The 115,343-nt window shown below is 70.3% G+C and carries 93 protein-coding genes, 1 tRNA gene, 1 pseudogene and 1 riboswitch (2 of these 96 cut by a window edge); of the genes and pseudogenes, 58 read left to right on the top strand and 37 right to left on the bottom strand.

Translation table 11 applies throughout. The annotated features are described in order from the left end of the window. Nucleotides 1-848, top strand: the 3' portion of a protein-coding gene (locus tag OH768_RS45395) for a Gfo/Idh/MocA family protein (RefSeq protein WP_406465700.1). 172 nt of this gene lie to the left of the window's left edge; 848 of the gene's 1,020 nt are visible here — the last part of the coding sequence; its start codon lies beyond the left edge, outside the window; it ends in the stop codon at nt 846-848. Nucleotides 849-965: 117 nt separating this feature from the next. After that, nucleotides 966-2,681, top strand: coding sequence for a hypothetical protein (locus tag OH768_RS45400; RefSeq protein WP_406462651.1), 1,716 nt, complete (start codon nt 966-968; stop codon nt 2,679-2,681). Here OH768_RS45400 and OH768_RS45405 read toward each other — a convergent pair. The 3 genes from OH768_RS45405 to OH768_RS45415 all read right to left on the bottom strand — a co-directional run bounded on the left by OH768_RS45405 (nt 2,630) and on the right by OH768_RS45415 (nt 5,923). Next, nucleotides 2,630-3,652, bottom strand: a complete 1,023-nt coding sequence (locus OH768_RS45405; RefSeq protein WP_406462653.1) for a Gfo/Idh/MocA family protein — start codon at nt 3,650-3,652, stop codon at nt 2,630-2,632. The genes OH768_RS45400 and OH768_RS45405 overlap by 52 nt on opposite strands. Continuing rightward, nucleotides 3,649-4,653 (bottom strand): Gfo/Idh/MocA family oxidoreductase, encoded by a 1,005-nt coding sequence (locus tag OH768_RS45410; RefSeq protein WP_406462655.1) that lies wholly within the window; start codon nt 4,651-4,653, stop codon nt 3,649-3,651. Before OH768_RS45410 ends, OH768_RS45405 begins: the two co-directional genes overlap by 4 nt. Before the next feature lie 94 nt (nt 4,654-4,747). After that, a complete protein-coding gene (locus tag OH768_RS45415; RefSeq protein ID WP_406462657.1) occupies nt 4,748-5,923 on the bottom strand; it encodes a phytanoyl-CoA dioxygenase family protein in 1,176 nt (391 codons plus the stop codon). Between the two features lie 107 nt (nt 5,924-6,030). On the opposite strand from OH768_RS45415, the gene OH768_RS45420 reads away from it, so the two are divergent. Beyond that, a complete protein-coding gene (locus tag OH768_RS45420; RefSeq protein WP_406462658.1) occupies nt 6,031-7,062 on the top strand; it encodes a LacI family DNA-binding transcriptional regulator in 1,032 nt (343 codons plus the stop codon). A 16-nt stretch (nt 7,063-7,078) separates the two neighbouring features. On the opposite strand, the gene OH768_RS45425 is transcribed toward OH768_RS45420, so the two are convergent. After that, nucleotides 7,079-7,423 (bottom strand): cupin domain-containing protein, encoded by a 345-nt coding sequence (locus OH768_RS45425; RefSeq protein ID WP_406462660.1) that lies wholly within the window; start codon nt 7,421-7,423, stop codon nt 7,079-7,081. Nucleotides 7,424-7,546: 123 nt separating this feature from the next. On the opposite strand from OH768_RS45425, the gene OH768_RS45430 reads away from it, so the two are divergent. Next, entirely contained in the window at nt 7,547-8,065 is a 519-nt protein-coding gene (locus tag OH768_RS45430) for a hypothetical protein (protein ID WP_406462662.1), read from the top strand. Between the two features lie 6 nt (nt 8,066-8,071). Here OH768_RS45430 and OH768_RS45435 read toward each other — a convergent pair whose 3' ends face one another. Beyond that, on the bottom strand, nt 8,072-9,766 hold the full coding sequence (locus OH768_RS45435; RefSeq protein WP_406462663.1) for a sigma-54-dependent Fis family transcriptional regulator: 1,695 nt from the start codon (nt 9,764-9,766) through the stop codon (nt 8,072-8,074). Nucleotides 9,767-9,927: 161 nt separating this feature from the next. Here OH768_RS45435 and OH768_RS45440 point away from each other — a divergent pair, with 161 nt between their 5' ends. The 3 genes from OH768_RS45440 (at nt 9,928) to OH768_RS45450 (ending at nt 13,751) form a co-directional block, all read left to right on the top strand. Beyond that, on the top strand, nt 9,928-11,673 hold the full coding sequence (locus OH768_RS45440) for an FAD-dependent oxidoreductase (protein WP_406462665.1): 1,746 nt from the start codon (nt 9,928-9,930) through the stop codon (nt 11,671-11,673). Nucleotides 11,674-11,823: 150 nt separating this feature from the next. Further along, nucleotides 11,824-12,684: an intradiol ring-cleavage dioxygenase gene (locus tag OH768_RS45445; RefSeq protein WP_406462667.1), complete on the top strand. Its 861-nt coding sequence runs from the start codon at nt 11,824-11,826 to the stop codon at nt 12,682-12,684. After that, nucleotides 12,681-13,751 carry a maleylacetate reductase gene (locus OH768_RS45450; RefSeq protein WP_406462668.1) on the top strand — a complete coding sequence of 357 codons (1,071 nt, stop codon included), beginning with the start codon at nt 12,681-12,683 and terminating at the stop codon, nt 13,749-13,751. The genes OH768_RS45445 and OH768_RS45450 overlap by 4 nt, the downstream gene beginning before the upstream one ends. Here OH768_RS45450 and OH768_RS45455 read toward each other — a convergent pair whose 3' ends face one another. Beyond that, on the bottom strand, nt 13,752-14,330 hold the full coding sequence (locus tag OH768_RS45455) for a helix-turn-helix domain-containing protein (protein ID WP_359616644.1): 579 nt from the start codon (nt 14,328-14,330) through the stop codon (nt 13,752-13,754). It abuts the gene before it with no gap. A 147-nt stretch (nt 14,331-14,477) separates the two neighbouring features. On the opposite strand from OH768_RS45455, the gene OH768_RS45460 reads away from it, so the two are divergent. The 8 genes from OH768_RS45460 to OH768_RS45495 all read left to right on the top strand — a co-directional run bounded on the left by OH768_RS45460 (nt 14,478) and on the right by OH768_RS45495 (nt 21,062). Next, nucleotides 14,478-15,944, top strand: a complete 1,467-nt coding sequence (locus OH768_RS45460; protein ID WP_406462671.1) for an MFS transporter — start codon at nt 14,478-14,480, stop codon at nt 15,942-15,944. Between the two features lie 26 nt (nt 15,945-15,970). Beyond that, on the top strand, nt 15,971-16,735 hold the full coding sequence (locus tag OH768_RS45465; RefSeq protein ID WP_406462673.1) for an NUDIX hydrolase: 765 nt from the start codon (nt 15,971-15,973) through the stop codon (nt 16,733-16,735). A 69-nt stretch (nt 16,736-16,804) separates the two neighbouring features. Continuing rightward, nucleotides 16,805-17,719 (top strand): YceI family protein, encoded by a 915-nt coding sequence (locus OH768_RS45470; protein ID WP_406462674.1) that lies wholly within the window; start codon nt 16,805-16,807, stop codon nt 17,717-17,719. Between the two features lie 60 nt (nt 17,720-17,779). Next, a tRNA-Pro gene (locus OH768_RS45475) sits at nt 17,780-17,853 on the top strand. 117 nt (nt 17,854-17,970) lie between these two features. Then, nucleotides 17,971-18,930, top strand: a complete 960-nt coding sequence (locus OH768_RS45480) for a tyrosine-type recombinase/integrase (protein WP_406462675.1) — start codon at nt 17,971-17,973, stop codon at nt 18,928-18,930. 85 nt (nt 18,931-19,015) lie between these two features. Next, entirely contained in the window at nt 19,016-19,666 is a 651-nt protein-coding gene (locus tag OH768_RS45485; protein WP_406462676.1) for a SpdA protein, read from the top strand. A 332-nt stretch (nt 19,667-19,998) separates the two neighbouring features. Beyond that, entirely contained in the window at nt 19,999-20,481 is a 483-nt protein-coding gene (locus tag OH768_RS45490; protein ID WP_406450339.1) for a winged helix-turn-helix domain-containing protein, read from the top strand. Nucleotides 20,482-20,534: 53 nt separating this feature from the next. Beyond that, nucleotides 20,535-21,062 carry a transposase gene (locus OH768_RS45495; protein WP_406465702.1) on the top strand — a complete coding sequence of 176 codons (528 nt, stop codon included), beginning with the start codon at nt 20,535-20,537 and terminating at the stop codon, nt 21,060-21,062. 476 nt (nt 21,063-21,538) lie between these two features. Here OH768_RS45495 and hydA read toward each other — a convergent pair whose 3' ends face one another. The 9 genes from hydA to OH768_RS45540 are packed head-to-tail and all read right to left on the bottom strand — an operon-like array spanning nt 21,539 to nt 29,548. Further along, nucleotides 21,539-22,951, bottom strand: coding sequence for a dihydropyrimidinase (gene hydA, locus OH768_RS45500; protein WP_406462678.1), 1,413 nt, complete (start codon nt 22,949-22,951; stop codon nt 21,539-21,541). 28 nt (nt 22,952-22,979) lie between these two features. Continuing rightward, complete coding sequence (locus tag OH768_RS45505; RefSeq protein WP_406462679.1) at nt 22,980-23,363, bottom strand: gamma-glutamylcyclotransferase; 384 nt, start codon at nt 23,361-23,363, stop codon at nt 22,980-22,982. Then, complete coding sequence (locus tag OH768_RS45510; RefSeq protein WP_406462681.1) at nt 23,360-24,535, bottom strand: NAD(P)/FAD-dependent oxidoreductase; 1,176 nt, start codon at nt 24,533-24,535, stop codon at nt 23,360-23,362. Before OH768_RS45510 ends, OH768_RS45505 begins: the two co-directional genes overlap by 4 nt. Next, nucleotides 24,532-25,893, bottom strand: a complete 1,362-nt coding sequence (locus OH768_RS45515) for an FAD-dependent oxidoreductase (RefSeq protein WP_406462682.1) — start codon at nt 25,891-25,893, stop codon at nt 24,532-24,534. The genes OH768_RS45510 and OH768_RS45515 overlap by 4 nt, the downstream gene beginning before the upstream one ends. A gap of 4 nt (nt 25,894-25,897) precedes the next feature. After that, nucleotides 25,898-26,191, bottom strand: a complete 294-nt coding sequence (locus tag OH768_RS45520; protein ID WP_406462684.1) for a (2Fe-2S)-binding protein — start codon at nt 26,189-26,191, stop codon at nt 25,898-25,900. A 35-nt stretch (nt 26,192-26,226) separates the two neighbouring features. Beyond that, complete coding sequence (locus tag OH768_RS45525) at nt 26,227-26,982, bottom strand: amino acid ABC transporter ATP-binding protein (protein WP_406462686.1); 756 nt, start codon at nt 26,980-26,982, stop codon at nt 26,227-26,229. After that, nucleotides 26,979-27,698: an amino acid ABC transporter permease gene (locus OH768_RS45530; protein WP_406462687.1), complete on the bottom strand. Its 720-nt coding sequence runs from the start codon at nt 27,696-27,698 to the stop codon at nt 26,979-26,981. The genes OH768_RS45525 and OH768_RS45530 overlap by 4 nt, the downstream gene beginning before the upstream one ends. A 19-nt stretch (nt 27,699-27,717) precedes the next feature. Continuing rightward, entirely contained in the window at nt 27,718-28,590 is an 873-nt protein-coding gene (locus OH768_RS45535) for an ABC transporter substrate-binding protein (protein ID WP_406462688.1), read from the bottom strand. 7 nt (nt 28,591-28,597) lie between these two features. Then, entirely contained in the window at nt 28,598-29,548 is a 951-nt protein-coding gene (locus tag OH768_RS45540) for a dihydrodipicolinate synthase family protein (RefSeq protein ID WP_406462689.1), read from the bottom strand. Nucleotides 29,549-29,791: 243 nt separating this feature from the next. Here OH768_RS45540 and OH768_RS45545 point away from each other — a divergent pair, with 243 nt between their 5' ends. Then, entirely contained in the window at nt 29,792-30,829 is a 1,038-nt protein-coding gene (locus OH768_RS45545) for a LacI family DNA-binding transcriptional regulator (RefSeq protein ID WP_406462690.1), read from the top strand. 122 nt (nt 30,830-30,951) lie between these two features. Here OH768_RS45545 and OH768_RS45550 read toward each other — a convergent pair whose 3' ends face one another. Both OH768_RS45550 and OH768_RS45555 read right to left on the bottom strand, forming a co-directional pair. Continuing rightward, nucleotides 30,952-32,943: a serine/threonine-protein kinase gene (locus OH768_RS45550; RefSeq protein ID WP_406462691.1), complete on the bottom strand. Its 1,992-nt coding sequence runs from the start codon at nt 32,941-32,943 to the stop codon at nt 30,952-30,954. A 163-nt stretch (nt 32,944-33,106) separates the two neighbouring features. Beyond that, on the bottom strand, nt 33,107-34,288 hold the full coding sequence (locus OH768_RS45555) for a UvrD-helicase domain-containing protein (RefSeq protein ID WP_406465704.1): 1,182 nt from the start codon (nt 34,286-34,288) through the stop codon (nt 33,107-33,109). Nucleotides 34,289-34,483: 195 nt separating this feature from the next. Here OH768_RS45555 and OH768_RS45560 point away from each other — a divergent pair, with 195 nt between their 5' ends. The 5 genes from OH768_RS45560 to OH768_RS45580 all read left to right on the top strand — a co-directional run bounded on the left by OH768_RS45560 (nt 34,484) and on the right by OH768_RS45580 (nt 46,163). Beyond that, entirely contained in the window at nt 34,484-35,173 is a 690-nt protein-coding gene (locus OH768_RS45560) for a lytic transglycosylase domain-containing protein (RefSeq protein WP_406462692.1), read from the top strand. Between the two features lie 258 nt (nt 35,174-35,431). After that, entirely contained in the window at nt 35,432-37,141 is a 1,710-nt protein-coding gene (locus OH768_RS45565; RefSeq protein WP_406462693.1) for an LCP family protein, read from the top strand. Nucleotides 37,142-37,505: 364 nt separating this feature from the next. Beyond that, the gene (locus tag OH768_RS45570) at nt 37,506-40,319 is read left to right on the top strand and encodes a carbohydrate-binding protein (protein WP_406462695.1); all 2,814 of its coding nucleotides are present in this window, start codon (nt 37,506-37,508) and stop codon (nt 40,317-40,319) included. A gap of 244 nt (nt 40,320-40,563) precedes the next feature. Then, complete coding sequence (locus OH768_RS45575; protein WP_406462696.1) at nt 40,564-44,124, top strand: choice-of-anchor D domain-containing protein; 3,561 nt, start codon at nt 40,564-40,566, stop codon at nt 44,122-44,124. Between the two features lie 65 nt (nt 44,125-44,189). Next, on the top strand, nt 44,190-46,163 hold the full coding sequence (locus tag OH768_RS45580) for a discoidin domain-containing protein (RefSeq protein ID WP_406462698.1): 1,974 nt from the start codon (nt 44,190-44,192) through the stop codon (nt 46,161-46,163). Between the two features lie 24 nt (nt 46,164-46,187). Here the strand turns inward: OH768_RS45580 and OH768_RS45585 are convergent, their stop codons facing one another. Beyond that, complete coding sequence (locus tag OH768_RS45585) at nt 46,188-47,189, bottom strand: LacI family DNA-binding transcriptional regulator (protein ID WP_406462699.1); 1,002 nt, start codon at nt 47,187-47,189, stop codon at nt 46,188-46,190. A 63-nt stretch (nt 47,190-47,252) separates the two neighbouring features. Beyond that, nucleotides 47,253-48,596 carry a GH1 family beta-glucosidase gene (locus tag OH768_RS45590; protein WP_406462700.1) on the bottom strand — a complete coding sequence of 448 codons (1,344 nt, stop codon included), beginning with the start codon at nt 48,594-48,596 and terminating at the stop codon, nt 47,253-47,255. Between the two features lie 314 nt (nt 48,597-48,910). Between OH768_RS45590 and OH768_RS45595 the strand changes: the two genes are divergently transcribed. Both OH768_RS45595 and OH768_RS45600 read left to right on the top strand, forming a co-directional pair. Next, a complete protein-coding gene (locus OH768_RS45595) occupies nt 48,911-51,139 on the top strand; it encodes a glycoside hydrolase family 9 protein (RefSeq protein ID WP_406462701.1) in 2,229 nt (742 codons plus the stop codon). A gap of 15 nt (nt 51,140-51,154) precedes the next feature. After that, nucleotides 51,155-52,114, top strand: a complete 960-nt coding sequence (locus tag OH768_RS45600) for a glycoside hydrolase family 6 protein (protein ID WP_406462703.1) — start codon at nt 51,155-51,157, stop codon at nt 52,112-52,114. Here OH768_RS45600 and OH768_RS45605 read toward each other — a convergent pair whose 3' ends face one another. Continuing rightward, a complete protein-coding gene (locus OH768_RS45605) occupies nt 52,115-54,076 on the bottom strand; it encodes a DUF2264 domain-containing protein (RefSeq protein ID WP_406462705.1) in 1,962 nt (653 codons plus the stop codon). Further along, nucleotides 54,073-55,110: a LacI family DNA-binding transcriptional regulator gene (locus tag OH768_RS45610; RefSeq protein WP_406462706.1), complete on the bottom strand. Its 1,038-nt coding sequence runs from the start codon at nt 55,108-55,110 to the stop codon at nt 54,073-54,075. Before OH768_RS45610 ends, OH768_RS45605 begins: the two co-directional genes overlap by 4 nt. A gap of 282 nt (nt 55,111-55,392) precedes the next feature. Here OH768_RS45610 and OH768_RS45615 point away from each other — a divergent pair, with 282 nt between their 5' ends. The 3 genes from OH768_RS45615 to OH768_RS45625 are packed head-to-tail and all read left to right on the top strand — an operon-like array spanning nt 55,393 to nt 58,748. Continuing rightward, complete coding sequence (locus OH768_RS45615) at nt 55,393-56,883, top strand: ABC transporter substrate-binding protein (RefSeq protein ID WP_406462708.1); 1,491 nt, start codon at nt 55,393-55,395, stop codon at nt 56,881-56,883. Between the two features lie 9 nt (nt 56,884-56,892). Next, nucleotides 56,893-57,888, top strand: a complete 996-nt coding sequence (locus OH768_RS45620; protein ID WP_406462710.1) for a carbohydrate ABC transporter permease — start codon at nt 56,893-56,895, stop codon at nt 57,886-57,888. 14 nt (nt 57,889-57,902) lie between these two features. After that, nucleotides 57,903-58,748, top strand: a complete 846-nt coding sequence (locus tag OH768_RS45625; protein WP_406462712.1) for a carbohydrate ABC transporter permease — start codon at nt 57,903-57,905, stop codon at nt 58,746-58,748. 18 nt (nt 58,749-58,766) lie between these two features. On the opposite strand, the gene OH768_RS45630 is transcribed toward OH768_RS45625, so the two are convergent. After that, nucleotides 58,767-59,792 (bottom strand): glycoside hydrolase family 43 protein, encoded by a 1,026-nt coding sequence (locus OH768_RS45630; RefSeq protein ID WP_406462714.1) that lies wholly within the window; start codon nt 59,790-59,792, stop codon nt 58,767-58,769. A 144-nt stretch (nt 59,793-59,936) separates the two neighbouring features. Here OH768_RS45630 and OH768_RS45635 point away from each other — a divergent pair, with 144 nt between their 5' ends. The 19 genes from OH768_RS45635 (at nt 59,937) to OH768_RS45725 (ending at nt 82,837) form a co-directional block, all read left to right on the top strand. After that, nucleotides 59,937-61,754 carry an ABC transporter ATP-binding protein gene (locus tag OH768_RS45635; protein ID WP_406462715.1) on the top strand — a complete coding sequence of 606 codons (1,818 nt, stop codon included), beginning with the start codon at nt 59,937-59,939 and terminating at the stop codon, nt 61,752-61,754. Between the two features lie 202 nt (nt 61,755-61,956). Further along, nucleotides 61,957-63,306: an extracellular solute-binding protein gene (locus OH768_RS45640; protein ID WP_406462717.1), complete on the top strand. Its 1,350-nt coding sequence runs from the start codon at nt 61,957-61,959 to the stop codon at nt 63,304-63,306. Continuing rightward, a complete protein-coding gene (locus OH768_RS45645; RefSeq protein WP_406462719.1) occupies nt 63,303-64,307 on the top strand; it encodes a carbohydrate ABC transporter permease in 1,005 nt (334 codons plus the stop codon). The genes OH768_RS45640 and OH768_RS45645 overlap by 4 nt, the downstream gene beginning before the upstream one ends. Beyond that, nucleotides 64,304-65,167 (top strand): carbohydrate ABC transporter permease, encoded by an 864-nt coding sequence (locus tag OH768_RS45650; protein WP_406462721.1) that lies wholly within the window; start codon nt 64,304-64,306, stop codon nt 65,165-65,167. Before OH768_RS45645 ends, OH768_RS45650 begins: the two co-directional genes overlap by 4 nt. Before the next feature lie 159 nt (nt 65,168-65,326). Further along, nucleotides 65,327-66,856 (top strand): glycosyl hydrolase family 28 protein, encoded by a 1,530-nt coding sequence (locus OH768_RS45655; protein ID WP_406462723.1) that lies wholly within the window; start codon nt 65,327-65,329, stop codon nt 66,854-66,856. Next, nucleotides 66,853-70,182, top strand: coding sequence for an alginate lyase family protein (locus tag OH768_RS45660; RefSeq protein ID WP_406462725.1), 3,330 nt, complete (start codon nt 66,853-66,855; stop codon nt 70,180-70,182). The genes OH768_RS45655 and OH768_RS45660 overlap by 4 nt, the downstream gene beginning before the upstream one ends. A 27-nt stretch (nt 70,183-70,209) precedes the next feature. Continuing rightward, nucleotides 70,210-71,460: an alginate lyase family protein gene (locus OH768_RS45665; protein ID WP_406462726.1), complete on the top strand. Its 1,251-nt coding sequence runs from the start codon at nt 70,210-70,212 to the stop codon at nt 71,458-71,460. A gap of 115 nt (nt 71,461-71,575) precedes the next feature. Beyond that, nucleotides 71,576-71,689 (top strand): putative leader peptide, encoded by a 114-nt coding sequence (locus OH768_RS45670; protein WP_317880146.1) that lies wholly within the window; start codon nt 71,576-71,578, stop codon nt 71,687-71,689. A gap of 67 nt (nt 71,690-71,756) precedes the next feature. Further along, nucleotides 71,757-72,641: a glutathione S-transferase C-terminal domain-containing protein gene (locus OH768_RS45675; RefSeq protein WP_406462728.1), complete on the top strand. Its 885-nt coding sequence runs from the start codon at nt 71,757-71,759 to the stop codon at nt 72,639-72,641. Nucleotides 72,642-72,717: 76 nt separating this feature from the next. Beyond that, nucleotides 72,718-72,826: riboswitch (SAM riboswitch) on the top strand. 334 nt (nt 72,827-73,160) lie between these two features. Continuing rightward, a complete protein-coding gene (locus OH768_RS45680) occupies nt 73,161-74,141 on the top strand; it encodes an amino acid ABC transporter permease (protein ID WP_381237324.1) in 981 nt (326 codons plus the stop codon). Continuing rightward, the gene (locus OH768_RS45685) at nt 74,138-74,935 is read left to right on the top strand and encodes an amino acid ABC transporter ATP-binding protein (protein ID WP_406462730.1); all 798 of its coding nucleotides are present in this window, start codon (nt 74,138-74,140) and stop codon (nt 74,933-74,935) included. The genes OH768_RS45680 and OH768_RS45685 overlap by 4 nt, the downstream gene beginning before the upstream one ends. A gap of 51 nt (nt 74,936-74,986) precedes the next feature. Beyond that, nucleotides 74,987-76,015 (top strand): ABC transporter substrate-binding protein, encoded by a 1,029-nt coding sequence (locus tag OH768_RS45690; protein ID WP_406462731.1) that lies wholly within the window; start codon nt 74,987-74,989, stop codon nt 76,013-76,015. A gap of 80 nt (nt 76,016-76,095) precedes the next feature. Then, nucleotides 76,096-76,833: a GNAT family N-acetyltransferase gene (locus OH768_RS45695; RefSeq protein WP_406462732.1), complete on the top strand. Its 738-nt coding sequence runs from the start codon at nt 76,096-76,098 to the stop codon at nt 76,831-76,833. A gap of 47 nt (nt 76,834-76,880) precedes the next feature. Further along, the gene (locus OH768_RS45700; protein WP_353963778.1) at nt 76,881-76,970 is read left to right on the top strand and encodes a putative leader peptide; all 90 of its coding nucleotides are present in this window, start codon (nt 76,881-76,883) and stop codon (nt 76,968-76,970) included. A 112-nt stretch (nt 76,971-77,082) separates the two neighbouring features. Then, the gene (locus OH768_RS45705) at nt 77,083-78,303 is read left to right on the top strand and encodes an LLM class flavin-dependent oxidoreductase (protein WP_406462734.1); all 1,221 of its coding nucleotides are present in this window, start codon (nt 77,083-77,085) and stop codon (nt 78,301-78,303) included. A 19-nt stretch (nt 78,304-78,322) separates the two neighbouring features. Beyond that, a complete protein-coding gene (locus OH768_RS45710; protein ID WP_406462735.1) occupies nt 78,323-79,732 on the top strand; it encodes an NtaA/DmoA family FMN-dependent monooxygenase in 1,410 nt (469 codons plus the stop codon). Beyond that, nucleotides 79,729-80,808, top strand: coding sequence for an LLM class flavin-dependent oxidoreductase (locus OH768_RS45715; RefSeq protein WP_406462737.1), 1,080 nt, complete (start codon nt 79,729-79,731; stop codon nt 80,806-80,808). The genes OH768_RS45710 and OH768_RS45715 overlap by 4 nt, the downstream gene beginning before the upstream one ends. Before the next feature lie 11 nt (nt 80,809-80,819). Then, nucleotides 80,820-81,959 (top strand): LLM class flavin-dependent oxidoreductase, encoded by a 1,140-nt coding sequence (locus OH768_RS45720; protein WP_406462739.1) that lies wholly within the window; start codon nt 80,820-80,822, stop codon nt 81,957-81,959. Between the two features lie 428 nt (nt 81,960-82,387). Then, the gene (locus tag OH768_RS45725; RefSeq protein WP_406465705.1) at nt 82,388-82,837 is read left to right on the top strand and encodes a GNAT family N-acetyltransferase; all 450 of its coding nucleotides are present in this window, start codon (nt 82,388-82,390) and stop codon (nt 82,835-82,837) included. On the opposite strand, the gene OH768_RS45730 is transcribed toward OH768_RS45725, so the two are convergent. The 5 genes from OH768_RS45730 to OH768_RS45750 all read right to left on the bottom strand — a co-directional run bounded on the left by OH768_RS45730 (nt 82,812) and on the right by OH768_RS45750 (nt 87,500). Further along, entirely contained in the window at nt 82,812-83,897 is a 1,086-nt protein-coding gene (locus OH768_RS45730) for a phosphotransferase enzyme family protein (protein ID WP_406462740.1), read from the bottom strand. The two genes, OH768_RS45725 and OH768_RS45730, sit on opposite strands and share 26 nt — an antisense overlap. Beyond that, complete coding sequence (locus tag OH768_RS45735; protein ID WP_406462742.1) at nt 83,894-84,655, bottom strand: ABC transporter ATP-binding protein; 762 nt, start codon at nt 84,653-84,655, stop codon at nt 83,894-83,896. Before OH768_RS45735 ends, OH768_RS45730 begins: the two co-directional genes overlap by 4 nt. After that, complete coding sequence (locus OH768_RS45740) at nt 84,652-85,425, bottom strand: ABC transporter permease (protein WP_406462744.1); 774 nt, start codon at nt 85,423-85,425, stop codon at nt 84,652-84,654. The genes OH768_RS45735 and OH768_RS45740 overlap by 4 nt, the downstream gene beginning before the upstream one ends. Then, a complete protein-coding gene (locus tag OH768_RS45745; protein ID WP_406462745.1) occupies nt 85,422-86,450 on the bottom strand; it encodes an ABC transporter substrate-binding protein in 1,029 nt (342 codons plus the stop codon). Before OH768_RS45745 ends, OH768_RS45740 begins: the two co-directional genes overlap by 4 nt. A gap of 129 nt (nt 86,451-86,579) precedes the next feature. Next, entirely contained in the window at nt 86,580-87,500 is a 921-nt protein-coding gene (locus OH768_RS45750; RefSeq protein WP_406462746.1) for an ABC transporter substrate-binding protein, read from the bottom strand. A gap of 385 nt (nt 87,501-87,885) precedes the next feature. On the opposite strand from OH768_RS45750, the gene OH768_RS45755 reads away from it, so the two are divergent. Beyond that, nucleotides 87,886-88,770, top strand: a complete 885-nt coding sequence (locus tag OH768_RS45755; protein WP_406462748.1) for a sulfurtransferase — start codon at nt 87,886-87,888, stop codon at nt 88,768-88,770. Between the two features lie 115 nt (nt 88,771-88,885). On the opposite strand, the gene OH768_RS45760 is transcribed toward OH768_RS45755, so the two are convergent. Continuing rightward, a complete protein-coding gene (locus OH768_RS45760; protein WP_406462750.1) occupies nt 88,886-89,992 on the bottom strand; it encodes a M12 family metallopeptidase in 1,107 nt (368 codons plus the stop codon). 97 nt (nt 89,993-90,089) lie between these two features. On the opposite strand from OH768_RS45760, the gene OH768_RS45765 reads away from it, so the two are divergent. After that, on the top strand, nt 90,090-91,967 hold the full coding sequence (locus tag OH768_RS45765) for a LuxR C-terminal-related transcriptional regulator (protein WP_406462752.1): 1,878 nt from the start codon (nt 90,090-90,092) through the stop codon (nt 91,965-91,967). Between the two features lie 24 nt (nt 91,968-91,991). Here the strand turns inward: OH768_RS45765 and OH768_RS45770 are convergent, their stop codons facing one another. After that, entirely contained in the window at nt 91,992-94,595 is a 2,604-nt protein-coding gene (locus tag OH768_RS45770) for a CHAT domain-containing protein (protein ID WP_406462754.1), read from the bottom strand. 109 nt (nt 94,596-94,704) lie between these two features. Here OH768_RS45770 and OH768_RS45775 point away from each other — a divergent pair, with 109 nt between their 5' ends. The 3 genes from OH768_RS45775 to OH768_RS45785 are packed head-to-tail and all read left to right on the top strand — an operon-like array spanning nt 94,705 to nt 97,324. Continuing rightward, entirely contained in the window at nt 94,705-96,141 is a 1,437-nt protein-coding gene (locus OH768_RS45775) for a S8/S53 family peptidase (RefSeq protein ID WP_406462755.1), read from the top strand. Then, the gene (locus OH768_RS45780) at nt 96,138-96,776 is read left to right on the top strand and encodes an RNA polymerase sigma factor (protein ID WP_406462757.1); all 639 of its coding nucleotides are present in this window, start codon (nt 96,138-96,140) and stop codon (nt 96,774-96,776) included. Before OH768_RS45775 ends, OH768_RS45780 begins: the two co-directional genes overlap by 4 nt. A 5-nt stretch (nt 96,777-96,781) precedes the next feature. Then, complete coding sequence (locus tag OH768_RS45785) at nt 96,782-97,324, top strand: hypothetical protein (protein WP_406465706.1); 543 nt, start codon at nt 96,782-96,784, stop codon at nt 97,322-97,324. Between the two features lie 105 nt (nt 97,325-97,429). On the opposite strand, the gene OH768_RS45790 is transcribed toward OH768_RS45785, so the two are convergent. From OH768_RS45790 to OH768_RS45805, 4 genes are all read right to left on the bottom strand, one after another. Beyond that, on the bottom strand, nt 97,430-98,656 hold the full coding sequence (locus tag OH768_RS45790) for a cytochrome P450 (RefSeq protein WP_406462759.1): 1,227 nt from the start codon (nt 98,654-98,656) through the stop codon (nt 97,430-97,432). Nucleotides 98,657-98,713: 57 nt separating this feature from the next. Next, nucleotides 98,714-99,526, bottom strand: a complete 813-nt coding sequence (locus OH768_RS45795) for an N-formylglutamate amidohydrolase (protein WP_406462760.1) — start codon at nt 99,524-99,526, stop codon at nt 98,714-98,716. Further along, nucleotides 99,523-99,645 carry a hypothetical protein gene (locus OH768_RS45800; protein ID WP_406462761.1) on the bottom strand — a complete coding sequence of 41 codons (123 nt, stop codon included), beginning with the start codon at nt 99,643-99,645 and terminating at the stop codon, nt 99,523-99,525. The genes OH768_RS45795 and OH768_RS45800 overlap by 4 nt, the downstream gene beginning before the upstream one ends. Nucleotides 99,646-99,740: 95 nt before the next feature. Further along, entirely contained in the window at nt 99,741-101,960 is a 2,220-nt protein-coding gene (locus OH768_RS45805) for an NADP-dependent isocitrate dehydrogenase (protein WP_406462762.1), read from the bottom strand. 210 nt (nt 101,961-102,170) lie between these two features. Here OH768_RS45805 and OH768_RS45810 point away from each other — a divergent pair, with 210 nt between their 5' ends. Beyond that, nucleotides 102,171-103,766 carry a M1 family metallopeptidase gene (locus OH768_RS45810; RefSeq protein ID WP_406462763.1) on the top strand — a complete coding sequence of 532 codons (1,596 nt, stop codon included), beginning with the start codon at nt 102,171-102,173 and terminating at the stop codon, nt 103,764-103,766. 18 nt (nt 103,767-103,784) lie between these two features. Here the strand turns inward: OH768_RS45810 and OH768_RS45815 are convergent, their stop codons facing one another. Next, nucleotides 103,785-104,882: a mechanosensitive ion channel family protein gene (locus OH768_RS45815; RefSeq protein WP_406462765.1), complete on the bottom strand. Its 1,098-nt coding sequence runs from the start codon at nt 104,880-104,882 to the stop codon at nt 103,785-103,787. A 387-nt stretch (nt 104,883-105,269) separates the two neighbouring features. Between OH768_RS45815 and OH768_RS45820 the strand changes: the two genes are divergently transcribed. The 7 genes and pseudogenes from OH768_RS45820 (at nt 105,270) to OH768_RS45850 (ending at nt 113,783) form a co-directional block, all read left to right on the top strand. Beyond that, a complete protein-coding gene (locus tag OH768_RS45820; RefSeq protein WP_406462767.1) occupies nt 105,270-106,709 on the top strand; it encodes an FGGY family carbohydrate kinase in 1,440 nt (479 codons plus the stop codon). Further along, complete coding sequence (locus OH768_RS45825) at nt 106,706-108,109, top strand: FAD-dependent oxidoreductase (protein WP_406462769.1); 1,404 nt, start codon at nt 106,706-106,708, stop codon at nt 108,107-108,109. The genes OH768_RS45820 and OH768_RS45825 overlap by 4 nt, the downstream gene beginning before the upstream one ends. Next, nucleotides 108,106-109,077, top strand: a pseudogene (locus OH768_RS45830) (NAD(P)/FAD-dependent oxidoreductase); the annotation flags it as partial. The gene OH768_RS45825 and the pseudogene OH768_RS45830, both read left to right, overlap by 4 nt. A 98-nt stretch (nt 109,078-109,175) precedes the next feature. After that, on the top strand, nt 109,176-110,345 hold the full coding sequence (locus OH768_RS45835) for a low temperature requirement protein A (protein ID WP_406462771.1): 1,170 nt from the start codon (nt 109,176-109,178) through the stop codon (nt 110,343-110,345). A 121-nt stretch (nt 110,346-110,466) separates the two neighbouring features. Then, nucleotides 110,467-111,663 (top strand): MFS transporter, encoded by a 1,197-nt coding sequence (locus tag OH768_RS45840; protein WP_406462773.1) that lies wholly within the window; start codon nt 110,467-110,469, stop codon nt 111,661-111,663. Between the two features lie 22 nt (nt 111,664-111,685). Next, entirely contained in the window at nt 111,686-112,060 is a 375-nt protein-coding gene (locus OH768_RS45845; protein WP_406462775.1) for an ester cyclase, read from the top strand. An 88-nt stretch (nt 112,061-112,148) separates the two neighbouring features. Next, a complete protein-coding gene (locus tag OH768_RS45850) occupies nt 112,149-113,783 on the top strand; it encodes an FAD-binding oxidoreductase (protein WP_406462776.1) in 1,635 nt (544 codons plus the stop codon). A 67-nt stretch (nt 113,784-113,850) separates the two neighbouring features. On the opposite strand, the gene OH768_RS45855 is transcribed toward OH768_RS45850, so the two are convergent. The 3 genes in view from OH768_RS45855 to OH768_RS45865 are tightly spaced (at most 17 nt apart) and all read right to left on the bottom strand, a layout consistent with a single transcriptional unit that may run on beyond the window. Continuing rightward, nucleotides 113,851-114,684, bottom strand: coding sequence for an SDR family NAD(P)-dependent oxidoreductase (locus tag OH768_RS45855; RefSeq protein ID WP_406462777.1), 834 nt, complete (start codon nt 114,682-114,684; stop codon nt 113,851-113,853). A gap of 17 nt (nt 114,685-114,701) precedes the next feature. Continuing rightward, nucleotides 114,702-115,148 (bottom strand): VOC family protein, encoded by a 447-nt coding sequence (locus tag OH768_RS45860; RefSeq protein WP_406462779.1) that lies wholly within the window; start codon nt 115,146-115,148, stop codon nt 114,702-114,704. A 5-nt stretch (nt 115,149-115,153) separates the two neighbouring features. Further along, a protein-coding gene (locus OH768_RS45865; RefSeq protein WP_406462781.1) for a nuclear transport factor 2 family protein crosses the window boundary here: on the bottom strand, nt 115,154-115,343 show its 3' portion. 182 nt of this gene lie beyond the right edge of the window; 190 of the gene's 372 nt are visible here — the last part of the coding sequence; the start codon falls outside the window, past its right edge; it ends in the stop codon at nt 115,154-115,156.

Below are 115,343 nucleotides of genomic sequence, written 5' to 3' on the forward strand. Positions count from 1 at the left end.
ACACCGACCCGGCCGCCGCGATGGCGGCGGCCGACGTCGACGCGGTCCTGATCGCCTCACCGGGCCCCGCCCACGAGGCGGCCCTGCTGACGGCCTTCGAGCACGACCTCCCGGTCCTGTGCGAGAAGCCGCTCACCCCCGACGCGGCCTCCGCGCTGCGCGTCCTGGAGGCCGAGGTGCACCTCGGCCACCGCCGGGTCCAGGTCGGCTTCATGCGGCGCTACGACGCCGAGTACATGAAGCTCAAGGCCCTCCTGGAAACAGGCCAGTTGGGCCGACCGCTGATGCTGCACAACCGGCACCGCAACGCGGCAAGCCCGCCCTTCTTCACCAGCTCCATGCTGATCAGCGACTCCGTGGCCCACGAGACCGACGCGACCCGTTGGCTCCTCGGGCACGAGATCACGGCCGTCCAGGTGCTGCGCCCGCGGCCCTCGGCGAGCGCCCCGGACGACCTCCAGGACCCGCAGTTCGTCGTCTTCGAGACCGACGGCGGCGCGATCGTCGACGTCGAGATGTTCGTCAACTGCGGCTTCGGCTACCAGGTCCAGGCCGAGATCGTCTGCGAACGCGGCACCGCCCGCATCGGCGACGGCCACGCCGTGGTCACCAACATGGCCGGCCGCTGGGGCGGCACCATCGCCCAGGACTTCGTCGAACGCTTCGCCGACGCCTACGACCGCGAGGTCCAGACCTGGGTCGACGCCACCCGCCGCGGCGAGGTCACCGGCCCGACCGCATGGGACGGCTACACGTCGGCGGCCGTGTGCGAGGCGGGCGTACGGGCGTTGGAGGAGGGGGTGCGGGTGGAGGTCGAGTTGGTGGAGCGGCCCGCGCTCTACCGATAGCCACTTCGCGGGGCAGTGCCTGTGCAACCACCACCTGTTCTCTGTTGTCCTTTGTCCTTGAGCCGTACTTGAGTCGTCCTCGAGTGCGGACGACAAAGGGGGGTGCGGATGGGGCCGGTGCGCATACTGCTGCCGTTGTTGCGCGCGACGGCACGCCTGGCTCCCGGTCCGGGAGTTCCGCTGCTCGGGGCCGCGTTGCTGCACTGCGCGGTCCCCGGCTGGGCGCTGCTGCACCCGCCGCCGCCCGCTCGCCGGTCGGCCTGGGCCCAGGAAGCGGTCGCCGTGTACCGTCCCGGGACCGAACAAACCCATCCCGAGCAACGCCACTTGGACGCGCTGAGCCGCGCACTGGTCGTACACGCCCACACCCTGGTGCTGGCGGAACGGTACGCGGAAGCCGGCACCGTCGTGGACGCGGCGCTGGGTGTACCGGGGGCGAGGATGTCCCCGGCCCTGACCGCGTGCGCCCTCCACGCACGGGCACAGGCACTCGTCTTCGGCGGCCGTGCGGCGGAGGCCCAGGAACCCGCCCGTGAGTGCGTGCAGTTGTATCGCGGCTCGCCGCCCCCCGCGCGGCGGGACCGAAGCCTGGGTGCTTTGCCGGTCGCCTTGCGCACGCAGGGGCTCGCGTTCACCGTCGTCGGCCGTACGGCGGAGTCCGTCGCCGTGTACCTGGAGTGTGCCGCCCTCCTGCGGGCCGTGTCCGTACGGCAGTTGTCGCGTTTCCTGCGTCTGCGGGCCCAGGTGCTGGTCGAGTTGGCAGGCGGACTGCGGGCGCTCGGCCGGTACGAGGAGGCCTTGGCACTGGAGCCCGAGGCGAAGGAGGCGGTGTACGGGGCGATCGCCAGGATCTGTCCGGAGTTCGTACTGCCGTTGCGAGTCCGGCTCCTCACGGACCTGGCCCTATGCCGCAGCGCGACGGGTTCTCCCGCTGTCGCGCGTACGATCGCCGACCAGGCGGTCTCCGAGGCCCGAGAACTGGCCGACCAGCCCGAGCGACTCGCCGAGGCCTTGCGCTGCCTGGCCCTCATCCTGGACGAACCGGGTGCGTACGACGAGCAGTTGACCATCCTCACGGAACTTGCCGGGCTGTACACCCGCCTCGCCGCCGACCGTCCGGAGGCTTTCGAGCCGCTGCTCGCCGACACCCTGGACGACCTGGCCCGCTGTCACCGGCGAAGCGGCGACCACCTCAAGGCCGTTGCGGACACGGAACGGGCCGTGGCCGCATACCGGCGCGTCGGGCGGCACGAGGACCAACTCGCCCGCATTCTCGCCAACTTGAGCATCCGTCAGCAGAGTGCAGACGACGCGGAGTCGGCCGTGTCGAGCGCCCTCGAAGCGGTCGCCCTCACCCGCCGGCTCGCCGAGTCCGACAGGGAGACCCACGGTCCCCTGACGGCGCGCCGCCTGCGGGTCCTGGCCCAGGCCGTCGGTCTCGCCGGCGACCGCACGGCCGCCGTGGCCCGCTACGAGGAGGCCGAGGCCGTCCTGAGAGAGCTGATCGGTATCCCCGGCGTCGAGGCGGAACTGGCGGTCACGGCCTCGGCTCTCGCCGTCGCGCTCGACACCGAGGTCCAGGACAGACTGGCCGCGGATCGTCCCGAGGAGGCGGTCGCGGCCCTGCGCTCCCTGCTCGACCTCACCCGCCGCACCGACGCAAGAGACGTCCACGCCCGGTGTGTCATCGCGTTTGCCCAGGCCCGTGCGGAACGCCCGGACGACATCGACATCGTCCGGGCGTGGGAGCGGGCGGTCGGGGTGCCGTACCCGACCTTCGTCTACCGCAGAACCGACACCCGCGGCCGGGGCGCGAAGCCCGCCGCGCGGTAGGACTCGTCGATGAGGGTCATCGTCGCGACCGCGTCGTCCGGGCCCAGCGGGAGGGGCGCGCCGTTTCTCAACCGGGCGGCGAACGCCTCCAGCTGGTAGGTGTACGAGGAGCGGCGGCCGAGCCGCTCCGTGCGCTCGCCGTCCGTCGTGCGGATGACGACCCGGTCGTCCAGGTGGGGGAGGACGAAGTTCGGTGCGAACGCCTCGCCCCGGCTGCCGGTGATCCGGCAGCTCATCACCATCTCGTCGTAGGCCATGTGGCAGCGGGCGGAGCCCGTGGCGCCGCTCGGGAAGGCGAGGTCGGCGTCCAGCCACTCGTCGACGCCCGGTGCGCCCGCGTGTTCGCCGCCGCGGGCCGAGACCAGCCGGGGTGCGCCGCCCGCCCAGGGGGCGAGCATGCGCTGGGCGTGCAGGCTGTAGCAGCCCAGGTCCATGACGGCGCCGCCGGCCAGGTCGAGCGACCAGCGCGGGTCGGTGTCCGGCGGGGCCGGGATCGCCACGAGGGTCTCGACGTGCCGCAGTTCGCCGAGCTCACCGGAGGCCAGCAGCTCGTGCAGGCGCCGAGTGACCGGGTGGAAGAGGTAGTGGAAGGCCTCCATGAAGACCGTGCCGGCCTTCGCCGCCGCCTCCCGGACCTCGGCCGCCTCCTCGGCGTTGCTCGCCGAGGGCTTCTCCGACAGGACGTGCTTGCCCGCCTCCAGCGCGGCGAGGTTCCACGGCCCGTGCAGACCGTTGGCGAGGGGGTTGTAGACGACCTCCACCTCGGGGTCGGCGATCAGGTCGGCGTACGAGTCCGCGATCCGTTCGACGCGGTGTGCGGTGGCGTACGCCACCGCGCGGTCCCGGTCGCGGGCGGCCACCGCCACGAGGCGGTGACCGGTCGTCCGGGCCGGGCCGATCAGGGACTGCTCGGTGATCCGAGCCGCTCCCAGTACTCCGATGCGCAGTGGTTCCCGGCCCGGACCGCTCATGCTTCGCGTACCTCCTGGATGGTGACGGGGCGGTGCTCGTGCAGCGACAGGGTGCAGGCGTCGGCGATCCAGCCGGCCTCCAGCGCGTCGGCTACGGTGCAGGGGGAGGTGCGGGTGCCGGCCACCACCTCGGTGAACGCGGTGAGTTCGGCGCGGTAGGCGGCGGTGAAGCGGTCCATGAAGAAGTCGTGCGGGACACCCGCGGGGAAGGTCACGCCGGGCTCCACGGAGCGCAGCGGCAGCTTGTCCTCCAGGCCCACCGCGATGGAGTCGGTGAAGCCGTGGATCTCCATGCGGACGTCGTAACCCCGGGCGTTGTGGCGGGAGTTGGAGACCACCGCGATGGTGCCGTCGTCGAGGGTGAGGATGGCGCCGGTGGTGTCGGCGTCGCCCGCCTCCTTGATGTACTCGGCGCCCCGGTTGCCGCCGACCGCGTACACCTCGGTGACCTCACGGCCGGTGACCCAGCGGATGATGTCGAAGTCGTGCACGGAACAGTCGCGGAAGATGCCACCGGACGCGGCGATGTACGCGGCGGGCGGCGGCGCCGGGTCGAGCGTGGTCGACCGCACGGTGTGCAGCTTGCCCAGCTCGCCGGACTGCACGGCGGCGCGCGCGGCGACGAAGCCGGCGTCGAACCGGCGGTTGTAGCCGATCTGGATCGGCACGTCGCTGCCCTCGACGGCCTTGAGGACCTGGACGCCCTCGGCCATCGTCTTGGCGACGGGCTTCTCGCAGAAGACCGGGATGCCCGCCTCGACGGCGGCCAGGATCAGGCCCGGGTGGGCGTCGGTCGCCGCGGCCACCACGACACCGTCGACCCCGGCGGCCAGCACGGCCTCGGGGGAGTCCGCGACCTGGGCGCCGAACCGCTCGGCGGCCTTCTTGGCGGCCTCCGCGAACGGATCGGCAACGACGAGGGACTCGACCGCGTCGAGTCCGGACAGGGTCTCGGCGTGGAAGGCGCCGATGCGGCCGAGGCCGAGGATTCCGATGCGCATGAGGGCTCTTGCTTTCTTGAGGGGTGCGGGTTTCTTGCAGTTGTCTCTCGCAAGGGTTTCTCGCGAGACGGTGAACGTCGGTCGGGGGTGCTCCTCAGCTCTCGCGCCGCTCGGCGCCGGCCCGCAGCTCTCCACGGAGCGCCTGCGGGGCCCACCCCTCGCGCACCGCGCGGCGCACGATGTCGGCCTGCGAGGGCGGGGCGAGCCCCTCGACGGGCGGGTCGTTGTCGAGGTTGGTGGGGAAGGGGTAGCCCTCGGCACTGGCCGCGACGACCGCGTCCAGCCACTCCTCGCGCACGCCCTCGGCCTTCCGCCTGAGCAGCACCGGGAAGACCGCGTTGCTGACGGCCTCGCGGTCCACCGTCTCCATCGCCCGCCCGAACGCGGAGGACACCTGGAGCAGGTTGGCCATGCGCCGCACATCGGTGGTGCGGTTGGTGCCGGCCGCGTGGAACAGCGCAGGGTTGAAGAACGCGGCATCGCCCTTGGCGAGCGGGAGTTGGATGTGGTTGGCCTCGAAGTAGGCCTGGAATTCGGGGAGTCGCCACGCCAGATAGCCCGGCTCGTACTTCTGCGAGTGAGGCAGGTACATCGTCGGCCCCGACTCCACCGGCATGTCGCAGTGCGCGACGGCCCCTTGGAGGGTGAGCACGGGGGAGAGGCGGTGCACGTGCGCCGGGTAGCCGGCGGCGGTCTCGTTGCCGAGGAACCCGAGGTGGTAGTCGCGGTGCACGGTCTGGGCCGCGCCGCCCGGGTGGACCACGTTGATCTGCGAGGTGACCTGGTAGCCGGGGCCCAGCCAGGCCTCGGACACCAGGACCAGCATGTCGTTCGCGTAGTAGTCGGCGAACGCCTCCGGGTCGTAGAGCGCGGCCTTCTCCAGGGCGTTCCACACCCGGTCGTTGGCCCCCGGCTTCGCGAAGTGGTCACCGGCGCCCGCGCCGGAGGCGTGCTGCTCGGCGATCAGCGCCTCGAAGACCTCGGTCGTACGGTCCACCACCGACGCGTCCGGGAACGCGTCCCGCAGGACCACGATGCCGGGCCCCTCGGCGAACACCCGCACCAGCTCGGCCTGTACCTCGCGGCGCTCACCGGCCGCCACCGACTTGCGGAGCCGGGCGCTGTCGTAGACGAGGACGTTCCGCTCGGCCGAGGACGCGTACGGGAAATCACCGAGGTCGGTGGGCCGCTCGACGAGTGTGCGGAAGGCGTCGAGATCGCAGTCCTGCTCGGTGAGCCAGGCGGGGCGTTCTGCGGATGTGAAGGACATCGTCGTCCCCTCGGGTCACGTGGTGGTGCGGTCCTGTCATTCTTGTCAGTACAAACCCTTCGAACAACCGGCAGCGAGCCATCAAAAACCCCTCAAGGAGACGACCGGTGGGCCACCCCTTCCCGATCAGGGAAATCGCACGTCAGGCGGGCCTCAGCGAGGCCACCGTGGACCGGGTTCTGAACGGCAGGGGCGGTGTCCGCGAGAGCACCGTGCGTGAGGTCCGGCAGGCCATCGCGGATCTCGACCGGCAGCGCACCCAGGTCAGGCTGGTCGGCCGTACGTTCATGATCGACATCGTGATGCAGACACCGGAGCGGTTCTCCACCGCCGTACGGGTGGCGCTGGAGGCGGAGCTGCCCGATCTGCACCCGGCCGTGGTGCGCTCCCGCTTCCACTTCCGGGAGACCGCGCCGGTGAAGGAACTCGTCGCAACCCTGGACCGGATCGCCCGGCGCGGCTCGCAGGGCGTCATCCTCAAGGCACCGGACGTACCCGAGATCACCGCGGCCGTCGGCCGGCTCGTCGCCGCCGGTATCCCGGTCGTCACCCTGGTCACCGACCTGCCCGCGAGCGCCCGCCTCGCCTACGTCGGCATCGACAACCGGGCGGCGGGCGCCACCGCCGCCTATCTGATGGGCCAGTGGCTCGGCGACCGACCCGGCAATGTCCTCACCAGCCTGAGCAGCGGTTTCTTCCGCAACGAGGAGGAGCGCGAGATGGGCTTCCGCAGCACCATGCGCGCCCGCTACCCGGACCGGGCCCTCGTCGAGATCACCGAGGGCCACGGCCTGGACGCCACCCAGTACGAGCTGGTCCGGGCCGCCCTCAAGCGCGACCCGGACATCCGCGCGGTCTACTCGATCGGCGGCGGCAACATCGCGACCCTGCGCGCCTTCGCCGACCTGGGCCGCGAGTGCGCCGTGTTCGTCGCGCACGACCTCGACCACGACAACACCCGGCTGCTGCACGAGCGGCGGCTGTCGGCCGTCCTCCACCACGACCTGCGCCAGGACGTCCGCGAGGCCTGCCGGATCGTGATGCGCGCACACGACGCGCTGCCGCCCGCGGGCCCGGCCCTGCCGTCCGCGATCCAGGTCGTCACGCCCTACAACATGCCGGTGCCGGCGGCCCGTTGAGGATCAACAGAGATCATCAGAGGTTGATCGCGTACGCCTTGCGCAGCGTCTCGTGCACCGTCCACGTCGTACGGTCGCCCGCGCGCAGCACGGCCATGTCCCCGGGACCGACCTTCAGGGTCTCCCCGCCCTCGACCTCGATGGTGGCGGAGCCGCTGATCACGACGAACAGCTCGTCCGCCTCCGTATCGGTGACCACCCCCGGGGTGATCTGCCAGATCCCCCGGATCTGCCGCCCGTCCTCGGACTCCCACACCAACTTCCCGGTCACCTCGGGCGTACCGGAGACGATCTGCGCCGGGTCCAGCGGCTCGGGTTCGAGCTCGGCGTCGGGGATGCGGACAACGAAACTGTGCGTCATACCGCGACCCTAGCCCGCTCGTGCAAGGCCCGGTTGTGGACACTGTGTGGGACATCGGCCCAGGTGGGGGGACACTTCGTCGCGGGGTGGCGGCCCGGGTGGCGCCGGGTGATCGTGGAGGGCATGGCGCAGACCACGACGGCCGTCCCCGAACCGCACCGGCACTCGCACGAGACCCGGGAGAACATCCTCTTCGGAGGCGTCTACGGCGCCGTCCTCGCCTGCTCGATGGTCGCCGCGCTCACCCAGTACGGCCACACCTCCAAAGGCAGCCGCCGTTACGACGCCCTGTGGCTGCTGGTGACCGCGGGCGCCTCGGCGCTGGCCCACGGGTACGCGCACTACATCGCCGAGCGCGCCCCGCACCGCCGCTGGGACGCCCTGCGCACTCTGCGCGACGAGTGGCCGCTGGTCGCCGCCGCGCTGCCCACCGTGCTGCTGCTCGCCGGGGCGGGCTGGGGCTGGTGGCCCGCGAACGGCGTCGAGTACGCGGCCTTCGTCCTCAACATCGCGCTGCTGTTCGGCCTGGGCCTGGTCACGGCCCGCTGGTCGGCGCGGAGTTGGGTGGTCGCCGTGGCGATCGGGGCGGTGGACGCGCTGCTCGGGGTGGTAGTGGTCGTGGCGAACGCCCTGATCAAATAGGCGGGTTCAGGAGACGCCCTGGTAACCGCGCAGCTTCCGGTAAAGCGTCGCCCGACCGATGCCCAACGCGGCAGCCGCCCGCGCCTTGTTGCCGCCGTGCCGGCGCAACGCGGCCAGGATCGCGGTGCGTTCGGCGTGCTCCATCGGGCTGAGCCGCCGGGCCGCGGGGCCCTCCCGGACCGGGTCGGGGAGTTCGGCCCGCCGCACCGGACCGGTGACCCGCCGGTGTTCCGCCAACGCCCGTACGACATGGGCGAGTTCGGTCACGTTCCCGGGCCAGGGGTGCTCCTCCAGGGCCCGCAGCGCGTCCAGCGTCCAGCTGAGCGGCGGCTGTCCCGGGGCCGGCCGGGGAGCCAGGACCGGCAGCAACTCCCGTACGTCCTCCCGGCGTTCACGCAGCGCGGGCAGGGCGACCGACCGGGCGGCCAGGGTGTCCAGGAGGCGTTGGAAGCAGGGGCCCGGGGGAGTGCCGGGCGTGTAGGTGACCAGCAGATGCACGTCCGGGTGTTCGTCGAGCAGGGAGTTGAGGGCGGCGACATCGGGCTGGGCCAGCCGTTCGGCGTGCCGCAGGAGCAGTGGGCGCCCGTCGGCCAACTCGCTGTACTTCACGCCCAGTTCCGGCGACTCGGCGGCGTCGGCGACCAACGGCACGGTCTCACCGAGCAGTTCACGGGCCAGCGCGGTCTTGCCGGTGCCGCGCTCACCGGTCAGCAGCAGCGGCTCCGGGACCCGGGCCAGCTCCACCGCCCGCGCGACCGCGTGCCGCCAGGGCACCGAGCCGCCCGCGAGCGCCAGCGCGGGGCGCGGAACGGGACGCGGCACCTCGACGGCCCGCGCCTCGAGCACGGCGACGATCCCGAGAACGCGGCCTTCGTGCCGTACGGGAGTGATCGCGGCGGTGCAGCCGGCGTTGTCGGGGAGCGTCGCGTCGTACGGCTCCTGGCTCGTGCTCGCGCGTTCCAGGGCGGCCAGTACCTGGGGGGTGGCGAGGCGGACGGCGGCCTCGCTGATCAGGCGGTTGCGGCCGTCGAGGGCGACGACCGCGCCTCCGGGGGCGTCCGTGGCGCGGGTGTAGGCGTCGAGGAGCACCCGTTCGGCCGAACGGGAGCGGGCGAGGAGTTCCGCCTCCACCGCGACGGCCGCGGCCTCCGCGAGGGCGGCACCAGGGTGCGGGCCGCAGCCGGCGCACAGGCCGGACGCGACCGTCACCGTGCCGAGCGCCTGCCCGGTCTCCGGGGCGAACAGCGGCACGCTGACCGCGGACACGTCCTGCCACACGTCGAGGAAGTGCTCGGGCCCGTGCACCTCGGCCCGGCGCCGGGTGCGCAGGGCGAGAGCCGCGCTGTTGTGGCCCACCTCCCGCTCGGACAGATCACGGCACCGGTCGCCGCCGGGCACCTCGCCCGCCGTCCACACCACCCGCAGCCGCTCGTCGGTCAGGAGCAGCGCCGAGTGCCCGCCGAGGGCCGGCGCGATGCGCTCAAGCACCGGCCGCGCCGCCTCCAACAGGGCCGATTCGGCCGGCGGTCCGGGATCGTGGAGCGGACCGTCGAGGTCATGCCGTACGCCGAAGAAGCGGGCGCGCCGCCAGGCGGCGAGGACCTCGTCCGGGACGCCGTCGGGCAGCGGGCGGCCGGTCAGGAACCGCTCGCGCGCCTGGCGCAGCGGGGCGAGGGCGGGGGAGTGCTCCACGATGGTCATGACGCCTCACACCGTATCGGGCCCGTGACGGCGGCCGCCGCGGGGCTGTAACTGTCTCGTAATGAGACACCCGAGGGTGTTCCGCCCGCATGATGATCGTGAAGAGTCGGTGCCTTTCTCACCCCAGTCTCAACTTGCCTCACCCCCTGGAGCGTCCCGCCGTGCACGTTGTCGAGACCGACGTACTGATCGTGGGCAGCGGCCCGGCCGGCGCCGCCGCCGCGCTGGCGCTGAGCACCTACGGCGTGCCCCACATCGTCGTCACCCGCTACTCGCGCCTCACCAGGACGCCCCGCGCGCACATCACCAACCAGCGCACCATGGAGGTCCTGCGCGACCTCGGTGTCGAGGACGAGGTGCTGGCCAAGGCGACCCCGCAGAACCTGATGGGCAACACCACGTTCTGCACCAGCCTGGCCGGCGAGGAGCTGGGCCGGATCCGCTCCTGGGGCAACGACCCGCTCGTGCAGGCCGCGCACGACCTGGCCAGCCCGACCCGCATGTGCGACATGCCGCAGCACCTGATGGAGCCGGTGCTGATCGACGCGGCGCTCGCGCGCGGCTCGAACGTCCGCTTCAGCACGGTCTACAAGTCCTTCGAGCAGGACGAGGACGGCGTCACGGTCACCGTCGAGGACCGGCTGCGCGGCGACGAGTACCAGATCCGCGCCAAGTACCTCATCGGCGCCGACGGCGGCCGCTCCCAGGTCGCCGAGGACGCCGGACTGCCGATGGGCGGCCAGATGGGGGTCGCCGGCAGCATCAACATCGTCTTCGACGCGGACCTGACGAAGTACACCGCCCACCGGCCCTCCACCCTCTACTGGGTGCTCGCCCCGGGCGCCACCGTCGGCGGCATCGGCGCGGGCCTGGTGCGCTGTGTCAGCCCCTGGAACGAGTGGCTGATCGTGTGGGGCTACGACGTGAGCGCCGGCGCCCCCGACCTCACCGAGGAGTACGCGCTGTCCGTCGTACGGCAGTTGGTCGGCGACGACGACATCCCCGTGACCATCAAGTCGTCCTCCGCGTGGACGGTCAACGAGATGTACGCCGAGACCTACGTCAACGGCCGCGTCCTGTGCGCCGGGGACGCCGTGCACCGCCACCCGCCGTCCAACGGGCTCGGCTCCAACACCTCGATCCAGGACGCGTACAACCTGGCCTGGAAGCTCAAGCTGGTCCTCGACGGGACCGCCACGCCGAAGCTCCTCGACACCTACGACGCCGAACGCGCGCCCGTCGGCAAGCAGATCGTCACCCGCGCCAACAAGTCCATCGGCGAGACCGCCCCGATCTTCGAGGCGCTCGACGGACTCTCCCCGCAGACCCCCGAGCAGCTGTGGGCCAACATCGCCGCCCGCAAGGACGCCACCGAGGCCGCGGAGAAGCAACGGGCCGCGCTGCGCGAGGCGATCGCCTACAAGGTCTACGAGTTCAACGCGCACGGCGTCGACCTCAACCAGCGCTATCCCGCAGACGGCTCTGGCGCGATCGTCCCCGACGGCACCCCCGACCCCGGCTTCGACCGCGACCCCGAGCTGTACCACCAGCCCAGCTCCCGCCCGGGCGCCAAGCTCCCGCACGCCTGGATCACCTCAGGCACCCGCACCGTCTCGACCCTCGACACGGTCGGCAAGGGCCGCTTCACCCTCCTCACCGGCATCGGCGGCGAGACCTGGCTGCGCGCGGCCGAGGCGCAGCCCCTCGACATCGCCACGGTCGTCGTCGGCCCCGGCCAACAGTACGAGGACCCGTACGGCGACTGGGCCCGCCTCAGCGAGGTCTCCGACGCGGGCGCCCTGCTCGTCCGCCCCGACGGCTACGTCGCCTTCCGCCACGCCGACGCGGCCGAGAACGCCGAACAGTTGCTCACGGACGCGCTGCGCCGCATCCTCGGCCACGGCTGACACTTCGCACTGGTACAGCGAGTGAGCCGCAGGGGTGCGCCGGTGTCGAGAGGTCGAGCGCGCGGAGGCCCGAAGGGCTGAGCACGGTCGGGCTCTCGACACCGGCTGAAGCACCCCGTAGGCGAAAGAGCAATGAAAAGGGGAACCGCCATGACCACCCACGTCACCGTCACGGACGAGGCCGTCGCGAGTCTGCGGGACACCGCCGATCCGCGCCTGCGCGAACTGCTCTCGGGCCTGATCCGGCATCTGCACGCGTTCGCGCTGGAAACCCGCCTGACCCAGGCGGAGTGGGAGCGGGCGATCGGCTTTCTGACGGAGACCGGGCAGACCTGCACGGACACCCGGCAGGAGTTCATCCTCCTGTCGGACGTGCTCGGCCTCTCGATGCTGGTGGAGACCATCAACGGTGACCGTGAGGCCGGCGCCACCGAGTCGACGGTGCTCGGCCCCTTCCACATGACCGAGTCGCCGGTCCGTGAACTCGGCGCGAACATCGACCTGGTGGGCGGCGGCGAGCCCTGCGTGGTCAGCGGCCGGATCGTGTCGGGGGACGGCACCCCGCTCCCCGGCGCCCTCCTCGACGTGTGGCAGGCCGACGGCAACGGCTTCTACGACGTGCAGCAACCGGACGTCCAACCCCCGGGCAACGGACGGGGGTTGTTCACCACGGACGCCGAGGGCCGCTTCTGGTTCCGCACCTGTGTGCCGAGCCCGTACCCCATCCCCACGGACGGTCCGGTCGGCGACCTCCTCAGGGCGACCGGCCGCCACCCCTACCGCCCCGCCCACATCCACTTCATCGCCTCGGCCGAGGGCCACGCCCCCGTCACCACGCACATCTTCGTCGCGGGCAGCGACTACCTCGACTCCGATGCCGTCTTCGCCGTCAAGCAGAGCCTGGTCGAGGACTTCACCTCGACCGACGACCCGTCCCTGGCACGGGAGTTCGGCATCGAGAACCCCTTCAGGCGCGCGCAGTTCGACCTCGTACTGGAGCAGCGCTCGTGAAGGACTTCCTCGACTTCGCCTACGACGCCCAGCCCATGCGGGTCGTCTTCCGCCCCGGCGCCGCGCGGACCGCCACCGCCGGTGAGGCCGAACGGCTCGGACTGCGGCGGGTGTTGGTGCTCTCGGGTGCCCGTGGCGCCGACACCGCTCGGGCGGTCGCCGACTCGCTGGGCGACGCGTGTGCCGGGGTGCACGCCGAGGCGAAGATGCACGTCCCGGTCGAAGTAGCCGACCGCGCGGTCGAGTTGGCGCGCTCGCTGGGCGCCGACGGATGCGTAGCGGTCGGCGGCGGTTCGTCGATCGGTCTCGGCAAGGCCATCGCCCTGCGCACCGGCCTCCCGCTGATCGCCGTGCCCTCCACCTACTCCGGCTCGGAGATGACCCCGGTCTGGGGCCTCACCGAACGCGGCGCCAAACGCACCGGCCGCGACCCCGCCGTCCTGCCCCGCAGCGTCGTCTACGATCCGGAGCTGACCCTCGGACTCCCCGTCCCGCTCACGGTGACCAGCGGCATCAACGCCACCGCGCACGCCGTCGAGGCCCTGTACGCCCCGGACAGCTCACCCCTGATCGCGCTGATGGCGGAGGAGGGCGTACGGGCGATGGCGGGCGCGCTGCCCGAACTGGCCGCCGAACCACGGTCGTTGGAAGCCCGGGGCCGCGCCCTGTACGGGGCGTGGCTCTGCGGCTCCTGCCTCGGCGCCACCACCATGGGCCTGCACCACAAGCTCTGCCATGTCCTCGGCGGCACCTTCGGCCTCCCGCACGCGGAGACCCACACGGTGGTGCTGCCGTACGCGCTGGCGTACAACGCGCCCGCCGCACCGGAGGCCGCAGCCGCCGTGGCTCGTGCTCTGGACGCCTCGGTTGCCCCAACTGCCCTGTGGGAGCTGGCGGGACGGCTCGGCGCGCCGCGCTCGCTCGCCGAACTCGGACTGAAGGAGAGCGACTTGGCGACGGCCGCCGAGCAGGTGCTGAGCCAGGCCTACGCCAATCCCCGCCCTGTCACCGAGGACGGGGTGCTCGCGCTGCTGCGGGCGGCGTACGAGGGAACCGCCCCCGTGTAGTCAGTGGTTCGTGCGGACGCCGTCCAGCGCGATGGCCAGGACGCGGTCGCGCTGCGTGTCGTCCACGAACGTCGTCCCGGTGACCCCGGCCACCAGGCGCAGCAGATCACCGAAGTCCATGTCGGTGCGGGCCACGCCCGCCTTCTGCGCGCGCTCGAACAGCGGGCCGCCGGCCGAGAACATCGACTCGCGGCAGGTCCCGAAGATCTCCGAGTCGTTCTCCAGCGCCTGGCGCACCGCCTGCTTGGTCACCATGTAGCCCGAGAAACGGCTCAGCCACGACGTCAGCGCCTCCCACGGCTCCAGGCCGGCGACGTCCAGGGCGGCCTGGCACAGGGAGTTCACCTCGTCCGCGTAGACGCTCTCGAAGAGGGCCCGGCGGGTCGGGAAGTTGCGGTAGAGCGTGCCGATGCCGACGCCCGCGCGTCTCGCGACGTCCTCCAGCGAGGCCTCCGCACCGTGCTCCGCGAAGGCCTCACGGGCGGCGGCCAGCAGGGCGTCGTAGTTGCGGGCGGCGTCCTTACGGTGGGGGCGCTGGGCCGCGACGATCTCGCTGACGGGGAACGGCTGGGCCGTCACTGGTGCCTCCCGGGCGGATTGGGTTGAACCGGAGGGGTGCCTCCGTTATGGTGGAGGGGTACCTCCACTTTAGCAGTGGTGGGTGCGTACCGCCGTGCACGTGTGCGTGCGGACGCACTCCGCCTGCTTGTTTCGGAGAGGCTCTCCATGCCCCGCACATCCACCACCCGCCTCACCTTCGCGGTCCTCGCGACGGGAGCGGGCGTCTTCGCCATGCTGCAGTCGCTGATCGCGCCGGCCCTGCCGACCGTCCAGCACGCTCTGCACACCTCCCAGTCCACCGCGACCTGGGTGATGACGGCCTATCTGCTGTCCGCCTCGGTCTTCACCCCGATACTCGGCCGCGTCGGCGACCTGATCGGCAAGAAACGCACGCTCGTCGCCGTCCTGCTGGCCGTCCTGGCCGGCTGTCTCGTCGCCGCGCTCGCGCCCAACATCGGCGTACTGATCGTCGCCCGGGTCGTCCAGGGCATCGGCGGCGCGCTGTTCCCGCTCTCCTTCGGCATCATCCGCGACGAGTTTCACGCGTCCCAAGTCCCGGGCAGCATCAGCAACTTGTCCGCCGTGATCGCCGCGGGCGGCGGTGTCGGCATGGTGGCCGCAGGACCCATCGTGTCCGCGCTCGACTACCGCTGGCTGTTCTGGTTCCCCGTCGGCATCGTCGCCGTCACCACCCTCATCGCCCTGCGCTACGTCCCCGAGTCGCCGAGCCGCGCCGAGGGGAGCGTCAACTGGTCCGGCGCCGTACTCCTGTCGGGCTGGCTGGTGGCGCTGCTGCTCCCGCTCAGCCAGGCGAGTCGGTGGGGCTGGGGCTCCATCCGGGTCGTGGGCCTGTTCGCCGCGGCCGTCGTACTCTTCGCGGCCTGGCTGTACGCCGAGGCCCGCTCCCGCAGCCCGCTCATCGACCTCAAGGTGATGCGCCTGCCGTCCGTGTGGACCACCAACACCGCCGCGCTGCTCTTCGGCGCGGGCATGTACTCGATCTGGTCCTTCCTGCCCGGCTTCGTCCAGACCCCCGCGTCCGCCGGCTACGGCTTCGGCGCCAGCGTCACCGCGTCCGGACTCCTGATGCTGCCCATGCTGATCGCGATGTTCGTCTCCGGCGTGCTCAGCGGCCGACTGGAGCCCGTCGTCGGCGCCAAGGCGCTGCTCACCACCGGCGCCGCACTCGGCGCGGTCGCCTGCGGCATCCTCGCCCTCTGGCACGACCAGCAGTGGCAGATCGCCCTCGTCGCGGGCATCTTCGGCCTCGGCATCGGACTCGCCTTCGCCTCCATGGCCAACCTCATCGTCGGCAGCGTCCCGCCCGAGCAGACCGGCGCCGCGACCGGCATGAACGCCAACATCCGCACCATCGGCGGCTCCATCGGCGCCGCGGTGACCAGCGTCCTGGTCACCGGCCACCTCCAGGCATCCGGCCTGCCGTACGGCTCCGGGTACACCCACGGATTCGCGCTGCTGGCGGTGCTGCTCCTCGGCGCCGCGCTGGCCGCGCTCCTGGTGCCGGCACGGCGGGTCGGACGTGGCGGAGGAACGACCGTCGGCACCTCCGAGTCGTCGCTCGTGAAGGCGGAGGCAGAGGCCTCGGCGGTGGCTCCCGGCGCCCTGAACTGACCCGGACCGTGTGCCAGCATGAGCCGGTGATCGAACAGAGCGCGCGGCGCCCCGGCGCCGAACTCCTGGACGTCCGCCGGCTCAGGCTCGTCGAATCAGCCGCTCCTCGGCTCACCCCCGAGGAGCGGCTCGCCATGAACCGGGCCTGGGACGAACTGGTGCGCGCCAACCCGAGCTTCTTCGACGGGCCGGTCGTGGTGTGCGCCGGAGCGGAACGGGAGGGCCCGTACGGCCTGGTCGTGTCCTGGGTCAGAACGACGTACCGGCATTTCGCCCTGCGACGCGTCCCGGGCCACGCCTCGTCGATGCCGTCCCTCTTCGCCTCCGTCCTCCAACCCACCGACGACGGGCGGCTGTTGGTGGGGCGCATGTCGAACTCCACGGCGGCGCCGGGACGTTGGCAACTGCCGGGCGGATCCATCGAACCGCCGGACGGGGACGACCCCCTCGACCTCGCGGCCCTGCGCCGCCACGCCGCACGGGAGTTGGCAGAAGAGGCCGGCATCGACACCCCGCCCGAAGACCTCACCTACTGGAACGTCACCCGCGCCGGGAACGGCAGCATCGGCGTCCTGTTCCGCGCCCCGTCCCTCCCGGCGGCGCGACTGCGCGAACGGTTCGAGGACGTGGTGGCCGCGGAGACGGCACAGGGCCGTGAACCGGAACTGAACCGCATCGCCCTGATCCGCTCCACGGCCCAACTCCCGGACCTGGCGGGCCCGCACGCGGACTATCTGGAACCAATTGTCCGCCGCTACGCGGAGGGCGCCGGAACGGGTGTCTCGATATGAGACACCCGCAGGGGCGCCCAAGCCTTCAAGATCGGCAGAGCACGACTGCTGTGAAGAAAGGTGATCACCATGGCCCTCGCACTGCTCAGGCGCTGGCTGCCCCAAGGCGCCTCCGCCCCGGCGGCGGGCCTCTCGCTCCCCCTCCCGCCCGGCGCCGGCGGCCTCGGCCGTGAGATCGTCGACCCGATGGGCGCGCCCATGGCATCCGCCGAGGTCACGGTGACGGCCCTGGACTCGCACCGCGTCGCCGCCTCCGGTAGGACCGACCCGTACGGCTTCTTCCTCGCCGCCCTGCCGCCCGGGCGCTACAGCCTCCTCGTCTCGGCCCAGGGACTCCAGCCGCACCAGGAGACGGTGGAGATCGCCGCCGGGACCGCCGCGCCCACCGAGCGCGTGTGGCTCCAGCCCGGCCGCGCCCAGGAACTCCCGCCGCCCGGCACCTGGCTCTTCGACCCACCGCACACCGCGATCCGCTTCATCGCCAAACACGTCGGCATGGCCCATGTGCACGGCCGGTTCGAACGTTTCCGGGGCGGCATCCAGATCGCCCAGGAGGTGACCGACTCCGAGGTCCACGTCCGCATCGACGCGTCCAGCATCACCACCGGCAACACCACGCGCGACAACCATTTGCGCTCCGGTGACTTCCTCGACGTGGAGCGCTACCCGTACATCGACTTCACCAGCACCCGGTTCGCGTACCGCGGCGGCAGCAAGTGGACCCTGCAGGGTTCGCTCACGATGCACGGCGTCAGCCGCTCGGTGAGCCTGGACACCACCTACCTGGGCACCGTCAACGGCGGCTACGCGGAGGAACTCCGCTGCGCGGCCCTCGCCACGGCCGAACTGCACCGCGAGGACTACACGTTGAACTGGCGCAGCATGCTCGCCCGGGGCATCGCGGTCGTCGGCCCGACCGTCCAACTGGAGCTGGACATCCAGGCGATGTACCGCACCCACGACACCCCGACGCCGCCGAAGTGACCCGGCACATGCGGTAAGGTTTACCTGCGCGTTCACCCGACCGACCGGGTACGACGCGACCGGGACGTGGCGCAGCTTGGTAGCGCACTTGACTGGGGGTCAAGGGGTCGCAGGTTCAAATCCTGTCGTCCCGACGGTGCGAAGGGTCTTCGCAGGCGAGAGTCTGCGGGGGCCCTTTTCGTATGGGTCGTTGTCGGTCTTCGGGGTTGAGCATGCCGCTCGTCGGTGCCTTTGCTCGGAGGCCGGCGAAAATGCCGTTGCTGGACCTGGACAAGATCACTGTGGGTCTGTCGAAGGCCTGGTCGGGGTTTCTGCGGGACTGGGACCGCTCGTTGCGGTCGGGGAACTATCCGGAGACCACCTGCTACGACTATCTGCTGGCGGCTGCCCGGTTGGGCCGCTACCTGGGGGAGTATTCGCCGGACCCGGAGGCCGACGACGCGGCCGAGGATCCGACCGACGTGAGCCGCGCGCACATTGAGGCGTTCCAGGCGTGGTTGATCGAGACGCGGTCGGCGTCGACGGCGCTGAACAAGCACAAGGCGCTGCAGCAGTTCTTCAAGTGGCTGATGCTGGACGAGGGCGAGATCGACCGGTCGCCGGTGGAGCGGGTCAGGCAGCCGAAGATGCCGCAGACACTGATCCCCGTCATCCGTGGCGAGGAGACGACGAAGGTCCTCGGCACGTGCAAGGGCAGGGAGTTCGCCCAGTTGCGGGATGAGGCGATCATCCGCCTGTACTGCAACACCGGAGCCCGTCTGTCCGAGGTCGGCAACCTCCTGCTCGACGACGTCGACATGAACACCGAGTCGGTGCACTTCCACGGCAAGGGCAGCAAGGACCGGCGTGTACGTTTCGGGCCGAGGACCGCGCGGGCTGTCAGCCGTTACCTGCGGGCCCGTGCCAAGCACAAGGCGGCTGGCCTGCCGGACTTGTGGCTGGCCGAGCGCGGGATGCGCCCGCTCGCCCCCAACGGCATCAAGATCATGCTCAAGCGGCGGGGCCTTGAGGCCGGACTGGTCAAGCTGCACGCGCACCGGCGGCGGCACACCTTCGCCCATGAGTGGAAGCGCGCCGGCGGCGACACCGGCGACCTGATGCTGCTGCTCGGCTGGACGTCACAGGAGATGCCCCGCCGCTACGGCGCCAGCGCCGCCGCCGAACGCGCCCAGGAAACCCACCAGCGGATCGGGGTCGGTGATCGTGTCTGAACCCGGAGGGCTCCCCGCGCGGCAAGGCGGCGGGCGCGAGCAGCAGGCGGCCTTCCGAGCTGTTACCACGATCACGGGGGTAGTGGTGGGTCTTGCCTTCCTGTTCGGCTTCGGCAACGTCTGGACGCTGGCCTTGCGGCTGGGCGTGTCGGGATGGGTGGCCCCGCTCGTGGCACCCGCCGTGGACCTTTCGGTCCTGGCGCTGCTGTTGGCGATCCGGTATCTCGCCCTCTACGGTGCCCCCGAGGCTGCGTTGCGCCCGGCCCGCAGGCTGCTGCTTCTGGCCAGTCTGCTCACCCTCGCCCTCAATGTCACCGAACCGCTGCTCGCGGATGCGTACGGGCGGGCGGCTTTCGACGCCGTGGGCCCGCTGCTGCTGATCGGTTGGGCCGAGGTCGGCCCCGGCCTGCTACAGGCCATCAGCGGTATCCGTGCCGTCGCCGACGATGCGCCGACATCGCCGCGCAGCAGCTCTGACTCCACCGGAGGGCGACTGCACGGCGAGCCGGCGGCCGAACCCGGCACCTGGGAGTGCGACGACGTCGATGGTCTTCTAGACCGGGCTCGGGCGGAAGACGCCCGGCACTGGCAGATTCACCGGCGGCCGATTTCTGCGGAAACACTCCGCAAGTGCCTGCACATCGGCGCCGCACGGTCCCGCTCACTGGTCGCTGTCCTGCGCGAGGAGGGCAGAGTTCCGGAGTCCAGCAGTGGGCTGCGGGTTGTACCTCGCTAAGAGCGCCGCAAATTCGTGCGGAGCTTGGGCGGCGAAAGATGGTGCTGGCGGGTTGGTTCTCCCAGGCTCGTGCGCCTTCCCGAGCCGCTTAGCAATTCCTTAGTAGCTGTTGACCTGCAAATTTAAGATGGATCTAGGGATTGTCGACACCGCACGGACCGACGTGGGACTGGTGTTGAGGGGCTGTACTACCAGTAGGTTCTTGGTCTGCCGGTGGTACACGAGCTACAGGTCGCTGACCAGCGTAAATCGTGAGTCTCCGTGCTTACTGACCTTCAAAGCGTGGTGTCGTGAGGGCTGACAGCTGGTGATCCCGGCGGTATGCCGTCTTCATGAGGTACGCGCAGGGTGGCGGGCTGACCGCCGAGCGTCGGGCGTTTCGGGAGCGGCTTCGGGCAGAAGCGGCTGAGCGATTCTCGCGAGGTGAGGACACTGCCGTTGTCGCTCATGACCTGCGGGTCACTGTCCGCTCGGTGCAGCGCTGGCGCAGAGCGTGGGCCGAGGGTGGGACGCGGGCTCTTGCGTCGAAGGGACCGGCGTCCCTGCCGCTGCTGAGCGATGAGCTGTTCGCGGTCCTGGAGCGGGAGTTGGACAAGGGCCCCCTCGCACACGGCTGGCCCGACCAGACCTGGACTCTGGCACGGATCAAGACCCTGATCGGGCGACGGTTCCACAGGAGCTACACGATCCAGGGCGTCGCGGCTCTGCTCAAACGGCACGGCTGGACCTGCCAGATCCCCGCCCGCCGAGCTGTCGAGCGTGACGAGGCGGCGGTGGCCGGCTGGGTGAAGGAGACCTGGCCGCGCGTGGAATGACCGTGGCGGCGCTCGACGCCTGGCTCGTCTTCGAGGACGAGGCCGGGTTCTCGATGACGCCGCCGACCGCCCACACCTGGTCCCGCCGCGGCCGCACTCCCGTCGTGCGCGTACGGGGCCGCTCCCGCCGACGATTATCCGTCGCCGCCCTGGCCTGCTACAAACCCGGCGAACGCTCCCGGCTGATCTACCGGCCCTGCCCGGACGCCCGCCCCGACGGACGCAAAAGCTTCTCCTGGAAGGACTACCGCGACCTGATCCAGACCGCACACCAGCAACTCGACGGCCCGATCGTGCTGGTCTGGGACAACCTCAACACCCACCTGACGGCCGGGATGCGCCACTACATCGCCGAACGGGACTGGCTCACCGTCTACCAACTCCCGCCCTACGCACCCGATCTCAACCCGGTCGAGGGCATCTGGTCGGTACTGCGGCGCACCACCACAGCCAACCGCGCCTTCGCCGACCCGCACGACCTGATCACCGCCGTCCGGCGCGGCTTACGCCAGCTCCAATACCGCCACGACGTCCTCGACGGCTGCCTCACCGGCACCGGACTGGCACCCGCCTCACCATGACGACATCGCGCATTCAAGGTCAGTAGAGCGGTTTGTTGGCCCGGGAATGGTCCGGATCTTGGTCGTGAGCGATTCATTGGCCTCGGTGGGGCTCGCTTGTGTAGGCAGCTTGTTGGGAGTCTGGGCAGCGGAGGCCGATCGCTGACGTGGGACCCGTCAGGAAGACCAGGGATTCGCCCGTCGCCGATGGGGTGCCGACGGGCGCAGCAGGCCGCAAAAGGGGCACCGGTTGGGACGTTCGCGATGGTGGTCGGTCGGGGCGAGTCGTAGAAGCAGTTCGGTCCGGGAGCTTGATCCCCCGATCCCGGGTGCACTTCGTCGTGAAGTTGTTTACCGTGCGGGCCTGACCTGCGGAAACGTGGTCAGTTATGGCTCTGAACTGTGTAGATCAATCTTTCAGGACCGTACATCGAGAGTGCGGCACTGGAGGGCGAAATCGCAGTTTCCGGCCGCCTGGCGGCCCTTGAACTGCGCGATCAGCACACCAGGGATCGGCTCAGTGGGCCCGAGCGCAGGTGGCGGCCCCGGGGTTCGGCGTCCGTCAGTCGGCCGGACGCGATGACGGGACGGCCGCCCACCACGACCGTCTCCGGCCAGCCGGTGACGGTCATGCCCTCGTACGGCGTGTAGTCCGTGGCCATGTGCAGGCCGTTGCTGTGGACGGTGCGGGTGGCGGTGGGGTTCCAGATCGCCAGGTCTGCGTCCGCGCCGGGTGCGATGACTCCCTTGCGGGGGTAGAGGCCGTTGAGTCTGGCCGGGTTGGCGCACATCAACTCGACGAAGCGGCCCATCGGCAGGCCGCCCTTGACCACCAGCTCGCTGAAGATCACCGGCATGCGGGTCTCGACTCCCGGCAGGCCGTTGGGCATTGCCCGGACGTCGTGGCTCACCGACTCCTTCTGGGCGGTGTCGTAGCAGCAGTGGTCGCTGCCGATCGTCGCGACCTGGCCCATGAGGAGCCGTGAGCGCAGTCCGGCGACCGTGCCGGCGTCCCGCAACGGCGGGCAGCACACGAAGCGTTCGGGGTGCGGACCCGCGTACGCCGTGTCGTCCAGGACGAGATGGTGGGCGACGGTCTCGGTGAAGGCGCGCACCCCTCTGCCACGGGCGCGGGCCACCAGGTCGACCGCCTCGGGTGTCGACTGGTGGACGAAGTACACCGGTGCCGACACCGACTCGGCGATGGCGAGGATCTCGGCTACGGAGGCGTTCTCGGCCAACTCCGGCCGTGTACCGGCGTGATGGCCCGCGCTGATGGCCCCGGCGGCCTCGCCGCGCTCCTGCGTGTCCGCGATGATGTGGTCGGCCTCGCAGTGGATGACCACCATGCCGCCCAGGTCCCGCAGCGTGGTCATCACGTTGAGGATGGTCTTCTCGTCGGCCATGGTCTCGCCGCGGTAGGTGGTGAACATCTTCACCGTGACGATGCCGTCGGAGGCCATTGACCGCAGCTGTTCCGGCACGGTGTCGTCCCACTCGACCACGCACCCGTGCAGCGCGCTGTCGCACAACCCCTGTGCCGCCTTGGCGCGTTGGGCCGCGGCGACGTCGGCCGGGTTCTCGCCGGGGCGCGGGATGGCGAAGTCCACGATCGTGGTCGTACCGCCGAAGACGGCCGCCGTGGTGGCCTGGCGGTAGTCGTCGAGGGAGGTGAAGTCCCCCGAGGTGAAGCCGACATGGCAGTGCGGGTCCACACCGCCGGGCAGCACGAGGCGTCCGGAGGCGTCGATCTCGGTGGTGCCGGGGGCTTGTACGGCACGGTATGCGCCCGGCTCCACCACTCCGAGCACCTTGCCGCCGCCCACCAGAACGTCGGCGGTGCCCTGCCAGTCGGCGTTGACCACGGTGCCGCCTCGCACGACGAGGTCGATCGGTTCGGAAGGGGACATGGCGAGCCTCCAATAGCGGGACGAGGGGTCAGAGCGTGGCGAGGTAGGCGTGCCAGCCGCCGTGGGCGGTGATGTCGACGACGCCGGGGGCCGTCAGCGCGGAGGCGCGCATCCGCATCGAGAAGGAGCCCGAGCCGTCGGCCAGCGCGATCACGCCCAGTTCGAGTTCTTCGGGCTCCTCGGGGAGGAGTCGCTCGCGCAGCACTTCGTAACTGACCTCGTACACCTCGCCGTTGATCGACGCGCCGCCCTCCGTGACCGGGTGCAGGCCGGGGAACTCGTCGCGTACGGAGAAGAAGCGGTACGCGGGTGCCGTGCGGGCGGGGCCGAGCAGACGGGCCTCGCTCAGCGCGTGGTTGAGGGTGCCTCCGGACATCGCCTGGCCGTTGACGAACATCTTCAGAGTGGTCATGGTGCGGTGACCTTTCGAGGTGCGGGAATGGTGGCGTGGTGCAGCAGGCGGCCGGGGCCCAGGTCGTCCACCGGGTCGGCCGGCGGTTCCCCGGAGATCTGGCGGGCCAGCGTGTCGCCCCACACCGGGGCGAGGGTGAAGGCGTAGGTGCCGCCCGCGACGAAGAATCCCGGGTGGCCGGGGACTTCACCGATCACCGGCATCTCGTCCGGGGTCGCGGCCAGCGGTCCGGCCCACATGCGCAGCAGCCGCAGGTCGCCGAGGAAGGGCAGGATGCGCCCGGCCTGGGCGAGGTTGCCGGCCATGCTGGGCACGCTGACGGTGCTGCGGCCTTCCATGTCGAGCCTCGCCGCGGGCCAGCCGCCGCCGATCAGCAGGTTGCCGGCGCTGACCTGCTTGACGGACATGCCCTCGCCGATGTGCTGGACCAGGTGGTGCATGACCGGCGGGACCCGCACGGTCACGTGCATCTGGATCGCGACCGGGGACATCTGGATTCCCACCCCGGCGAGTGCAGAGATCTCGGTGATCCACGGTCCGGCCACGTTGACGACCACGGGTGCCGTCCAACTCCGGTCGCCCGACTGCACCTTGTAGTCGTCGCCGATCCGCTGGATGCCGGTCACCGGTGTGAAGGCGTGCAGTTCGGCGCCGAGGCGGCGGGCTGTGGCCAGATAGGCGGGGGTGATCAGGAGGGGGTTGGCGTAGCCGTCGAGCAAGCACCAACTGGCGGCGCACACACGGTCGGAGAGCAACGGCAGCTGTTTGCGGGCCTCGTCGCCGGTGAGCACCTCGGTGGGGATTCCTGCCCGCCGCTCCCACTCGTGCTTCTCCCGCAACTCCTCTTCCTGGGCGGCGGTTTCGGCGACCATGAAGCCGCCGCCGCGCCGCAACTCCACGTCCGCGCCGAGCCGTTCCTCGATCTGCGACCAGTGATCCGACGCCCGGCGTTGCAGCGGCAGCAGGCGGGCGCTGTCGACCGGGACCTCCTGGCCGGGACGGCGGGTGTGGATGGCCTGGATGTGGAGGTTGCCCGCAGTGGTACCGGAGCCCTCGCGGTTGGGCGCGCCGCGCTCCAACACCACGACTCGGTAACCGCGTTCGGCGAGATGGAAGGCGGCACTGGCGCCGAGGATGCCTGCGCCGATGACGACGACGTCGGGCTGGTTCACGGGACGTCCTGCCCTTCGACCGTCGCGGCCATGGGCAGCGGCCGTATCGGCATCCGGGCCGCGAAGCACTCCGCCACACCGTCGCCCCGCCCGGCCAACGCCGCGACGATGTGGCCGCATTCGCGTCCCTGGCAGGGGCCCATGCCGGCGCGGGTGGCGGCCTTGGCGCCGTGCAGGTCGTTCCAGCCGGTCGCGGCGGCCTGTCGGATCTCGCCCGCGCTGACGCCCTCGCAGCGGCAGACCTGGGTGGTGTCGGGGATGTCGGCCGTGTCCGGCAACGGGTAGAGGCGGTCGGCCAGTTCGGCGAAACGGTCCAGGGCGCGGGCTCGGCGGCGGAGGCCGGCCACCCGCGCGGGGGCGCGTTCGGGTGCCAGGCGGCGCAGGATCGCATGGGCGGCGAGCTGTCCTCGTACGCCCGCCGCGTGCACCCCGGCGATACCGGCGCAGTCCCCGGCGACGTACAAGCCGTCCACCGAGGTCGCGCCGTCCGCGTCCACGACCGGGAGTTGCTCCGTGCCCGTCGGGTCCGCCTTGGTGTCGCAGCCGAGCAGCCGGGGGAGTTCGGTGCTGGGGCGGAAGCCGAAGCCGACGCACAGCGCGTCGGTCTCCAACTGCCTTACGCTGCCGTCCTCGTGGCTGATGTCCACGGCGGTGACCCGGGTGTCGCCGTGCGCGGCCAGCACACGGGAGCCCTGTTCGACGCGGACGCCGTGCCGGGCGAGGGTGAGCAGATAGCGGGCCGCCTCCGCGAGCCGGGCGGGCTGGCGCAGCGCGCCGCCGATCGAGGAAACCCCGGGCCGGTACGGGTGGTTCAGCTCGACCAGGGCCTCGATGCGGGCGCCCACGTCCAGCAGCGCGCAGGCGACCGGGAGCAGGAACGGGCCGGTCCCGGCGAGCACCACCCGTTGGCCCACGGGAACCCGGTCCATGGTGGCCAGGTGCAGGGCGAACCCGGGGGTGACCACGCCCGGCAGTGTCCAGCCGGGGAAGGGCAGGGAGCGTTCGTACGCGCCGGTGGCGGCAAGCGTGGCCCGGGTGTTGATGCGGCCGAGAGCGCCCGTGCGGACGTCGGAGGTGAAGAGGGTGCGGCCCGCGTCCTCGGCGCCCCAGACCAGGGTGCCGGTACGGCAGTCGACGCCGGACTCCCGTACCTGACGGATCAGTTCGGTGCCGCGCGGGCGGAAGTCGCCGAAGGCGGCGGCCAGTTGCTCGGCCCGGCGCTTGTAGTACTGACCTCCCAGGGTGTCGGACTCGTCGAGCAGTACGCCGCTCAGACCGCCCCGGGCCAAGGCCAGCGCCGCATGCAGTCCCGCGGGACCGCCGCCGACCACCGCGACGTCCGCCTCCGACTCGGTCATGACGTCAGCCATGCGCGGCCGTCGGCAGGGGCTCGGTGTGGGTGCGGATGTCCATGCCGTCGGTGACGTGCGCGGTGCAACTGCGGGATCCGGGACGGCCGTTGATGGTCACCTCGCACTCCAGGCAGACACCCATTCCGCAGAACGGGCCGCGCAACTGGCCGTTGACCGGGTTGCGGCGCAGCGGCCAGATGCCGGCGGCGACCAGGGCGGCGCTCACGGACTGGCCCGCCCAGGCACGGCCGGGGGTGCCGTCGATGGTCACGCTGACCGTCTCTGGAAGGGAGTTGGTGCTCATGGCTGTGCTCACAGTGCTCAAGAGGGGTGGGGGATTCACAGGATGCGGTCCAGGAACTGGCGGGTGCGTGCGTGTTCCGGCGCGGAGAAGAACAGGTCGGGGGACTTGTCCTCGACCACCGTTCCGTCGGCGATGAACACGACCCGGTCGGCCGCCGCCCGGGCGAAGCCCATCTCATGGCTGACCACGATCATGGTCATGCCCTCCTCGCGGAGCCGCACCATGACGTCGAGGACCTCACCGACCATCTCCGGGTCGAGCGCCGAGGTCGGCTCGTCGAAGAGCAGCAGCTCCGGGCGCATCGCCAGGGCACGGGCGATGGCCACCCGCTGCTGCTGCCCCCCGGAGAGCTGGGCGGGGTAGGAGCGGGCCTTGTCGGCCAGGCCCACCATGGCCAGCAACTCGCCTGCCGCGACGCGTGCTTCGGCCTTGGACACGCCGTTCACGTGCACCGGACCGGACGCCACGTTGTCCAGCGCGGTCATGTTCGGGAACAGGTTGAACTGCTGGAACACCATGCCGGTACGCCGCCGCTGGACGGCGATCCGTCGCTCCCGCAGGGCGCCCCCCTCGCCGTAGCCGATCCGTTCGCCGCAGATGCTGACGGTGCCCGAGTCTGGGATCTCCAGGTGGTTGAGGGTGCGCAGGAACGTGCTCTTGCCGCCGCCCGACGGACCCAGGACGAGGACGACCTCGCTCCGCCGAACGGTCAGGTCGATGCCCTTGAGGACCTCGACGTCGCCGTACGACTTGCGGACCTGGCGCGCTTCGACGACCGGTTCGATGCTCATCGGGTCTCCAATTCGAGGACCGCGCTTTTCATACGGCGGTCACTGGTCGGCCTGCTCTCATGGCCGCGGCCGACCCGGATCTCCAGCCACCGCTGGACCAGGCCCCACAGGCTGGTCATCGCCAGGTAGTACAGGGCCGCCGCGGTGAGGCCCTCCAGGACGCGGAAGTTGGTCTGGACGGCGAACTGGGTGCGGCGCAGCAGCTCTTCGACGGAGATCACCGAGACGAGCGTGGTCGTCTTGAGCAGGCCGTTGAAGCTGTTGCCGAGCGGCGGGACCATCACTCGCAGCGCCTGCGGCATGACCACCACCCGGAACACCTTCCAGGGCGGCATGCCGAGCGCGCGAGCGGCCTCGGACTGGCCGCGCGGGACCGACATCACCCCGGCGCGGACGATCTCCGAGAGATACGCCGCCTCGTTGAGGACCAGGCCGGTCAGGGCCGCGCTGATCACGCCGAGGCGCAGGCCCAGCTGGGGCAACCCCGTGTAGATGATGACCAGTTGGACCAGGAGAGGTGTGCCGCGCATCAGCCACACGTAGAAGCCCGTGACCAGCCGGACCGGCCTGAACCGGGACGCTCTGCCGAGCGCCACGAGTACGGCGAGCGGCAGGGCGAGCGCCATGCTGACCGTGGTCAGCCAGATCGTCGTCCAAGCTCCCTGAACGAGCTGGGGATTGGTGAGGAAGGAGAAGAAGGCATCCCAGGACCACATGGCTCTCGCCCTTCGATCGCTACTTCGCGCTGATCGCGCCGGTGGTCACCTTGAGGTCGCCGGTGTAGGCCATGACGCCGTACTTCTTGAACAACGTGGTCAAGTAGCCGTTGCCGCGAAGGGTGTTGAGCGCGGTTGCGACCGCGTCGGCGGGCTTCTGCTTGCCGAAGCCGAGGGCGAGCGGGGCGGGGTTCATGCCCTTGACCGCCGTCTCGAAGCGGCCGTCCTTCTGGTAGTAACTGGTCACCGCCTCGACGATGGCCACGCCCTCGACCTGGCCCGCGGACAGTGCCTGGTAGGCGTCGGCGGTGGTCGTGAAGGTGCGGACGGTGACCTGCTTCTTGCCAGCCGCCTTGAGTTCCTTGTTGAGCGCGGTGAGGGTATCGAACTCGTAGCCGGGAGCCTCTACGGCGATGGTCTTGCCGGACAGGTCGTCCTCGGAGGTGATCTTCTTCGGGTTGCCCTTGGCGACGGAGATGGAGACGCCCTGGACCTCGTAGGGGACGAGCTTGATGGTCTTGGCGCGCTCCGGTGTGTAGAACATGCCGGTGTCGATCATGTCCCAGCGCCCGGACTGCACGCCGGGGATCTGCGCGTCGAAGGGGATGTTGACGAACTTCGGGGTGAGACAGAGGAGTTTGGCTATCTCGTTGCCAAGGTCCACCCGCATGCCGACGATCTTGTTGGAGGTGTCCAGGTACTGCATGGGCGGCAGGGTCGCATTGGTCGAGATCGTCAGCGTGCCCGCCTTGACCAGGTCCGACTTGGCCACCTTGGGCGTGCAGCCGGTCGGGGCCGCGGCGGCGGACGACGAGGAGGAGTCCTCGTTGCCGCAGGCCGTCACGGTCAGGAGCAGGGCGGCGGAGGAGGCCGCGATGAGAAGTCTGCGCACGGTCGGTTCACCTTTTTCCGGTGCTGGTGGAACAGGGGTGCAGCCCGGCCTCGTCGAGCGCCTCGGACAGGCCGAGCAGCGCGGACGGGTCCTCCAGGGGGAGCAGCGGGGGGCGTACGTGCCCTCCGGGCTGCCCGAGCAGCCGCATGGCGGCTTTGAGCTGCGAGGTGGGTGAGGCGAACCGTGAGCTGTAGTCGTCGTTGACGAGCAGGTTCACAAGCCGTTCGTAGCGTGCGGACCATTCCCGGGCGAGGGCCAAGTCGCCGGCCCAGTAGGCCTCGTAGAAGGGGACGGCGAAGGGGGCGCCGAGGCCGCCGCCGTCGATGTTTCCGGCGCCGCCGAACTCGGCCATGACGGCCATGCCGCGGCGGTGGATGAAGCGGCCGAAGACCTGGACCTTGCCGGCCAGGGCGGCGCAGGTGTCGGCGACCTTCAGTTCGTCGCCGGAGCTGTCCTTGACGGCTACCACGGTGTCCAGTTCGGCGAGTCCGGCCAGGGTGTCGACGGTGATGTCGACGGCGGTGCCGCGCGGCCAGTTGTAGACCATGAGCGGCAGGTCGACCGCGCCGGCGAGAGTGGCGTAGAAGGCGTGGATCTCGTCCTGGCTCGGGTGGACGTAGGGCGGTGGGGTGGTGAGGATGCCGTCCGCGCCGATCGAGCGGGCGTGTGCGCCGTAGCGTGCGGACTCGGCGGCGGTGTACGCGCCGCAGCCGATCACCACCGGTAGCTGCCCGGAGAGTTCGGTGACCGCGATCTCGGCGACCCGGCGGCGCTCCTCCGGGGTCTGGGAGAACCACTCGCCGGTCGTGCCGTTCACCAGGACACCGTGGACGCCGTGCTCCGCGTACAGCCCGAGCAGCGCCCGCCAGGCCTCCTCGTCGAGGGAGCCGTCGGCGGCGAAGGGAGTGGGAGCGGCGGGCCAGTAGCCGCGCCAGGGCGCGGCTCCGGAAGTGTTCATCGTGTGTGCTCCGATCGAGTGTCCGTCCCGTCAGGACGTCGCCTTGTGGGACCACTCTGTGGGATCGATTCCACAGCACCGTGACACCGGCTTGAGGTGGCGGTCAACCTCCTTCTGGCCGGAAACTGCTGGCGAAACGAATTGTTTACGCCACCGACTCGACCGCTTCTGTCATGATGGCGATCACGGCTCGGCGTGCGAGACGAGTCGTATGGGATCGATTTCATGATCGGGGGTGGGCCGGTGGCCGTCACCTTGGACCAGGTGGCCGAGGCGGCAGGGGTCTCCAAGAGCACGGCCTCGCGGGTGCTCAGCGGTTCCAGCCGGGTCAGCGCACAGACGAAGCGCGCGGTGCAGTCCGCGGCGGAACGCCTCGGCTACCGCCCCAACCGGATCGCCAGCGGACTGCGCACCAAGCGGAGCAACCTCGTCGGGCTGGTGATAACGAACCTGGTGAACGCCTCGTTCCACCGCATCACCGAGGTGCTCCAGCAACGGCTCGACGAACGCGGCTACCAAGTGCTGCTGTGCGTCACCGACTCGGACCCCGCACGCGAACGCCGTTACCTGGACATGCTGTTGGACCACCGCGTCGACGGCCTGATCATCGTGGGCACCGGCGCCAACACCGCGACGGTCCGGCAGGTGAGCGCGGCCGGCATCCCCGTGGTCAACCTCATGCGCACCCCCGACGGCGCCCCCGGCGACTCCGTGATGGCCGCAGACCGGGACGGCGCCGAACTGGCCGTCCGTCATCTGCTCGACCTCGGGCACCGGGGCATAGCCTTCATCGGCGGCCCGCCCGGCGTCGACTCCGGACGCGATCGCTACGCGGGATTCGCCGTGGCGCTGGCCACCGCCGGACTCGAACCCGATCCCGCCCTGTGCGCGCGCGGTCCGTTCACCGTGCCGTTCGGCGCGGAGGCGGCCATGCGGCTGATGGCCGCGGACAACCGGCCCACCGCGCTGTACAGCGCCAACCACGAAGCGACGTTCGGGGTGCTCGGAGCCCTGGTGCAACTCGGGGTCCGGGTGCCGGAGCAGCTCTCCCTCGTGTGCCACGAGGAGGCGCCCTGGTTCCCGTACTGGCACCCACCGATCACCGTCGTCGACAACGGAGCCCGCGACCTCGGCGAACTCGCCGCCGAGCAACTCCTGCGCCGCATCGACAACCGCCCCGACAACGGCGACCCCGGCGAGGAGGGCGTCGGCCGGCTCATCCGCGTCGGCTCCCGGCTGGTGGTACGCGACTCCACCACGGCCCCGCGTCGACCGGGGTGACGCTGATGGCCGGCCCTTCGGGCGGCCGACCTGTCGGCTCCTCTGCTGATTCCGCCAACTCGGCGGTGGCGCGCCATGCCCAGACCGCCGTCTCTCTCAAACGGCATGCACCGGTGAGTGAGTCAGGAATGAGCCTTCGGAAGGCAGTCGCCGGAGGCGAAGAGCTGGGGTTGTGCGCTGTTGCCCTGGTAGGCGGCGATGGTCCAGTGGGTGTAGTTCCAGTGTTTGTTGGCGTTGTACTCGGACAGCAGTCTCGGGCAGGCGGTCTTGGTGACGACGTCCTGGAAGTGGGATTGCTGGGCCCGGCTGGCAAGGGCACCTGAGCCGTCCCGGGCCCACACGTACATCATTCTCTCGACGGGGTCGAAGCCGAGGGTGATGGCGTCGTCGCGGTCGAAGGGCTCCAGGCCGTACCCCTCGGATACGCGCGTGTTCCAGGCGGCTGTGATCGCCTTTACCGTGCCGTTGGCGATGCGGATCTCGTCCTTGTCGCTGCTGGGAATCTCGGCGGTGACGATGCCTTCCTCCGTGCCCTGGCGCCGTCCGGCCTCTTCCGTGTAGCAGCCGTCGGTGGCTCTGCCGAAGCCGAGGATGGTGGCCTCGTCCTGGCCGTCGTAGTCCTTCCAATAGACGGAGAAGCGGCCGTACGGCCAGTCGGCCGGAGCGTCCTTGAGGCGATGGGCCAGGGTGATGCAGGAGGCCATCTGGCCCGCCCGGCGGAAGACTTCCTTGTAGTCGTCGGTCAGCGTCGAGATCGGGCCGCCGGTCACGATGACGGTCTGGGCCTGCCGGTTGAACGTCACCGTGGGCGTCATGAAGGACATGTCCTTCGTCGCGAGCATGGCCGTCACCTCGTCACGGATGGCGGTCGCGGTCTCCTGCTCCGCCGTGTCGGAGGCGTCCCGGCTCCCGCTCCACTCACCGGGGACGGGCTGGGTCTCGTCGTCGGCGCGAGTAAAGGCGGGAGCCGCCACACCTGCCAGTGGATCGACGGGAACCGGGATCGCGCGCGGGTCGGCTGCCGCCTGACCGGCAACTCCCCCTTCAGCGGAGGCCGTTGCGTCGGTTGCTGCACCGGAGGCATCGGCGCCCGCGTCCTGCGCGTCCGTCGGGGCAGTGCTTCCGGCAGAAGCGGAGGACTTCGGGTCGTCGTGGCGGAAGGCGAGCACGCCGCCCACGCTCGCGCCGGCCACGGCTGCCGTGACCAGGACGGCGACCGTCGCCCGCCGTCGGAAGGAACTCTGCGTTCCGAAAACGGAGTTGGGCCAGGACGGGTCTTCCACGGCGGGTACGGACCACTGTGCCGTCACCAAGTCACCGATCAGCGTCGGGTTGTTGCCTGCCTCCACCGTTCGGCGGCCATCGAGCACCTGCGTGCACTCGGCGGACAGGAGCTGCACACAGCGGTCCACCGCCTCGGCTGCGGCCGGTCGTTCGGCGGGTTCCTTGGCCAAGGCCCGTTCGAGGAGTTCCTTCAGCGCGTCGGGTGTGCCGTCCAGGTCCGGTGGGCCGGACATGACGCGGTAGGCCACTGCTTCGGGCGCACCGGTGCCGAAAGGCAGGCGGCCAGTGGCCGCGTACGCCACGACCGCGCCCCAGGCGAACAGGTCACCCTCCGCCGCGGTGACACCGCTGTGGTAGTGCTCAGGGCTGATCCAGCCCGGGGTGCCGGTCAGTACGCCGGTGCGGGTGACGCTGGTGCCGTCGGCGGCGTGTGCGATACCGAAGTCCAGTACGCGGGGACCGGCCGGAGTCAGCAGCACGTTCTGCGGTTTTACGTCCCGGTGCACGACACCGGCCGAGTGGATCGCGGCGATGGCCTGCGCGGTGCCGGCTGCGAAGGCGTACAGGAGGCCGTCGGTCAGCGGTCCATGGGCGGCCAAGTACTGCGCCAGAGTGGGACCCGGGGCATAGGCGGTGGCCAGCCATGGTGCGTCGGCGTCGGGGTCCGCCGCGAGGAGGGGCAGCAGGAACGGGCCCTGCACCCGTGCGGAGAGGCGTACCTCACGGCGGAAGCGGGCCCGGAACTCCGGATCGCCGGCCTGCACGGGATGGATCACCTTCACGGCGACCCGTTCTCCGCCGGCGTCCACTGCGGCGTACACGGTTCCCATCCCGCCCGCGCCGAGTCTGCCCACCACGCGATAGGGGCCGACACGGGAGGGATCACCGGGACGGGAGGGCTGGATCCGTCCTCCGGGACCAGCAGCGCTCACAGATTGTCCGATCGGTCAGTGTTGGGAGGCGTGTGAGGCTGGATGCTATCTGTCGGGCGCATCAGCAAGTAGAGGCCTGCTCGTGATGGCTATGGATGGGTCGTGCCCGAGGAGAACCAGTTGCGCGCGGTGGTTTCTGCTTCCTCGGGCAGATCGTCGAGGAAGACCACGGCCAGGCCATGTTGGGCTCGTGAGCGGCTGACGTAGAAGAGGTTGCGTGAGCGTTGGAGTCGCTCCGCGGAATCACTGCCCGAGAGCATCTTGCTGATGCTGTACATGTTCCAGAGACTGTCGTCGGTGACGACGACCACATTCTCGACTCGTCGCCCTTGACGCCGTGTTGCGTCGAGAACGGCGTCTCCTCGTTGATGAAGCGTGTGACGCTGATGACCTCTTGGTAGGAGACTTCGCGAACGCTGTTGGAGAAGTCGGCCCGCCGTTGTGCGCGCTCGTCGAGGTCCGTCGCCTTTCTTCGGCGTTCGCGTTCCTTGAGCTTGCCGGGCATGACAAGGAGGTGGCTGTCGGCCATCAGGTCCAGCACGTCACCGATTGTTCCCGTCTCGCGGACGGTGTCGAGCTTGCCGATCGCCTTGCTGATGCGCTGCTTGTCGCCGTGCCTGGTGATGCGTGTTCTGCCTTCGCCCAGCAGACTGGTCAGTTCCGCGAAGTCATGGTCGCGATAGGCGGCGCTCAGTGCCTCGATGCGCGTCAGATACTTGATGTAGGGCTCGTTGCGGGTCAGAAGGTCGTCAGGCCCGAAACGGCTCACGCGCCGGTACTGCTCCAGAAGGTTTGCGTAGTCCAACCTGCCGGCGATAGCGCGGTGAGTGAGCATGAGGTACTTGGTGTTCTCCTGCGTCCAGTCGTGCTCCGCGAGTGCAGCACGTGCTACTTCAAGCCGTTGAAGTCCGGGCTCGGTGTCGGCATTGAGGAACAGGTGCACCGCGCCCTGTCGCCTCTCACCGGCGGCCTCTTGCAACAGTTCGGGGCGCATCTTGTTGAGCACCGCCACGACCGGGGGCGAGCAACGGTAGTTCTCGTGCTTGGTGATAGGTGTGAGCTTGGGGTGCGTCACCGCTCCCACACCTGATGGGTAGATCTTTTGCATGGAGTCGCCGAAGAGACCGACCACGCACGCTTCGCGGCCCGAGCCCGCCAGATGAACCAGCAGCAATTCGATCGTCTTCGGCGATGTGTCCTGGTACTCGTCGACGAAGACGACCGGGAACCGGCTGACGATGATCCGTTGTTGCTGAAGTAGATCTCACCGCTCATGTGGTCCCCCCACAGTCCAGGCCGTCGGCACACTGCCGTATGACGCGAGCGGCGGAGTACTGGTTCTCGCCAAATTCCCGATGATGGGGGACATCTGCCCAGGGGACGGGCTTGCGGTACGTTCGGTCCGGGATGTGCGCGCCGTCCTGAGAGAAGGCGGGAGATGGCCGAACCCCGGACCCGGCGACGACGGCTCGCGCTCGCGGTCTTCGCGGTCGTCGTCTACGTCCTCGTACGCGCGGCCGACACTCCGCAGGCCGCGACTCCGCACCCTTCGACGCCGCGCCCCTCGACCGGGGCGTCCGGATCGGCCTCGTCGAGGAGCTCGGCCAGTCCTTCACCTCGGGTCACCACCTCGTCCTACGACCCCGCCGCCTACGCGCCCCAAGTCCGCACCCGGGCCCAACAGGCCGGGGTGAGCGCCCAGTTGGTGATGGGGATCCTCTACAACGAGGCGTACAAGCCGCACGACGCGGCCTTCGAGCGGGCCTGGCAGCGGTACAAGCCGGACGCGGCCCTCGGTATCGCCAACATGCACCGCGCGACCTTCGACGAGGTCAAGCAGGACCGGGACTTCGCCGACCGCAGCTGGGACGAACTCCCCGACGACCGCGACCTCGCCATCGAGGCCGAGGCCTGGTACCTGCACGACCTGGCCGCCCAACTGCCCACGACCCGGCGGACATCCCTCAGCGAGGACGACCTCCTCGCCCTCGGCTACAACACCGGCGCGGGCAACATGCTCGCCTTCGCCCGCGGTACGACACCGGGCAGCCAGGCGCAGTCGTACCTGCACCGGTTGCACGCCAACTGGGCCAAGGCCGGGAAAGCCGTTGCCGGGCAAGGCAGTTGAAACGTCCCTCGCCTGATCGGCGTGCCTCCTCACGCCCCTGGACGACGCCCACGTGACCGAGCGGGACGACCTCGAACAGGGCCTCGCCCGATCGGAGTTGGGGACCGCGGAAGGGAGGAGCCCACCGGAGGCAGCGATGACGGTTGCTATATTGCGCAATCATCCGGTCCGAGGGGCGCGCCCTGACGTGCGGGTCGGCCCACTGCCGCCTTCCGTCGGGCCGGTGGTCGGTGTCGGCGACAGCGTAGGGAGTGGTGTATGAGCGACCCCCGGGGCGAGAGGTCCGGCCGTGCGGCCACGCGAGATCGCTCCGGCATACCACGCCCGCGCAGAGCGGACGGAGGGCCGGCCCATCGGCCACCGGCCGGCAGAGCCGCCGCGCGGCAGGCGGCGAGGACCGGCGGCCACCGGTCGCGCCGCCGGGCCAAACCCGTGGCCCGCCGCCGAAGGGCCGCCCGCATAGCCCTGATCACGGTCTCGGCGCTGATCCTCGTCACCGCCGGAGTCGGCACCTGGCTCTGGCAGCACCTGAACGGCAACATCAACAGCGTCGCCCTCGACGACGGCGCGGGCGGCAAGGAGAAGGCCGACGCCTTCGGCCGTACGCCGATCAACCTCCTGGTGATCGGTTCGGACGGCCGGAACAACGCGGCCGACTGCAAACTGGGCGGCGGCTGCGGCTCCGGGAGTTCGACCGTCGGCCACAACGCGGACGTGGAGATGGTGGTGCACGTCTCCGCCGACCGCTCCAACGCCACCGTGATGAGCGTGCCGCGCGACACCATGACCCAGGTGCCCGCCTGCAAGGCCCCGGACAGCAGGCAGGCGACGGCGGGTTACTACGGCCAGATCAACAGCGCGCTGCAGTACGGCCCGGCGTGCCAGGTGACGACGGTGCACCAGCTCACCGGCATCACGATCGACCACTTCGTGATGCTCGACTTCGCCGGCGTGGTGAAGATGTCCGACGCGGTCGGCGGTGTCTCGGTCTGTGTCAGCGACAACGTCTACGACACCTACTCGCACCTGAAGCTCGCCAAGGGCACCCACACCCTCAAGGGCGAGGCGGCGCTGGAGTTCGTCCGCTCCCGGCACGGCTTCGGCGACGGCAGCGACCTCGGCCGTACCGTCTCCCAGCACCTCTTCCTCAGCGCGATGATCCGCAAGTTCAAGAGCGCGGGCACGCTGGCCAACCCGGCCAAGGTGTACTCCCTGGCCGACGCCGCCACCAAGGCCCTGACCGTCGACACCGGACTGGGCAGCGTCGGCAGGCTCGTGGACCTGGCGACCGACCTGGACAAGGTCCCGTCGAAGCGGATGACCTTCACCACCATGCAGACCGGGGCCGACCCGGCCAACGCCGACCGGGTCGTCCCGGCGGCCGGTGCCAAGTCGCTGTTCGCGGCCATCGCCAACGACCAGTCGCTGAGTTCGGGCAGCGGCAAGAAGAAAGCATCCTCCTCGCCCTCCACGACCGCGCCGGCCACGGTGCCGGCCGCCGAGGTCGCCGTAAAGGTGGAGAACGGCACCACCATCGGCGGACGCGCCTCCGTGATCGCCAACGCGCTCATCGCCAAGGGCTTCAGCCCCGGCACCAGCACCGGCAACGCACCCGAACAGGCGGCGACCACCCAACTCACCTACGGTCCCGGCGAGAAGGCCGAGGCGCAGACCGTGGCCTCCGCCCTGGGCCTCTCCGCCTCGCACCTCACCCAGAGCAGCGCGAGCGGCCTGACTCTCGTCATCGGCGCCGACTGGCCCACCGGCACGACGCTCTCGGGCGGTTCCTCGTCCGCCGCCCCGGCCGACACCCACGCGGCCGTCTCCAACGCCAACGCCTCGACCGCCGACCAGTCCAAGACCTGCGCCAAGGTCAGCCCGTACAAGACCGTGTCCCTGAACGGCGTGCCGATGACACCCGCGCAGGCTTACGCGGCGGCGAGCGGCAAGAAGGACTCCGCGTCGTAGGCGACGAAGACTCGGACAGTCGAAGACGCTGTCCATCTGGCCGCCGGAAGAGAACCGCACCTCGCCCACACCACCGACACCGTGACGCGTTCCGCCTGGGAAGACGGCGTCAACATCTACTACGTCGTGACGAGTTTCTTCGTGGTCGTCATCGAGCTGGACATCTACGACGCGACACGTGGCTTCAACGAGGTGTAGCCCGGCGTAGTCCATAGCACGCCACATCCATGAATTGCGCGACTGTGCAAGCAACTTGCATCTATTTACGCAATTAATTCTTTACTTCGTCGGAATCTAGCGGGCTGGATGCGGGCTCTGTACGGTCGGGGCGCCGGTTTCCCCCCACTCCGTGAAGGAGTATCAGATGCTGACGATCCTCAGACCCCGGCGACTGGCGGTGGCCGTCGTCGCCATGGTCGGCGCGATGTGCGTAGCCGTCTTACCGGCCGCCGCCACCCAGCAGTCGCCGCCGACCAAGGCGGCAGCGCACCCGGCGGCGGCCGGCCCGACGACGGACGCGGCCACCGGCGCCACAACCCCCTTCGCCATATACGAGGCCGAGGCCGGAACCCCCACCGCCGGCGCAGTCGTCCGCTCGCTGACCTCGGCCCCGACGACCCAGTACTCCAGTGCCGCCCTCGAGGCCTCCGGCCATTCCTATGTCCACCTGGACGGCACCGGTCAGTCGGTGCAGTGGACGAACACCACCGGCCGGCCGATCTCCTTCCTCAACGTCCGCGCCGGCATTCCCGATTCGGCGTCCGGCGGTGGAACCACCGCGACACTGGACCTGTACGTCAACGGCGTGTTCCGGCAGGCGCTGAACCTCAACTCGCTGCAGAGCTGGGTGTACGAGGGCAACGGGAACTACAACACGAGCGACAACCAGAACCCGGCCGACGGCGACCCGAGGGTCTTCTGGGACGAGTCGCACACCTTCGTCACCGGAGCCCCGATCCCGGCCGGTGCCACCTTCTCGCTGCGCGAGGACTCCACCAACAGCGCGTCCTTCTACGACATCGACTCCGTCGACGTGGAGAACCCGCCGGCGCCGCAGGGGCAGCTGGCGAACTCGATCTCGATCACGAGTTGCGGCGCGGTGGCGGACAACAATCCGACCAACGGCGCGGCCGACAGCCAGTCGGTGGACAGCCGTGCCGCCATCCAGAACTGCATCGACCAGGCCGAGCAACAGGGCAAGATCCTGTGGATCCCGCAGGGCACCTTCTATGTGAAGGGCACCGCCGGACTGAACGCGCAGGGCATCACCATCGCGGGCGCGGGGCTCTGGTACAGCACGGTCTACCGTGACGTCCCGGTCCCCAACACCACACCCCTGGCAGCCCTGTTCGACCTGACCTCCTGCACTGTGCGTGACTTCCACATCGACGCGAACGCCGTCAGCCGGAGCACCATCGGCGGGGACGGCGGCGCTATGGACACCACCGGCACCGACTGGCTGGCCGACGGCATCTGGACCCAGCACACCATGTCGGGCTTCTGGGCCTCCGGCACCGGCGGGACGGTGCAGAACAGCAGGCTGACGTCGGTCTGGGCGGACGGGATCAACGTCAACAACGTGTCGCTGGGCGCGGACACCGGCAACAACCTGACCGTCACCGACAACTTCGTCCGGGGCACCGGGGACGACGCGATCGCCATCAACTCGGTGAACTACAACACCAACAGCGACGGTTCCAAGACCTCCTACAACCCGATGACGAATGTCACCGTCAGCGACAACACGTCGATCGCGCCCTGGGGCGGCAAGGGTGTCGGGATCTACGGCGGCAGCGGCCACCAGGTCAAGGACAACTACATCAGCGACACGGCCCGTTACATCGGTCTGGGCGCCGGGCGCTTCGGTGTCAACGGCAGCGACCTGCTCTCCGCGACCGTGACCGGCAACACCGTGGTCCGCTCCGGCGGCAACGCCTACAGCCAGGGCCAGCCCGCGCTGCACATCGGCAACGGCGGTGACGGACAGAACGTCGGGACCGTCGACAGGGTCACGGTCACCGGCAACACCGTCACCGACTCCCTCTACGACGGGATCGGTTTCTCCACCTCGACCAACACCCTGCTCCAGGACAACACCGTCAACAGCCCCGGCCGCAACGGCATTTCGATCTCGCCGCCGTTCTACCCCGCGCCCACCGGCTCCGCGACGATCACCGGCAACACGGTCACCGGACTCGACCCCGGCACCTCGGCCTTCGTCAACAACTCCACCGGTTTCACAGCCACGTTGAGCGACAACCACTGGCCGCCGCCCGCACCCGAGGGCCCCTACGGCGGCACTCCGGCCGCCGTGCCCGGCACGCTGCAGGCGGAGGACTACGACACCGGCGGCCAGGGGGTGGCGTACAACGTGACCTCCGTCAACGGCAACGCCAACTCCTACCGGGCCGACGGCGTGGACCTGGACAACACCTCGGACACCGGCGGGGGTTACAACCTGGGCTGGACCGGCGCCGGACAGTGGTTCCGCTACACGGTCGACGTCGCCACGGCCGGCACCTACACCCTCGGCCTCCGGGTCGCGGCCCCGGCCGCGGTGACCGGCGCGCTGCACCTGTCGGACGCCTCCGGCACGAACCTCACCGGAGCCGTGGACCTGCCCGCCACCGGCGACTGGCAGACCTGGTCCACCCTGACCACCCGGGTGACGCTGCCCGCCGGCCGACAGGTCCTGACACTCGATCAGGACACCGGCGGCTGGAACATCAACCACCTCGCCTTCGCCGCGAGTACCGACACCCCCAGCACCGACCTCGCCGCAGGCAGACCCACCAGTGAGTCCAGCCACAACGACGTGTACCCGTCCTCGAACGTCACGGACGGCAACCAGAACACCTACTGGGAGAGCGCCAACAACGCGTTCCCGCAGTGGGTCCAGGTCGACCTGGGCTCGGCCCGCAGCGCCTCCCGCGTGGTCCTGCAACTGCCCGCCGCCTGGGGCGCCCGCACCCAGACCCTGACCCTCGGCGGCGGCACCGATGCCACCACCTTCACCACCCTGAAGTCCTCGGCGGCCTACGCGTTCGACCCGAGCACCGGGAACACCGTCACGCTCACCTTCCCCGCCACCGCCCAGCGCTACTACCGCGTCACCGTCACCGCCAACAACGGCTGGCCCGCGGCCCAGGTCTCCGCATTTCACATCTGGGCCGCCTGACCCCTGAGCTCACCCTCCCCACGGTGCCGCCGGACCTTCCGTCCGGCGGCACCGGCATATGCGCGGCCCGCCTGGGATCTTGCGGGCCGTGTTTTTGTTTGTTGCAAAGTTCTGTCTAGTTATTGCGTGATCATGTCAACGACATTACGGTCCCCCTTGCATCGTCACCAACCCCCTGTCTCTCTCCCCTCCCTGGCGATGCCTGCGGAACAGTTCCGGCATTTCGTGATCAAAGGAGTGGCACGTGTTCCATTCCATCCGAGATCTCAGACGAGCCCTCGTCTGGGCGGTCAGCACCGTGATGCTGGCCGCCGTAGGCGTCTTCGCTCTGGCGGCAGCACCCGCCTCGGCGGCGTCCACCGCCACCGGCGGCAGCGGCGCGAGCCTGCCGTACGTCGAGGTGCAGGCGGAGAACTCCACCACCAACGGCACGAACATCGGCCCGAGTTACACCCAGGGCCAGCTGGCCGACGAGGCGTCGTACCGCAAGGCGACGACGCTCCAGGGCACCGGCCAGTACGTCACGTTCACCACACCGGTGGCGACCAACTCGATCAACTTCCGCTACAGCATCCCCGACACCTCGGGCGGCTCGGTCTACACCGCCGCGCTGTCGCTGTACGTCAACGGCGTCAAGCAGCCTGACTTCACCCTGACCAACGCCTACAGCTGGTACTACGGCAGCTACCCCTTCACCAACACGCCGGGCAGCAACCCGCACCACTTCTACGACGAGGCCCACCGCCTGTTCTCCACCACCTATCCGGCGGGCACGACCTTCAAGTTCCAGGTCGACGCGGGCGACACCGCCTCCTCGTACACGATCGACTTCGCCGACTTCGAGCAGGTCGGCGCCGCCCTGACCGCCCCCTCGGGCTCGGTGTCGGTGACCAGCAAGGGCGCCGACGCGACCGGTGTGGCCGACGCGACCAGCGCGTTCAACGCCGCGATCAGCTCGGCGGGCCCCGGCGGCACCGTGTGGATCCCGCCGGGCACCTTCAACATCCCCGGCCACATCAGCGTCAACAACGTCACGATCACCGGCGCCGGCATGTGGTACTCGACCGTCACCGGCACGGCCCCCGGCTTCTACGGCAATTCGGCGCCCAACGCGAGCACCGGTGTCCGCCTGCAGAACTTCGCCATCTTCGGCAATGTGCAGGAACGCGACGACAGCGCCCAGGTCAACGGCATCGGCGGCGCGATGAGCAACTCGACCGTCGCCAACCTGTGGATCGACCACATGAAGGTCGGTGCCTGGATGGACGGGCCGATGGACGGGCTGACGTTCACCGGCATGCGCATCCGTGACACCACCGCCGACGGCATCAACTTCCACGGCGGCGTCACCAACTCGAAGGTGACCAACAGCGACATCCGCAACACCGGCGACGACGGCATCGCCACCTGGGCGGACTCCGCCCTCGGCGCGGACGCCAACGACACGATCTCCAACAACACCGTGTCCCTGCAGATCCTCGCCAACGCCATCGCCATCTACGGCGGCCACGACAACACCGTCAGCGGCAACCGCGTGGTGGACACCGGCATCGCCCAGGGCGGCGGCATCCACGTGGGGCAGCGCTTCACCTCGACGCCGGTCGGCACCACCACGATCTCCGACAACACCATGGTCCGGGCCGGCAGCCTCGACCCCAACTGGCAGTTCGGCGTGGGCGCGTTGTGGTTCGACGGCAGCCAGGGAGCGATCACCGGCCCCATCAACGTGACCAACGCGCTGATCCAGCAGAGCCCCTACGAAGCGGTCCAGTGGGTCGAGGGCACCATCAGCGGGGTCAACCTCAACAACGTGACCATCGCCGGCACCGGCACCTTCGCCCTCCAGGAACAGACCGGCGGCGCCGCCAAGTTCACCAACGTCTCGGCCACCGGCGTCGGTTACTCGAACCCGGTGTACAGCTGCTCGGGCGGCAGCTTCGTCGTCACCGACGGCGGCGGCAACTCCGGTATCAGCGGCACGCCCTACTGCGGCGGCTGGCCGGCCCCCGTGTATCCGCCCTATCCGTCCGAAGGCGTGACGGCCACCCCCGGCGCGCTCAACTTCGGTTCGGTGGCGACCGGTTCGACGAGCGACGCCCAGACCGTGACGGTCTCCAACCCGACCGGCACCGCCGCGTCCGTCTCGTCGATCTCCACCAGCGGCGACTACTCCCAGACCAACACCTGCGGCTCCTCGATCGCGGCGAACGGCTCCTGCACGGTCAGCGTGAAGTTCGCGCCGACCGCGACGGGCAGCCGTAGCGGATCTCTGACCGTCAACGCGGGCGGGGTCACCAACACGGTCACCCTCTCCGGTACCGGCACCGCGCCGGGCCCGGTGCTGAACACCGACCCGGCGAGTCTGTCCTTCGACGGTACGGTGGTCGGCTCGTCGGCCACCGCGCAGACGGTGAAGGTGACGAACTCGGGCACCGCGTCGGCGACCGTCTCGGGCGTCGCGGCGACCGGTGACTTCAGCCAGACCAACAACTGCTCCACCCTCGCGGTCGGCGCCTCCTGCACGGTGACCGTCGGGTTCAAGCCCACCACGGGCGGAGCCCGCACGGGCAACCTGACCGTCACCAGCAACGCCAACAACAGTCCGACCACCGTCACCCTGACCGGAACCGGCATCGACAGCACCACCAACATCGCCGCCGGGCGGCCGGCTTCGGCGAGTTCGAGCAACAGCCCCTACGTCGCCTCGAACCTCACCGACCCGGACGCGTCGACATACTGGGAGGGCACGAACGGTTCGTTCCCGCAGTGGGCGCAGGTCGACCTCGGCCAGAACTACAGCGTCGGCAAGGTCGTCCTCAAACTCCCGCCGGCCACGGCGTGGTCGGCCCGTACGCAGACCCTGTCGGTACAGGGGTCCACGGACGGCTCCAGCTTCTCCACGATCAAGGCCTCGGCCGGGTACACCTTCGACCCGAACGCCAACGGCAACACGGCGACCATCACGTTCAGCGCCGCCACGGCGCGATACGTGCGGGTCAACATCAGCGCCAACACGGGCTGGAACGCTGCCCAGTTGTCGGACTTCGAGGTGTTCCCGAGCGGCGGCGGCTCCTCACCGGCGACCCTGTCGGCCAGCCCGACGTCATTGACGTATCCCACCCAGGCGCTCAACACCGCGAGCAGCGCGCAGACGGTCACGGTGACCAACACCGGGACCGCCGCCGCGACCGTCTCCGGCGTCACCACCACGGGCGACTTCTCGCAGACCAACACCTGCGGGACGTCGATCGCGGCGGGTGCCTCCTGCACGGTGGCCGTCACCTTCACACCCACCGCGTCCGGCACCCGCACCGGTGATCTCAGCATCGCCGGCAACGCGTCGAACGGCACGACCACGGTCGCGCTGACCGGCACCGGAGCCGGCACGGTGAGCAGGAACCTGGCGGCAGGCGCGGCCACCACCGAGTCCAGCCACACCGACGTCTACGCCTCGTCGAACGTGACGGACGGCAACCAGGGCACCTACTGGGAGAGCGCCGACAACGCCTTCCCGCAGTGGGTCCAGGTCGACCTCGGTTCCGCGCAGAGCGCGAGCCGCGTCGTCCTGCAGCTCCCCGCGACCTGGGGCGCCCGCAACCAGACTCTGACCCTTTCGGGCAGCACTGACGGCGCCACGTTCACCACCCTCAAGTCGTCGGCGACGTACACCTTCGACCCCACCACCAACAACACCGTCACCATCACGTTCACCGCGACCAGCGAGCGATACCTCCGGGTGAACATCACGGCGAACAACGGCTGGCCGGCCGGTCAGATCTCCGAGTTCCAGGTCTGGAACACCTGACCTGACGCGACGGTGCCGCCGAGCGCACCCGCGCCCGGCGGCACCGACCACCGAAAGGAGTCGAGATGGGTGTCACCCGCAGAGTCTTCCTGAGAGCCGCGATCGCGGCCACCGCGGTCGGAACCGCCGGAGCCGCCGAGACCGTCCTCGCCCCTGCCGCGTCGGCGGCCGGTCAACCCGGCGACGTGGTCGGCAGGATCACCGTCGGCTACCAAGGCTGGTTCGCGTGCGTCGGCGACGGCGCGCCCATCAACGGCTGGTGGCACTGGAGCCAGGACTGGGGCCAGTCGCCGTCCCGGAACAACACCAACATCAAGTGCTGGCCCGACGTACGCGAGTACAGCAACACCTACCAGACGTCGTATGCCGCCCTCGGCAACGGCCAGCCCGCCAAGCTGTTCTCCTCCTACGCCCAGCAGACGGTCAACACCCACTTCCTGTGGATGCAGCAGAACAACATCGACACGGCCGCCCTGCAACGCTTCAACCCCACCGGCGGCGAGGGCCCCACGCGCGACGCCATGGCGGCCAAGGTGCGCAGCGCCGCCGAGTCGAACGGCCGGAAGTTCTACATCATGTACGACGTCTCCAACTGGACGAACATGCAGTCCGAGATCAAGACGGACTGGACGAACAAGATGTCCGCGCACACGGCGAGTTCGGCCTACGCGAAGCAGAACGGCAAGCCGGTGGTGTGCATTTGGGGCTTCGGCTTCAACGATCCCAACCATCCCTTCACCGCCGACGCCTGCCTCGATGTCGTCAACTGGTTCAAGGGGCAGGGGTGTTACGTCATCGGGGGCGTCCCGCGCGAGTGGCGGACCGGGACCGGGGGCTCGCAGCCCGGCTTCCTGGGCGTCTACCACGCCTTCAACATGATCTCGCCGTGGATGGTCGGCGCCATCGGCAATGTCACCGAGGCCGACAACGCCTACACCACCTACACCGTCCCCGACCAGGCCGACTGCAACGCCAACGGCATCGACTACCAGCCGTGCGTCCTGCCGGGCGATGTCTCGGGACGCCAGCGCGCGCACGGTGACTTCATGTGGCGGCAGTTCTACAACGTGGTGCGGGCCGGGGTGCAGGGCATCTACATCTCGATGTTCGACGAGTACAACGAGGGCAACCAGATCGCCAAGACCGCCGAGACCCAGGCCTGGGTGCCCACCGACTCCGGGTTCCTCGCCCTCGACGAGGACGGCACGGCCTGCTCCTCCGACTACTACCTGCGGCTGACCGGCGACGGCGGTCGCATGCTCAAGGGCCAGCTCGCGCTGACCCCAACTCGCCCCACCCAGCCGGTGGTTCCCAATGGCGGCGACACCACACCGCCTGCCGCGCCGGGTGGCCTGACCGTCACCGGACACACCAGCAGCTCCGTCTCGCTGAGCTGGAACACCTCGACCGACAACGTCGGCGTGACCGGCTACCGGATCCTCCAGGCGTCCGGCTCGACCAGCACGCAGGTGGGCACCACCGGCTCAACGTCCTTCACCGTCACCGGACTTGGCGCGTCCACCGCCTACACCTTCGACGTCGTCGCCCTCGACGCGGCCGGCAACGTGTCCCAGCCCTCCAACCAGGTCACCGTCACCACCGACCCCCCGTCCTCCACCACCAACCTCGCCCTCCACCGCCCCACTTCGGAGAGCAGCCACACCCAGGTCTACGCCTCGGCCAACGCCACCGACGGCGACGCCGGCACCTACTGGGAGTCCGCCAACAACGCCTTCCCCCAGTGGATCCAGGTCGACCTGGGCGCCGCGACCGGAGTCAGACGGATCGTCCTCAACCTCCCGCCGGCGACGGCCTGGTCCACCCGTACCCAGACCATCTCCGTCCAGGGCGGCACGGACGCCGGCACCTCCACCCAACTCCTCGCCGCGGCGGGCTACACCTTCGACCCGGCGACCGGCAACACCGCGACCCTCACCCTCCCGTCCACGGTCAGCGTCCGCTACGTACGGCTCACCATCTCCGCCAACAACGGCTGGCCGGCCGGGCAGGTCTCGGAGTTCCAGGTCTTCGGCGCCTGACGGGCAGAGGGCCCCGGCCCCGCGCTAGGCGGATTCCCTGATCACCAGTTCCGTCGGCAGGATGAGGGGCGTCGGTTCCTCGCCGCCCAGCACGCGCACCAGCATCCGGGTCATTTCGCTGCCCAGGGCCACGATGGGCTGGCGGATCGTCGTCAGGGCGGGCCGGGTGTGCCGGGCGGTGAGGATGTCGTTGAAGCCGACGACCGCGACGTCCTCGGGGACGGCCCGGCCGCGCTCCCGCAGGACGTGCAGGGCGCCCGCCGCCATGGCGTCCGAGGCGACGAACACCGCGTCCAGGTCCGGGTGTTCGTCGAGGAGGCGGGCGGTCGCCACGGCACCGCCCAGTTCGGTGAAGTCGGCGTGCACCACGCGGTGGTCGTCGAGACCGGCCAGGGCGACCGCCTCGCGGAAGCCCAGATAGCGGGAGACCCCCGCGTGCATGTCGAGCGGTCCGGTGACGGTGCCGATGGCGCGGCGGCCTGTCGAGATCAGATACTCGACGGCCTCACGGGCCCCGCCCCGGTTGTCGGCGTCCACGTACCAGCGCGGCGCCCGGTCGAGAGGGCGGCCTCCGTGCACGACGGGGACGTTCCCCGCCTCGGCCACCTTCGCCAGCGGATCGTTCTCGCGCAGGGCCAGCAGCATGACACCGTCCGCGCCACGGGACTGAAGGACACGGGCGAGCCGGGCCCGGCCCCGCTCGGAGGCCGCCAGGATCAGCAGGAGTTCGAGGTCGGTCTCCTCGATGACCGCGTTGACACCGGTGATCACCTCCGCGAAGAAGAGGTTGGCGAACAACGCCGGGTCGTCACTGGAGATCGCCAGCACCACCGCGCCGCGCCGCTGGGAGGCGAGCGACCGGGCCGCCACGTTGGGCACATAGCCCAGCTCCGCCACGGCACTCTCCACCGCCTGCCGCGCCTTCTGGCTGACGTGCCGGCGGTTGTTGATCACACGTGAGACGGTTCCGACCGACACCCCGGCGCGCAGCGCCACCTCGTCGAGCGTCGGCGGCCGTGTGGTCATGGGAGGCGGCTCCAGTTCGTACGGATGGGGCGGGCAGTAGCAGCACTGTAGGCGCGAACGGCGTCACAGGCCGCCGCGCCGGATGACCTCGGCGTACCAGCGGGCGCTGTCCTTCGGCGTGCGGCGCTGGGTCGCGTAGTCGACGTGCACGATGCCGAAGCGGGGCCCGTATCCGAAGGACCACTCGAAGTTGTCGAGGAGCGACCAGACGAAGTAGCCCCGGAGCGGCACGCCGTGGCCGATCGCCCGGGCGCAGGAACGGAGATGGCCGTCCAGATAGGCGATCCGGTCGGTGTCGTGCACCCCGTCCCGCTCCACCACGTCGTCGAAGGCCGCGCCGTTCTCCGTGATGTACAGCGGTACGGCCGGGTAGTCGGCCTTGAGCCGCAGCAGGAGCTCTAGGAGTCCCCGCTCGTCGATCTCCCAGCCCATCGCGGTGCGTGGCCGGCCGCCGTCGGCGATCCGTACCAACGGCGAGCCCACGTAGGCGGACTGGGTCGGTGTCGTGCTGCCCGCGACCAGCATCGGCGCGTAGTAGTTGATGCCGAGGTGGTCCAGGGGTGCCCCGATCCTCTTCAGGTCGCCGTCGCGGACGTGGTCGAAGCCGGTGACCTCATGGAGGTCGGCGAGGACGTCGTCCGGGTAGGCGCCGCGCAGCAGCGGATCGAGGAAGAGGCGGTTCTGCATGCCGTCGATGCGGCGGGCCGCGTCCAGGTCGGCGGGCGCGGTGCTGAGCGGATCGACGTGGGTGAGGTTGAGGGTGATGCCGACGTGCGAGTCGCCGTCCCGTATCGCCTCCGCGGCCAGGCCGTGGCCGAGCAGCAGATGGTGTGCGGCGCGTACGGCGGCGGCGGGCTCGCGGCGGCCTGGGGCGTGGCGGCCCGTGCCGTAGCCGAGGAAGGCCGAGCACCACGGCTCGTTGAGGGTGGTCCAGTGGGTGACGCGGTCGCCCAGCGCCTCATGGGTGAGGGCGGCGTACTCGGCGAACCGCTCGGCCGTGTCCCGTACCGGCCAGCCGCCGGCGTCCTCCAGCGGCTGGGGCAGGTCCCAGTGGTAGAGGTTGGGCCAGGGCTGGATGCCGTGGTCGAGGAGGGTGTCCGTGAGGCGGCGGTAGAAGTCGAGGCCGCGCTGGTTCGCCGGGCCGGAGCCGGTGGGCTGGATCCGGGGCCAGGCGAGGGAGAACCGGTAGGCGCGCAGGCCTAGTTGGGCCATCAGCGCGATGTCCCCGGGGAAGCGGTGGTAGTGGTCGGCCGCGACGGCTCCGGTGTCACCGCCCCGGACCGCGCCCGGGGTGGCTGCGAAGGTGTCCCAGATGGAGGGCCCCCGGCCGTCCTCCGTGACCGCGCCCTCGATCTGGTAGCTCGATGTGGCGGCGCCCCACAGGAAGCCGGGATCGAACGTACTCACTGAGTTGAACCTCCGTCTGCGGGAGTTCCGAGAGCGATAACAAGCGGAGTGCCCTCGTCCTCGACGTGAATGTAGCTTCTGAACTGGGATGAAGCTGGGTTGACGCCACAGCTCGGCCGGTACCTGTGCGATGTCTTCAGTAGAAACTGGAAGCGCTTACAGTCGCAGAGTAGGAGCGGCACGTTCGGTCTGTGAAGTGTCCGGACGCTGAAAAGACTCCTGTGTGTGAAGTCTTGACAGCCTCGCCGCTCCCACCCACCATCTGGCACTGACGCCGCACCGAGCCGGGACCCTGTCACCGAGAAGGGCCCGGTATGTTCCGCAAGACCAGATGGGGCGCGGTCTTCCTCGCGCCCGTCCTGACCGTCGCCACCCTCGCCGCGACCCCCGCACACGCCGTGGAAGCGGCCTATGAACGGGTGCTCAACGGCACGTTCGACAGTGTGAAGACCCCCTGGTGGAGCAGCGGCAGCACGCCGTCCACCGTCGACCTGGGCCGCCTGTGCGCCGATGTCCCCGGCGGGACCGTCAACCCGTGGGACTCGATGATCGGCCAGAACGACATCCCGCTGGAGGCCGGGCAGCCCTACACGCTGCGCTTCACCGCCTCCGCCACCCGGGACGTGTCGATCCACGCCGTACTGCAGCTGCCCGCCGCCCCGTTCACGACCACTCTGAACAAGACCGCCGCCGTCACCACCACGCCCAAGACGTTCCAGTTCACCGGCACTTCGGCGACGGCCGACCTGCACGCCCAGCTCTCCTTCCAACAGGGCGGCGCCGCCGAGCCGTTCACCCTCTGCCTCGACGACGTCTCCCTCACCGGCGGCGCGATACCGCCCGGTGGCGGACGGGACTTCGGTTCTCCGGTGCGGACGAACCAGTACGGCTACGCGGTCCACGGACCCAAGAGGGCGTCCGTCGTCGACTCCTCCGCGGAGCCGATGCGTTGGCGCCTGCTCGACGCCTCCGGCGCGGTCGTGAAGACGGGACGCACCCACGTCCAGGGCACGGACGCCGCCTCCGGCGACCAGGTGCACATCGCCGACTTCAGCTCGGTGCGCACGCCAGGCACGGGATACACGCTCGTGGCCGGCGACGCGACCAGCTATCCGTTCGCCATCGCGGACAACCCCTACACCGCCCTGCGCAAGGACGCGTTGGGCTACTTCTACGACGTCCGCAGCGGCACCCCCATCGAGGCCCAGTACGCCGGCGACGCCTACGCCCGGCCCGCCGGACACGTCGGTGTCGCACCCAACAAGGGCGACACCGACGTGCCCTGTCTGCCCGGCACTTGTGACTACTCGCTGGACGTCCGGGGCGGCTGGTACGACGCGGGCGACCAGGGCAAGTACGTCGTCAACGGGGCCCTCGCGGCCTGGCAGTTGATGGACTCCTACGAACGCTCCCGTGCCGAGGGCGACACCGCCGGACTGCGCGACGGACTGCTGAGCATTCCCGAGAACCACAATGGCGTCCCGGACGTACTCGACGAGTCCCGCTGGGAGACGGAGTTCCTGCTCAGCATGCAGGTCCCGGCGGGCGAACCGCTGGCCGGCATGGTCCACCACAAGGTCCACGACCTGGCCTGGACCGCCCTGCCCACCCGGCCCGACAAGGACTCCCAACCCCGTTACCTGCACGCGCCGTCCACGGCCGCCACCCTCAACCTGGCCGCCGCGGGCGCCCAGTGCGCCCGGGTCTGGGCCCGCTACGACGCGGCCTTCGCCCGCACCTGCCTGACCGCCGCCGAGACCGCCTGGAAGGCCGCGCTCGCCCACCCCGACGTGTACGCCCCGGGCAGCGACAGCGTCGGCGGCGGAGCGTACGCCGACACGGACGTCTCCGACGAATTCTCCTGGGCCGCAACGGAGTTGTACGCGACCACGCACGACCGTGCCTATCTGTCCCGCATCGACACGGGGCTCACCCCGGCCGGGTTCTCCTGGCGGGACACCGGCGCGCTGGCCGACCTCACCGTCGTCCGGCTGCCGGGCCGCTTCCCCGCCCGCCTGGTCGCCGCCGCACGCGAGCGGGTCCTCGCCGTCGCCGACGGGTTCGTACGGGACGAGCGGACGCAGGGCTACCCGAACCCCAGCCTGCCCGCCGACGGCGCCTACGCCTGGGGCTCCAACAGCGTCACCGCGAACAACGCCATGGTCATCGCGACGGCCTACGACCTGACCCGTCGCAGCGCCTACCGGAGTGCCGTGCTGGAGTCGCTGGACTACCTCCTGGGCCGCAACGCGCTCAACCAGTCCTTCGTCACCGGCTACGGCACCCGGTTCAGCCACAACCAGCACAACCGCATCTGGGCCCACCAGATCGACCCCAAGCTGCCCGGCCCGCCGCCCGGTTCACTGGCCGGCGGCCCCGACTCGGCCCTGCAGGACCCGGTCGCGCAACAGAACCTGGTCGGCTGCGCCCCCGCCACCTGCTACATCGACGACATCTACTCGTACTCGACCAACGAGATCGCCATCAACTGGAACTCCGCGCTCGCCTGGGTGGCGTCCTTCGCCGCCGACTCCGCGCGCTGAACGAAGGGACGCACCGTGCGCTGGAACACCCTGCTCAGAACTGCCCTGATCTGTCTGCTGGTTGGACCGCTGCCACTCCTCGCCGCCGGTCCGGCAGCCGCCGCCGACCCCGTCTCCCTGACGAGCGGCTTCTACTCCAACCCCGACTCGGGCCCGGCCGTCTGGGTCCGCAACAACCCCTCCGACTCCCGCGCCGCACGCATCCAGTCGGCCATCGCCTCCCAGCCCATCGCGCGCTGGTTCGCCAACGAGAGCGGCGGGATCGGACCGGCCGTCTCCAGCTACGTCGGCGCGGCCGACAGCCACGACAAACTGCCGGTCCTGGTCGCGTACGACATCCCCGGCCGGGACGCGTGCGGCGGCGAGTCGTCCGGCGGTGCGGGCAGCGTGGCCGCCTACCGCACCTGGATCTCCACCTTCGCGGCGGCGGTCGGCACCCACCCCGCCGTGGTCGTCATCGAGCCGGACGCCCTGTCGGACTTCAGCTGCCTGACCGGCCCACAGATCAGCGACCGCCTCGCGATGCTCTCGTACGCCACCCAGATGTTCCAGCAGAAGGCCCCCAACACCTGGGCCTACCTGGATGCCGGACACACCAACTGGGTGGACCCGGCGACCATGGCGAGCCGACTGAGGTCAGCGGGCGTGGCCAACATCCGAGGCTTCTCCCTGAACGTCTCGAATTTCTACACCACCCCGTCCTCGGAGACCTACGGCAACTCGATCAACTCCGCGCTCGGCGGCGGCTCCCACTTCGCCGTCGACACCAGCCGCAACGGCAACGGCTCCAACGGCGAATGGTGCAACCCCGCAGGCCGGAAACTCGGTGTCACCCCGCGCGTGGGCGGCGCCGAGGACCTGCTGCTGTGGGTCAAGACACCGGGCAACTCCGACGGGCAGTGCGGCACAGCGCCCACGGTCCCCGCCGGACAGTTCAGCCCCGATCTCGCCGTCCGGCTCATCGACGGCACCTGATCAACCCGGCGGTTCCAGACGGACGTCGTCCGTGGTGCCGTCGGGCCAGCCGACGGAGGCGAGGGCGGTGCCATCACCGTCGTAACAGACCTCCAGACGTACGGCTTCGGCGGCACGCGGCCCCGCGACCACCCCGGAGAGACAGACCAACGCGGCGTAGACCGTGCCCAGTCGGACCTCCGCCGTCGTGGCAAGCCAGGGCGTCGCCGAGTGCGGCCCGAAGGCGTTGGCGTCCCGCGCGGTGGCGATGCCCGCCTCGTCGAAACCACGCAGCCCGACCACCGTGCTGGACAGGCCGGTTGAGCGGTGCACCCATGCGGCCGGCTCGGGCTCCAAGTGCACGTCCGGCGGCTCGGCGGCGGCCAGACAGTAGCCGCCGACCCGCAGCCGCAGCGGCTCCCGGACCGGCCCGTCGACCCGGGCGAGCCGCACCTCCAGCGCCCCGTTCAGCACGGACGCCGTCGTGATCCACGGACCCGTACGGAAGGCGGGCGCGGGGTCGTGGGCGTACGGGGCGGGCACCGGGCCGAGCGGCCAGTGCGCGCGATGGCGGGAGACGGCGGTACGCGTGCCGAGGTGCAGCCGGGTCAACGGGCGGCGGTGGGACGGCCGTTCGTCGGCGTCGAGCAGCGCGATGTGCGAGTCGAGCGGGTCGTTCAGGTTCGCCTCCGTGCTGTCGGGGGCGGTGTGGGAGGCGTAGGCGAGGCGGCTGTAGACCGGGTCGTCCGCCTCGGCGGCGGTGCCGTCACCGAAGGCGTGGTCGCTGCCGTGGTTGACGACGCGTACGACCCCGTCCGCTGCCGTGCCGGAGACGAGCCACCCCGGAGCGGTCAACGTCCGCCGTACGTCCCGGGTTTCGACCGGCGACGCCTCCTCCTTCTCCGACCAGACCGGATGCTCGGCGGGCAGCACCAGCCCGGCGAAGCCCTTGCTCGACCAGTACGGTGAGCCGGGCCCCGAGTACGGCTGCCGGACGGCCGTGAACTCCCCGTGCCAGCCCAGTGGTTGGAGCCCGCGCCCGTCGAAGCAGCCGGCCTCGGTGAAGTGCCGCAGGACCCCGCTCGCGAGGCGGCGGGTACGGCCCGCCGGCAGGGGAGTGGCGTCGAAGACGGCGCCTGCCCACAGCGGGCAGAGCATCGCGTAGCGGTACGTCAGGGAGCGGCCCTGGTACAGCGGGGCGCCGTCGGCCGCCACCAGATGCTGGGCGTCGTCCAGGTAGCGGCGCAGCCGGGCGCGGTAGCGGGGGAACAGGGCGGGGTCCGCGTCGGCGCCGGAGATACGGCAGTACCAGAGCGGGTAGTAGTGCATCGCCCAGCCCGAGTAGTGGTCGAAGTGCCGGAGCGGGCCGCCCGTGCCGCCGCCGTCGGAGTACCAGCCGTCGCCCGCGTACCAGGACTCCGTGCGCGCGATCGCGTGGTCGATGTCGGGCGCGCTCCAGGGGGCGCCGACCGAGCGCAGGAACGCCGAGGTGATCGCCCTGAACCAGACCCAGTTGTTGTCGGGGACCTCGCTGCCGAGCAGGTCCGTCATCCAGGCGACGACCCGCTGCCGTACGCCGTCGTCGAGCCGGTCCCAGATCCGGCGCCGGGTCTCGTGCAGCGCGATCGCCACCGACGCGCACTCCACCTTGGCCTGCCCGCACTCGCGCATGCTCGGCCAGCGCTCGGGGGAGTGCGGGTCGGTGCCGGCGGCCAGGCCCTCGGCGTACCAACTGGCGTGGTCGCCCGGGTCGTTGTCCCCGGAGTGGGCCAGACGGAAGCCGGCGAGCAGGAACGTGCGGGCGAAGCCTTCGAGGCCGTCGCTGTGCCGGCCGTTGCGGCTGGCGGGGCCGGGGAGGTGGAGCAGGGCGTGCCGGTCGGTGGCGTACGGGCGGACGGCGGTCAACTGCGCGTCGGCCAGCGCCTCCCAGTGCGTGCGCGTCCAGCCGGTGTGCGGGGAGAGGAGCCGGTCCTCAGGTATCAACTGTCGGCCTTTCCAAGGGTGTTGAGGCGGGCCGGGGGCGCCACCGACTGGCGTACGACGACGTGTGAACCGAGCACCACACGGCGGCTCGGCGGATCCATGGGGCGGCGGTGCAGGGCGAGGCGGGTCGCGGAGCGGCCGAGTTCCTGCTGGGGGACGTGCACGGTGGTCAGGCGGGGGTAGAGGTCCTCGGCGAGCGGGATGTCGTCGAAGCCGACCACGGAGAGGTCGTCGGGGACCGAACGGCCCAGGTCGCGGGCGGCGGCGATGGCACCGGCGGCGCTCATGTCGCTGGCGCAGAAGATCGCGGTGGCGTCGGTGTCGGTCAGCAGGCGGCAGGCCGCCTCGTAGCCGGACTCGCGGGTCATGTCGCTCTCGGCGACGAGCGCCGGATCGGGCTTGACGCCGTGTGCGCGCAGCGCCCGTTCGTACCCTTCGAGGCGCTGCCCAGCCACGCTGAACTCGTGCGGACCCGCCAGATGAGCCACCCGGGTGTGACCGGCGGAGAGCAGATGGCTGGTGGCGGCGAAGGCGCCGCTCTCCATGTCGCACTCCACCACGTCCACCGGCGCCTTCACGCCGCCTTTCCACGGCCGGGCGCAGAGCACCAGACGGGCACCGGCCCGGTCCAATCCCTCGGCGGCTGCGGTGAGTTGGGCGAGGTGCTCCTCGGTCTCGGCCATGCCGCCGACCAGGATGACCGCCTCCGCACCCCGCTGGCGCATCAGGTCGATCACCGACAGCTCGCGCTCCGGGACGCCCTGGGTGGAACAGACGAGGCAGACCCGCCCGTCGGCGACCGCCTGCTCCTCCACTCCGGAGGCGACGTTCATGAAGAACGGCGAGGTGATGTCGTTGACCACCATCGCCACCATCCCCGAAGCCGTGTTCAGGGAGCGGGCGTTGGCGTTGACCACGTAGTCGAGGTCCTGCACGGCCTGCATGACCCGCTCGTGCGTCGCCGGGGGCGCTGTGTACGCCCCGCTGAGAATCCGCGAGACGGTGGCGACGGACACGCCGGCGCGCGATGCCACGTCACGGATCGTCGCCCGACCTGCGGAACCCCGACCTTGAGCCATGCTCTGCTTCTCCTCGCCCCGGTGAACAGCTGATGTAAGTAACACCGATGAAAAAGTTACACAACTGGCGAGGGTTTCTCTACGCCACAGGTACAGGTACCTGTCGGAACTTCTCAAGGATTGCCGAACCTCTTGACGGCTGTGAGACCTCCCCTTAACGTCCCGGTTACTGTAAACGGTTCAGTGAACGTTACATGCCGCTCGGCATCCCTCTTCTCCGCCTCGGAGGAACACCAGATGACTTCGTCGAACGTCTCCAGACGCGGCCTCCTGCGCACCGCCGCACTCGGCGCCGGCACCCTCGCCCTGGGCGGCGGCCTGAGCGCTTGCGGCTCCGGCTCCCCCTCCTCGGCGGCGGACGCGCTCACCTACTGGGACTGGTACGTCACCCAAGCCCCCTGGGTCGACAAGGAGATCGCGCTCTTCGAGAAGGGCCACAGCGGGGTCGGCGTCAAGAAGACCACCCAACAGAACGCCAAGTACCCGGACTTGGTCGCGCTCGCCAACCGCAGCGGCAACCCGCCGGACGTCTTCATGATCCCGCAGGTCCCCAGCGTCGCCGAGCAGGTCGCCAAGGGCTGGCTGCACCCGCTCGACGAGTGGGCGACGCCCGAGTGGCAGGCGCGCTTCCCCGACGGCACCTTCCTGGAAGGCGCCAACGTCTTTGACGGCAAGGTCTATTCGGCCCCGCTGAAGGGCTCGGGCCCGCAGTTGCAGCTCTACATCCACCACGGCGTCTTCAAGTCCGCCGGGCTGACGAACCCTGATGGCAGCGTCAAAATCCCCAGGACCTGGGACGAAGTCACCAGCGCGGCCCAGACGATCACCAAGAAGAGCGGCGGCAAGTCGTACGGCTTCGGCTTCGGCAACGCCGACGGCATCGGTGTCCTCGCCTGGTGGCTGGACCTGTTCGTCCGCGGCGCCGGTGCACCGGGCGGCGCCCCCACCGTGCCCGGCACCGGCATGGACTACCGCGTCGGCAAGTGGACGTTCGGTACCGACCGGGCGTACGCCGACTTCCTGGAGCTGTTCGTCGAATGGAAGAAGCGCGGCTTCTTCCATCCCAACTCGGTCAGTCTCTCGGACGAAGCGGCCCGCGCGTTCTTCGAGCGCGGCAAGTTCGGCATGACCGTCGGCGGCGTGTGGAACCAACCCGAGTGGACCCAGCACAAGTTCACCGACTACAGCCTGGTCACCCTGCCCTCGCCGACCACGACACCGAAGGGCTACTACTACGCCGACCCGGTCGGAAACGGCTCCTTCGCCGCGGTCTCCGCCAAGAGCAAGAAGGCGCACGAGGCGTTCCAGTGGCTGGACGCGCTGACGTCCCCCGCCGCCGGGCGCCGCTGGGTCGAGGACCTCAACGGCGTCTCGGCCCACCCCGCGAACAACGACCCGGAGGGCATCGACTCCAAGCCCTTCGCCGCCTTCATCGGCATGACCCAGCAGGTACTGCGCGGCCCGGTGCCCCTCGTGCGCAACCCGGAGCTGGCCGGCGTCGCCCCCAGCGTCCCCAAGCCGGACATCGGCGATGTGGTGACCGGCGTCTACACCGGTCAGATCAAGGACGTACAGGGCGCGTTGACCAGCCTGGCCGACAAGAAGTACCAGCTCCTGTCCGACGCGGTCGCCGCGGTGGCCAAGCAGGGCAAGAAGGTCAGCATGTCCGACTACGTCTTCGCGGACTGGGACCCCACCAAGCCGTACACCACGAAGAAGAAGGCGTGAGCCGTCACCATGTCAGTCCTCGACACCCGCGAGCGCAGGCGAGCGTCCCCGCCCCCACCACCCGTCGTCGCCCGCCCCGGCCTCGGCCGCCGCATCCGCGCCGCCAAGTGGTCGTACGCCTATCTGGCCCCCATGGCCGTACTCCTGCTGGCCTTTGTGGTCTACCCGATCTTCGCCTCCTTCGGCTACACCTTCTACCGCTGGAACGGCATCGGCGCACCCGGCGACTACGTGGGCCTCGCCAACTTCCGGCAGATCCTGCACGACCCCATCTTCTGGGGCGCCGTAGAGCACACCTTCGTCTACGCCTTCGTGCTCGTCCCGGTGCAGCTCCTGCTGGCGTTGGCGCTCGCGCTGGTGCTGAACAACCCGAAGCTCAAGTTCGCGCTGTTCTTCCGGACCGTCTACTTCATCCCCGTCGTCACCTCGGCGGCGGTCGTCGGAGTCGTCATCCAGCTCATGCTCGCCAACTTCGGTGACTCGGCGGGCAGTCTGCTCGCGAAGACCGGGGTGAGCGACGGACACATCGACTGGCTCGGCGACCCGCACACCGCCCTGGCCGTGATCATCGCGATCGGCATCTGGCACACCCTCGGCTACAACCTCGTCTACTTCCTCGCCGGACTGCAGACCATCCCGGCCGAGCTGTACGAGGCGGCGAAGCTCGACGGCTGCGGCCCGGTGCAGTCCTTCTTCCGGATCACCATCCCGATGCTGCGCCAAGTCGGCGTCGTCATCGTGGTGTTGGCCTTCATCGGCAGCTTCCAGGTCTTCGACCTGGTGCAGGTCCTCACCGGCGGCGGCCCGTACTTCGCCACCGAGGTCGTCAACACGTACATCTACCACCTGGCCTTCGGCGGCTCGGCCGGCGCCGCCGCCCAGCCTGACATCGGCCTGGCCTCCGCCGCGTCGTTCCTCTACGGACTGCTGCTCATCGTCTTCTCCGCGCTGCAGGTCCTCGCCCTGCGCCGGATCAGCCGCCGGCGCACGGCCGCCCACCAGTGAAGGAGTCCGTCCCGATGTCCACCCTGACCCCACGCCTGCGCCAGGGCCGGCGCGGTCTGCTCTATCTAGCGCTGCTCGGCGGCGGCCTCGTCTGGCTCTATCCATTCCTGTGGGCGCTGGGCAGTTCGCTGAAGAGCACCGACGGGTTCTTCTCCGGGGGGCTGAACCCGATCCCGTCCGAGTTCCACTGGTCCAACTACAGCGAGGCCTGGACGCAGGCGGACTTCAGCCGGTTCTTCGTCAACACGGTCCTGTTCGCGACCGGCACGGTCATCGTGACACTGCTCGCCACCTCCATGGCCGGCTACGTCCTGGCCCGCACCGACTTCCCCGGCAAGAAACTCTGGCTGGGCCTGGTCGGGGTGACGCTCTTCCTGCCGCACGGCTACACGATCATCCCGGTCTTCGACCTGATCCAGCGGCTCCATCTCCTCAACACCCTCTGGTCGGTGGTCATCGTCCAGTCGGCGGGCGGGATGGTCTTCGGCACCTTCCTCTTCATGGGCTACTTCACGACGATCGACCGGGGCCTGGAGGACGCGGCCCGCGTGGACGGCGCGAGCTTCCACCAGATCTTCTGGCGGATCATGCTGCCGCTGTCCGGTCCGATGCTGGCGACCGTCGGCCTGTTCGCCTGCATCAACGCCTGGAACAGCTTCTTCATCCCGCTGGTCTTCACCCTCTCCCGCCCCGAACTGCACACCCTCTCGGTGGGCATGTTCAACTTCATCGGCCAGAACTCCACCGCGTGGACCCTGGTGTGCGCGGGGTCGGTCATCACGCTGCTGCCCATCGTCCTGATCTTCGTCGTGCTGCAGCGGTTCTTCATCAACGGGCTTGCGGGCGCGGTCAAGCAGTAGCGAGGGGCGGCGTGCGTGTCAGCCGCCACCGTCCAGGTCGGTGCGCTGCCGCAGCACCCGCAGTTCATGACCGTGGAGCTCCATCTCGTACAGCTTGCCGCGCGCGTTCTCGAACGGCCGGTGGAGGATCATCGTCAACTGCCCCTCGAACGTGCGGAACAGCATGCCGTGACCGCTGTCCTCCCGTACCAGCGGCCGGTGTTGGCGCCACGGCCCGGTGAGCGCGCCCGACTCCGAGACGGCGCAGGTCTGGACGTAACCACCGCTCAGAGTGCCGTCCGGGTCGGCCCTGTTCTTCTCGTACGTCGACCACAGCATGAGCAGAGAGCCGTCGGGAGTGCGGTACAACTGCGGCCCGTCCGTGACGTAGGGCGGGAGTTGGTGCGGGACGCCGGCCGGGATCTCGTCACCGATCCAGGACGCGTCCGAGGCCTTGAACAGGAAGACCGGGTCACCGATCGTCCCGGTCAGGTCAAGGGCCAGCCGGATCGCCTCCATGGTGCCGTCGACGGTCTGCGTCCACTCGTGCGCGTACACCATCCACGGCTGTCCGGACGGGTCGACGTACAGCGTGCCGTCCAGGGTCATGAGGTGTTCGGGCGGGGTGGGGCGGGCGGGGTCGACCGAGGTGAAGGGACCCAGCAGGGAATCGGACACGGCCGTGACCGTGCCGCGCCGGTGGTTCGTGAGGGCGAACGGTGTGCCCCAGCGGCCGGGCGGCGGCACCGGAAGCGGGCTCTTCTCGTCGTGCAGCGTGGTGAACAGGTAGTACCTGCCGTTCCACCGGTGCACCTCCGGCGCCCAACCGCCGTCGCCCGCCCAGAGGCCCGGCTGCTCCGCCGCCAGGAACACCACCACGGGACGCGTCCAGTCGCGCAGGTCGTGACTGCGGTAGACCATCGTGCCGACGCCCTCCACACCCGACACGGACGGGTCGTTGGACGTGTAGAGGTGATAGGTGCGGGTCCCCTCGTCCACGAAGACGAACGGATCGTGCAACGGCATGTCGGAGAGCCGCATGGGCTCGCTCACCTGGGTCGCCATGACGTCACCGTAGGGCCCACAACCCCCCTGCGCATCACCGCTGTTGAGGGAAAAACGCTTGGACCGCACCGGTGTCCGCGCGGGACACTGCCATTCCTGGCCAGCGCCGATGCCGGGCTGCCGTACGACATCACGGGGTGGGGGATGGGATCGCCTGAAACGCGCGAGGCCGGGTCGCGCCGGGGCTCGGTGCTTCTCGCACTGCGTTACTACGGCCGGGAGTTGGCCCGGCTCCGCCGGTGGACCGCGCCCGCCACACTGCTGCCGGCGCTGGGCAACATCGGCATCAACTACATCGCACCGCTGATCGTCGCGAAGCTCGTCGGCCGCATCGCCCGCGACACGGGCATCGGCGTCGGCTCGACGCTGCCGTACGTCCTCGGGTTCGCCGGTGTGCTGCTGTTCGCCGAGGTGCTGTGGCGGCTCGGACTGCACTGTCTGAACCGGCTGGACGCGCTCGGCATCGAGCACCTGTATGTGATCGGCATGGACGAACTGTTCGCCAAGGACGCCGCGTTCTTCCACGAGAACTTCGCCGGATCCCTCACCAAGCGGGTGCTGAGCTTCGCCTCCCGCTTCGAGGAGTTCGTCGACACGATGACCTTCCAGGTCGTCGGCAGCCTGGTGCCGCTGCTGTTCGGCTCGGTCGTGCTCTGGCGCTACGAACCGCTGCTCGTCGTAGGGCTGTTGGTGATGATCGCGCTCACCGCCCTGGTCGCGGCACCCCTCATCCGGCGCCGCCAGGCACTCGTCGACCAGCGCGAGGAGGCCATCGCCCGGGTCTCCGGCCATGTCGCCGACAGCCTGATGAACATGGACACGGTCCGCGCGTTCGCCGCCGAGGAACGCGAGGCCGCCGAACACCGCTCCCGCGTCGCCCAGTCACGCCGGCTGACCCTGCGCTCCTGGGACTACGGCAACCTGCGCATCGACACCCTCGTCGCGCCACTCTCCGTACTCACCAACGCACTTGGCCTGCTGCTCGCGGTCGCGCTCGGCGGGGGCGAGCACGGAGTCGAGGCGGTCGTGGTCGCCTTCACGTACTACTCCAACGCGACCCGGATCATGTTCGAGTTCAACCAGATCTACCGGCGCCTGGAAAGCTCGATGACCGAGGCCGCCCAGTTCACCGAACTGCTGCTGGCCCCGCCCACCGTGCTCGACCCGGACACGCCGGAACCGCTGCTCTCCCGCGCCGCCGACGTCCGCTTCGAGAACGTGACCTTCGCCCACGCGGGCGCCGACACCCTCTTCGACGGGCTCGAACTGGCCGTGCCCAGCGGGACGAAGATCGGGCTCGTCGGCCGGTCCGGCGGCGGCAAGACCACGCTCAGCCGGCTGCTGCTGCGGATGACGGACATCGACTCCGGCCGCATCCTGATCGGCGGTCAGGACATCAGCCGGCTGCGCCAGGCCGACCTGCGCGGCCTGATCGCCTACGTACCGCAGGACCCCGCGATGTTCCACCGCACCCTGCGGGAGAACATCGCCTTCGCCAGGCCCGATGCCACCGAGGCCGAGGTCCGCCGAGCGGCTGAGGCCGCGCACGTCACCGAGTTCGCCGACGCGCTGCCGGACGGCTTCGACACGATGGTGGGGGAGCGCGGCATCAAGCTCTCCGGCGGACAGCGCCAACGCGTCGCCCTGGCCCGGGCGATCCTGCGCGACGCCCCGATCCTGCTGCTCGACGAGGCCACCAGCGCCCTCGACTCCGAGAGCGAGGTCCTCGTCCAGGAGGCGCTCTGGCGGCTCATGGAGGGGCGGACGGCACTCGTGGTCGCGCACCGGCTGAGCACGGTCGCCGGCATGGACCGGCTGGTCGTGCTCGACCGCGGCCGGATCGTCGAACAGGGCACGCACCAGGAGCTGCTGGCGGCCGAGGGCGCCTACGCGAAGCTGTGGCAGCACCAGTCGGGCGGCTTCCTCGACGAGAGCCCGGAGCGCGCCGCCGACCTGCGCTGACGTCCCGGACACCGGCCCCGTGTCCGGGACTCCGGGCACCCGTGACCGACAACCGGTTTCTAGCAAACCGTGTTCCAGGACTGTGTCGTCGAGGTCACCCAGTCTTTTCGAAAGTTCGCCCAAGGTCTTGACGCCGTTTCCGAGCCGGAAGAAGCTCTGCCCCAACGCGTGACAACCGGTTTCTATTGGAGGTGGTGCGGTCATGCACCCACGTGCTGGTGCTCCCCTGAGCCGCCGACGATTTCTCGCCCTCTCGGCAACCGGTGCCGCGACCGGCGCGGTGGCGCTGAACGGCTGCGCCCTCCAGGTGTCGACCGGGGTGGGCGGAGCGGGCGAGACCATCACGGTGATGGCGAAGGCCGACGACCTGGGCCCCGACCTGGTCAAGCAGGCCAGGAAGGACACCGGCATCGCCATCAAGCGGGTGGACTACGACATCACCAAGCTGATCGCGATGCTCACCAGCGGGAACCCGCCGGACCTGGTGCGCGGGGTCGGCGCCGTGGACGCCGCGTTCTACGCCGCGCGGGACGTGATGCAGGAACTGGACTCCTACTTCGCCACCAGCAGCCTCCTGCGGCCCGAGGACCTCGACCCCGTCAACGACCTCTGGCGCTACGACGGAAAGGTCCAGGGCAAGGGCCCCCGCTACGGCATGGCCAAGGACTTCTCCCAGGACTCCATGTACTGGTACAACACCGCCTCCTTCGACAAGAAGGGCGTCGCCTACCCGTCGGAGACCGAACCCGTCACCTTCGAGGAGTGGCTGGACCGTGCCCAGCACCTCGTACAGCGTTCGAAGGGCCAGACGACCGTCTTCGGCGGCAGCTACAACGGCCTGGTCAAGCTCACGCTCATGGCGACCATGACCGCCTCCGCCGGCGGCAGCCTGTTCGCCGACGACTTCTCCAGGGTCGACTTCACCACCCCCGAGGCCCGCAAGGCGCTGGCCTGGTACCTGGAGTACTGCCGGCTCAAGGTCGGACCCAGCGCCGTCCTGCCCGACCCCAACGGCTGGGACGGTCCCACGTACCAGGCCGGCCGGATGGCCATGTCGAACAACGGCTACTGGATGGGCGGCATGATCGGCACCGACAGGAAACTGGCCCAGGTCTCCCGGCTCGCCCCCGCCCCCGTCTTCGCGGGCGGCCCCCGGATCAGCGCCTGCCAGGGCGGCACCGGCATGTGGATGCCCCGCAAGTCGAGGAACAAGGACGCCGCCTGGCGGATCTTCGAGTGGTACTTCGGCGAGGCACCGGCCAAGGCCCGCGCCTCCAGCGGCTGGGGCATCCCCACCCTGAAGTCCCTGCGACCCCTGATGCCCCATCAGGAGGACTTCCAGAAACGGACGTTGAGCGCTCAGCAGAACGAGCTGAAGCATTTCTCGGTGGTCGCTGTCTCCCCGTACATCTCGGGCGACGCCTTCGAGTCCCTCTTCAACCAGGTGGCCACGCCCGCGATGAACGGCGAGATGTCCGTCGACCGCCTCGCCGGACGCCTCAACTCCGTCATCAACGAACAGATCAAACGCGGGAAGGAGCAGGTGGGATGACGGTCGATCAGGCATCCTCGCCGGCCGTCGGACGGCCGCACCCGACCGCGAAGGCCGGCCGACCCCGGTCCGCCGCCACGCGCACCGGGCCATCCATGACCACGCGCAAGCACCGCGCGTTCTACATGTTCGCCTCACCCTGGATCATCGGCTTCTCGCTGCTGACCATCGCACCGATGGCGTACGCACTGTGGCTGAGCTTCACCACGTACGACGGCATCTCCCCGCACTGGCACTACGTCGGCCTCGGCAACTACCGCGAGCTGATGGGCGATTCGGTCACCTGGGACGCCCTGGGTCGCGCCGGTCTCTTCGCGCTGATCTCCGTGCCGCTGTCGATCATCGCCGGACTCGCACTCGCCGTCCTCGTCAACCGGCCCCTCAAAGGACGCGGGCTCTTCCGTACCCTGCTCTATCTGCCCGCCGTGGTACCGCCGGTGGGCGCGGGCATCGCCTTCAAGAACCTCTTCGACCAGAACTCCGGTGCCGCCAACGGCGTCCTGACCTTCTTCGGCTTCGACGCGATCGGCTGGCTGGCCGACCCCTACGCCCGCTACGTCCTCGTCATGACGGTGCTCTGGGCAGCCGGCAACATCATGATCATCTCGCTGGCGGGGCTCCAGGACGTCCCCCGCGAACTCCACGAGGCGGCCCGCATCGACGGGGCGAGCACCTGGCGCACCTTCCGCAGCATCACCGTGCCGCTGCTGTCGCCGGTGCTGCTCTTCCAGACCGTGACCGGCGTGATCGCCTCGGTGCAGACCATCATGCCGATGCTGCTCGCCCCCATGGCCGGCACCGGCGGCCTCACCACGATCCCGCAGTCCAACTACACCTACATGATCCATGTGTTCTCGGAGTACTTCGCGCTCGGCCGGTACGGATACGCCTCCGCACTGCTGTGGGTGCTCTTCGTCCTGATCCTCATCGCGACCGGACTCATCTTCAGGTTCACCTCCGGCGTGGTCTTCTACAACGTCGGCCCGGAGGCACAGAAGTGACCGCCACCAGTGTGAACCCCAAGTCCCCGGCCCGCACGCGGATACGCGTCAACCGGCTCGTCCTCTACACGGCGCTCGTCGTCATCACCGGCCTGTTCCTCGGCCCTTTCGGCTGGCTGATCCTCACCGGCCTCAAGGCCCCGGCCGAGCTGGCGGCGGCTCCGGTGCACTGGCTGCCGACACACTTCGAGTGGCACAACTTCGTCGACGCCTACAAGGCCATCGACTTCCTCGGCTACGCCCGCAACTCCCTGATCATCGCGACGATCTACGCGACGCTCGTCACCCTCAGCTCCGCCTGGGTCGGCTTCGGTTTCGCCCGGCTCACCGCGCCCGGCAAGAAGGTCCTGTTCGGCATCCTCATCGGCTCGATGATGCTGCCCCAGATGATCACCCTGCTGCCGACCTACCTGATCTTCGCCAAGTTCGGCATGGTCGACACCTACTGGCCATGGGTGCTGTGGGGCCTGTCCTCGGCGCCCTACCTGGTCTTCCTCTTCCGCCAGTTCTTCTCGGGCCTGCCCCGCGAGCTGGAGGAAGCGGCCATCGTCGACGGCTGCGGATACGGCGGGATCTTCTGGCGGATCTTCCTCCCGCAGTCCTGGCCGGTCCTCTCGGCGAGCTTCGTCATCGCCTTCACCTGGACCTGGGGCGACTACATCGCGCCCCAACTCCTGCTCTCCACCGACCACTCCACCCTCGCCGTCGCGGTGATGACCACGTATGTCTCGGCGGCCGGCACCCCCAACACCAACCTCCAGGCCGCGGCCTCCGTGATGTACGTCGTCCCGATCCTGCTGATCTTCCTCGTCGCCCAGCGCGGGTTCGTCGCCGGGATGTCGACGAGCGGTCTCAAGTAGCCGTTCTTTTCACCCTGTTGCACCGCGACTGAGCCGTAGGGGTGCGCCGGTGTCGAGAGCGCGAGCGCGCGGAGGCCCGAAGGGCTGAGCACGGTCGCGGGCTCGACACCGGCTGGAGCGCCCCGGAGGTGAAGGAGCAAATCAAATAAGGAGTCACGCATGAACACGCCTCTTTCCCGTCGTACGGCCCTGCAAGCCGCCGGTGCCACCGCGCTCGCCGCCGGTCTGTCCGGGCTGACCGCCACGGCGGCGCACGCCGACGACGGCCACAACTCCAGCCCCAAGCTGGTCACTTACCCGCGTCCCACGAGCATGCCGACCAACACCAGCTTCCAGGTGCGGGTCCGTACCGCCCCCGACGGCGCCTGGCAGACCCTCGACATCTACCGGCCGCAGTTCGAGGAGATCAACGCCACCACCGGGTCGGGCAAGGTCTACAACTCCTCCATGGCGTACTTCGACTTCAACGGCTCGGTCGAGATCGAGGTGACGTACCTCAAGGGCGGCACCACCAAGGCGCGGGTGAGACCGGACGCGCTGGGCATCAAGCCCGAACTCCTCGGCGACACCCTGCGGTTCACCCTCGACGAGCCGAAGGACGTCGTCGTCCAGATCAACGACGAGATCTTCGACGCCCTGCACCTGATCACCAACCGCGTCGAGCACCACGCCCCGTCCGCCGACGACCCGGACGTCATCTACTTCGGCCCCGGCGTCCACACCGTCACCGGCAACGTCCTGACCGTCCCCAGCGGCAAGACCGTGCACCTCGCGGGCGGCGCAGTCCTGACCGCGCAGGTCTACTTCAAGGACGTGGAGAAGTCCCGCCTCACCGGCCACGGAGTGCTCTACAACAACCCCGGCGGCGCCATCCTCTGCGAGGGCAGCAAGAACATCCGGATCGAGGACGTCATCATCCTCAACCCGGCCGGCTACGCGGGCACGTTCGGCGAGAGCGACAACGTTCACATCAAGAAGGCGCGCGCCTTCAGTTCGAAGGGCAACGGCGACGGCTTCGACGTCTTCTCCTCGACCCGGATCACCTTCGACGGCTGCTTCATGCGCAACTCCGACGACTGCATCGCCATCTACTGCCACCGCTGGAACTACTACGGCGACACCCGCGACATCACCGTCCAGAACTGCACCCTGTGGGCCGACGTCGCCCACCCGATCAACGTCGGCACGCACGGCAACACGGACGCGCCCGAGACGATCGAGAACCTCGTCATCAAGAACATCGACATCCTCGACCACCGCGAACCCCAGATGAACTACCAGGGCTGCATCGCCCTCAACCCCGGCGACTCCAACCTGGTCAAGAACGTCCGCATCGAGGACATCAGGATCGAGGACTTCCGCTGGGGCCAGGTCATCTACATGAAGGTCATGTACAACACGAAGTACAACACCTCGGTCGGCCGCGGCATCGACGGCGTCTACGTCAAGAACCTCAGCTACACCGGCACCCACGCCAACCCGTCGCTCTTCCTCGGCTACGACGCCGAACACGCCATCACCAACGTCACGTTCGAGAACCTGGTGATCAACGGGCTGGTCGTCGCCGACTCGATGAAGAAGCCGAGCTGGTACTACACCACCGACGCCATCCAGTGGTTCTACAACGAGCACGTCACCAACCTGAAGTTCCTCACCACCGCCGAGGCCGAGGCGGCCGCCGCGTCATGACCACCCCCGCACCGAGCCGCCGGGGCTTCCTCGGTGGCACAGCGGCCCTGCTGCTGGCCTCGGGCGCGAGCGGACTGGCCGTGCCCGGCCGGGCAGCGGCGGCCCAGGACGACACCGAGGTGACCTTCACCCACCCCGGCCTGCTGCACACCGCCGACGACCTCGCCCGGATGAAGGCGGCGGTCGCCGCCAAGCAATCCCCGGTCTACGACGGCTACTTGGCGCTCGCGGCCCACGCCCGCTCCTCCTCGTCGTACACCGTCCAGAACACCGGCCAGATCACCACCTGGGGCCGCGGCCCCGCCAACTACCAGAACCAGGCCGTCGCCGACTCGGCCGCCGCCTACCAGAACGCCCTCATCTGGTCCGTCACCGGCGACACCGCGCACGCCGACAAGGCCCGCGACATCCTCAACGCCTGGTCAGCCTCGCTCACCGCCATCACCGGAGCCGACGGCCCCCTCGGCGCCGGCCTCCAGGCCTTCAAGTTCGTCAACGCGGCCGAACTCCTCCGTCACACCGGCTACGACGGCTGGACCGCCGCCGACATCGCGCGCTGCGAGGAGTCCTTCCTGCGCGTCTGGTACCCGGCCCTGTCCTGCTACACCCTCTACGCCAACGGCAACTGGGACCTGACGTCCCTTCAATCCCTGCTGGCCATAGGGGTGTTCTGCGAGGAGCCGACCGTCTTCCACGACGCGCTGCGCTTCGCCGCGGCCGGCGCCGGCAACGGCAGCGTCCGCCACCGCATCGTCACCACCGCCGGCCAGGGCCAGGAGAGCGGCCGGGACCAGGGCCACGAACAGCTCGCGGTCGGCCTGCTCACGGACGCCGCCCAGGTCGCCTGGAACCAAGGCATCGACCTCTGGGGCTTCGACGACAACCGCATCCTCGCCAACGTCGAGTACGCCGCCCGCTACAACCTCGGCGGCGACGTGCCCTTCGTCCCCGACCTCGACCGCACCGGCAAGTACATCAAGCTGACCGTCTCGGCCACCTCGCGCGGCAACCTGCCCCCGATCTATGAGATGGCGTACGCGCACTACGCGGGCGTGCGCGGCCTCGACACCCCGTACACGAAGAACGCCGTCTTCCGCGGCACCGGCGGCACCCGGGTCGTCGAGGGCAGCAACGACGACCTGCCCAGCTGGGGAACCTTCGCCTACGCCGGTGCCACGGCATCCGCGCCGACCGTGCCGACACCACCGGCCGGTGTCACGGCCGTGGGCGACGACCGTTCCGTGCAGGTGAGTTGGCTTCCCTCGACCTGGGCCGACTCCTACACGGTCCTGCGGGCGAGCGGCGTCGACGGCCGCTACGAGAGGGTCGCGTCCGGGGTCGGGCAGCCGACGTACACCGACCGGAACGTGCACGCAGGACGGACGTACTACTACACGGTCACCGCGTCCAACACGCTCGGTGTGAGCGGGAGTTCGGCATGGGCAGCCGTCTTCGCCGGTCTTCCCGGGCCCTGGTCGACCCAGGACGTCGGGGACGTGAAGATCGCCGGTTCCGCCGTCTTCGACGGTGAGCGCTTCGTCCTGGAGGCGAGCGGCACCGCCGACACCTACCGTCTGGCCCATCTCCCGCTGCGCGGCGACGGCACGGTCACCGCGCGGATCGTGTGGCCGCTCAGCTCGCAGTACTCCAAGATCGGCGTCACCGTTCGCGCCTCCCTCGACGCGGACGCGGCGCACGCCTCGATGCTGATCCAGGGCCTGCCGCTGCACACCTGGAGCGGGGTGTGGACGGTACGGCCGTGGGACGGCGCGGAGATCTCCGCCACCGGCAGCACACCCGTACCGCCCTCGCAGCAGCAGGCGATCACGACGTCGGCCGCCTTCCCGATCTCCAACCTCGGCACGCTGCCCGAGTCGGCGACCCCACTGGAGGCGCCGTACGTCGAGGGCGCGGGCGACGGCTACCGGCTGCGGAAGCCCTACTGGGTGCGAGTGACCCGGAAGGGCGCGCGCTGCACCGGTGCCATCTCGCCGGACGGTGTCCACTGGACCGAAGTCGGCTCCACCGACGTCGAGTTGGGGCGCACCGCGTTCGCGGGTCTCGCCCTCACCTCCTGCCTCGGCGTCGAGGAGGACTACGCCGAGACCGGCACCGGCGCCTTCGACAACGTCGGCGTGACCTCCGCGAACGGCACGGTCTGGCGCGTACCCCGCCCGGCGCGCACCGCCACTGGCCTGCGGGCGGAAACCGGTGCCGACGCCGTGGAGTTGGCCTGGAGCGACCCGGACCTCTCCGCCGAATACACGGTCCTGCGCGCCACGCGGACCGACGGACCGTACAAGACCCTCGCCACCCGCGTCGGCCCAGTCGGCTTCGGCACTCGCATCCGGTACACCGACGCGACGGGGACGCCTGGAACGACGTACCACTACACGGTCGCGAAGACCAACGCCGGTGGACGCGGGCCGCGTTCGGCACCGGCGCGGGCCGTGATGCCGAACCCATCCGCGCCCCAACTCACCTCCGCGAACGCCGTGTTCACGAACGAAGGAGCCGACTTCCGCCATCTGCTGCGGGCCTCGCACGCGCCCGTACGGTTCACCGCGGACGGCCTGCCCGCCGGTCTGCGCATCGACCGGCGCACCGGGCTCATCTCCGGAATCCCCACGGAGACAGGGGAGTTCACAGTCGCGACCACCGCCGCCAACGCCTCAGGGACCGCCACCGGCGCCCTCGCCCTCACGGTCGGCACCGCGCCCCCCGCGCCGTGGACGTACGGCGACCTCGGTGACACCGTCCTCGACGACCGCGCCTTCGGAACGCTGGGCGTGGTGGCGATCACCACGCCGGGCAGCACGTCGTACGACGGCGGGACCTTCACCGTGCGGGGCGCGGGCGTCGACCTGAACGCCAACGGCCAAGGAATGACAGGGCAGTTCGTACGGCAACCCGTGAACGGTGACTGCGAAGTCGTCGCCCGGCTCGTCTCCCGGACCGGCGCCACGGCCGACCGGGTGGGCCTGCTCATGGCGAAGTCGCTGTCGCCGTTCGACCAGGCGGCGGGCGCGATCGTCACCGGTGGGACCAGCGCTCAACTCATGCTCCGCAAGACCGTGGCCGGTGCCTCCGCCTTCACCGGCGGTGCCGCGGCCACCCTCCCCGCCCTGCTGCGGCTGAAGCGCGCCGGGACCGCGTTCAGCGCAGCCCTGTCCACCGATGACGGTGTCACCTGGACCCCCCTCGCCGACGGAGACATCCCCGGCTTCGGTGACGCCCCCTACTACGTCGGCCTGGTGGTCTGCTCGCGCAGCCAACCGGTCCGCTGCACCACGGAGTTCGACGAGGTGAGCATCACGCCCACCTGATCCTCCACGGATTGGAGATGCACAGCGATGAGCCGCACTTCCCCCCACGAGCACCTCCGCAGAACAGAGTTGAGCCGCCGCGGTCTGTTGAAGACCGCGGGCGGGCTCACCGCAGCCGTCGCCCTCGGCGGCGCCACGGTGGCCACGACCGCGCACGCGGCACCGGCCACCTTCACCCACCCCGGCATGCTGCACAACGCCGGTGACATCAACCGGGCCAAGGTCAGGGTCGCGGCGGGAACCGACCCCTGGCTGTCCGGCTGGAACAGGCTGACCGCCAACTCCCACTCCCAGTCGACCTGGACGAACCGGGCGACGGCCACGATCATCCGAGGCGGCACCGGACAGAACTACAGCCTCCTCTACAACGACATCGCGGCCGCCTACCAGAACGCCCTGCGCTGGAAGGTCGGTGGCACCGAGGCGAACGCCGTGTGCGCCGCGAACATCCTCAACGCCTGGTCGACCACGCTGACTTCGGTCACCGGCAATGCCGACCGGTTCCTCGCGGCCGGTCTGTACGGCTGGCAGTTCGCCAACGCCTGCGAACTCATGCGGGACTACAGCGGGTTCAATCTCGCCGCCGCCCAGCAGATGCTGGCAAACGTCTTCTACCCGCTCAACAACAGCTTCCTCACCAACCACAACGACGCCTGCATCACCAACTACTGGGCCAACTGGGACCTGTGCAACATGGCGTCGATCCTGGCCATCGGGATCCTCAACGAGGACAGCGCCAAGTACGACCAGGCCGTCACGTACTTCAAGTCGGGTGCGGGCAACGGCTCGATCGCGCACGCCGTGCCGTACCTGTACACCGACTCGGACGGCTACGCGCTCGGCCAGTGGCAGGAGTCCGGCCGCGACCAGGGCCACACCGTCATGGGCATGGGGCAGATGGGCGCAGTGTGCGAGATGGCCTGGAACCAGGGCGACGACCTGTACTCGTACGACAGCCGCCGCTTCATGAAGGCAGCCCAGTACGTCGCGAAGTACAACAGCGGCAGCGACGTGCCCTTCACCACCTACACCTGGGGGACCGGGCAGAGCTGCGCCCAGTCGTCCCAGACGGTGATCTCCTCCTCCTCGCGCGGCCAGATCCGGCCGGTGTGGGCGATGCTCCACTTCCACTACAACCGCCGGATCAGCCTCGACGACAAGTACATCTCGGCCATGTACTACAACCTCGTCGCACCCGAGGGCGGGGGAGGTGACTACGGCTCCGACAGCGGCGGCTACGACCAGCTCGGCTTCGGGACCCTGATGTACGCGAAGTAGCGGCCCGGCATGTCCACGGGTCGGGATCTGTGCCCGACCCGTGGACGCCCTCTTGACCCCGGGCGACGGTGGATCGACACTCCAGTAGGGAATCCTAGTGAACAGGTAGGGAAACATGGGGCGCCTTGAGCCGGTCACCACCAGCCGAGTGGACCGTTCGCCCCTTCTGACCTCCCGCCGTCACATCGATCTGCTGCGGGTCTGCAGCGCCATGAGCCCACTGCGCTGAGTCCCCTCCACCGTTCGACGACGCTTCCGCCGCGCGTACGTCCACGCGCCCGTACCCGGGGAGTCCCATGTCCGTCACGCCTCTCGCCGCCGTCCCCTCACCCCGCTCCGCCCCCCAGTTCCGGGGCCGGATCGGGCGCGACGCGCGCAGCGGGCACTACGCCGTCCCGCGCCGCTACCGCCTCCACCTGTCCACCGCCTGCGCCGACGGCCTGCGCATCGCCGTCACCCACAGCCTGCTCGGCCTCCACGAGAGCTGTCCGGCCGTGTTCCTGTCCGCCGTACCCGACTGTCCGAGTGGTGGACACTCCGCACTGCGCCCGCTCTACGAGGCGAGCGCCCACCGCTACTCCGGACCGGCCACCGCGCCCGTACTCAGCGACGACTGGTCCGGCCGCATCGTCAGCACCCACGCCCCCGACATCACCCGCGACCTCGCCCGGCACTTCGGCCAGGGCGGACCCCAGCTCTACCCGTGCGGCGCCGAGTCGGAGATCGAGGCCGTCGAGCGGCTCTGCGCACAGGGCATCGAGGACGCGGCGCAGCGCGCCGGCGCGGCCGGTGGCGAACAGGCGGAACGTGACGAAGCCCTCGGCCGACTGCTGGAGACGCTGGGCTCGCTCGACCGCTGGCTGGACGGCCGCGAGCACATGATCCGCGACGAACTCACCGCCGCAGACGTCGAGTTGTGGGTGACGCTGGTGCAACTCGACACCGTGCACCGCTACCACCTGGACGCCGCGGCCGTGCAGCGCATCGCCGACCATCCCCACCTGTGGGCCTACGCCCGCCGACTGGCCGCGCACCCGGCCTTCGGCGCCCATCTGGACCTCGACGGCATCGCCCGCCGCCACCACGCCCGCTGCCAGGGCCTGGAGGCCGCCGGTGCCGCCGTCCAGATCCTGGACTGGGCAGCCCATGCCGCGGACGAAACGGGAGCTTGCCGCAGTTGAGGGGCGTCCGCACCATCCACTTGGTGGACGGCCGTTGACATTCGTTCGGGCAATTGTCTTAACTTGCGGCCAGAACGGTCATGAGTGTCAGCGACAAGCCCTGGCTTGCTGACCGGCAACCCTCGCACGCGGTGGGGTGCCCCAGGTGACGACCGGACCGGATGACGTTTCGGTAAGCGCGAGGCCCTGCGGGGCCGGAACAGTGACAGGTGACGCCATGTACGCAGCTCCCAGGACGGCCATATGCCGCCCGCAGGGCTGCGTACGGTCGTACGCCAACCTGTTCGTCGCCGACCGCGCTGTCGATCTGCTCCGGGTCAGCAGCGCACTGTGTACCGCCTCGGGCCGCGCCCGCTGTCGGGCCTGACGACCAGTCGGCCGACGCACCTCTGACGCACACCCGCTCCCGCCGGTGTGCCTGCCCCTTCCCCGCCCCCGGTCCCGTGCACCCGCGCGTGCCGTCCGCCGTCGCGCGTCCACCGCCACGGACCGGGGTCTGTGAACCCGCCGGAGCCCACCATGAGTGAACCCCCAGGCACCACTGTGTCCCTGGCCGACGCCCCGTCCGCCGACGCCCCGTCAAAACCCCTGACGGCACAGCGAGTTCAGCCGCTGCGCCGACCCGGCCGGTGGATCGTCACGCTGGTCGTGCTGGTGCTGATCGCCCAGTTCGTCCACGGACTGGTCACCAACTCCTTCTACCAGTGGGACCGCTTCGGCTACTGGTTCCTGCGCCCGACGATCCTCGACGGACTCGTCATCACTCTCGAAGTGGCCGCGCTCAGCGCGGTGTTGGGCCTCCTCGGCGGCATCCTGCTCGCCCTGGCCCGGCTGTCGAAGAGCCCCGTGCTGCGCGCCGCGAGCTGGACCTATGTGTGGGCGCTGCGCTCCATCCCGCTCATCGTGGTGCTGATCTTCCTCTACAACTTCAGCGCCCTGTACCAGACGCTCAGCATCGGCGTCCCCTTCGGACCCGCCTTCTTCTCCTTCGACGAGTCGAAGCTCGCCACCGACATGGTCGTCGCCGTCGTCGGACTCAGCCTCAACGAGGCGGCGTACGCGGCCGAAGTGGTCCGCGGCGGCATCCTCTCCGTCGACCAGGGCCAGCACGAGGCCGCCTCCGCCCTCGGCCTCCCCAAGGGCTACCAGTTCCGCAGAATCGTCTTCCCGCAGGCGCTGCGCTCCATCACCCCGAACTACGTCAACCAGCTGATCGGCCTGATCAAGAGCACCTCGCTGGTCTTCTACGTCTCGCTGCTCGACCTGTTCGGCTCCGCGCAGACGATGGGCTCCACCTACCCCGGCGACATCGTGCCGCTGCTCCTGGTCGTCACCGTCTGGTACCTGATCCTGACCAGCGTCGTGTCCGTCATCCAGTTCTACGTCGAGCGCCACTACGCCCGGGGCGCCACCCGCTCCCTGCCGCCCACCCCGATCCAGAAACTCCGCAACGGTGTCACCGATCTGCGGGCCCGCATCCGCAGGGAGACCGCCGTATGACCACGAACACCGTCGAACCGCTGGCGGACATCACACCCGCCGCCGTAGAGGTGCACGACGTCCACAAGTGGTACGGCGCCCACCGGGTCCTGGACGGCGTCGACCTCACGGTGCGGCCCGGCGAGGTCACCGTGATCCTAGGCCCGTCCGGTTCCGGCAAGTCCACGCTGCTGCGGGTCATCAACCACCTGGAGAAGCCCGAGATCGGCTACGTCAGCGTCAACGGAGAGCTGATCGGAGTGCGGCAACAGGGCGGCAGGCTCAAGGAGTTGAGCGAGCGCGCCATCCTCGCGCAGCGCAGCCGGATCGGCTTCGTCTTCCAGAACTTCAACCTCTTCCCGCACCTGACCGTCCTCGACAACGTCGCCGCCGCCCCGGTCGCCACCGGCAGGCTCGGCAAGCCCGAAGCCCTGGAACTGGCAAGGGAGTTGCTGGGCCGCGTCGGTCTCGCCGAGAAGACCGGCGCCTACCCGAGGCAGCTCTCCGGCGGCCAGCAGCAGCGCGTGGCCATCGCGCGGGCCCTCGCCCTGCGGCCCGGCGTCATCCTCTTCGACGAGCCGACCTCCGCCCTCGACCCCGAACTCGTCGGTGAAGTCCTGTCCGTCATCAAGGACTTGGCGACCAGCGGCACCACCCTCGTCATCGTCACCCACGAGATCGGCTTCGCCCGCGAGGTCGCCGACCGGGTCGTCTTCATCGACGGCGGAAAGATCGTCGAACAGGGCCCGCCCCACGAGGTCCTCGACAAGCCACAGCACGAACGGACCAGGGACTTCCTCAGCAAGGTCCTCTGAGCTTCACCTCTTCACCTTCGACAGCCCCGAACACCGAGCCTAGGAACAGCCATGTCTACGCCCAGCCTTCGCAGCAGAATCACTCGCGGACTCACCGCGGGAACCGTCCTCGCTTCCCTCGCCGGTGGTCTCGCGGCCTGCGGCGGCGACAGTGACGCGGCCACCACGTCCGGCGGTGCCGCCTCCGGCACGGTCACCGTGGGCGCCTTCTCCCTCGGTGCCGCCAAGGAGGCGACGCTCAAGGTCGCCGAAGTGAAGTCGATCAGCGCCGAGTTGCCCAAGGCGACAGCGAAGAGCGGCAAGCTGGAGGTCGGCGTCGGCTTCCTGCCCGCCGGCTCCCCGCCGCTCGGCTACGTCGGCTCGGACCAGAAGACCCTCACCGGTTCCGAGACCGACATCGCCCGCCTGGTCGCCGCCGTCCTCGGCCTCAAGCCCGAGCTGAAGAACTCCACTTGGGAGAACCTCTTCATCGGCCTGGACAGCGGCAAGGTCGATGTCGCCTTCTCCAACGTCACCGACACCGAGGAGCGCAAGGCGAAGTACGAGTTCGCCTCCTACCGCGAGGACAACCTCGGCTTCGCGGTGAAGGCCGACAACTCCTGGAACTTCGACGGCAACTACGAGAACCTCGCCGGCAAGACCGTCGCCGTGGGCGCCGGCACCAACCAGGAACGGATCCTCCTGGAGTGGAAGAAGAAGCTGGCCGCCGAGGGCAAGAAGGCGCTCACCGTCAAGTACTTCCAGGACAACAACAGCACCTACCTCGCGCTGGCCTCCGGGAAGATCGACGCCTACCTCGCCCCGAACCCCTCGGTCGCCTACCAGGTCTCCTCGACCAAGGGCACGGCCAAGGCGGTCCGCAACGCGGGCACGTACTCCGGCGCCGGATCCTCCCTCCAGGGCCTGATCGCGGCCACCGCGAAGAAGAACAGCGGCCTCGCCAAGCCCCTCGCGGACGCCATCAACTACCTGATCAAGAACGGTCAGTACGCCAAGTGGCTGGCCGCCTGGAACCTCTCCAACGAGGCCGTCGCCAAGTCCCAGGTCAACCCGCCCGGACTGCCGCTCAGCGACTCCTGACCCACCCTCCCGGCAAGGGGACCCCGCCACAACCCGGCGGGGTCCCCGACCCGTGCGACCAGTACCGGAGCCGTCACCCGATGTCTTCCACCGCCAGTCTCGAAACGACCACCTCCCACGTCCTGGACAACCCGGCCTGGGCCGCGCTCACCGGCCCGCACGCCCATCTCGCCGAACGCGTCGGCCGCGCCGCCCGCTACCCCGTCGACGTGGCCGGCTTCCACGCCATCACCGACAACGACGATCCGCGCGCCTGGGCCGACCTGGCCACTCTCATCGGCCCCGGCGGAACCGCCGCCGTGCGCGGAGTGGGCGAGACCCCGGACGGCTGGGAGATCGTCCGCTCCGGACAGGGCGTCCAGCTCGTGGACACCGGTCTGCGGGCCGAGCCCGACCCCGAGGCCGTCCGCCTCGGCGCCGACGACGTGCCCGAGATCCTCGACCTGGTCGCCCGCACCGAACCCGGCCCCTACCTGCCCCGTACCGTCGAGATGGGCACCTACCTCGGCATCCGCCACCACGGCCGACTCGTGGCCCTGGCCGGCGAACGCCTCCACCCGCCCGGCTGGACCGAGATCAGCGCCGTGTGCACCGACCCCGAGCACCGCGGCCGGGGCCTGGCCACCCGCCTGGTCCGCGCCGTCGCCGCCGGCATAAAGGAACGCGGCGACCACCCCTTCCTGCACGCCGCGGCCACCAACACCAACGCCATCCGGCTCTACGAGTCGATCGGCTTCACGCTGCGCGCCCGGACGGTCTTCTCGCTCGTACGGTTCACCGGCCCGACTTCCGCCGCCGATCCGGAAGAAACGGCATAGCCGTGCGGTTGCCCCTAGTGAAGCCGGAATCCGTGGAGGTGGAGCACATGTGTGGCGCCGCTGTCCTCCACGTGCGACTCACCACACGGCAGCACATAGACCTGCTGCGCGTGGCCGGCGCGCTCTGTCGCCCCTGACCCCTCCCCCAACCTTCGGCCGGGGGGACCCCATTCGCTGCGCTCCCCAGCCGCCGTGCGCCCGCTTCCACGGGCCGGCGATCTCGTACGGACCTCCAGGAAGGCACCACTCGTGTCATCGACCTCCCCTCCTCCTCTGCATCTCGCCGTCGCCCTCGACGGCACCGGCTGGCACCCCGCCTCCTGGCGCGAGCCGGTGGCCCGGCCCCGCGACCTGTTCACCGCCGCCTACTGGGCCGACCAGGTCGCCGAGGCCGAGCGCGGTCTGCTCGACTTCGTGACCTTCGAGGACGGCCTCGGCCTGCAGTCCTCGCACTACGGCGAGCTGGACGGCCGCACCGACCAGGTCCGCGGACGCCTCGACGCCGTACTCATCGCGGCCCGGATCGCACCGCTCACCAGCCACATAGGCCTGGTCCCGACGGTGGTTTCCACGCACACGGAGCCGTTCCACATATCCAAGGCGATCGCCACCCTCGACTACGTCAGCACCGGCCGCGCGGGTCTCCGGGTGCAGCTCTCCGCCCGCCCGCACGAGGCCGACCACTTCGGCCGGCGCGACTTCCCGCCGATCAGCCTGGAGAGCCTGCGCACCCCGGCCGGACAGGAACGGCTCGCCGAGCACTTCGACGAGGCCGCCGACTACATCGAGGTCGTGCGCCGCCTCTGGGACAGCTGGGAGGACGACGCCGAGATCAGGGACATCGCCACCGGCCGCTTCGTCGACCGCGACAAGCTGCACTACATCGACTTCGAGGGCCGCCACTTCGGCGTCAAGGGCCCCTCCATCACACCCAGGCCGCCGCAGGGCCAGCCGATCGTCAGCTCCCTGGCCCACCAGACCATCCCGTACCGGCTGGTGGCCCGCGCCACAGACATCGGCTACGTCACCCCGCACGACACCGACGACGCCCGGGCGATCATCGCGGAGATCCGCGCCGAACAGCAGACCGCCGGACGCGCCGACGAGCTACTGCACATCTTCGGCGACCTCGTGGTCTTCCTCGACGCCGACGAGGCCACGGCGGTCGCCCGCCGCGAGCGCCTCGACGCCCTCGCGGGGGAGCCGTACACCAGCGACGCCCGGATCTTCGCCGGTACGCCCGCCCAACTCGCCGACCTTCTCCAGGAGTTGCAGTCGGCCGGACTGACCGGCTTCCGGCTGCGGCCCGCCGTCGCCGGACACGACCTGCCGGCGATCACCCAGGGGCTGGTCCCCGAACTCCAGCGCCGGAACGCCTTCCGCCGCGCCTACGAGGCCGACACCCTGCGCGGCCTGCTGGGGCTCGCCCGCCCCGCCAACCGCTACGCCGCCGCCGCGGCCACCGCCTGAGCCGGAGGGACCGTACGACATGAGCAAGCCCCTGAAGCAGATCCACCTGGCCGCCCACTTCCCCGGTGTCAACAACACCACCGTGTGGAGCGACCCCGCGGCCGGCAGCCACATCGAGTTCAGCTCCTTCGCACACTTCGCGCGGACCGCCGAACGCGCCAAGTTCGACTTCCTTTTCCTCGCCGAGGGCCTGCGGCTGCGCGAACAGGGCGGAAAGATCTACGACTTGGACGTCGTCGGCCGCCCCGACACCTTCACCATCCTCGCCGCGCTCGCCGCCGTCACCGAGCACCTCGGCCTGACCGGCACCATCAACTCCACCTTCAACGAGCCCTACGAGGTGGCCCGCCAGTTCGCCAGCCTCGACCACCTCTCCGACGGCCGCGCCGCCTGGAACGTGGTCACCTCCTGGGACGCGTTCACCGGCGAGAACTTCCGCCGCGGCGGCTTTCTGCCGCAGGACGAGCGCTACTCCCGGGCCAAGGAGTTCCTCGCCACCACCAACGAACTCTTCGACTCCTGGCACGGCGACGAGATCCTCGCCGACCAGGCCACCGGCACCTTCCTGAGCGACGCCAAGGCCGGAGCCTTCGTCCACCAGGGCCAACACTTCGACATCCACGGCCAGTTCAACGTCCCGCGCTCCCCGCAGGGCCGCCCGGTCATCTTCCAGGCGGGCGACTCCGACGAGGGCCGCGAGTTCGCCGCCTCCTCCGCCGACGCCATCTTCAGCCGGTACAGCACCCTCACCGAGGGCCAGGCCTTCTACACCGACGTCAAGGCCCGACTCGCCAAGTACGGCCGCAGGTCGGACGAGTTGCTGATCCTCCCGGCCGCGACCTTCGTGCTCGGCGACACCGACGCCGAGGCCGAGGACCTGGCGAAGGAGGTCCGCCGCCAGCAGGTCAGCGGCGCCACGGCGATCAAGCACCTGGAGTTCGTCTGGAACCGGGACCTCTCCTCCTACGACCCGGACGGCCCGCTCCCCGACATCGACCCGGACGTCAGCGACAACCACATCTCCAAGGGCCGCGCCCAAGTACGCATGTACCGCGACCCGTTGGCCACCGCCCGCGAGTGGCGTGAGCGGGCCGCCGCGAACAACTGGTCCATCCGCGACCTGGTCATCGAGACCGGCAACCGGCAGGCCTTCATCGGCTCCCCGTCCACGGTCGCGAAGACCATCAACGACTTCGTGCAGGCCGACGCCAGCGACGGCTTCATCCTCGTCCCGCACATCACCCCGACCGGACTCGACCCCTTCGCCGACAAGGTCGTCCCGCTGCTCCAGGAACAGGGCGTCTTCCGCTCCGAGTACGAGGGCCCCACCCTCCGCGACCACCTCGGCCTCGCCCTCCCCCACTCTCGGCTTCGCTCGAGCGGGGGGACCCCCATCGACGACGTGCGCGAGGAACGGGCGGCGTCGTGAGGTTCCTCGCGATCACGCTCATCGTCCACCGCCCCGACCCGGTCACGGGCATCCAGAAGCCGACCCACGAGCGTTTCCGCGAGGTCCTCGAAAACGCCGTGCTGGCCGAGGAGTTGGGCTTCGACGGCTTCGGCGTGGGGGAGCGGCACGAACGGCCCTTCATCTCGTCCTCGCCGACCGTCGTCCTCAGCCACCTCGCCGCGCTCACCCGCCGTATCCGCCTCTTCACGGCGGTCACCACGCTGAGCCTCCTCGACCCGGTCCGGGCCTACGAGGACTACGCGACGCTCGACCATCTCTCCGGCGGACGCCTGGACTTGATCATCGGCAAGGGCAACGGCACGGCTCAGCGCGAGCTGTTCCATGTCACGCCCGAGGACCAGTGGGAGCGCAACGCCGAGAGCTACGAGGTGTTCCGGCAACTCTGGCGACAGGACAAGGTGACGGCGAGGACCCGGTTCCGGCCGGAGTTGAAGGACGCGGAGGTGTGGCCGCGGCCCTACCAGCAGCCGATCCGGGTCTGGCACGGCAGCGCCACGAGCAAGGAGAGTGTCGACCTGGCGGCCCGCTACGGCGACCCGCTGTTCTCCGCGAACGTCACCAACCCCATAGAGCCGTATGCCGAGTTGATCCGCTACTACCGGGAACGCTGGGAGCACTACGGCCACGACCCGGCGGACATCGCGGTAGGTGCGGGCACGGCGGGCCTCTACGTCGCTCCCACGACCCAGGAGGCGCTGGCTGTCTACCGCCCGATCTTCGAGAGCAACCTCGCCTTCCAGAAGCAGGTGGGCCTGCCCATCGTCTTCGAGACCCTGGAGGACTTCGCCGACCGCAGCTCCGCGCTGATCGGCAGCCCCCAGCAGGTCATCGACAAGGTGCACCGCTACCACGAGCAGTTCGGGCACACCGTGCTCCATCTGCACGCGGACGCCAGTGGTTTGACGGATCGTCAGCACCGCGACTCGCTGGAGCTGTTCGGGGCGGCGGTGGCTCCCGTGCTGCGCAAGGACATCCCGGACCCACCGTTCGACTGGGGACCGGTTCTGCCCGAGTCCGAGTCCGTCGACCACTGAGGAGTGACCGTATGTCTCCTGGCATCCCGCTCGGGGTCCTCGACCTGGTCCCGATCTCCTCCGGCTCCACCGCACCCGAGGCCCTGCGCAACTCCGTCGAACTCGCGTGCAGGGCCGAGGAGTTCGGGTACGCCCGCTACTGGTTCGCCGAGCATCACCTCAACCCCGGGGTCGCGGGCACGTCCCCCGCGGTGGTCCTGGCGCTGACCGCTTCCGCGACCTCCACGATCCGGCTCGGCTCGGGCGCCGTACAACTCGGCCACCGCACCGCGCTGTCCACGGTCGAGGAGTTCGGCCTGCTCGACGCGCTGCACCCCGGCCGCTTCGACCTGGGCCTGGGCCGCTCCGGCGGCAGGCCGTCGCCCCCGCTGCCGTCGGCCACCCCGGTCGTCGACGGCCGGGCACCCAACGGCCTGCGCATCCCGCCCCGTTTCTCCTTCGAACGGCTCCTCGGCTCACCCAGGATCGCCCTCCAGCGCAAGCTGCTCCTGCTGCCGAAGGCCGAGTCCCAGGAGTACGGCGAGCAGATCGACGACGTCCTCGCGCTGCTGGCCGGCACGTACCGTTCCCCGGAGGGCGTCGAGGCACACGTGGTACCGGGCGAGGGCGCCGATGTCGAGCTGTGGATCCTGGGCAGCAGCGGCGGCACCAGCGCCGAGGCCGCGGGCCGCAACGGCCTCCGCTTCGCGGCGAATTACCACGTCAGCCCCGCCAGCGTCCTTGAGGCGGCGGACGGTTACCGCGCCGCGTTCCAGCCCTCCGACGTCCTCGACAAGCCGTACGTCAGCGTCTCCGCCGACGTCGTCGTTGCCGAGGACGACGAGACGGCACGCGAACTCGCCACCGGCTACGGCCTGTGGGTGCGCTCCATCCGTACGGCGGAGGGTGCCATCAGGTTCCCGACCCCTGACGAGGCCCGCGCCCACGTCTGGAGCGACGAGGACCGCGAGCTGGTCCAGGACCGCATCGACACCCAGTTCGTCGGCTCACCCGCCCGGGTCGCCGACCAACTGGAACAGCTCCAAGAGGCGGTCGGCGCCGACGAGTTGCTCATCACCACCATCACCCACGACCACACCGACCGGGTGCGGTCGTACGAACTCCTCGCAGAGGAATGGCGCCGCCGGGGTCACTCCTCCCAGTCGAGCTGATGCTCCGGGGTCCCCACCGAGCGCCCGTACACGACCGCTTCGGCGCGGCCGGCTTCGTCGCCGCGTCGATAGCGGCCGCATCGATATGCGGCTGCCGCCGCGTGGCCTTCCTCGCGAAGACGACCACCCGCTCGTCTCCGACGGTGAAGTCCGCGTACCAGCCATGAGTCGGCTCCAAAGCGGCGGCGAGCGCCTCCGCGATCGGACCCGAGGCGCTGTCGTCGTCGGTCTCCCACTCGATGAAAGTCCAGGCGCCGGGCTGTCCGGCCGTCGCACTCGCCGAGTTGTCGACCCGCTCGACCTTCCGGATACGCAGCCCGTGCGGCGCGAACACGGCACCGGGGCGCAGGCTCTCACCGAGAACGTAACCCGTGATCATGACCCATCTCCTTCTCGACTCCGCACGGCTCTCTGCCATGATCGATGCCATGGATGTCCGTATCGAACCCGCCGATGTCACCGACCTCCACCAGGTCCTGGAGGACCACGCACGCTACTGGGGAGAGCGTGACCTTCGCGCGCTCCATGTGTCCGCGCTGGTGCAGGAGTTCGGGTCCACCTGTCTGGTCGCCAGGGCCGACGACGGCATCCGTGGATACCTCTTCGGGTTCGTCACGCCGGACCACACCGGGTACGTGCACCTCGTGGCGACCCGGGACGACGCTCGCGCTACCGGTCTCGGCCGCAGCCTCTACACCGCGTTCATCGAGGCCGCCGGACGGCAGGGCGCGGTCCGCCTCAAGGCCATCACCTCGGTCACCAACGAGGGTTCGATCGCCTTCCACCGCACCCTCGGCTTCGACGCGCGTGTGGTCGAGGACTACGACGGTCCGGGCCGACCCCGCGTCGTCTTCACCCGTGAGCTGCCGCCCCGCTAGCGCCGCACAGGTCCAGCAGACGCCGTCCGCTCGCCCCGGCGAACCACTCCGCGTGGCCCACGCAGTACTCGTACGCCAGCCGGGTGTTCTCCGCCGATCGCGTCACGCCGTGGAAGTAGCCCAGCTCGGAGAGCGCGAACTCGGCGTGGACCAGGGGGAGTAGCGCGGGCAACGCCTTCGACTCGGTGGGGCTGAGCGGGCGTACGGACATGTAGCCGTCCAGGAGCGCGAGCGCGTCCTGTTCGCGGACCGGGAAGCCGGGCTGGAGCCACTGGACCGTGTTGCGTTCGATGGCCGTGGCCAGGTCGTGCACGGCCGTCGTGCGGTCGCTCATGCCGAAGTCCAGGGCTGTGGCGACCGAACCGTCCTCGTTCCAGAGGAGGTTGGAGGCATGCCAGTCGTTGTGGGTCCAGAGCGGGGTGAGGCCCGGGAGGTGCGGGGCCAGTTCCTCGTGGAGCGGGAGCAGGACCCGCCGGGTGTCCTCGCGCCACGGGAAGTCCGCAAGCGCCTTCGCCAGTTGGGGGCGCTCCTCCACATACCGCTCCAGCTCCGCCTGCGGATCGGCCGAGGCGAACACCGTGAACGACGCGACCAGCGGCTGCACTTGGCGGCGCGGTGCGTCGAAGCCCTCCGCCGTCAGGTGCAGGCGGGCCAGCGCCTCGCCGGCCGCCCTCGCGTGGGCGGAGGAGCGGAAAGGGGACCACGACAGCGCGTCCCGGTAGAGGTCCGTGCCGGCGCCGGCCGAGTGCACCTCGTACGTCCACTCGCCGCGCGTCGCCGCGTCCAGCACCTCGACCACGGGTGCGCCGCGGTGCCGTAGATGCCGTAGGAAGGCGTGTTCCTCGGTCAGGCCCTCCACCGTGCGGACGGAGACATGGTGGCGTTTCACGAACAGGCGGCGTCCGTCCCGTTCCACCACGGCCGCCGCCGACAGGGGGCGTGGGCTGCGCCAGACCACGTGGGCCGGGCCCACGATGTCGGTCACCTCGGTGTCCGTCAGGGGCGGCCAGTCGGGGGCGACCGGCTCGGTGCCCAGGCCATGCGCGAGGTGTGAACTCATGCTGTCTTCACCGCCGTTGCGCCCCGCAGGGCGTCCAGGACGCGGCGCTCGGTCGTGGCGAAGTCCGGGTTGGTGAAGTCGTCGGCGCCGCGCGGGCGGGCGAGCGGGACCTCGACGTGGTCGACGATCGTGGCCGGGCGAGGGGACAGGACGTGGACCGTGTCCGCGAGCAGGACCGCCTCGCGGATGTCGTGGGTGACCAGGACGACCGTCCAGCGGTGGCGCTGCCACATGCCGGCCAGCCACAGCTGCATCTCGGTGCGGGTGAGGGAGTCGAGCGCGCCGAAGGGCTCGTCGAGCAGGAGGACCGGTCGCTCCAGCACCACCGTGCGCAGCAGGGCCGCGCGTTGCCGCATACCGCCGCTGAGTTGGGTGGGGTACGCCTTCTGGAAGCCGTCGAGGCCGAAGTCCGCGAACAGGGCGTCGGCCCGGCGCCGTGCTTCCTTCTTCCCAACTCCCTGCGCCTCAAGGCCCAGTGCCGTGTTGTCGAGGACGGTCCGCCAGGGGAAGAGCAGGTCTTTCTGCGGCATGTAGGCGACCTTGCCGGACTCCACTCCGGCCGGTTCGCCTTCTACCAGCACCTGGCCCGACGTGGGGCGGTCGAGGCCGGAGACGAGATTGAACAGGGTGCTCTTGCCGCTGCCGCTCGGGCCGATGACGGCCGCGAACTCGCCCTGTTCCACGGTGAGTTCGAGATCCCGCAGAACCTCCAACTGCCCGAAGGACTTGCCGACGCCCTCAATGCGCAGACTGCTCATGACGACTTGTCCTCCTTCAGCGCCCGTTCCCACGGGAGTACCAGCCGTTGCAGCAGATAGGTCGCGCCGAACAGGGCGATACTCAGCGCGGCCGTCACCGCGACCGCCGCGAACACCAGGTCCGTGCGGAACGCGCTCTTCTGGGCCTGCATATAGATCCCGAGGCCCGCCTCCGCGCCCGCGTACTCGGCGAACACGGCGCCGACGACGGCGTAGGTGATGCTCACGCGGAGCCCGGCGAAGAAGTACGGCATCGCGCTCGGCACCCGGACCAGCCAGAACGTCCGCCGGCGGCCCGCACCGAGCGAGCGCAGCAGCCGCATCGCCTCGCGGTCCGTCGCCGCGAAGCCCGCCGCGAGATTCGCGGCGAGCGGGAAGAACGTCGTCAGGGTCACCACCAGCATCTTCGGCAGCAGTCCGAAGCCGAACCAGATGATCAGCAGCGGCGCGACGGCCACGATCGGGATGGTCTGCGAGGCGACGAGCAGCGGGTACAGGCCGCGGCGGGCGGCGGAGGAGAAGTCGAGGAGGACGGCGACCAGCCAGGCCGCCGTGAACGACAGCGCGAAGCCGAGCAGCGTCTCCTGGAGGGTGGGCAGTGTCTGGTCCCACAGGTCCTGGCGGTTCAGCCAGCCCTGCTCCACCACCCGGGCCGGGGAGGGGAGCGTCGTGGGATCGACGCCGGCGGCGGTGACGTAGAGCTGCCAGCCGCCGAGGAGCACGGCCAGGACGAGGAGCGGCGGCCACAACGACCGCAGGAGCGGCCTCACTTGGCGTCCGGGAGGTAGGCGTTGGTGAAGAACGTCGACGCCTTCGGGGCGGACGTCAGCTTCTTGCCGTCGGCGTCGACCAGCAGGCCCGCCTTGTACTCGAAGTCCGCGAAGGCCTGCCAGCGCTCCGCGCTCTGCGTGCCGATCGAACCGTCCGTGCCCTTGTAGTACTCCTTGGCCAGCAGCGCCTCGCTCTCCTGCACCAGCTTGGTGTTGGTGAGGACGCTCTTGTTCGCCGAGATCAGCAAGTCGGCTGCCTGGGACGGGTGTTCGGCGGCGTAGCGGTAACCCTTGTCGACGGCCGCCAGGAACTTCTTCGCGAGCGCGGGCTTCTTCTCCAGGAACTGGTCCGAGGACGCGACGAGGGTCGAGTAGATCGCCGGGAAGCCGTAGTCGGCGAGCTGGAAGTTCTTCAGCGGCTTGCCGTTCAGCTCCGCCTCCAGGCCCTCCCAGGTCGGCATCGGCATCGCGAAGTCCGCCTTGCCCGCGTAAAGCGCCTGGTACGCCGAGGTGTTGAGGGTGACCTGCTTGAAGTCGCCCTCGCCACCAGCGTTCTGGATCACCTTCTGCAGCAGCGGCTTCTCGTACGGCGCGCCGAAACCGGCGTACGTCTTGCCGTCCAGGTCCTTAGGCGAGGTGATGTCGCTCCGGTCGGCGCGCACGGCGATCGTCACGTCCGTCTTCTGCGTCACCGCGTAGACGGAGGTGATGTCCTGGCCGGCCGCCCGGGCCGTGGTGATGCCCTCCTGGTACGAAATCCCGAAGTCCGCCTTGTGGTTGGCGATCAGCGTCTCGGGCGCGGTCGAGCCGTACGGCACGATCTTCACGTCGATCCCGGCGGCCTTGAACCAGCCCTTGGCCTGGGCGACGTAGATGCCGGTGTGGTTGGTGTTGGGCGTCCAGTCCAGGGCGAGCGTGACGGTCGTGGTGCCGTCCTTCGCGGCGGCCGTGGAGTCGGCGGAGCAGCCGGTGACGGCGAGGAGGGCGGTCGCGGCTATGGCGGACAGGGCGGTACGGCGATGCATGTCGGGTCCTTCGAGGGGTGGGAGGGCTGGCGGGTCGGTCCGGTCAGGGCCGACACAGCGCGCTGCCCACCCGCATGAAGTCGACGGCGAGCCGCCGGGTCAGCGTCCGCGCCTGGCAGGCCAGGGCTCTCATGTGGCCACGTCCAGCAGGCCGTTGGTGAACGACTTCGCCCAGTCCCGGTCGTCGGGGATCGCGCCGTTCTCGGCGAGCCAGTGCGCGTACGGGCCCATCCGGCCCTCGTCGATCACACCCCAACGGCCGTCCGTGTCTGTCCAGGTGGGCGCGATCAGCGCGAGGGAGCGGGCGATCAGCGGGCGCGGGAAGTACGGGATGACGTGCTCCAGCAACTCCAGAGTGGCGTCGGGCTCTTGGGCGGCGGCCGCGTAGCCGCGAGCCGTGACGGCGAGGAAGTCCCGTACCAGGGAGGGGTGTTGGTCGAGCAGCGTCTCGTTCGTGCCGAGCAGATAGCTGTGGTAGCGCGGGGCACCGATCTCGTCGACCGGCCAGGTCAGCCGCTGCTCCTCGGGCAGATCGCCGCGCAGCGCGTCCCAGGACCAGTAGTTCCCGAAGGTGGCGTCGGCCTCGCCCGCCGCGATGTCGTCCACGGTCAGTTCGCGCGCGCCGGCGTCGATTCCGGTCACGGCGTCCGGGTCACCGCCGTCGGCCGCCACCAGGTGCCGGACCATGGCCCGGCCGCGCGGGGTCGGGTTGTAGGCGATACGGCGGCCGGCCAGCTCGCGGGGGCGGGTGATGCCGGTCGAGGTGGTGGTCTGGATGGCTTCCAGGCCCCGGTGGTTGATCGCGGACACGGCGATCAGCGGCTGGCCGCGCTCCGCACGCCGGGCCAGCAGCCGGTTCGGCGGGAAGATCCCGAAGTCCACCTCGCCCCGCGCCAGGTATTCGAGGGTGTCCCCGCGTCCCGGATCCTGGACCACCAGCTCGACGTCCAGCCCGGCCTCCTCGTACCAGTGGCGGGCGCGGGCGACGTACAGACCGGCTGAATTCGGCCATGGATGGAAATAGTCCAGCATGACCTGTATGTGCGGCATGGGGGTACTCCGGGAGGTGCGCAGGCGTGACGGCGCCTGAAGGGAGAGGAGAGGGGTGCGCGAAGGCGGTGGATCAGTGCATGCGGCAACAACAGGAGCGGCGCGCCGGGGAGTTGACCACCGGGTGCTGGGGCTCGACTGCTGCAGACACGTGAACTCCTACGCGGGCGCTGAGGCGCGAGTGGTGCGGTCGGCGTCCCCATGGGGGCCGGACTCTCGACGAGCCGGTCCCAGACGCCCTCTCAGCCCAACCGGGTAGGGGCTCCCGCGTAGATGGCCGAACGATAACCGCACCACCCGGATTCTGTGCAAGCCTTGTCCGAAATGCGGGACGGCCATGCCCGATGGGTGAGACGCCCAGGTCGCGGGCGTACGATCGGCCGCCATGACCACCTCCCTGCTGCCCGGCCCCCTGGTCGACGACACCTGGCTCGCCCCGCATCTCGACGACCCCAGGCTGGTCGTCCTCGACGCCACCGCGCTGCTGCCCTCACCCCGTGAGGACGGCGACTACCGCTCCGCGAGCGGGCGCGGGACCTGGACCGAGCGGCACCTGCCCGGATCACGACACGCCGACCTGACCGGCGATCTCTCCGACCACGAGGCGCCGTACCACTTCGCCGTGCCGTCCCCCGGCATGCTCGTCGCCGTGCTGGCCCGGCTGGGTGTGGGGGAGGGCGTCGAGGTCGTCACGTACGACAGCGGCGGCGGCATCTGGGCGGCCCGCCTGTGGTGGATGCTCCGCGCGATCGGCATACCGGCGGCCGTGCTGGACGGCGGTCTCGAAGCGTGGGAGGCGGCCGGGCGTCCGCTCGCCTCCGGCGACGACACCGGTTCGGCTCCGGTCGTCCATCCCGTGACACCCGTCGTACGACCGGATCTGTGGTCCGGGATCGACGACGTGGCCGCCGTCAGCCGCGGCGAGCGGCCCGGCACCCTGGTCTGCGCACTGCCCCCCGGCGGCTACGACGGCTCCGCGCCCACCCGCTACAGCCGCCGCGGACACATCCCGGGCAGCCGCAGCCTCCCGGGACGGGGTCTTCTGGACGATACCGGACGCGTCCTGCCGACCGAAGAACTCACTGCCAGGATCGGAGCCGTCCTCGACGCCGACGACTCGCCGGTCGTCCTGTACTGCGGCGGCGGGATCTCGGCCGCGGGCGCCGCACTCGCGCTCACCCTGCTCGGCCGTACGGACGTCTCCGTCTACGACGGTTCACTGGAGGAGTGGTCCAAGGACCCCGCCCGGCCACTGGAGTTGGGCGGCTGAACACAGCGGCGTGGCCGAGGAAACGTCTCCCTCCCCCGAAGGTGACGTTTCCTCGGCCGCTTCCCCCGGCGCCGGACCGTGGTCCGTCCGTCCGCGTGCGGCTGTACCCATGCTGTTACCAGCACATCACCGCGGTGTCCCCCGACCTCCACGTGGAGTACAGGCGCACACGGACGAAGTAGCGGCGGCCCTTGACGAGCCTGACCTTGAGCGTTGCGTTGTGCGGGGTGCCCCCGTCGTCCTGACCGGCGAGGAAGCGTGGTTCGCCGTCCCGTTCCTCGAAGACCACGACGACCGTGTCGCTGTCCCCGAAGGCTCCGACGGCGTACTCGCGCGTCTGGGTCGGCTCGATCGTGAAGTCCGCCTGCTCGCCCGGTCCCAGTCGCAGCGGCGCCGAGCGGAACGGCACCAGCTCGGCCGGCCGGGGCGGGCCGACGGGCGGGTACCAGCGCAGCACGAACTCCTTGTCCGAGGAGGAGAGGCCGCCGTGCGGGTGCAGACCCGTGCGGTACTCCTCCGGCTCCAGGATCAGGCCCGACGCGAACGGGTACTCCATGATCGACCGCGGGTCCCAGACGGAGCCGTTGACCTCGTCGGGGTCGAGCTTGCGCAGGATGTTGAAGAGCGTCCTGTCCCGGCTCCAGAAGTTCGGCGGGCCCGCCAGCTCGGCGTACACGGCCTCGTCGTCCCAGTGGATCCCGGCGAACGGGCTCTGGTGCTCGTGCAGCATGCCCAGGGCGTGCCCGATCTCGTGCAACGCCGTGCCCCGCTGTCCGGGCGCGGTCAGATCCCAGCCGAAGTTCATGGTGCGGTCGCCCAGACCGACCGTGAGCGCGTCGCGCCCCACCGCCGACCAGGAGCCGTCACCGGCCTGGAACCCGATGCGCAGCTCCGCCTCCGAACGGTCGGTCACCTCGGCGAAGTCGACACCGATGCCGAGCCCCCGCCACTCACGGAAGCACTCGCGTACGACGTCCTGCTGCTCCTTGGCACCGGCCCACGGCACCCGCCGCAGCTCGCCGGTCCCGGGCACCGGGATGACGGACGTGTCGGCGGCGGCAGTGTTCTCGGGGTTGTCGACGTCGAAGAAGTAGTAGTGCAGGACCGTGCCGTTGACCCACATCCGGCTGCCGCCGATGAGCGCACCGCGCCGCTCCGCGGCCAGTCCCGGTCCGAACTCCGGGGCCGGCTGCTGCGCGAGGGAGCAGTAGCGAGCGGTCATGCGACCAGAGTGCCGGTGACCGTACCCGGGCGCCTGAGTCGAGGGCTACTCAAGTCACCCTGTATCAGGCATGAGTAGCCCGGCTCATATCTGCGTGATGACTTTCGAACAGGACGCGAAGACCCTTGAACTGCCCTGGCCGTTCACCGGCCGGGAGGACGAACTCGAACTGATCCGCAGGTCGTTGACGGCAGGACGGCACGGCATCGTGGTCACCGGCCCGGCCGGCCGGGGCAAGACCCGGCTGGTCACCGAGGCCGTCCGGGGCGGCGACTGTGCCCGGATCACCGGGACGCCCGAGACCCGCACGCTGCCCTTCGCCGCGTTCGCCCACCTGCTGCCCGAGAGCGTCTCCCTGCATCGAGCGGTCCAACTCCTGTCCGGCACCCGGCTGTTGCTCATCGACGACGCCCACCTCCTCGACGACTCCTCGGCCGCCCTCGTCCACCAGCTCGCCGTCCATGGCCGGACCCGCCTGATCGTCGTGGTGGCCGACGGCGACCCGGTACCCGGCGCGGTGTCCCGCCTGTGGACGGGCGAACTGCTGCCGCGCCTCGCGCTGGAGCCGCTGCCCCGCGAGGAGATCGCCCAGCTGCTGGCGACGGCCGCCGGCGGCCCGCTGGAACCCCTCACCGTGAAGCGCCTCAACCACCTCTGCCAAGGCGATCTGCGCCTGCTGCGCGACCTGTTCGGCGCGGTGCGCGAGCGCGGGCTGCTGACCCGGGCCACGGACACCGACGAGTGGACGTGGCGCGGCCCGGTGCCGGTCACCGCGACGGTCCGCGAACGCACCGCGCCGGTCCTCGCCCGCAGCAGCCTCGACGAGCGCGAGAGCCTCGAACGCCTCGCCTTCGCCGAGCCGTTGGCGTCCTCGCTGGACGACTTCGACCTCGACATCCTCGAACGCCTGGAGGCCGAGGACCTGATCCACGTCGACGACCGGGCCGCCGTCCACCTCACCCACCCCCTGCACGGCCCCGCGCTGCGCGCCGCCGCCGGCCGGCTCCGGGCCCGCCGCCTGGCCCGCACCCCCGACCAGTGCGTCCCGGCCCTCGAGGCCGAACGGACCGCGCTCACCGACCGCATCGACCGGACCGACGTACGGCCGCTGCCGACGCCGGTGGGGGAGTGGCTGGTGGCCGAGGGCGCACCGGTACCGGCCGGGTACGCGGCCGTACGCGCCCGGTTCGCGAGGCTGCGCGGCGAACTGCGCGAGGCCGCGGCCTGGGCGCGGGAGGGGCTGCGGGAGACCCCGGCGGACCGCGCCTGCGGGGCCGAACTCGCCCTGGCCGCAGCCCAGTCGGGCGATGTGCCGGACACCGACGAGACCTTCGCCCACCGCCCCTCGACCGGCTGGCTGGCGGCGGCCCGGGGTGATGTGGAGACGGCCCGCGAGACCGTGGCCGAGGCGCTGACGCCGAACCGGCGCGGGGGCACCGTCGAGGACGGCAGGCCCGCCGCGTACGCCCTCTACGACGCCGTACGCCTCGGCGCTCCCGAACGGGTCGCCGCCCGGCTCGCCCGGCTGCCCGGCGACGGACCGGCCGTCCTCGCCCGGCACGCCGAAGCGCTGGTCGACGGCGACGGGCCCGCGCTGGACCGGGTGGCAGGAGAGCTGGAGCAGCGCGGGTTCCTGCTGTTCGCGGCCGAGGCGCACGCACAGGCCGTACGGGCGCACCGCGACCCGCGTGCCGCCCGCATGTCCCGCACTCGGGCGGTCGCGCTGGCCCGCCGCTGCCAGGGCGCCCGCACCCCGGCACTGTCCGGTCTGGTGCTCGGTGAACTCACCGTCCGCCAGCGGCAGATCGTCACCCTCGCCGCCGCCGGTCTCAGCAACCGGCAGATCGCCGAGCGCCTCACCCTCTCGGTCCGCACCGTCGGGAACCACCTCTACAGCGCCTACGCCCGCCTCGGCGCGAGCGACCGCGGAGCGCTGCCGTGGCTGGTGGAACTGCCCACCGCGCAGTCGGCGTGACCGATGCCTCGGCGGATTCGCCGGTCACGCCGCTCCGAACGCCGTGAACGCCCAGCCCGTCGCCTGGTGGACCGCGTCCCCCGGCAGCGCGGCCCGGGCGTCGCGCAGCGCCTCCGCCAGGGAGAGGCCCGTGCTGAGGCCCTTGTGCAGGGCGAGCATCAGCGGGACCACGGCGGCGTCGTTGACGGGGGCGCTGCTCGCCACCACTCCCGCCGTACCCAGCGGGAGCAACGCCGTTACCAGCCCGAGGAGTTCGTCCGCGCCCACCGAGGCGAGGCGGGCCGTGTCGCAACTGGAGAGGATGATCCGGTACGGGCTGCGGGCGAGACGTTCGAAGTCATGAACGATGAGCGGGCCGTCGGCCATGCCGAGGGACGAGAACAGGGGGCTGTCCGCGCGGAACGTGCCGTGCGCGGCGATATGGGCCAGGGTCGCGCCGTCCAACTCGGCCAGTACCCTGGGGACTTCGGCGTCGTCGTGCTCCAGCACGGTCGGCCTGCCGTAGCGGCCGGCCAGGTCCGGGACTTCGGCGCCGCCGGTCGCGAGGCCGGGCCCGCGCACCAGGACATGCCGTCCGCCCGGCGGCGGCCGGGTGTCCAGGGCGCGCAGCCAACTGCCCGCCGACGGCGACACACTGAACACCCGCTCGCGCAGCGAGGGCAGCAACGCCCAGGGAACGCGGTGCAGTCGGCCCGGCGGGACCACCACGACCGGCCCGGAGCCCAGGTGCCCGGCCGCCTCGCCCAGGAGCAGTTCCTCCAGTCGCCGGCCCGCCGCCTCCACCACCGGCAGCCTGGCCTCCGCCCCGGGGTGCGCCAGCCGCCGCAGCCCCGCCTGTACGTGTTCCGCCTCGGCCATCGCCTCCGCGAGCAGGCCCGCCGCAAACCGCCGGACCCGCCCCTGGCCACACAGCAGGGCGTGCACCCGCCCGTCGACCACGGCGAGTTCCACCAGTCGTCCGTCACCGAGGCGTTCCAGCAGGCGAGTTGGATCAAAGCGTTCGCCCTCGCCGGGGGCGTCACCGCGCATGTGGAGGGTCCTGGAGCGGATCTCCCGTTCCAGGCGCCGCTGTTCGCGCTCCAGGGCCGGCACCGGGTGACCCTCCATCCGGGCCTCCTCCGCGCGGGCGGCGATCTCACGGAACGCCGTCAGACCGCTGAGCAGGACCGGGTCGGCGGGCGGCCGGGCCGGCGGGGTGGACAGCGCGGTCGCCCGCCAGCGCTCGCTCCACGCCAACAGCCTTCGCGGACCACCGGAGTCGAGGCTCGCCCGCTGCGCGAGCGCCGCCAGCTCCGCGCCCTGCGCGGTCGCCCGGGCCCGCAACTCCGAGGCACCCAGGGTCGTACGGTGGTCGTCCAGGACGTCGAGCCCGCGCCGGCAGGCCTCCAGCACCCCGCGTCCCGAACCGGCGGCCTCGGCGCGCAGCGCCTGCGCCGCCCAGCCGGTCATCCGGGCCAGCGGCGGCCCGGCGCGTCTGCTGCGGGCGGCCACCGCCAAGTGCCGTTCCGCGTCCGCCGTCCAGCCCAGCGCCAGCGCTATCCGGCCCGCGAGCAGCGCGGCCTCCGGCGCGGACGGGGAGCCGAACGCGGCCAGCCGGCCGGCCACCGCGGCGGCGTCCGCGACCAGCCGGCCCGACGCCCGACCGGCCGCCAACCTCGCCTCGATCAGCACCAGTTGGGCATGCGTCTGCCACCAGGTGCGGCGCTGTGCGGCGAACAGCCGTACCGCCACGGCCGCGCGCGCGATCGCCGTGGGCGCATCGTCCGCGAGCCGCGCCGCCCGGGCGGCCACGAGCAGCAGTTCCGCCTTGCGGGTGGACTGCCCGCCGATGCCGTCCAGCAGCCCGACCGCCGTGTCCGCCTGGGCCAGCGCCTCCGCGGCCAGGCCCGCGCTCAGCAGCACCTCGCAGCGGCGGATGGTGAGCATGAACGTCGGGGTGGTCAGCTTGGCGTACATCTCCTCGGCCTCGTCGAGGAGCCGGAGCGCGACCGGGATGTCGCCCGACCGGAACGCGGCCAGGCCCCGGCTCTCCACCGCGTCGGCCTTGTCGTGCTCCTGGCCGGTGGTCTCCCACAGCCGCTCGGCCGCCGTGAAGTCGGCATCGGCCCGGTCCACCGCGCCGAGCGCCAGATGCACGGTCGCCCGTAGGGTCAGCGCCCGCGCCGTCCAGATCACGTCGTCGGTCTGCCGCAGCACGGGGATCGCCCGCCGTACGTCGTCCAGGGCCTCCTGGTGCCGGCCCAGCACCCACCAGACGTAGGCCCGCCGGAACAGGACGCGCGCCCTGGTCTGTCCGCTGCCGCGCGCGATGCCCCGCTCGAAGGCGGCCAGGCCCTGCCGGGTGCGGCCCGCGTGCACCAGCGCCACCCCGAGCGTGCCGAGGACGTCCGCCTCCCGGTCCGCCGACTCCGCGCGCACCGCCAGATCCCGGGCGCGCCGCAGATGCTTCAGAGCGAGCCGCAGGTCGCCGAAGTCCCGCTGCCAGATACCGATCACATGGTGGGCCACCGAGGCCTGGAACGGCGTCGGATCGCCGTCGAGGACCTCCCGCGCACCGGCCAGCGCCTCGCTCGGAGCCGCGAACACCATCGGCAGCAGTTCGAGAACCGGGTCGCCATCCGCTGTCACTCCTCGGATGGTAGTGGCCCCCGGTGCACACCACACGCGTTTGGCGCTGTATCAAGTAACGGCCCGCAGGCTCTGATTGACGACCGCCGCCGCAGTGGGAGGACACGCCATGGCACCACAGCGATTCCACGAGCAGTTCGACCAGATCCAGCGCTCGATGCCCGACATCCCCCTCGCGATGGGACCGGACGACTCCGCCGAGTTCTTCTACGAGAAGGGCGTCGTGCTCGCCCGCGACGGCGAGGAGGCCCGCCTCGTCGAGGACACCGTACGCACCCACTTCACCGAGGCCACCGGCCTCACCGCCGACTCCGTCCGCCGGGCAGGACCCGAGACCAACCGGTCCGGGATCACCCGCATCCAGGTCGGCGACCCCGGCCACGGCGACCGGCGCGGCGACCGCGCCGTAGCCAACGCGCTGCGCGCCCTGCGCGAGCCGGAGGGCCGCGCCGGACGGCGACTCGTCAGCCGCAACCACGTCGTGTCGATCGCCGTGAACGCCTGTCCCGGCGACGAACCCGTGCCCGCCCCGCTCACCCAGGGCGCCAACCCCGCACCCGCGGAAGCCGGTTACGACCCGGACACCGCCGTCGACGTCCTCGTCATCGACACCGGACTCATGCACGACTACCGGTCCTACCCGCTGCTGGCCCACGTCCAGGGCGACCCGCAGATCAAGGAGACCGACGCGGCGGGAGTGCTCCAACAGTACGTAGGACACGGCACGTTCATCGCCGGGCTCGTCGCGGCCGTCTCGCCCAACACCGAGGTGACCGTCCGCAACACCCTCAACGACGCGGGCGCCATCCTCGAATCCGACTTCGGCGAGGCGCTGTTCGCCGCCGTCGACCAGAACGGCTGGCCCGACGTCATCAGCCTCTCCGCCGGCACCACCAACGGCCGCACCGACGGACTCCTCGGCGTCGAGGGCTTCATGCAGGCCCTGCGCGCACAGCGCACCCTGCTCGTCGCGGCGGCCGGCAACAACGCCAGCGCCACCCCCTTCTGGCCCGCCGCCTACGCCGACCTGCCCGACTACCGGGACGTCGTACTCTCGGTCGGCGCACTGCGCGGCGACGGCGAGCACGGCGCCTGCTTCAGCAACCACGGCGCCTGGGTGAAGGCCTACGCCCCCGGCGAGCGGCTCATCGGCCCCCTCACCGGCTTCGACGCACCCACGCCGTACACCTACCAGCACAGCACCTACGACGCCTGCCGGTTCGGCTTCACCTACTCCTGCACCTGCCAATACCCCACCCACACCGGGGTGTTGAGCCAGCAGGGCGCCAACTCGGCCGGCAAGCCCGACCAGGTGATGTTCGAGGGGTTCGCGCACTGGAGCGGGACCTCGTTCGCCACCCCCGTCGCCGCCGGCCTGGTCGCCGCCTACATGACCGCCAACAAGGAGGGCGACGCGCGCGCCGCCCGTACCCAACTCCTCGCGGCCAACACCGAGTACGCCGAAGTACGCGGGGCGCATGTACCGGCGCTGCGCCCGCCCACCTGGCGCCCGGTCCCCGTCGTGCCGCTCTCCGCTCCGGCATGAGGGCCGGAACCATCCCCTCCACGGCGTACGATGACATGCCGTACACGAGGGGTGGCACCGTGGACCGTGCAGAAGTCGGCGCGCTCGTCCGGTCGGCAGTCGACGGCGACGCGGCGGCCTGGAAGGCGCTCGTGGAGGGGCTCAGCCCACTGGTCTGGTCAGTGGTGCGCGCCCATCGGCTCTCCGACGCCGACGCCGGCGAGGTGTACCAGACCGTGTGGTTCCGCTTCGCCCAGCACCTGGGCCGGATCCGGGAACCCGACAAGGCGGGCTCCTGGCTGGCGAGCACAGCCCGCAACGAGTGCCTGAAGGTGATCAAGGGACTGCGGCGGCTCATGCCCACGGACGATCCCCAACTCCTCGACCGCGTCAGCGAGGCGCGCACCCCCGAGCAGTCGGTCCTCGACTCGGAGGAGGCGGCCTCCGAGGCCGAGCGCATCCGCAGGCTGTGGCAGGAGTTCGCCGAACTGGGCGAGCGGTGCAGGCAGTTGCTGCGCGTCCTGATGGCCTCGCCACCACCCAGCTATCAGGAGGTGTCCGCCGGTCTGGGCATCGCCGTGGGCAGCATCGGACCCATGCGCCAGCGCTGTCTGCGCCGGCTGCGGGCCCGACTGGACGCCGGGGAGGCGCTGTGAACGGCATGTACGGCGACGGTCCCGGCGCGTTCGACGCCTTCGGCCAGGACCCCTTCGACGACGAGGAGTTCGACGACCAGCAGGGCGAACAGGACGACGACGGCTCGGAGTTCGACGACGCCCTCCTGGAGGAGGAGCTGCGCCAGGCGGCCGCCATCCTGGACCCGGTCCCCGCCGAACTGCGCCAAGTCGCCATGGACGCCTACGCGTTGTACGACATGGACAGCCGGCTCGCGGAGCTGACCTTCGACTCCCTGGTCGACGCCATCCCGATCAGGGGAGCCTTGGACGTGCCCCGCATGCTGACCTTCACGGCGGGCGAGCTCAGCGTCGACGTGGAAGTCACGAGCGAGGGGCTGATGGGGCAGGTGATGCCGCCGCAACCGGCCGGCATCGAAGTCCTGAACGGCTTGCAGGCACTGCGCCCCACCACCCTCACGGCCGACTCCATGGGCCGTTTCACCAGCGACGTACCCCCCGCCGGTCCCTTCGCGCTACGGCTGCGGACCGGCGGGGAGGTGGTCGTCACGGAGTGGCTGCGGGCGTGACCGCCGGTGCGCGAGGAAGGAGAGCGGGACACCCCTTCCTCGCGCATCAGGGCCTGCCACGCCCCGCGTCTGCGACAGGATCCGCCGGACAGGCCCTGGCGCCCTCTACCAGGTCACCGGCAGCGTCTGCGGGCCCCGGATCATCGTCTTCCGGCGCCAGACGATCTCCTCGGCGGGAACGGCAAGTCGGAGCCCGGGCAACCGGTCCAGCAGAGTGTCGACGAGGAGTTCGGTCTGCAACCGGGCCAGCACGGCACCGGTGCAGTAGTGCGGGCCGCTGCCCAGGGCCAGATGCGGGTTGGGATCGCGGTCGACGTCGATGTGGTCCGGGTCCGGGAAGACGGTCGGGTCGCGGTTGGCGGCGAGATAGGAGACGTAGACCGGGTCCCCCGCGCTGATCCGCCGGCCGTGCAGCTCGACGTCCTCCAGGGCGATCCGCGCCAGCCCGACCGAGGAGCGGTGCGGTATGTAGCGGAGGAGTTCGTCCAACGCGCCCTCCCTGCACTCGGGTTGACCCCGCAGGCGCTCCAGCAGCTCGGGGCGGGTGAGCATCAGGTACAGCATCTGGCCGCAGTTGTGGGTGACCGCCTCCCCGCCGATCTGCAACGGGCCCGCGAGGCCCACCGCCTCCGGCTCGCTGATGTCGCCCCGGGCCACCGCGGTGCCCAGCAGCGAGTACACATCGCTGCCGTCGCTGTCGGCGCGGGCACGGATGGTGTCGGTGATCCACGCGTACATGCCGTTCTTGGCCCGGTCGGCGGCCTCCGCGCCACCGGACGTGGAGATGATCTGCCGGGTCCAGGAGTGCACCTGCTCCCGGTTCTCCTCGGGTACGCCCATGACTTCGCTGACCACCGCGAGCGGGAAGGGCTCCAGGACCCGCTCGATCAGATCCGCCGGCGGCCCGTCCGCCACGACCCCGTCCACCAGCGAGTCGAGCAGCGACTGCGCCCGGGGCCGCAGCCGCTTCATCGCGCCGACCGTGAACGCGCCCGCGACCGGCTTGCGCAGCCGGTTGTGGTCCGGCTGGTCGGCGAACGCCAGTGACCCCGGGCGCGGCTTGAAGTGCGGCGCCATGCGCGTCACTTGACGGGTCGTCACCTCCGCGCGGCCGAACCGCGGATCATTGGTGATCACCTTCACGTCGTCGTAGCGGGTGGCCAGCCAGGCCCAGCCCTCACCGTGCGCCAGCCGGATCCGGTTCAGCGGGCCCTCGCGCATCAGCTCCGCGAGCACCGGGTCGAAGTCGGTCCCGGTCAGATCGATCGGGGGCCAGTCCCGCACGGGCGGCTGCGGGGTCTGGCTGGTCAGCGTGGTGGTCTCCTCGGTCATGCGTCCACCCTCGTACGCCCCCGCCCGCCTGTCCTGCGGGAGTGCTCCAGCCGGAGGTCAGTCCGATTCGGCGGCGACGAGCGCCGCCAGCGCCGTGGCGAGCCGCGCGATCGCGGTTCCGTCGGGCGGCCCGCCGGGCTCCGTCATGTACGTGTCCCGGCGCAGCTCCACCATCAGCGCGCCCACGGCCGGCTCCTTGCCGTAGAACTCCAGCGGGACGTAGGTCCCGATGAAGGGGCTGTTGACGCCGATCTCCCCGCAACCCGCGAACGCCTCGCGCGCCGCCGCCAACAGTGAGGGCGGGGTGTGGAAGGCGTCCGTGCCCAGGCAGACGGGTGGCCGGGGGCCGGTGCCGTGCAGTTCGTAGGGGAGCGGGTCGGTCGGGTAGGAGTGCAGGTCGATCACGACGGCCCGGCCGGTCGCGGCCAGCCGGTCGGCGACGGCCTCCGTCATGGCCCGGGCGTACGGGCGGAAGCAGCGGTCGATCAGCGGCTCGGGATCGTGGTCTGCGGGCCGTAGCTCGGCGCGGTGGGTGGTGCGGGTGTAGACCGCGCCCATGCCCACGGCGAGCATCTCCTCCCGCTCGTCCGGGAACCGCTCCGGATCGACGACCAGCCGGGACAGCCGGTTCACGAACCGCCACGGGCGGAGGGCACACGCGCGTGCCGCCTCCTCGGCGATCCGGGCCGTGTGGCTGTCGGTGATGTGGTCCAGCTCGCGCGCCAGCGCCGGGTCGTCCAGCAGGATGTCCGCGCGGACGTCGGCCGGTATCTCCCGCGCGGAATGCGGGACATGGACGATCACGGGCGAGTCGGCGGCGCCGGACAGCAGCTCGAAGGAGGGGCCGGAGGACGGCGCGGAGGGGGTCACGGGCGGCTCCCGGAGGCGTTGTCAGTGGCGTGGTGCAGGATCAAGGTATCGGCAGCGACGATCAGGGACCGGGGGAGCACCACGTCCGCGTGCGTGAAGCCGTACGTGTTGGCCGGCAACGAACCAGAGCGTATGCGAACGCAGCCGCCCCGGCCGGAGGGGACCCCGGCCGGGGCGGAGAGACGAGCGCGAGTGGCCTGGAAGGCTCCGTGCGTCAGCTCAGGGAAGCCAGCGCCTCGTTCCACGTCGTCGAGGGGCGCATGACCTTCGCGGCCTTGACCGGGTCGGGCTGGTAGTAGCCGCCGATGTCGGCCGGGTTGCCCTGGACCGCGAGGAGCTCCTCGATGATCGTCTGCTCGGCGCCCGCGAGGGTCTCGGCGAGAGAGGCGAAGGCCTTCGCGAGGTCCGCGTCCTCGGTCTGCGCGGCCAGCTCCTGCGCCCAGTACAGGGAGAGGAAGAAGTGGCTGCCGCGGTTGTCGATGCCGCCGACGCGACGGGTCGGGGACTTGTCCTCGTTGAGGAAGGTCGCCGTGGCGCGGTCGAGGGTGTCGGCGAGGACCTTGGCGCGGGTGTTGCCGGTGAACGTCGCGTACTGCTCCAGGGAGGGGACCAGCGCGAAGAACTCACCGAGCGAGTCCCAGCGCAGGTAGTTCTCCTTGACGAGCTGTTGGACGTGCTTCGGCGCGCTGCCGCCGGCGCCCGTCTCGAAGAGTCCGCCACCCGCCATCAGCGGGACGACCGACAGCATCTTGGCGCTGGTGCCCAGCTCCAGGATGGGGAACAGGTCGGTCAGGTAGTCACGCAGCACGTTGCCGGTCACGGAGATCGTGTCCTCGCCGCGGCGGATGCGCTCCACCGACAGCTTGGTCGCCTCGACCGGCGCGAGGATCCGGATGTCCAGGCCCTCGGTGTCGTGCTCCGGCAGGTACGCCTCGATCTTCTTGATCAACTGGGCGTCGTGCGCGCGGGTCTCGTCGAGCCAGAACACCGCCGGGTTCCCGGTGGCACGGGCACGCGTGACGGCCAGCTTCACCCAGTCCTTGATCGGGGCGTCCTTGGTCTGGCAGGCGCGGAAGATGTCACCCTTGGCGACCGGCTGCTCCAGGACGACGTCGCCGGCCTGGTCGACGAGGCGGACCGTACCGGCGGCCTGGACCTCGAAGGTCTTGTCGTGCGAGCCGTACTCCTCGGCCTTCTGCGCCATCAGACCGACGTTGGGCACCGAGCCCATGGTCGAGGGGTCGTAGGCGCCGTGGGCACGGCAGTCGTCCAGGACGGCCTGGTAGACGCCGGAGTAGGAGGAGTCCGGGAGCACCGCGAGGGTGTCCGCCTCCGCGCCGTCCGGGCCCCACATGTGGCCGGAGGTGCGGATCATGGCCGGCATCGAGGCGTCGACGATGACGTCGGACGGCACGTGCAGATTGGTGATGCCCTTGTCGGAGTCGACCATCGCGAGCGCGGGGCCCTCGGCGATCTCCGCGTCGAAGGACGCCTTGATCGCGTCGCCCTCGGGCAGCGCGGCGAGGCCCTTGAGGATGCCGCCGAGACCGTCGTTGGGGGAGAGACCGGCGGCGGCGAGCGTCGCGCCGTACTGCTCGAAGGTCTTCGGGAAGAAGGCGCGGACCACGTGGCCGAAGATGATCGGGTCGGAGACCTTCATCATCGTGGCCTTGAGGTGCACCGAGAAGAGGATGTCCTCGGCCTTGGCGCGGGCGATCTGCGCGGTGAGGAACTCGCGCAGCTCGGCGACGTGCAGCACGGAGGCGTCGACGACCTCGTCCTTCAGGACGGGTACGGACTCGCGCAGCACGGTGGTGGTGCCGTCCTCGGCGACCAGCTCGATGCGCAGCGCACCGGCCTCGGTGATCGTCGCGGACTTCTCGGTGGAGCGGAAGTCGTTCTCGCCCATGGTGGCGACATTGGTCTGGGAGTCGGCCGACCAGGCGCCCATGCGGTGCGGGTGGGTCTTGGCGTAGTTCTTGACCGAGGCGGGGGCGCGCCGGTCGGAGTTGCCCTCACGCAGGACCGGGTTGACCGCGGAGCCCTTGATCTTGTCGTAGCGGGACTGGATGTCCCGCTCCTCGTCGGTCTTCGGGTCGTCCGGGTAGTTCGGCAGTGCGTAGCCCTGCTCCTGCAGCTCGGCCACGGCGGCCTTGAGCTGCGGGATGGACGCCGAGATGTTCGGCAGCTTGATGATGTTGGCCTCGGGCGTCTTCGCCAGTTCGCCCAGCTCGTGCAGGGCGTCCGGGATCCGCTGGTCCTCGGTGAGGTACTCCGGGAACACGGCGATGATGCGCCCGGCCAGCGAGATGTCCCGCGTGGTCACGGCGACACCCGCCTGCGCGGCGTACGCCTGGACCACCGGCAGGAAGGAATACGTCGCCAGGGCCGGGGCCTCGTCAGTGTGCGTATAGATGATGGTCGAGTCAGTCACCGGTGCTCCGCTCCACGTCTGCAACATTGCTCGACATCAAGATATCTCGTGATGGGATCCCACTCGACAGCGGTCTGTCCGCACTGCGCGAACATCTGTCCGTCGATCAAGGGCAACCGACCGCCCGGTCCGGAAGTCAGTAAGAGGTGGATCACCTTCACTGACCGACGGCCGGAGCTGACCATCCGGCCGCCCGAGCGAAAGCGGATCATGAGAAATCGCACCAGAGTGACGGCCCCGCTGGCCGCCCTGATCGGTACGGCAACAGCACTGACCACGGGATCCCCGGCCTTCGCGGCCGGACGGGGGAACGACGACGGGACGACCGGAGGGGGCAACGCGGACGCGGCGACCGGAGGGAAAGGCGCCGAGGGTGCGGAGACCCTCGGCGACCCGGTGTTCCCGAGCCTCGGCAACGACGGCTACCGCGTCGGCTCCTACGACCTCGACCTCGCCTACGACGCGACGACCGGGCTCGTCGACGGCACGGCCACGATCGAACTTCATACGAGCGACCGCCTGACCCGCTTCTCCCTGGACGCCCTCGGCCTCGACATCCGCACGGTCCGTGTCCAGGGCCGCAGGGCCGACTTCGAGCAGGCCGACGAGAAGCTGCGGATCACGCCCGAGAGCACGCTCCCGGCGAAGGCCCGCGTCACCGTCTGCGTGGAGTACTCCGCCGACCCGGGCCGCGCCGCCGCGCCCACCGGCGGCTGGGTCGTCACCCCCGACGGTTTCGCGGTGTGCGGCCAGCCGAACCTGGCGCACACCGTCTTCCCCTGCAACGACCACCCCAGCGACAAGGCCGACTTCACGTTCCGGATCACCGTCCCGGACGGGCTGCGCGGGGTCGCGAACGGTCAACTGGTGTGCACCGAGCGGCTGGACGGCGACCGGACCGCGTTCAGCTACCGCTCCCGCTCACCCATGGCGACCGAGCTGGTGCAGATCACGGTCGGCGCCTACGTCGTCCAGGAGCGCAGCGGCCCGCACGGGCTGCCGCTGCGAGACATCGTGCCGACCGCCCGCGCCGCCGCCCTGGAACCGGCGCTCGCGCTGACGCCGGGCCTGGTGGACTGGCTGGAGCAGCGGCTGGGGGCGTTCCCGTTCGAGACGTACGGACTGCTGCCCTGCAACTCCGACGACCCAAATGCCTTCGACTTCACGGGACTTGAGACCCAAACCCTCACCCTGTACAAGCCGAACTTCCTGCTCCAGACGGAGAGCAAGATCGGCTCGCACATGATGCACGAGCTGGTCCACTCCTGGTTCGGCAACAGCGTCAGCCCCGCCACCTGGGCCGACCTGTGGCTGAACGAGGGCCACGCCGACTTCTACGGGCTGCTGTACCGCTACGAGCGCGGCTGGCCCGACTCCCTCGGGCTGACCACGATGGAAGCCCGCATGAAGGACACCTACGCGCGCGGCGACCAGTGGCGCCACGACTCGGGCCCGGTCGCCACCCCCAACGCGGTGAACCTCTTCGACAGCCAGCGCTACCTGGGTGGCGTCCTTGTCCTGTACGCCTTGCGGGAGTTGATAGGCGAGGACACCTTCCACGCCGTGGAGCGCGCCTTCCTCGCCCGGTACCGCGACTCCTCGGCGACGACGGAGGACTACATCGCCGTCGCGTCGAGTGTCTCCGGTCAGGATCTGTCCGGCTTCCTGCGGGACTGGCTCTACGGTACGGCGACGCCGCGCATGCCTGGCCATCCGGACTGGACGGTGACGCCGGTGAAGCCGTCGCTCACCGTCCCGCACAGTCGGACCGGCAGGCACTACCACGACAACTCGGCGACGCTCTGAGGGAGTTGACCGGCCAGGTCAGTCGAGCCGGGTGGAGGACACTTCGCCCGGCTCGTCCTCCGGGATCCGCTGCTGCGGTATGGCGATCGCGCCCTGCTGCAACGCCACCGTCCGCGTCGGCGCCGGAATCCGGATGCCCTCCTGCCGGTACCGCTTGTGCAGGCGCTTGATGAACTCGTGCTTGATGCGGAACTGGTCGCTGAACTCGCCCACACCCAGGATCACCGTGAAGCCGATGCGGGAGTCGCCGAAGGTGTGGAAGCGGATGGCCGGTTCGTGCTCGGGGATCGCGCCGGTGATGTCGGTCATGACCTCGGCGATGACCTCCATGGTCACGCGCTCGACGTGCTCCAGGTCGCTGTCGTAGCCGACGCCCACCTGGACCAGGATCGTCAACTGCTGCTCGGGACGCATGAAGTTGGTCATGTTCGTTTTGGCGAGCTGGCCGTTCGGTATCACGACGAGGTTGTTGGAGAGAGCCCTGACCGTCGTCTGACGCCAGTTGATGTCCTCGACATAGCCCTCCTCGCCGCTGCTCAGCCGGATGTAGTCGCCGGGCTGTACGGTCTTGGAGGCGAGGATGTGGATGCCGGCGAAGAGGTTGGCGAGGGTGTCCTGAAGCGCGAGCGCGACGGCGAGACCGCCGACGCCCAGGGCGGTGAGCATCGGCGCTATCGAGATGCCCAGCGTCTGCAGCATCACCAGGAAGCCGATGGCCAGGACCAGTATCCGGGTGATGTTGACGAAGATCGTGGCCGAACCGGCGACACCGGAGCGGGAGTTGGTGACCGCCCGGACCAGACCGGCTATCACCCGGGCCGCCGACACCGTCACGGCGAGGATGATCAGCACCCGGAGGGTCTGGTTGACCTGGTGCTGGACCGTGTGCGTCAGCGGCAGCACCGCCCCCGCGACCGCCGCGCCGCCCGCGATCGCCGACCACGGCACCACGGTCCGCAGCGCGTCGACGATCACATCGTCGCCGCTCCAGCGGGTGCGGTCGGCGTGCTTGCCGAGCCAGCGCAGCAGTACGCGCAGCAGAAACGCCGCCAGCAGGCCCGAGGCCAGGGCGATTCCGGCCAGCATGAAGTCGTCCAGGGTCGGCGTACGGTTCATCGGTCACCTCCGGGGAGCGAAGCTGCGGCGGAGAGGGCCGCCAACGGCCGGATGCGAAGTGTCGTCACGTTGCCACCTGCTCGAATTGCGGGCATTGCCGGTATTGCGCTCGCGTCGGCCGGGACGGACCCGTGCACCGGCGCGACCGCTCATCCTGCCGTATCCGGACGGGGAGTTCGTACCCGGTGCGGGGCTGTGAGCATGGGTTTCGGACGATGCCCGGACCACCGCCGAGCGCGGTGAGGCGCACGTTCCGCACCGTCCCCCGTTTCGCGGTCCTCCCCAACTCGACAGATATATCCGCCAGTTGACTGAAGATCAGAAATGCTTGACGTGGTGTGCGGACCGGCGGCAGGCTGTCGGGCGTTGATCTACGGGAGGGGTGGTATGACGGGTCCGGTACTCGCCGTCGACCAGGGAACATCCGGTACGAAGGCCCTGGTGATCTGTCCCGAACGCGGCGTGATCGGCACCGGGTTCGTCTCGGTGGGGAACCGCCGGCTGCCGGGCGGCCTGGTGGAGGCCGACCCCGAGGAACTGTACGAGTCGGTGATCGTCGCCGGGCGCCGCGCGCTCGCCGAGGCCGACGAACCCGTGACGGCGCTGGGCCTCGCCAATCAGGGCGAGACCGTACTCGCCTGGGACCCCGACACCGGCATGCCGCTGACCGACGCGCTCGTGTGGCAGGACCGCCGCGCCGACAGCGTCTGCGTCGAACTCGCCGAGCACGCTGATGAGTTACGCCGACTGACCGGCCTGCCGCTCGACCCGTACTTCGCCGCGCCCAAGATGGCCTGGATCCGCCGCCACCTCACCCGCGAGGGCATGGTCACCACCAGCGACTCCTGGCTGGTGCACCGCCTCACCGGCACCCATGTCACCGACGCCGCGACCGCCGGCCGTACCCAACTCCTCGACCTGGACAAGGCCGCCTGGTCGCCCCGCGCCCTCGACCTCTACGGACTCCTGGACGAACGCCTCCCGGGAGTCGTCGACTGCGCCCAACCCATCGGTACGACCACCGCGTTCGGCGCCGAGATCCCCCTCACCGGACTCGTCGTGGACCAGCAGGCGGCCCTGCTCGCCCAGCGGATCACCGCACCCGGCGGCGCCAAGTGCACTTACGGCACAGGGGCGTTCCTGCTCGCGCACACCGGCGACACACCCCGGCGCGGGGACTCGGGCCTGGTGAGCTGCGTGGCCTGGCGGCTGGACGGGCGGACCAGTTACTGCCTCGACGGGCAGGTGTACACGGCGGCGTCCGCCGTACGCTGGCTCACCGACCTCGGCGTCATCACCGGCCCCGCCGACCTCGACCGCGTCGGCGGCACCGTCCCCGACAACGGCGGCGTCACCTTCGTCCCCGCCCTCGCCGGACTCGCCGCCCCCTGGTGGCGCGGCGACCTGCGCGGCTCCCTCACCGGGCTCGGCCTCGACACCACGGCCGGGCACCTGGTGCGCGCCCTGTGCGAGGGCCTCGCCGCACAGGTCGTAGAACTCGCCGAAGCCGCCGCCACCGACCTCGGCGCACCCCTCGACGTGCTGCGCGTCGACGGCGGCCTCACCCGCTCCGCCCTGCTCATGCAGACCCAGGCCGACCTCCTGCAACGCCCCGTCGAGGTGTCCGTGCTGCCCGACGCGACCGCCCTCGGCGCGGGCGCGCTGGCCCGCCTCGGCGCCGAGCCCGGACTGGCCCTCGCCGACGCGCTGCCCGGCGGAAAACCCTCCGCCGTCTACGAGCCCCGTATCGGCCCCGACCAGGCGGCCGAACGCCTCGCCGCCTTCCGGGCCGAGGTCACCGCCCTGCTCGACCGCACCCCCGTATGACCGTCACGGCCAACGGCCCGCTGCCGTCGCGGAGTTACGACGTGGCGGTGGTCGGGGCGGGAGTGGTCGGCTGCGCGATCGCCCGCGAACTGGCCCGGCACCCGAAGCTGCGCGTCGCGATCGTCGAGGCCCAGGACGACGTCGGCCAGGGCACCTCCAAGGCCAACACCGCGATCCTGCACACCGGCTTCGACGCCGTACCGGGCACCCTCGAAGCACGCCTCGTCCGCGAGGGTGCCCGCCAACTCACCGCGTACGCGGCGGAGTCGGGCATCCCCGTCGAGCCGGTCGGCGCGCTGCTCGTCGCCTGGGACGAGGAACAGCTCGCGGAGCTCCCGCACTTGGCGGAGAAGGCCGTACGGAATGAACACCGTGCCACCCGTCTGATCGAGCCCTCCGAACTCTACGCACGCGAACCCCACCTCGGCCCGGGCGCGCTCGGAGCCCTGCGCGTGCCCGGCGAGAGCATCGTCTGCCCCTGGACGACGACACTGGCCTACGCCACACAAGCGGTCCGGCACGGAGTCGACCTGCACCTCAACTCCCGTGTGGAGAAGATGAGTCGGCAGGGCGGCACCCACGTCCTCAGCACCGCCCGGGGCACCCTCCGCGCGCATTACCTCGTCAACGCCGCCGGACTGCACGCCGACACCCTCGACCGCCGGCTCGGCCTTCACGACTTCACCGTCACTCCGCGCCGGGGCCAGCTGATCGTCTTCGACAAGCTCGCCCGCGACCTGCTCCGCCACATCCTCCTGCCCGTCCCCACGGCACTCGGCAAGGGGGTTCTGGTTGCCCCGACCGTCTACGGCAACCTGCTGCTCGGCCCCACCGCCGAGGACCTGGACGACAAGCGGGCGACCGGCACGACCGCCGAAGGCCTCGCCCTGCTGCGGGAGAAGGGCGCCCGCATCCTGCCCGCGCTGCTCGACGAGGAGATCACCGCCGTCTACGCCGGCCTGCGCGCGGCCACCGAGTATGACGACTACCGCATCACCGCGCACCCCGAGCAGGCGTACGTCACGGTCGGCGGCATCCGTTCCACCGGCCTGACCGCGTCCCTCGCGATCGCGGGGCACGTCACCGCGCTGCTCGCCGACACGGGCCTCGGCCTCGGCCCGGCGGAGGATCTGGAACCGGTCCGCATGCCGAACCTCGGCGAGGCATTCCCCCGCCCCTACCAACGGGCCGAACTCATCGCCGCCGACCCGGAGTACGGCACCCTCGTCTGCCACTGCGAGCGCGTGACGCGCGGCGAGATACGGGACGCGCTCGCCAGCACGATTCCGCCGCGCGGCCTCGACGGCCTGCGTCGGCGTACGCGGGCCCGGGCGGGCCGCTGTCAGGGGTTCTGCTGCGGGGCGGCCGTGCGGGAGTTGTTCGAAAGAGCCGGGACGTGACCCGACCACCGAGCGAACGCCCACCCCGCGATGTCGACGTCCTGATCGTCGGCGCGGGCCCCGCCGGACTCGCCGGCGCCGCGCGTCTCGCCGCTGCCGGAGTCGCCCGAGTCGAAGTCCTGGACCGGGAACAGCAGGCCGGGGGAGTGCCCCGGCACTGCCACCACGGCGGCTTCGGCACCTGGACGCATCCGCTCACCGGACCCGCGTACGCCCGCCTGCTGCTCGGCGCCGCCGTGCGTGCCGGAGCCGTCGTCCGTACCGGGGTCACCGCCCTCGACTGGGCGGGGCCGCTGGCCCTCAACACCGTTGGCCCGCAAGGGCCGGAGACCGTCCGTGCGGCGGCCGTCGTGCTCGCCACCGGTGCCCGTGAACGCCCCCGCGCCGCTCGCCTGGTGCCGGGCACCCGGCCCGACGGGGTGTACACCTCGGGCGAGTTGCAGCAGGCGGTGCACCTGTACCGGCAGCGGATCGGCACCCGGGTGGTCGTGGTCGGTGCCGAGGACGTCTCCTACGCGGCGGCCGACACCGCGCGGGCCGCCGGAGCCGAAGTCGTCGCCATGGTCACCGAGTTCGGCCGTTCGCAGACGACTCCCGCCCGCGCCCACCACGCCCGACTCCGCTTCCGACACCCCGTCCCGCTCCTCACCGACGCCACGGTCACCGAACTCCTCGGCCACGGACGGCTGTCCGGCGTCCGCGTCCGGCACCGGGACGGCCGTACCGCCCGACTGGCCTGTGACACCGTCGTGTTCACCGGGGACTTCGTGCCCGACCACGAACTCGCCAGGCGCGGTGGGCTCGTTCTGGACTCCGGCACCCGGGGCCCCGCCGTCGACGGGAGCCTGCACACCTCGCGGCCCGGCGTGTTCGCCGCAGGCAGTGTGCTGCACCCCGGGGAGAGCGTGGCCACCGCCACCCGCGACGGCAGCCATGTCGCCGCCACCGTAAGGGAGTTGCTCCAAGGGCCCCGGAGTTCCCACAGCAGGTGACCCGACTCGCCGCAGTAGGAGCCCGGTTCGGCGATTCCCCGCCCGCCGGACCCCGCCCGTGCGCCGATACGACGATGACCGACGCAACCGCGACAACGACCGTCCCGGCCGTTCAGGTGCGCGACCGGGCCACCTGGGCGGAGCTCTTCTTCGATCTGGTCCTCGCGTTCGGCGTGGGCCAGATCGCGCATCTGCTCGCCGGACACCCCACCTGGCCCGTCCTCGGACAGTGTCTGCTCGCGCTCGTCCCGCTCTGGTGGGCCTGGGTGGACGTCGTCATGGCGATGAACGCCGTCCACGAGACCAATCTGCAACGCGTGTTCCTCCTGATGACCGCACTCGCCGTCTACGGCATGGCGGTTGCCGCACCGCAGGCGCTCGTCGACCGGGAACAGGCCCTGCTGTACGCGGGCAGCTACCTCGCGCTGCGCCTGCTCATCGGCGAGGCCATCCGCAGAGAGTGCGCCCTCTACACCATCCACCCCTACCGGGCCGGACTCGCCTTCGCCCTGGTGCTGTTCGCCGCCGCCACCCTCCCCGCCCCCTGGCGCGAGGTGTGCTGGGCGTTCGCCGTGATCGCCGAACTCGTGGCGCCCGTGCTGCTCAGCGGCCATCTGCGGCGACTGGCCTTCGGCGTCAACCATCTCCCTGAGCGCTTCGGGCTGTTCATCATCATCGCCCTCGGCGAGAACATCTTCTCCGTCGGCGCCGGAGTCGCCAAGGGCCCCCTCGACCCGGTCAGTCTGACCGCGCTCGTCCTCGCCTTCCTCATCGGCTGCGCCCTGTGGTGGCTCTACTTCCACCTCGCCGCCTCGGCCGTCGCCCACGCCCTGCGCACCCACCCCACCCCCGCCGTCGTCGTCCGCGACGTCCTCAGCTACGGCCATCTCGCCCTGGTCGCAGGCCTGTTGCTGGTCTCCGTCGGCGCCGTACGCACCGTGCACGACCCGCTGCGGGTCCCGCACTCCGGCGCCGCAGGACTGCTGCCCGTCGGCGCCGCCCTGATCCTGCTGACGTTCTGCTATACGCGCCGCCGGATGTTCGGTGCCGCGTCCGCCACCCGCTTCTACTGCGGACTGGTCCTGCTGGCCGCCGCCGTCGTCGCGCCCCTCGTGCCGGCCCTCGCCGTGCTGGCCCTCACCACCCTGCTGCTTCTGCTGGTCAACGGCGTCGAGCACTGGCTGATCAGTACTGGCCGGAGCGTGCCGCTGGTGCTGCGCTCACGGTCCTTCGGCGCGACCTGACGTAGTGCGGGGACGGACCTCGGGCAGTGCCGCCGGCCTCCTCGCGACGCGCGCGAGGGTCCGGGCGGCGTTCCTACGGTCGCCGTATGCAACTTTCCCGTTCGGAAGAGGAGGTGGCGTGATGCCGTCCCGCAACGCCCTACCGGCCTTGCTGTCGCTGTCACTCGGCTACTTCAGCCTGGGGACGATCTCGCTGGCGGTCGTCGGCCTGAACGGTCCGATCGGGGACGACCTGCACGTCCAGCCCGCCTCGGTGGGCATCCTCGTCACCGTCTTCGCCCTCACCTTCGCGGTCTGCGCACCCACCGCCCCCATCCTGCTGCGCCGCTGGAACCGCAAGCGCGTCCTCCTCGCCGGCATCGCGCTGCTCACCGTCGGCGCCGCGCTCGGCGCCGTGGCGCCCAACTACGGCTTCCTGACGGCCACTCGGGTCCTCGCCGCGATGGGCGCCGCCGTCTTCGGCCCCGGCGCCTCGGCGGCCGGGGCGCTCATCGTCCCGCCGGAGCGCCGGCAGCGGGCCCTCGCCACCGTCTTCGGCGGGATGACGGCCGCCGCAGTGCTCGGTGTGCCGCTGGCCTCCTTCCTCGGCGGCAGCCTCGGCTGGCGCCCGGCCCTCCTGGGCGTGGCCGCGCTCTCCGCGATCGCCTTCGTGACGGTGTTCGTGTTCGTCCCCGAGATCCCGGCCGGCGAACCGCCCACCGTGCGCGCCTACCGCGGCGCCCTGCACACCCCCGCCACCGTGGCCACCGTCTCGACGACCCTCCTCTTCATGGCCGCCCAGTTCACCGTCTACGGCATCGCGGGCGCCTACCTCAAGGACCGCTTCGACGCGTCCTCCGGGCTGATCTCCGTGACCCTGCTCGCCTTCGGCGTCATCGGCGTCGCGGGCAACGCCTCCGCGCCGAGGATCGCCGAACGGCTCGGCGGGGACCGCACCGTGGGCGTCGCCGTCATCGGACTCGCGGCGGGCTTCGCCCTGTTGCTGGTCGCCCCGCACTCCCACGCCGGGCTGGTGTTCTTCGCGTTCTGGGCCTTCTTCAGCCAGCTCTACCAGGCCCCGCAACAGGCCCGGCTGGTCGAACTCGTGCCCCTGCAACCGGGGTTGATCCTCGCCCTGAACGCCGCCGCGCTCTACCTCGGGATGAGCCTCGGCAGCTTCATCGGCAGCTCGCTGCTGCCCGGCGTGGGCGCGGGCCCCATCCCGGCCGCGGCCCTGGGTGTCCTCGTCCTCGCCGCGCTGGCCCATGTGCTGTCCGTCCGGCAGGCCTCGGCGGCGGCGTCCGCCGAGCAGCCCGCCACACCTGTACACATCAGTTAGATCAGTCAGTCAAGGAGAACTCATGACCAGCCACCAGGTGCACTTCGTCAGCGAATACCTGGAGACCGTCTGGAACCAGGGGCAGACCGACCTGGCCGACAAGTACCTGGCCGCGGACCTCATCCAGCACAACCCGAACCTGCCCGACGGGCGCAAGCCGCTGGTCGAGTTCATCGAGGGCTTCCGCAAGCAGCTCCCCGACGCACGGTTCGAGATCAAGCGCGCGGCGAGCTCCGGCGACCTGGTCTTCGTGCACACCCACTTCCGCGCCACCGCGACGGACCGGGGCTCGGTGGTCGTGGAGATCTTCCGGCTCGAAGGCGGACTGATCGTCGAGCACTGGGATGTCCGCGACGAGATCCCGGAGACCACGGTCAGCGGACACGACGTCGTCTGACGCCCCCTCAACTCCTGCCGTCCAGAAGGCTCCCGGCCTCCTGGGCGGCAGTTTTTCGTCCAGCCACCAGAAGACGAAGGAGACAGCAGTGACACGACCACAAACCGACCGACGCCCGTCCGCCGGCCTCACCCGGCGCGGACTTCTCGGCACCGCCACCGCCGCGGGGATCGCCGCGGCCGTGGTCCCCACCCCTGCCCTCGCCGCCGACAGCACGGCCACGGACAGCACCACCACCCCCGCCGCGGTCGCCGTAGGCGCGTCGGACGCCCGCTATCTCGACCTCACCTCCCGCGGCTACAACGCGAGATTCACCGCCGCCCCCGACTCGATACGCCTCGTCCACACCACCGCGCAGGTGGTGTCCGTCGTCCAGGAGGCGGTCGACGCCGGCAAACGCATCGGCGTGCGCGGCGGCGGGCACTGCCTGGACGGACTCGTCGACGACCCGGACGTACGGACACTCGTCGACATGTCGGAGATGGACGCGGTCCGCCACGACCCCGCCCGCCGCGCCTTCCTCGTCGAGGGCGGCGCCACCCTCGGCCACGTCTACCGCACCCTGTACCTGGAGTGGGGCGTGTCCCTGCCCGGCGGCACCTGCCCGACCGTCGGCGTCGGCGGCCATGTCACCGGCGGCGGCTACGGCGCGATGTGCCGCCAGTACGGTGCCGTCGTCGACCACCTCTACGCCGTCGAGGTCGTCGTGGTCGACGCCTCCGGCACCGCACGCGCCGTCGTCGCCACCCGCGAGGCCGACGACCCGCACCGCGACCTGTGGTGGGCCCACACGGGCGGCGGCGGAGGCACCTTCGGCATCGTCACCCGCTACTGGTTCCGCGCCCCCGACGCCACCGGCACCGAGCCCTCCACCCTCCTGCCCAGACCGCCCAAGACACTCCTGAAGTCGACCGTCGCCATCAAATGGAGCGACCTGACGGAGGCCGCCTTCACCGCGCTGATCGCCAACCACGGCGCCTGGCACGCCCGCAACAGCGTCGCCGGCTCCTCCTACGACAGCCTGCACAGCGTCCTGATCCTCTACAACCGGATCCAGGGCAGCCTCGTCCTCAACACCCAGATGGACGGCACCCGTTCGGACGCCTCGGCCCTCCTCGACGCCTACGTCTCGGCGGTGGCCGGCGGCATCGGCGTCCCGTACACGGACGGCCGCTCCTCCTGGCCCTGGCTGAAGACGACTCTCAAGGACCCCTACGACACGGGCCTCTACAACCGCACGAAGTCCAAGGGCGCCTATCTGCGCCAGGGTTGGTCACCCGCACAGGCCAAGACTCTCTACGGCTACCTCTCCGACGCCGCCTACGACGGGCACGCCGGTATCCTGCTCTACTCCTACGGCGGCAAGGTCAACACCGTGTCGCCCACGGCCACCGCGCTGGCCCAGCGGGACTCGGTCCTCAAGGCCAACTTCACGACGTACTGGCCCGATCCGGCGCAGGACGACCGGCACGTGGCCTGGATGCGCGCCCTCTACCGCGACCTGTACGCGGACACCGGCGGAGTGCCGGTGCCGAACGACACCAATGACGGCTCGTACATCAACTACCCCGACACCGACCTCACCGACCCTGCCTGGAACACCTCGGGCGTGCCCTGGCAGACCCTCTACTTCAAGGGCAACCTCGCCAAGTTGCGCCAGGTGAAGGCCACGTGGGACCCGGGCAACGTGTTCCACCACAGGCTGTCCGTCACCGCCAACTAGCACCCGCACACCACGAAGCCCCCGCCTCGCGTGCACGAGGCGGGGGCTCGGTGCTGCCGTGGGCCGCTCAGCCCAGGTCGCCCGGGAAGGTCACCCCGGTCAACGACTCGCTCAGCGCCCGCAGTTGGGCGCGGGCCTTCTCGTCGTAGGCCTGGGCGCCCGCCCGGGAGCGCTGGGTGCGGTTGAAGTAGGTGCCCGTCACGTCGTCGAGGGCCGGGTCGGTGATCAGGCGCAGGGTGCTGTGCACACCCTCCGCGACCGTGGACTGCGGGGTGAACAGGTTCACCACCATCTTCGTCGGCATGTACGACGCCGGGTGCAGGGCGTTGGCCGTCACCCCGGTGCCGCGCAGCCGTTCCGCCAGGTCGACGGTCAGGCTGATCTGGGCCAGCTTCGCCTGGCAGTAGGCCTGTACCCCGTCCCAGTGCCGCTCCAGCATCACATCGCGGAAGTCGATCGGCGCCTGGCCCGCGGAACTGACGTTGATGATGCGGGCCGGGGCCGAGCGCACCAGCAACGGCGCCAGCCGGCAGCTGAGCATGTACGCCGCCAAGTAGTCGACCTGGAAGGTGAGTTCCAGGCCGTCCTGGCTCTCGTGGCGCACCAGCTCGACCCCGATGCCGGCGTTGTTCACCAGCGCGTCGAGCCGGTCGTGCGTGGCGGGGATCCGGTCGGCCAGCTTGCGGATGTCCTCCAGCGAGGAGAAGTCGGCCAGCTCGTAGCTGAGTTTGTCGTTGCCGGTGGACGCGCGCAGCTCGGCCAGCAGCTCCGCGCCCTTGGCCGCGTTGCGGCCGTGCAGGATCAACGACGCCCCCTGCGCGGCGAGTTCACGGGCCAGCTCACGGCCCATGCCGTCGGTGGCGCCGGTGAGGAGGATGGTCTGGTCGGGGACGGGCCTCATGCTGGTGCACTCTCCTGTCAGGCGTACGTGGCCAGTTCGTCGGTGGTCTGATCGGTGTAGCCCTGGCTGACCTCCAGCACGATGCCGTCCGGGTCGGACACCCACACCGTCTTCCAGCCGGGGATGAACTCGTCGAAGGCCAACGGGCCGAGCAGCGGCTCCAGTTCGCGCCCGGCCGCGGTGAGGAACGCGTCCACGTCGTCGACCTGGAACGCGAGATGGCGTGCCGTGCCGGGGTTGTCGGGACCGTCCTTCGCCGTGGTGAACAGGGCGTCCGCGTCGGTCGCGAACAGCTCCAGGTAGACGGGGCCGTTGCGCAGGAACACCACGCGGACCCCGTCGGCCTCCACGACCCGGGCCCGGGCGAACCCGAAGTGCCGGGTGTAGAAGTCCTCCGTGGCCTTCTGGTCACGGCAGTTGAGGCCGACGTGCGACCACCGCAGGCCGGCCGGAGCGGTCGTCATCGCCCTCACGTCCCGGTGACCGCGGCGAACGGCACACTGTCGTGGAAGTTCGCGAAGTAGCTGATGAGACCGCCGGTGACACGGAAGTAGTTGCACACCTTGGCCTCGACGGTGATGCCGTCGTGGGTGCGGCCCGTGATGTCGGAGACCACCGCGGCCTGCTCGCCGTCCACGACCACGTGCCGGGGCACGTTG

This window comes from Streptomyces sp. NBC_01622 (assembly GCF_045209635.1).
Lineage (GTDB): Bacteria > Actinomycetota > Actinomycetes > Streptomycetales > Streptomycetaceae > Streptomyces.

Excerpts from the sequence above, each read along its gene's own strand:
- OH768_RS45660 (WP_406462725.1), top strand. The coding sequence starts at position 66,853 with ATGACCACCCCCGCACCGAGCCGCCGGGGCTTCCTCGGTGGCACAGCG.
- OH768_RS45435 (WP_406462663.1), bottom strand. The coding sequence starts at position 9,766 with ATGACCATCGTGGAGCACTCCCCCGCCCTCGCCCCGCTGCGCCAGGCG.
- OH768_RS45565 (WP_406462693.1), top strand. The coding sequence starts at position 35,432 with ATGAGCGACCCCCGGGGCGAGAGGTCCGGCCGTGCGGCCACGCGAGAT.
- OH768_RS45780 (WP_406462757.1), top strand. The coding sequence starts at position 96,138 with ATGAGGGCCGGAACCATCCCCTCCACGGCGTACGATGACATGCCGTAC.
- OH768_RS45470 (WP_406462674.1), top strand. The coding sequence starts at position 16,805 with ATGGCCCTCGCACTGCTCAGGCGCTGGCTGCCCCAAGGCGCCTCCGCC.
- OH768_RS45540 (WP_406462689.1), bottom strand. The coding sequence starts at position 29,548 with ATGAACACTTCCGGAGCCGCGCCCTGGCGCGGCTACTGGCCCGCCGCT.
- OH768_RS45530 (WP_406462687.1), bottom strand. The coding sequence starts at position 27,698 with ATGTGGTCCTGGGATGCCTTCTTCTCCTTCCTCACCAATCCCCAGCTC.
- OH768_RS45840 (WP_406462773.1), top strand. The coding sequence starts at position 110,467 with ATGCCGTCCCGCAACGCCCTACCGGCCTTGCTGTCGCTGTCACTCGGC.
- OH768_RS45620 (WP_406462710.1), top strand. The coding sequence starts at position 56,893 with ATGTCAGTCCTCGACACCCGCGAGCGCAGGCGAGCGTCCCCGCCCCCA.
- OH768_RS45860 (WP_406462779.1), bottom strand. The coding sequence starts at position 115,148 with ATGACGACCGCTCCGGCCGGCCTGCGGTGGTCGCACGTCGGCCTCAAC.
- OH768_RS45430 (WP_406462662.1), top strand. The coding sequence starts at position 7,547 with ATGGCGCAGACCACGACGGCCGTCCCCGAACCGCACCGGCACTCGCAC.
- OH768_RS45505 (WP_406462679.1), bottom strand. The coding sequence starts at position 23,363 with ATGACCACTCTGAAGATGTTCGTCAACGGCCAGGCGATGTCCGGAGGC.
- OH768_RS45550 (WP_406462691.1), bottom strand. The coding sequence starts at position 32,943 with ATGGGAACCGTGTACGCCGCAGTGGACGCCGGCGGAGAACGGGTCGCC.
- OH768_RS45785 (WP_406465706.1), top strand. The coding sequence starts at position 96,782 with ATGTACGGCGACGGTCCCGGCGCGTTCGACGCCTTCGGCCAGGACCCC.
- OH768_RS45460 (WP_406462671.1), top strand. The coding sequence starts at position 14,478 with ATGCCCCGCACATCCACCACCCGCCTCACCTTCGCGGTCCTCGCGACG.
- OH768_RS45640 (WP_406462717.1), top strand. The coding sequence starts at position 61,957 with ATGCACCCACGTGCTGGTGCTCCCCTGAGCCGCCGACGATTTCTCGCC.
- OH768_RS45820 (WP_406462767.1), top strand. The coding sequence starts at position 105,270 with ATGACGGGTCCGGTACTCGCCGTCGACCAGGGAACATCCGGTACGAAG.
- OH768_RS45410 (WP_406462655.1), bottom strand. The coding sequence starts at position 4,653 with ATGCGCATCGGAATCCTCGGCCTCGGCCGCATCGGCGCCTTCCACGCC.
- OH768_RS45625 (WP_406462712.1), top strand. The coding sequence starts at position 57,903 with ATGTCCACCCTGACCCCACGCCTGCGCCAGGGCCGGCGCGGTCTGCTC.
- OH768_RS45665 (WP_406462726.1), top strand. The coding sequence starts at position 70,210 with ATGAGCCGCACTTCCCCCCACGAGCACCTCCGCAGAACAGAGTTGAGC.
- OH768_RS45685 (WP_406462730.1), top strand. The coding sequence starts at position 74,138 with ATGACCACGAACACCGTCGAACCGCTGGCGGACATCACACCCGCCGCC.
- OH768_RS45560 (WP_406462692.1), top strand. The coding sequence starts at position 34,484 with ATGGCCGAACCCCGGACCCGGCGACGACGGCTCGCGCTCGCGGTCTTC.
- OH768_RS45425 (WP_406462660.1), bottom strand. The coding sequence starts at position 7,423 with ATGACGCACAGTTTCGTTGTCCGCATCCCCGACGCCGAGCTCGAACCC.
- OH768_RS45720 (WP_406462739.1), top strand. The coding sequence starts at position 80,820 with ATGTCTCCTGGCATCCCGCTCGGGGTCCTCGACCTGGTCCCGATCTCC.
- OH768_RS45595 (WP_406462701.1), top strand. The coding sequence starts at position 48,911 with ATGTTCCGCAAGACCAGATGGGGCGCGGTCTTCCTCGCGCCCGTCCTG.
- OH768_RS45680 (WP_381237324.1), top strand. The coding sequence starts at position 73,161 with ATGAGTGAACCCCCAGGCACCACTGTGTCCCTGGCCGACGCCCCGTCC.
- OH768_RS45690 (WP_406462731.1), top strand. The coding sequence starts at position 74,987 with ATGTCTACGCCCAGCCTTCGCAGCAGAATCACTCGCGGACTCACCGCG.
- OH768_RS45825 (WP_406462769.1), top strand. The coding sequence starts at position 106,706 with ATGACCGTCACGGCCAACGGCCCGCTGCCGTCGCGGAGTTACGACGTG.
- OH768_RS45835 (WP_406462771.1), top strand. The coding sequence starts at position 109,176 with ATGACCGACGCAACCGCGACAACGACCGTCCCGGCCGTTCAGGTGCGC.
- OH768_RS45810 (WP_406462763.1), top strand. The coding sequence starts at position 102,171 with ATGAGAAATCGCACCAGAGTGACGGCCCCGCTGGCCGCCCTGATCGGT.
- OH768_RS45750 (WP_406462746.1), bottom strand. The coding sequence starts at position 87,500 with ATGCCGCACATACAGGTCATGCTGGACTATTTCCATCCATGGCCGAAT.
- OH768_RS45710 (WP_406462735.1), top strand. The coding sequence starts at position 78,323 with ATGAGCAAGCCCCTGAAGCAGATCCACCTGGCCGCCCACTTCCCCGGT.
- OH768_RS45445 (WP_406462667.1), top strand. The coding sequence starts at position 11,824 with ATGACCACCCACGTCACCGTCACGGACGAGGCCGTCGCGAGTCTGCGG.
- OH768_RS45580 (WP_406462698.1), top strand. The coding sequence starts at position 44,190 with ATGGGTGTCACCCGCAGAGTCTTCCTGAGAGCCGCGATCGCGGCCACC.
- OH768_RS45755 (WP_406462748.1), top strand. The coding sequence starts at position 87,886 with ATGACCACCTCCCTGCTGCCCGGCCCCCTGGTCGACGACACCTGGCTC.
- OH768_RS45570 (WP_406462695.1), top strand. The coding sequence starts at position 37,506 with ATGCTGACGATCCTCAGACCCCGGCGACTGGCGGTGGCCGTCGTCGCC.
- OH768_RS45790 (WP_406462759.1), bottom strand. The coding sequence starts at position 98,656 with ATGACCGAGGAGACCACCACGCTGACCAGCCAGACCCCGCAGCCGCCC.
- OH768_RS45675 (WP_406462728.1), top strand. The coding sequence starts at position 71,757 with ATGTCCGTCACGCCTCTCGCCGCCGTCCCCTCACCCCGCTCCGCCCCC.
- OH768_RS45645 (WP_406462719.1), top strand. The coding sequence starts at position 63,303 with ATGACGGTCGATCAGGCATCCTCGCCGGCCGTCGGACGGCCGCACCCG.
- OH768_RS45405 (WP_406462653.1), bottom strand. The coding sequence starts at position 3,652 with ATGAGCGGTCCGGGCCGGGAACCACTGCGCATCGGAGTACTGGGAGCG.
- OH768_RS45525 (WP_406462686.1), bottom strand. The coding sequence starts at position 26,982 with ATGAGCATCGAACCGGTCGTCGAAGCGCGCCAGGTCCGCAAGTCGTAC.
- OH768_RS45855 (WP_406462777.1), bottom strand. The coding sequence starts at position 114,684 with ATGAGGCCCGTCCCCGACCAGACCATCCTCCTCACCGGCGCCACCGAC.
- OH768_RS45495 (WP_406465702.1), top strand. The coding sequence starts at position 20,535 with ATGACGCCGCCGACCGCCCACACCTGGTCCCGCCGCGGCCGCACTCCC.
- OH768_RS45775 (WP_406462755.1), top strand. The coding sequence starts at position 94,705 with ATGGCACCACAGCGATTCCACGAGCAGTTCGACCAGATCCAGCGCTCG.
- OH768_RS45700 (WP_353963778.1), top strand. The coding sequence starts at position 76,881 with ATGTGTGGCGCCGCTGTCCTCCACGTGCGACTCACCACACGGCAGCAC.
- OH768_RS45490 (WP_406450339.1), top strand. The coding sequence starts at position 19,999 with ATGAGGTACGCGCAGGGTGGCGGGCTGACCGCCGAGCGTCGGGCGTTT.
- OH768_RS45515 (WP_406462682.1), bottom strand. The coding sequence starts at position 25,893 with ATGACCGAGTCGGAGGCGGACGTCGCGGTGGTCGGCGGCGGTCCCGCG.
- OH768_RS45760 (WP_406462750.1), bottom strand. The coding sequence starts at position 89,992 with ATGACCGCTCGCTACTGCTCCCTCGCGCAGCAGCCGGCCCCGGAGTTC.
- OH768_RS45815 (WP_406462765.1), bottom strand. The coding sequence starts at position 104,882 with ATGAACCGTACGCCGACCCTGGACGACTTCATGCTGGCCGGAATCGCC.
- OH768_RS45630 (WP_406462714.1), bottom strand. The coding sequence starts at position 59,792 with ATGGCGACCCAGGTGAGCGAGCCCATGCGGCTCTCCGACATGCCGTTG.
- OH768_RS45765 (WP_406462752.1), top strand. The coding sequence starts at position 90,090 with ATGACTTTCGAACAGGACGCGAAGACCCTTGAACTGCCCTGGCCGTTC.
- OH768_RS45670 (WP_317880146.1), top strand. The coding sequence starts at position 71,576 with ATGGGGCGCCTTGAGCCGGTCACCACCAGCCGAGTGGACCGTTCGCCC.
- OH768_RS45415 (WP_406462657.1), bottom strand. The coding sequence starts at position 5,923 with ATGTCCTTCACATCCGCAGAACGCCCCGCCTGGCTCACCGAGCAGGAC.
- OH768_RS45655 (WP_406462723.1), top strand. The coding sequence starts at position 65,327 with ATGAACACGCCTCTTTCCCGTCGTACGGCCCTGCAAGCCGCCGGTGCC.
- OH768_RS45845 (WP_406462775.1), top strand. The coding sequence starts at position 111,686 with ATGACCAGCCACCAGGTGCACTTCGTCAGCGAATACCTGGAGACCGTC.
- OH768_RS45725 (WP_406465705.1), top strand. The coding sequence starts at position 82,388 with ATGGATGTCCGTATCGAACCCGCCGATGTCACCGACCTCCACCAGGTC.
- OH768_RS45735 (WP_406462742.1), bottom strand. The coding sequence starts at position 84,655 with ATGAGCAGTCTGCGCATTGAGGGCGTCGGCAAGTCCTTCGGGCAGTTG.
- hydA (WP_406462678.1), bottom strand. The coding sequence starts at position 22,951 with ATGTCCCCTTCCGAACCGATCGACCTCGTCGTGCGAGGCGGCACCGTG.
- OH768_RS45585 (WP_406462699.1), bottom strand. The coding sequence starts at position 47,189 with ATGACCACACGGCCGCCGACGCTCGACGAGGTGGCGCTGCGCGCCGGG.
- OH768_RS45635 (WP_406462715.1), top strand. The coding sequence starts at position 59,937 with ATGGGATCGCCTGAAACGCGCGAGGCCGGGTCGCGCCGGGGCTCGGTG.
- OH768_RS45730 (WP_406462740.1), bottom strand. The coding sequence starts at position 83,897 with ATGAGTTCACACCTCGCGCATGGCCTGGGCACCGAGCCGGTCGCCCCC.
- OH768_RS45520 (WP_406462684.1), bottom strand. The coding sequence starts at position 26,191 with ATGAGCACCAACTCCCTTCCAGAGACGGTCAGCGTGACCATCGACGGC.
- OH768_RS45615 (WP_406462708.1), top strand. The coding sequence starts at position 55,393 with ATGACTTCGTCGAACGTCTCCAGACGCGGCCTCCTGCGCACCGCCGCA.
- OH768_RS45695 (WP_406462732.1), top strand. The coding sequence starts at position 76,096 with ATGTCTTCCACCGCCAGTCTCGAAACGACCACCTCCCACGTCCTGGAC.
- OH768_RS45480 (WP_406462675.1), top strand. The coding sequence starts at position 17,971 with ATGCCGTTGCTGGACCTGGACAAGATCACTGTGGGTCTGTCGAAGGCC.
- OH768_RS45745 (WP_406462745.1), bottom strand. The coding sequence starts at position 86,450 with ATGCATCGCCGTACCGCCCTGTCCGCCATAGCCGCGACCGCCCTCCTC.